The sequence below is a fragment of the Streptomyces aureoversilis genome (assembly GCF_042657885.1).
GTDB classification, from domain to species: domain Bacteria; phylum Actinomycetota; class Actinomycetes; order Streptomycetales; family Streptomycetaceae; genus Streptomyces; species Streptomyces aureoversilis.
Genome location: NZ_JBHSKJ010000008.1, coordinates 1 through 112,768, shown reverse-complemented (window position 1 = coordinate 112,768; position 112,768 = coordinate 1). Strand labels below are relative to the sequence as shown.

Below are 112,768 nucleotides of genomic sequence, written 5' to 3'. Positions count from 1 at the left end.
ACGGCCGTCCCCGCCGCGTACTTCCCCCCGGGAACGTCCACGCACCGGTCGTGCGAGAGGGCCGTCCGCAGCGCCTTGGTGCCGGCGTCGTGGCCCCACTCCTGGTTGCGGCTGCCCGTGCAATCCCAGCCGCCGACCATGGTCCCGTTGCGGCTGCTCGCCCCGTACGCGTCGACGCAGGTGCCGGTGGCCTCGTTCCTGAGCGGTCGGAAGGCGTCGTCCCAGGCGCCCTCGTGCAGTACGGGCTTCCCCGTGCTCGCCGGGTCGGCGCAGCCGGCCTCGCGGTAGCCGGCCAGGTAGGCCTGGCTCAGGCAGGACGCGAACGCGCCGTGGCCCCGGGCGTTGGGGTGGAAGGACTGCCGTACGGAGTTCTCGTTGGGCGGGAAGGGGTTGGACAGGTCGACGTAGAGGCCGCGCGCCCAGGCGTCGTCCATGCACACCTCGTGCCCGTGGAAGAGGCGCGAGTTGTCGAGGTAGACCGCTCCCGTGTCGCGCGCGGCCTTGCGCATGCCGCGCTCGAAGGCCGGCACGGCGGAGTTGCGGCCCCAGGCGGCGTCGGAGGTGTGGCCGACGCAGCCGCCGGGGAGCTTGCCGGGGAAGGAGGGGTTGTCCTCGAAGTCGGGGCCTATGGGGCTCGGGTAGCCCATGAGGACGAGCTTGTAGTCGCCGTCGGCGTAGCCGGCGTCCTTCATCACGGTGCGCAGGTCCCGCACGGTCTGCTCGACCTTGGGGACGAGTCCGTCGACGCGGGCCTGCCAGCCGGGGGCGTACTTGGGCTCGCAGGTGCCCTGGAGGGTCAGGTAGCGGGTGACGCAGTCGGTCATGACGGGCCCGAACTGCAGGTCGTCGTTGGCGCCGGCGACGAGCAGGACCATCTTCACGCGGGTGTTGCGGGCCTTGACGGCGAGGCTGTCGCTCTGGACGAGCTCGTCGGCGTACTGCTTGGTGCCGCCGATGCGGATGTTGGCGGTGGAGGCGCCGGAGCAGGCGACGTTGTAGGTGACGTCGGCGGGGATCGTGGTGCGGTGGATGGCGGCGTCGGGCGAGCGGTGGCACCAGTTGGCGGGGCCGTTGGTGCCCGGCTCGTAGGTGCCGACGCCTTCGCCGGAGATCTCGCTGTCGCCGAGCGAGAGGAGCGAGGTCTTGCGCTGCTCCAGGGGGCGCTGGGCGGCGTCCCCGTAGAGCTTGACCGCTTCCGCGGCGCGGATCCTCTCCAGTTCGGGCGACAGGGGCGTCGCGGCGGCGGATGTGTGCGGCGCGGCGGCCGCGTGGGCGGTGGGTCCGGTGACAGCGAGGCCGCCGAGCGCCGCGGCGAACGCGGCGACGGCGGCGAGTGAACAGCGCAGGGTGGGTCTGCGTGTCATGGTGCCTCCCCGATTTCAGTTGTTACCCGCGGTATTTACTAGGCGGTAGTGCTTTTTGGGAACACCGTGAACCGGACAAACGCTTGGTGTGTCAGGAGGTAGTGACGATGACCGATGGTGAGCAGTACCGGATCGAGCACGACTCGATGGGTGAGGTCCGGGTCCCGGCGGATGCCAAGTGGCGGGCGCAGACCCAGCGCGCGGTGGAGAACTTCCCCATCAGCGGGCAGCGGCTGGAGCGGGCGCACATCGAGGCGCTGGCCCGGATCAAGGCCGCGGCGGCCAAGGTCAACGCCGAGCTGGGCGTGGTGGACAAGGACGTCGCGGAGGCGATCGGGGCGGCCGCCGCGGAGGTCGCCGAGGGCCGCTGGGACGACCACTTCCCCGTGGACGTCTTCCAGACGGGCTCCGGCACGTCCTCCAACATGAACACGAACGAGGTCGTCGCCACCCTGGCGAGCGAGCGCCTGGGCCGCCCGGTGCACCCCAACGACCACGTGAACGCGTCGCAGAGCTCCAACGACGTCTTCCCGTCCAGCATCCACATCGCGGCGACGGCCGCCGTCACCCGTGACCTGGTGCCCGCGCTCGAGCACCTCGCGGCGTCCCTGGAGCGCAAGGCCGAGGAGTTCGCCGAGGTCGTCAAGTCGGGCCGCACGCACCTGATGGACGCGACCCCGGTGACGCTCGGTCAGGAGTTCGGCGGGTACGCGGCCCAGGTCCGCTACGGCGTCGAGCGGCTGCGGGCCTCGCTGCCGCGCCTGGCCGAACTGCCCCTGGGCGGCACGGCCGTGGGCACCGGCATCAACACCCCGCCCGGCTTCTCCGCCGCCGTCATCGCCGAGGTCGCCCGCGCCACGGGGCTGCCGCTGACGGAGGCCCGCGACCACTTCGAGGCGCAGGGCGCGCGCGACGGCCTGGTGGAGACCAGCGGGCAGCTGCGCACCGTCGCCGTCGGCCTCACCAAGATCGCGAACGACCTGCGCTGGATGGGCTCCGGCCCGCGGGCCGGGCTGGCCGAGATCAACCTGCCGGACCTGCAGCCGGGCTCCTCGATCATGCCGGGCAAGGTCAACCCGGTCATCTGCGAGGCCGTCCTGATGGTGGCCGCCCAGGTCACCGGCAACGACGCGACGGTCGCGGCCGCGGGCGCCGCCGGGAACTTCGAGCTCAACGTGATGCTCCCGGTGATGGCGAAGAACGTCCTGGAGTCGGTGCGGCTGCTCGCCAACGCCTCCCGCCTGCTCGCCGACCGCACGGTCGACGGCATCACGGCCAACGTGGAACGGGCCCGCGAGTACGCCGAGTCCTCCCCGTCGGTCGTCACGCCCCTCAACCGCTACATCGGCTACGAGGAGGCGGCGAAGGTGGCCAAGAAGTCGCTCGCCGAGCGGAAGACCATCCGTGAGGTCGTCCTCGACTCGGGCTACGTCGAGCGCGGGTTGCTCACGCTGGAGCAGCTGGACGAGGCGCTCGACGTGCTGCGCATGACGCGCCCGTAGGGGCCGGGCCGGTTGCCGGCGGGCGGGGACGGGTGTCCCCGCCCGCCGGTATCCGGCCCCGTGCGTCTCCGTGCGTCACACATCACGGCGCACACGCACCCCTCGCGCCTAGGATCTCCGCATGACAGCGGACGCGGACACGGACACGGACACGGTGGACCCCACGAACACGGCCGGCACGGCCTCCTGGGCGCCCGGGGACCAGATCCTCTGGCGCTACCGGGGCAATGCCACCGACCGCGTCCACATCTGCCGCCCCGTCACCGTCGTGCAGGACACGGCCGACCTCCTCGCGGTCTGGGTCGCGCCGGGCACGGCCTGCGTGCGCCCGCTGCTCGCCGACGGCACCCCGGTCCACCAGGAGCCGCTCGCCACCCGCTACACCAAGCCCCGCACCACGGGCGTCTCCCCGTGGGCCGGCACGGGCGTGCTGAAGCTCGCCCGGCCCGGCGAGCCGTGGTCGGTCTGGCTGTTCTGGGACCGTGACTGGCGGTTCAAGAACTGGTACGTGAACCTGGAGGAGCCGCTGGCCCGCTGGACGGGCGGCGTGGACTCCGAGGACCACTTCCTCGACATCGCCGTCTATCCGGACCGCAGCTGGCAGTGGAAGGACGAGGACGAGTTCGCCCAGGCGCAGCAGGCGGGCCTGATGTCCGCCGGGCAGGCCGAGCGGGTGCGGGCGGCCGGGCGGGCCGCGGTCGAGCGGATCGAGTCCTGGGAGGCGCCGTTCGCGGCCGGCTGGGAGGCCTGGCGGCCGGATCCGGCGTGGCCCGTACCCGCCCTTCCGGACGACTGGGACCGTTCCCCGGCCCGGATCCGGGCATGAGCCGTGACGGAACCCCGGGGAGAACCGGCAACCGCTTGGCGTCGGCCCTCCGGGCAATCGTAGGATCGGCCTCCGCGATACTGCACAGCAGCACGGCACGATCAGAGCACGGCATGTGACGCTTGTTCACGGAAATACGGGTCACAGAGAGGGCGGGCGCCGTGAGCGGTGACGAGGACCAGCGGGGCTACGACGGCTACGCCCGTTCGGGGCTGGACCGCAGCGGTCAGGCCGAGGCGTTCGACGCGATAGGCCACCGCTACGACGAGGCCTTCCCGCACAAGGAGGGCCAGCTCGGCGCGGCCGCCTGGCTCGCGGCCGCCCTGCCGCCCGGCTCCCGCGTCCTCGACGTCGGCTGCGGCACCGGCCTGCCCACCGCCCTGCAGCTGGCCGACGCGGGCCACCGCGTCGTGGGCGTCGACCTCTCCGCCGGCATGCTGGAGCTGGCCCGGGAGAACGTCCCCAAGGCCGACTTCCACCTGGCGGACCTGGCGGACCTGCGGGACGGCCGGCTGGGCGCCTTCGACGGGGTCACCGCGTTCTTCTCGCTGCTGATGCTGCCCCGCACGGAGATCCCGCACGCCCTGCGGATGCTCCACGGGCTGCTGAGACCCGGGGGGTTGCTCGCCCTGTCGATGGTCGAGGCCGACGTGGACGACTACGCGATCCCGTTCCTGGGCAACACGATCCGGGTATCCGGATACCTGCGGGACGAACTGCGCCAGGTCGTGCGCGAAGCGGGTTTCGAAGTCGCCGGGGAGAACTCGCTGGCGTACGCCCCGGCGAGTACGGACGTACCACCCGAGATCCAGCTCTTCCTCAATCTGCGACGCGCCTGACCCACGGTGCACCCGCGCGAGCGGGCGCACGGCCCCGACGGATGGAACCCCACGCGTGACGGAGCACACCGACTCCCACGGAAGCCAGCGGATCGCCGCGGTGCGGCAGGCCGCCGCGCCCGCCGCTGCCTCTGCCCCGGAACCGGAACCGGGACGTCCCCGGCCGGTCCCCGAGCCGGGGCCCCAGGGCGTGCCACCCCAGCGGCGCGACGACGCGCACGCGGGGACGCGCCCGGCGGCGGACGCCCCTTCCCGCGGGCGGACGCGCGCGAGCTCCCACCCGGAACCGGAGGGCCTCCCGGCCCGGGGAACCCCGGCGGCTCCCGGTCCGGCGCCTGAGCCCACGGGGTCCGAGGCGGCGCAGCCCAGGGCCACCGGGTCCCCGGCTCCGGCCTCCCGGACCACCGGATCCCCGGCCGAAGAGCCCCAGGCCGATGGGTCCCGCACCGCCCGGTCGCGGCGGGCCGACGGGTCCCGGTCCGCCCGGTCCCAGGCCGGTGGGGTCCCGGCCGCGGGCCCTCGCGGCGGCCGCTCCCGTACCCGTGCGTCCGGCGCGGCCTCCGCCGCGCTGCCCGCCGCCACGGCCGAGCGTGCTCCCGCCGTGACCGCTGACAACGATGCCCGGAAGCCCGCCGCTGGCGCCCCGCGGCCGGAAGAAGCGACCGAGCCCGCGAACGGCGGCGACGGTGCCCCGGCCGCCGCGCCCGCCGGTCGCCCGGCCGGGCCGGATGGCGCCGGCGGTGCGCGGGCCGCCGAGGCCGGCGGCCACCCGGCTCCGGCCGGGCCCGAGGGCACCGCCGCGGGCAACCCCACCGGCGGCGAGCGCCTGCGGTTCGTGGGTGCCGCCACGCGGCGGATCGCCCGGGGCATCGACCTGGACGAGATCGTGCTCGGCCTGTGCCGGGCCACCGTGCCGACGTTCGCCGACGCCATCCTCGTCTACCTGCGCGACCCGCTGCCGGTCGGCGACGAGCGGCCCGTGGGCCCCGTCGTGCTGCGGCTGCGCCGCACCGACCAGCTGCCCGAGCACGTGCGCGGCGTGGGCGAGGGCGACGGCACGGACTTCGCGGCCGAGCGCCCCGAGCCCGTCCCCGATCTCGCCGGCTGCGCCGCCGAGCGCTGCGAGGTGCGCATAGGAGGGCCGCTCGCGGAGGTGCTGCGGGGTGTCAGACCGGTCTTCGGGGACTCCTCCGCCGCGCGGGCGGCCCTTCCCGAGCTGCTGGGCGACGACCGTCCGGTCCCGGACCGGCACCGGACGATCCTGGCGCCGCTGCGGGGGCGGCGCCGGGTGATCGGCGCCGCGGTGTTCGTCCGCCGCCCGGACCGGGCCGCGTTCGAGAACGACGACCTGCTCGTGGCCGCGCAGCTGGCGACGCACACCGCCCTGGGCGTGGACAAGGCCGTGCTCTACGGCCGCGAGGTGTACATCGCGGACGAGCTGCAGCGCACGATGCTGCCCGACTCCCTCCCCCAGCCGACCGGCGTCCGGCTCGCCAGCCGCTACCTGCCGGCCGCCGAGACCGCCCGCGTGGGCGGCGACTGGTACGACGCGATCCCGCTGCCGGGCAACCGGGTGGCGCTGGTCGTCGGCGACGTCATGGGCCACTCCATGACCTCGGCCGCGATCATGGGCCAGCTGCGCACGACCGCGCAGACCCTGGCGGGCCTGGACCTGCCCCCGGCCGAGGTGCTGCACCACCTGGACGAGCAGGCCCAGCGCCTCGGTTCGGACCGCATGGCCACGTGCATGTACGCGGTGTACGACCCGGTCGCGCACCGCATCGTGATCGCCAACGCGGGCCATCCGCCGCCGATACTGCTGCACCGCGGCGGCCGCGCGGAGGTCCTGCGCGTCCCGCCGGGCGCGCCGATCGGCGTGGGCGGGGTCGACTTCGAGGCGGTGGAGCTGGACGCGCCCGCCGGGGCGACGCTGCTGCTGTACACGGACGGCCTGGTGGAGTCGCGGATCAGGGACGTCTGGACGGGCATAGAGCAGCTGCGCGAGCGGCTGATCGAGACCGCCCGGCTGACCGGCCCCAACCCGCCGCCGCTGGAGCCCCTGTGCGACGAGGTGCTCGGCATGCTCGGCCCGGGCGACCGGGACGACGACATCGCCCTGCTCGCCGCCCGCTTCGAGGGCATCGCGCCCAGCGACGTGGCCTACTGGTTCCTCGACCCGCGCCCGCAGACGGCCCGTCAGGCGCGCCGGCTGGCCCGCCGCGCCCTGACCCGCTGGGGCCTGGAGGAGCTCACGGACTCCGTGGAGCTGCTGGTCAGCGAGGTGATCACCAATGCCGTGCGGTACGCGGAGCGGCCGATCACGCTGCGCCTGCTGCGCACGGACGTGCTGCGCTGCGAGGTGGGCGACGACGTGCCGCAGCTGCCGCGGCTGCGCCAGGCCCGGCCCTCGGACGAGGGCGGCCGCGGGCTGTACCTGGTCAACCGGCTGGCCAGGCGGTGGGGCGCGACCCGGCTGAGCACGGGGAAGGTGGTCTGGTTCGAACTGGCGCTGCCGCCCCGCACGCGGTGAACCGCGCCGGGTGAGCCGCGCGGGGGTGAGCCGCGCGGGGGTGAGCCGCGCGGGGCGGCGCCCTCTCGTACCCGCTCCGGGCGGACTCGAACACGGGGAGACCCGTACGCGGTGAAATTCTGGACAGTGTCCAGACGCCCGTTGCCGACACGTCGTCGGCGGAGTTCACTGGCGAGTTGGAGGGCGGGCACTGCCGCGCGCCCTCACCATCCCCGTACCGGGAGGCGTCCCATGACCGACTCGGCGCAGCAGACCCCGTACACCACGGACAACGCCGGCATCCCCGTCGAGAGCGACGAGCACTCCCTCACCATCGGCGACTCCGGACCCATCCTTCTCCAGGACCACTATCTGATCGAGAAGATGGCCCAGTTCAACCGGGAGCGGGTCCCCGAGCGGGTGGTCCACGCCAAGGGCGGCGGCGCATACGGCACCTTCCGCGTGACCAGCGACGTCAGCCAGTTCACCAAGGCGGACCTCTTCCAGCCCGGTCGCAGCACGGAGATGCTGGCCCGCTTCTCCACGGTGGCGGGCGAGCAGGGCAGCCCCGACACCTGGCGCGACCCGCGCGGCTTCGCCCTGAAGTTCTACACGGACCACGGCAACTACGACCTGGTCGGCAACAACACCCCGGTCTTCTTCGTCCGCGACCCGATGAAGTTCCAGGACTTCATCCGCTCCCAGAAGCGCCGCACCGACAACGGCCTGCGCGACAACGACATGCAGTGGGACTTCTGGACCCTGTCGCCCGAGTCCGCCCACATGGTCACGTGGCTGATGGGCGACCGCGGCGTCCCGCGCACCTGGCGCCACATGAACGGCTACGGCTCGCACACCTACATGTGGGTCAACGAGGGCGGCGAGAAGTTCTGGATCAAGTACCACATCAGGACCGACCAGGGCATCGAGTTCTTCACCCAGGCGGAAGCCGACCGGATGGCGAGCGAGGACACCGACTTCCACCGGCGCGACCTCTTCGAGGCCGTCAAGGGCGGCGACGCCCCGTCCTGGACGATGTACGTCCAGGCCATGCCGTTCGACGAGGCCCCGGACTACCGCTTCAACCCCTTCGACCTGACCAAGGTGTGGCCCCACGGCGACTACCCGCTGATCGAGGTCGGCCGGATGACGCTGGACCGCAACCCCGACGACTTCTTCGTCCACATCGAGCAGGCCGCGTTCGAGCCGTCGAACCTGGTGCCCGGCATCGGCCCGTCGCCGGACAAGATGCTGCTGGGCCGGCTCTTCTCCTACCCGGACACCCACCGCTACCGCATCGGCCCCAACTACGCCCAGCTGCCGCCCAACCACCCCCGCTCGGACGTCCGCTCCTACGCCAAGGACGGCCCCATGCGCTACGAGTCCAGCCGCGCGGCCCGTCCCTACGCGCCCAACTCCTACGGCGGCCCGGCCGCCGACACCGGGCGCTTCGGGGACGTGGCCGGCTGGCGGGCGGCGGGCGAGATGGTCCGCGAGGCGTACAAGCCGCACCGCGAGGACGACGACTGGGGCCAGGCGGGCACGATGGTCCGCCAGGTCCTCGACGACGCGGCCCGCGACCGCCTCGTCTCCAACGTCGCCGGCCACGTGGGCAACGGCGTGAGCCGGGCGGTCCGGGAGCGGGCCCTGCAGTACTGGCGCAACATCGACAAGGAGGTCGGCGACCGCATCGCCACCCGGGTCAACGGCGGCTGAGCGGGGTCCGCAACGACGCCGGCCGCTCACCCTGCGAGAGGGTGAGCGGCCGGGGCGGTGAGCTGACCGGGGGTCAGTCGCGGATCGGTTCGCGGCTTCCGTTGGGCTGGAGCCCGCCACCGCCGGTGACCGGCGCGGAGCTGGACGGCTTGCCGCTCGGCGTGACGGGCGGGACCGGCGGCCGCGAGGACGGGGGCGCCGACGAGGGTGCGCGGGACGGAGTGCGCGAGGACGAGGCCGACGGCGACTGCGAGGGCCGCGAGGGCGACGGCGACGGGCTGTGCGACGCGGGCGCGGAGGGGCTGGACGAGGCGGGCGGGCCGGGGATGACCGGGACCGTCGTGCTCATGTTCGTCTCGAGGTCGAACTCCTCGGGCTCCGAGCCCTGGAGCGCGTTGGCGGTGTAGGCGGCCCAGATGCGGGCCGGGTACGTACCGCCGTTGACGCGGCCGTTGCCGCCGGTGCCCTTGAGGGTGACCTGCTTGCCGCCCTCGCCCTCGCCGAACAGGCCGATGGCCGTGACCAGGTCGGGGGTGTAGCCGGTGAACCAGGCGGACTTGTTGTCGTCGGAGGTGCCGGTCTTGCCCGCGACCTGGCGGCCGACGCTCTGCACGACGGAGGCCGTGCCGTCGTCGACCACGCCCTTGAGGACGGTGGTGACGCCGTCGGCGGTGTTCCGCGAGATGGCGTCGCCGCCGATCGGGTTGTCGAGCGACAGCTCCTTGCCGTTCTGGGAGGCCGACTTGATGATCGAGGGCGTGACCTTCTTGCCGTGGTGGGCGAGGGTCGCGTAGACGCCGGCCATGTGCAGCGGGCTGTTGCCCATGGAGCCCAGCGACATGGCGGGCTTCTCCACGAAGTCGCGGACCTTGCCGTTCATGCCCATGTCGACGGCGGTCTTCTTGACCTCGGGCAGGCCGACGTCGATGGCCATCTGCGCGAAGACGGAGTTGACCGAGTCGTTCATGGCCTTCTGCACGGGGATCATGCCGTGCGAGTAGCCGTCCTCGTTCTCCGGGGCGAAGTGCTCGCTCGTGCCGGTGACGGGACGCTCGGTGGTCGAGTCGTACAGCGTGCCGGCGTTGATGCGCACCTTGTCCTGGGTGGTGGACTTGTTCTCCAGCGCCGAGGCGAAGATCAGCGGCTTGAAGGTCGAGGCGACCTGGTAGTCCTCGCGGGTGGCGTTGTTCGTCCAGTGCTGGAGGGCGTCGGTGCCGCCGTAGAGGGCGACGACCTTGCCGGTTTTCGGGTCGACGGAGGCGCCGCCGACCTGGACGTTCTTGTCGACCGCGCGGGCCTTGGGGTCGAGGTCGTCGAGGAGCTTGTCCTTGACGGCCTTCTCCAGGGCCTTCTGCTTCTTGTTGTCGATGCTGAGGGTGATCGTCCAGCCGCCGGCGTCGAGGTCGCTCTCGGGGCGGCCGTCCTTGGCCAGCTTCTTGCGCATCTCGGCCTTGGCGGCCTCGACCAGATAGCCGTTCTGGCCGGTGAGGCCCTTGGCGGCCGGCGGCTTGCCGGGCTCCTTGAACTGCATCGTGGCGCGCTTGTCCTTGTCGAGCCACTTCTGCTCGACCATCTTGTCCAGGACGTAGTTCCAGCGGGCCTTGGCGTTCTCCTTGCCCGCGGGGGTGGCCACCGTCCAGTCGTACTGGCTGGGGGCCTGGAGCAGCGCCGCGAGGTAGGCGCCCTCCTCGAGGCTGAGCTTGTCGACGTCCTTGTTGTAGTACGCGCGGGAGGCGGCCTGGATGCCGTAGGCGCCGCGGCCGTAGAAGCTGGTGTTCAGGTAGCCCTCAAGGATCTCGTCCTTGGACTTCTCCTTCTGCACCTTGAGGGAGATGACCAGTTCCTTCACCTTGCGGGTGACGGTCTGCCGCTGGTCCAGGTAGTAGTTCTTGACGTACTGCTGGGTGATGGTGGAGCCGCCCTGCTTGCCGCGGCCCATCACGGTGTTGAGGATGCCGCGCGCGGTGCCCTTGATGTCGACGCCGGGGTCTGTGTAGAAGTTCTTGTTCTCGGCGGCGACGACGGCGTACCGGACGTCCTTCGGAATCTTGTCCAGGGACACTTCCTGGCGGTTGACGTCGCCGCTGCGGGCGATGACCTTGCCGTCGGCGTCCTTGAAGACGTTGCTCTGCAGCTTGGCCTGGCTGTTGCCCTTGGGGACGTCCACGTACAGGTAGAGCGCCACGCAGGCGCCCGCCCCGAGAGCGACGAGCACCACGAAGTAGGCGAGCAGCTTCTTCCAGGTGAAGAAGCGGCGTATACCGGTTTTCCCGGCCTTCTTGGGCTTCTTGCCCTTTGCTGTGCGGGTGCTCTTCTGCGCCCGTCGCGCTTCCGCTCGGCCCATCTCTCCCGTAGCTCCAGTCTTTCCGCCCCCAACCCAGCTCATGAAGCTAACACCGCAACTGTCACCAAACGCCCATTGATCAAGGCTTTGGACCACGTGACATACAGCACCCCGGCTGGCGGGAACCGGGCGCGGCGCAGTGCGGGAAACCGTACAGGGCTCCGATTCCGAATCCGATTCGGCAGCCCGAACAGCGGGCGCTCAAGGGGCCGTCGGGGTTGGCGGCTCATAACTGCAGAGGCCACTCACCGGCCAATCAGGGGCGATTTTCAGCCAGCTATACTCTCCATGTATACACACGATGTACAGTCCGGGCATGTCAATCGGACACACCCTGCTCGCGCTCCTGGAGTCCGGCCCGCGCCACGGCTACGACCTCAAGCGCGCCTTCGACGCCCGTTTCGGCCACGACCGCCCGCTCCACTACGGCCAGGTCTACGCGACCATGTCGAGGCTGCTGAAGAACGGCCTGGTGGAGGTCGACGGCGTCGAGCAAGGCGACGGCCCCGAGCGCAAGCGCTACGCGATCACCGACGCGGGCGTCACGGACGTGGCGGACTGGCTCGCCCGGCCCGAGAAGCCCGAGCCCTACCTGCAGTCCGTCCTCTATACGAAGGTCGTCGTGGCCCTGCTGACCGGCCGGGACGCCGACGAGCTGCTGGACGCCCAGCGCGCCGAGCACCTGCGGCTGATGCGCGAGCTCACCCGCCGCAAGACCGGCGGCGACCTCGCCGACCAGCTGATCTGCGACCACGCCCTCTTCCATCTGGAGGCCGACCTGCGCTGGCTGGAAATGACCGCCGCCCGGCTCGACCAGCTCGCCCGGGCGGTGCGCACATGACGCCGTCGGGCTCCCTGCTCGCCGCGACCGGGCTCCGCAAGGCCTACGGGCCCACGACCGCGCTGGACGGCGCGGACTTCTCCGTCCACCCGGGCGAGATCGTCGCCGTCATGGGCCCCTCGGGCTCCGGAAAGTCGACCCTGCTGCACTGTCTGGCCGGAATCATTCGCCCCGACGCGGGCGTCGTCCGCTACGGCGCGCGCAAGCTCTCGGAGCTCTCCGACGCCGAGCGCAGCACCCTGCGGCGCGGCGAGTTCGGCTTCGTCTTCCAGTTCGGGCAGCTGGTCCCGGAGCTGACGTGCGTGGAGAACGTGGCGCTGCCGCTGCGCCTGGGCGGCCTGCGGCGCAAGGAGGCCGAGCAGCAGGCCATGCGGTGGATGGAACGGCTGGAGGTCGCCGACGCGCGCGGCAAGCGGCCCGGCGAGGTCTCCGGCGGCCAGGGGCAGCGCGTCGCCGTCGCCCGGGCGCTGGTCACGACCCCGCGCGTGATCTTCGCGGACGAGCCGACGGGCGCCCTGGACTCCCTCAACGGAGAGCGTGTGATGGAACTGCTGACCGAGGCCGCCCGCGACACCCGGGCCGCCGTCGTCCTGGTCACCCACGAGGCGCGCGTCGCCGCGTACTCCGACCGCGAGGTCGTCGTGCGCGACGGACGGGCGCGCGACATGGCGGGGGCGAGGCTGTCATGACCGGACGCGACGACAAGAACGGACGCGACGGCGAGACCGGACGCAGCGGTGAGACCGGGCGCGACGGCGGGGCACCGCGCCCCGGCGGCGGCCCCGCGGACCGCCCCGCCGGGCCGTCCGGCCCCTCCGCCTGGCTCCGCGACCTGCTCATGGGCGCGCGCTTCACCGTCACCGGCGGCCGCGAGGGCCTGCTGCGCGCCGCCCTCACCGCGCTGGCCGTCGGCCTCGGCGTGGCCGTCCTGGCGATCGCCGCGGCCGTGCCGCAGCTGCTGGACGAGCGCGACCAGCGCGCCACGGCCCGCAGCGTCTTCCCGGCGGGGGCGGACGTCCCGCCGGACGACCAGCCGCGCAAGGGCACGGGAACGCTCCTCTACCAGCGGGCCTCCACGGACTTCCGCGACCGGCTGGTCGACGGCGCGATCCTGCGCCCCGAGGGCCCCGGGGCGCCGGTCCCGCCGGGCGTGGGCGCCCTCCCCGGCCCCGGCGAGATGGTCGTCTCCCCCGCCCTCGGCCGGCTCCTCGCCTCCGGCGAAGGGGAGCTGCTGCGCGAGCGGTTCCGCCACCGGACCGTGGGCACCATCGGCGACGCGGGGCTCACTGGCCCCGACGAGCTCTTCTACTACCTGGGCAGCGACCGGATCGAGCAGGGCGGCGGCGTCGTCCGCATCGAACGCTTCGGCAGCAGCCAGGACGAACCCGTGGACCCGCGCGTCGTCGTCCTGGCGGCCATGGTGTGCGTCGTGCTGCTGCTCCCGGTCGCGGTCCTCATCGGCACGACCGTCCGCTTCGGCGGCGAGGGGCGCGAGCGCCGGCTCGCGGCGCTGCGGCTCGTCGGCGCCGGCATCGGATCGACCCGGCGGATCGCGGCCGGCGAGGCGCTGTGCGGCGCCCTGCTCGGCCTGCTGGCCGGGGCGGGGATCTTCCTCTTCGTCCGCGGCTTCGCCCCGCACGTCGCGATCCGCGAGATCGGCGTCTTCCCCGCGGACGTCACCCCCGACCCGGTCCTGGCCGCGCTGATCGCCGTCGCCGTGCCCGCCCTGGCCGTCGCCGTGACGCTGTTCGCGCTGCGCGGCGTCGCGGCCGAACCGCTGGGGGTCGTCCGCGACGCCCCGGCCCGGCGCCGGCGGCTGTGGTGGCGGCTGCTGATACCGGCCGCGGGTCTGGCCCTGCTGGCGCCCGGCGTGCTGGAGACGCGCGGCGCCCTGGCCTTCGGCTCCGCCTTCGCCGGCTCCGGGCAGACGGTCCTGGTGGCCGCCGGTGCCGCGCTGCTGCTCACCGGCGTCGCCGTGGTCCTGCCGTGGCTGGTCGAGGTGTCCGTGGCCCGGCTGCGGGGCGGGCCTCCGGCCTGGCAGCTGGCCACGCGGCGGCTGCAGGCGAACAGCGGTCCGGCCGCGCGGGCGGTCGCCGGCATCACCGTGGCGGTGGCCGGGGCCGTCGCCGTCCAGATGATGGTCTCCGGCATGCGCGGCGACCACGAGGGGCCTCCGGGGACGGTCGCGAGCCACTCCCAGGTGCAGGCCGCGTACCGCCCGGGCACGCCGGACGAACTCCGTGCGTACACCGAGGCGTTCCGGGCCACGCCGGGCGTCCGCGACGCCGTCGCCTTCGTGGAGCAGTACGCCACCGCCGGCTCGGGCACGGAGCGCGGGGTCACCACGGTGCACGTCGCCGATTGCGCCACCCTGAGCCGCATGGCGAAGCTGGACTCCTGCCGCGACGGCGACGTGTTCGTGGCGCAGGAGAAGGACGGCGACGTCGACACGGCCCGGCGGTTCCCGCCCGGCACCGCGCTGGAGATGGACGGCTTCGAGGAGGCGAGGGCCAAGGGCACGCCGGTCCACCGGTGGACGGTCCCGCGGACCGCACGCGTCGTGGAGACCCGTACCGCCCCCGCCGGATCGGACACGTTCGGCATCCTGGCCACGCCTTCGGCCATCGACGCCCGGGCGATCCCGGACGCCCGCACCACCGTGCTGGCGCGGGTCGACCCCGGCGACCGCGACGACGCCATCGAGCGGTTCCGCAACACCGCCGCCGCCATCGACCCCGGCATGCGGGTGTGGCGCATGGGCGGCGTCGTGAAGAAGGACCAGCTCGCGGCCGTCGAAGGGGGACTGACGACCGGCGGGGTGGGTGTCCTCGTCCTCGTGGGGCTGAGCCTCCTCGTCGCCACGGTGGAGCAGTTGCGCGAGCGGAGGCGGGCGCTGTCCGTGCTCGTCGCCTGCGGGACGGACCGGTCGACGCTCGCCTGGTCGGTGCTGTGGCAGACGGCGGTCCCCGTCGCCGTGGGCCTCGTGCTGGCGACGGCGGGCGGCCTCGGGCTGGGCCGGGTGATGCTGGCGCTGGTCGGCGAGCGGGTACGGGACTGGTTCGCCTTCGTCCCGCTGGTCGGCGCCGGCGCGGCCGTGATCGTCGCGGTGACGCTGCTGGCGCTGCCCACCCTGTGGCGCCTGACACGGCCGGAGAGCATGCGGACGGAGTGACGGGCGGGGCTGTGCCGGTATCCGGGGCGGGGGACGAACCCCGCCCCCGGGTCACCGCTGACGGTCCGTACGGGCCGTATAGCCCGCATGGCCCGTGTAGCCCGTACGGACCGTCACCCGTTGACGATCCGTACGGGCAGCTTCCGCATCGCGGTCCGCAGGGCCGCCGCGAACTGCTCGAACTCCCCCTGCCGCGCCGCCCCGGTGCGCATCGCCAGGGCGATCCTGCGCGAGGGCACCGGATCGGCGAAGTGCCCGGTGGCGAGCTGTTCGTTGCGCTCGGTCTCGACGCGCAGGGCCGTGCGCGGCAGCAGCGTGACGCCCATGCCGCCGCCGACCAGCTGGACGAGCGTGGACAGTCCGGCCGCGCTGGTGGTCACCGCCGCGCCGGTCGTCCGGCCGGCCTCGCGGCAGATGTCCAGCGCCTGGTCGCGCAGGCAGTGGCCCTCGTCCAGGAGGAGCAGCTCCAGCTCGCGCAGGGCCTCCCGCGGGATGTCGCCGCGCTCGGCCAGCCAGTGGTCCCGCGGGGTGACCAGGACGAAGTCCTCGTCGAAGAGGGGGATTTCGCTGACGCCGGGCGCGCCGAGCGGCACGGCGAGCAGCAGCAGGTCCAGCCGGCCCTGGGTGAGCCCGTCGAGCAGCGAGGACGTCTGCTCCTCGTGGACCTGCAGGTCGAGGTCGGGGTAGGAGTCGTGGACCAGGCGCAGGACCGTGGGCAGGAGGTAGGGCGCGACGGTCGGGATCACCCCGAGGCGCAGGACGCCGGTGAAGGGCGCGCGGGCGGCGTCGGCCTCCTCCATCAGGGCGGCGACGGCGTCGAGGACCGTGCGGGCCCGGGCGGCGAGCCGCTCCCCCGCGGGACTGAGCAGCACCTTTCTCGTCGTACGCTCGAGGAGCTGGACGTCGAGGATGTCCTCCAGCGCGGAGACGGCGCCCGAGAGCGCGGGCTGGCTCATCCCGAGCGCGGTGGCGGCGTCACGGAAGTGCAGGTGCTCCGCGACGGCGGCGAAGGCCCGCAGCTGGGCGAGGCTGGGCTGGCGGGGGCGCGACCCCGGGGCTATGGACGACACGGCCGGCACGGCCGGCGTCTGTGGTGCGTGCGGTGCGGACGACATGACTGATAAGCACCTCCGATCAACATCTCCCAGTCTAGCTATTTCCGTTATCAATGGCTCCTGTGGCAGGGTTGCTCATGTCCAACCCCGAGGGAAACTCCTGTCACGGGAGCTTCCCGCTCGCTGCAAGGAGAGCGCGTGCTCACTGTCGGTGACAAGTTCCCTGAGTTCGACCTGACCGCTTGTGTGGACCTCGACGCGGACAAGGCTTTCGCGCAGATCGACAACAAGACCCACGAGGGCAAGTGGAAGGTCGTCTTCTTCTGGCCCAAGGACTTCACCTTCGTCTGCCCGACCGAGATCGCCGCGTTCGGCCAGCTGAACGACGAGTTCGCCGACCGCGACGCCCAGATCCTCGGCGTCTCCGGCGACTCCGAGTTCGTCCACCACGCCTGGCGCAAGGACCACAAGGACCTCCGCGACCTGCCCTTCCCGATGCTGGCCGACGCCAAGCACGAGCTCATGCAGGCCTGCGGCGTCGAGGGCGAGGACGGCTACGCCCAGCGCGCCGTCTTCATCGTGGACCCGAACAACGAGATCCAGTTCGTCATGGTGACCGCCGGCTCCGTCGGCCGTAACCCCAAGGAGGTCCTGCGGGTCCTCGACGCCCTGCAGACGGACGAGCTGTGCCCCTGCAACTGGTCCAAGGGCGAGGAGACCCTCGACGCGGTCAAGCTCCTCGCGGGCGAGTGAGCTGATCTCCCATGGCGCTCGATGAGCTGAAGTCCGCCGTACCGGACTACGCCAAGGACCTGAAGCTGAACCTCGGCTCGGTCATCGGCAACTCCGTCCTCCCGCAGCAGCAGCTGTGGGGCACCGTCCTCGCCTGCGCGATCGCGACCCGCTCGCCGATCGTGCTGCGCGAGCTGGAGCCGGAGGCCAAGGCGAACCTGTCGCCGGAGGCGTACACGGCCGCCAAGGCCGCCGCCGCCATCATGGCGATGAACAACGTCTACTACCGCACCCGGCACCTGCTGTCGGACCCGGAGTACGGCAACCTGCGTGCGGGCCTGCGGATGAACGTCATCGGCAACCCGGGCGTGGAGAAGGTCGACTTCGAGCTGTGGTCGCTGGCCGTCTCGGCCATCAACGGCTGCGGCCTGTGCCTCGACTCGCACGAGCAGGTCCTCCGCAAGGCGGACGTCTCGCGCGAGACGATCCAGGAAGCGTTCAAGATCGCCGCGGTCCTCCAGGCCGTCGGCGCCACCCTGGACGCCGAGAAGGTCCTGGCGGACAACGCCTGACCTGCTCTCCTCCTCAGATGCGTGTGGGCCCCGGCCGTTACGGCCGGGGCCCACACGCATGTGTTCAGCCGGAGAGTCCCGAGGAGGCCCCGCCCGGGCGGGGTCCGTCCGGAACGGGTCCGCCGGGGGCAGGCCCGTCCGGAACAGGTTCGTCCGGTGGCGCCGCGGCCAGGGCCTTGTCCTTGGCGTAGGCGCGCAGATAGCCGACGACCGTATTGGTCACGGCGGCCAGCGGCACCGCGACCACCGCGCCGCCGATGCCGGCGACCAGGGAGCCCGCGGCCACCGACAGGACCACCGCGAGCGGGTGGACGCGCACGGCGCGGCCGAGGATGAACGGCTGCAGCACGTGGCCCTCGATCTGCTGCACCGCGAGCACCACGGTCAGCACCATCAGGGCCGTGAAGACGTCCTTCGTCACCAGCGCCACGACCACCGCGAGCGCGCCGGAGACCACGGCACCGACCAGCGGGATGAAGGCGAACAGGAAGATGAAGACGGCCAGCGGCACCGCCAGCGGCACCTTGAGGAAGAACAGCCCTATGCCGATGAAGATCGCGTCGATCAGGGCCACTATCACCGTGCCCCGCACGTAGGCGGTCAGCGTCGCCCACGCGCGCGGACCCGCGCCCGCCACGCCCTCGCGCGCCGCCGCCGGGAACAGCTTCAGCAGCCACTCCCAGATCCGCGGCCCGTCGTAGAGCAGGAAGAGCGTGCTGAACATCGCCAGCAGGATGCCGGTCAGCACCTCCAGGATCACCTGGACGCCCTCGATGCCGGCGGTGGTGATGTCCTTGGTGTTGGCGCCGATGGCCGTGCTGAGGTTGTCGGCGATGTTGTTGATCTGGTTCTCGGTGACGTGGAACGGGCTGGTGAGCAGCCAGTGCTTCAGGTCCTTGATGCCCTGCTGCACCTGTCCCGACAGGTCGTCGAGGTTGTCCGTCACCTGCCACACCACGAACCAGCCGACCAGGCCCATGACGACGAAGCCGGAGATGAAGGTCATGGCCGTGGCGAGCCCCCGCGGCACGCCACGGCGCTTGAGCCAGGCGACGGTGGGCTGCAGCAGCGCGGTGATCAGCAGGCCGGCGACGAAGGACAGCACCACCAGGCGGACCGAGCTGATCACGCGCATCAGCACCCAGAGGGTGCCCGCCAGGATCAGCAGCCGCCAGGCGACCTCGGCCGCGACCCGCACGCCCCAGGGCACGGCGGCCACGGGGTCGGGGCGCGCGGGGACGGCGGGTGCGTACCCGGGCGGCGGCGGTACGTGCTCGGGTGCGGGGTCGCCCGCGGCGGGCGCGGGTGCGGCTCCGGCGGCGGACCCCCGGTGCTCCGGGTCGGTGCCGGCGGAAGCGCCGGAGCCCGCGGAATCGGTGGAACCCGCGGAGCCCGCGGAGTCACCGGCGGCGCCGGAACGTATCGGCAAGGAGGCGCGTGCGGGGTCGGCGGTGCGGCCGGACTCGGGCGCGCCGGCGGCACCGGTGGTGCCGGCGGCCGGTGCCGCGCCCTCCACCTCGGCCGTGCGCTCCTCGAGTCGCCGGGCGAGACGGGTCAGACCCGCTCCCACACCGCCAACCCATCGTGGCAATCTGGACATTTCTCTTCCTCTACCCCCACTCCCCCGTGGCCAGGGTGAACGTTACCCCCGACGGGTGACGCGGGAAGACAGCCAAGCCCCCGGCCTGATGAGGACCGGGGGCTTGCGAGGGCGGGGAAGTGACCGGCGCTAGGCGCGGCCGGTGCGCCCTAGTACCACTGGTTGGCCTGCCAGAACGACCAGGCGCCGCAGGGGCTGCCGTAGCGCTCGTTCATGTAGCCGAGGCCCCACTTGATCTGGGTGGCGGGGTTGGTCCGCCAGTCGGCGCCGGCGGAGGCCATCTTGGAGCCGGGCAGCGACTGCACCAGGCCGTACGCGCCGGAGGAGGGGTTCTCCGCCGTGTAGTCCCAGGTGCTCTCGTTGTTCACGATGTTGCTGAAGCACTGGAACTGGTCGCCGGGGACCATGGAGCGGGCCATCGCCTTGACCTCGGCGACGGAGTAGGAGCTCTTGGCGGGGAAGGACGAGGCGTCGCGAGTCGCAGAGCGGCTGCTGACCTGCTCCTTCTCCTCCTTCTCGCGCTCCTTGGCCTTCTCCTCGGCCTCCTTCTTCTTGGCGGCGGCCTCGTCCGCGGCTTCCTTCTTCGCGGTGGCGTCCTCGGCGGCCTGCTTGCGCGCGGCCTCCTCGGCGTCCTTCTTGGCCGCGCTCTCGGCCGCCTCGGACTGCGTGTCCGCCTGCTGGGTCAGGGAAGCGGCCTGTGCCCGGACGTTCTGTCCTGCGGGGATGTCCGCGAGGAGCGTCGTGTCGGCTGCGGTCGCCTCGACCCGGTCGTTCGTACCCTGGTCATGGCCTGCAGCGACACCCACGACGGCGCCGACGGTGGTGACCGCGGTGGCGGATGCCACGGCGAATCCCCGGACCGAAATCCGGCTCACACGTTTTCCTTCCAGCATCGCCCGCATGGGTGACCTCGCGAGCGCGATCGTGCCCCCTGGCGCTGGCCTCCGTAATCGGTCACAGAAGGCACGGGCCCGTGGGGCCTCCCGCGAGGGAGGTCCGCGTGACGCTCGGGCGGCATACGGCGACGCTGTTCAGTTCTGGATCTGCTCTGCACCGCCCCGATGAGGGGACGAAGTGCCGTATGCGGGGCCTGACAGGACCCAGACTCTGCCCGACCGGGTTGCCCGGAGGCAATTCCGGGTTACGTGGGAAAGGTCACACCTCGTTTATGCCTGGGCTTTTCCGGAAAGCCCGACGCACAACAGCGGCGCGCGGCTAAGCTCCTTGGCTTTGCCGCGCGCCGCCTGGCATCGGCCTTCGGGGAACGCCCCTCGGCAACGGCCTTCAGGGAAGGGCCGGATGGGTCGGACGGATCGGCCGACTCCTCTCTCCAGTCTCTTCAGTCCCTCCAGAGAACGAGCCCTATCCGGCGAGCCGCATCAGATCCGGCCTTCCTCCAGCATTTCGGTCACCAGCGCCGCAATCGGCGAACGCTCCGAACGCGTGAGCGTGACGTGCGAGAAGAGCGGATGCCCCTTCAGCTTCTCGACCACGGCGACCACGCCGTCGTACCGCCCCACACGGAGGTTGTCGCGCTGCGCCACGTCGTGCGTGAGCACGACGCGCGAATTGGCGCCGATGCGGGAGAGGACGGTCAGCAGCACGTTCCGCTCGAGCGACTGCGCCTCGTCCACGATCACGAAGGCGTCGTGCAGCGACCGGCCGCGGATGTGGGTGAGCGGCAGCACCTCCAGCATGCCGCGCCCGGTGACCTCCTCGATCACCTCGGAACTCGTCACCGCCGAGAGGGTGTCGAAGACGGCCTGGGCCCAGGGGCTCATCTTCTCCGCCTCGCTGCCCGGCAGATACCCCAACTCCTGCCCGCCGACGGCGTACAGCGGCCGGAAGACCATCACCTTGCGGTGCTGCCGCCGCTCCAGGACGGCCTCCAGCCCCGCGCACAGCGCCAGCGCGGACTTGCCCGTGCCGGCCCGGCCGCCCATCGACACGATCCCGATCTCGGGGTCGAGCAGCAGGTCGAGCGCGACGCGCTGCTCGGCGCTGCGGCCGTGGATGCCGAACGCCTCGCGGTCGCCGCGCACCAGCCGCACCGAGCCGTCGGCCGCGACCCGGCCGAGCGCCTTGCCCCGCTCGGACTGCAGCACCAGGCCGGTGTGCACGGGCAGTTCCGCGGCCTCCGGGATGTGGGCCGTCTCGGCGGCGAAGAGCTCGTCCACCTGCTCGGCGGTGACGGTGAGCTCCGCCATCCCGGTCCACCCGGAGTCGGTGATCGCGAGCTCCGCGCGGTACTCCTCGGCGAGCAGGCCGACCGCCGACGCCTTGATCCGCAGCGGCAGGTCCTTGGAGACGACCGTGACGTCGTACCCCTCGGCCTGGAGGTTGCGGGCGACCGCGAGGATGCGCGAGTCGTTGTCGCCGAGGCGGAAGCCGGCGGGCAGTATGCCCGTATCCGAGTGGTTGAGCTCGACCCTGAGCGTCCCGCCCAGATCACCGATCGGAATCGGGGAATCCAGTCGGCCGAATTGCACCCGGTACGCGTCCAGCAGACGCAGCGCCTGCCGCGCGAAGTAACCGAGCTCGGGGTGGTGCCTCTTGGCCTCCAACTCCGTGACCACCACCACGGGCAGCACGACCTCGTGCTCCTCGAAGCGGGACATGGCGCCTGGGTCGGCCAGCAGGACGCTGGTGTCGAGGACGTAGGTGCGCCGGTCGTTCTCACGGCGCTTCTTGCTGGTCACCACGGGTGGACGAACCCCCTCGGGGAGGTCGGGGCGCGACGGCGTCGCCGGGGAATGGGCCGGGATCGGAGCCCTTCGAGGGCCCGGCTGCGGCCCTCCGCGGGCGGCCGCGCGACCTGACAGGGCCGCTCGGTCCGCACGGTCGTCGTCCGTGTGCAAAGGGCCTCCCGGGCGGGCGGCCCCATGCCGCCCGCTGGCAGAGCGACGGTCTTAGGACAGACCGTCGGCCTGCAGGGGATATTCCCGCTGGACCGCTTGACCATGCAACGGCATATGCGGTGGCGTGGTGAGCCACCGGTCCGTCAGGAGCCGTACCGGTGGCAGAAGGAGTTGCAGCCGCGGGACCTCAGGAACCGTACCTGCGGTGCCTCGCGGCGTAATCCCGCAATGCGCGCAGGAAGTCGACCTTCCGGAAAGCCGGCCAGAAGACTTCGCAGAAGTAATACTCCGAGTGCGCGCTCTGCCAGAGCATGAAGCCGGAGAGCCGCTGTTCACCGCTGGTGCGGATGATGAGGTCCGGATCGGGCTGGCCGCGCGTGTAGAGGTGCTTGGTGATGTGTTCGACGTCGACCGTCTCGGCAAGTTCCTCGAAGGACGTGCCGTTCTCCGCGGCTTCGAGGACCAGCGAGCGCACCGCGTCCGCGATCTCCTGCCGGCCGCCGTAGCCGACGGCCACGTTGACCAGTATTCCGCCGGTGCCGAGCGTGTCCTGCTCGGCCTCCTTCAGCACCGACTGCGTCCGGGCCGGCAGCAGGTCCATCGTGCCGACGTGGTGCACGCGCCAGCGGCCGTCCGCGGCGAGGCCGCGCACCGTGTTCTCGATGATGCCGAGCAGCGGGTTGAGCTCCACGGCCGGGCGGTCGAGGTTGTCGGTGGAGAGCATCCAGAGGGTGACGACCTCGACGTCCGTCTCGGCGCACCAGCCGAGCAGCTCGGAGATCTTGTCGGCGCCCGCCTGGTGACCCTGCTCGGTCGTGCGGCCGTCGGCCCGCGCCCAGCGGCGGTTGCCGTCGAGGATGACGCCGATGTGCTTGGGCACCTGCGCATGGTCGAGGCGGCCTTCCACCCGGCGTGCGTAGAGCCTGTACACCAGGTCGCGCAACTTCACGTTTCCAGCCCCTCCAAGCCACAGCGGTCGCCCCGAGGGCGCCACATTACTGCCCGCGTGTCACGGGAACCCAACTCGGTCTGTCACAAGACCGTGATAGTCAGATGCACATGACCGATTCCACACATTCCGCTCACTATCGTGCGGCCGATTCCCGCTACGACGCCATGGAGTACCGGCGAACGGGCCGCAGCGGGCTGAAGCTGCCCGCCATCTCCCTCGGACTGTGGCACAACTTCGGTGACGACCGCAGCCTGGAGTCGCAGCGCGCCATTCTGCGCCGTGCCTTCGACCTCGGCGTCACGCACTTCGACCTGGCCAACAACTACGGCCCGCCGCCCGGCTCCGCCGAGCTGAACTTCGGCAAGATCTTCGCACAGGACTTCCGGCAGTACCGCGACGAGATCCTGATCTCCACGAAGGCCGGGTATCTCATGCATCCCGGCCCGTACGGCGAGTGGGGCTCGCGGAAATACCTGCTGTCCTCGCTGGACGCGTCGTTGCGCCGGATGGGTGTCGACTACGTCGACATCTTCTATTCGCACCGGTTCGACCCGGAAACCCCGCTGGAGGAGACGATGGGCGCGCTCGCGTCCGCCGTGCAGCAGGGCAAGGCGCTCTACGCGGGCGTGTCCTCGTACAGCGCGGAGCAGACCGCCGAGGCGGCGCGGCTGCTGCGCGCGATGGGCGTGCCGGCGCTGATCCACCAGCCGTCCTACTCGATGATCAACCGGTGGACGGAGGACGACGGCCTGCTCGACACCCTGGAGGCGGAGGGCATGGGCTGCATCGCGTTCGCGCCGCTCGCCCAGGGCCTGCTCACCGACAAGTACCTGCACGGCGTCCCGGAGGGCTCGCGCGCGTCGCAGGGCAAGTCGCTGGACCCGGGGCTGCTGACCGAGGACGTGGTGGGCCGGCTGCGCGGCCTGAACGCGATCGCCGGGCGGCGCGGGCAGTCGCTCGCCCAGCTGGCGCTCAGCTGGGTGCTGCGCGATCCGCGGATGACCTCGGCGCTGATCGGCGCGTCGAGCGTCGGCCAGCTGGAGGCCAATGTGGCCGCGCTGGGGGCGCCGAAGCTGACCGATGAGGAACTGGCGGAGATCGATTCCCTCGCGGTAAGCACCGAGGGCGTCAACATCTGGGCCCGGCGCGGCTGACCCGGAGCGGACCGGCCCGGACTGCACGCATCGTCACCGTGGGTGACGAGAGTGAAAGAAAACGGGCCGGTCCGTGGGGGGGATACGGACCGGCCCGAGGGGGGGTTTCCACCTTAACCGGTCTGAGGCCGTGCTCGTTGCACCGACAGGGGTGACGGCGCGCGGGATGCTGACACTGGGTGACCTTTTTGATCTTGAACAAGTAGGTACGGCCGGTGCGTTCGGAGGCGCGGGGGGCCCGTCAGCACTGGGCCTACAGCGTAGAACCAGCCATTCGGCGGACAGCTCCGGCCGGCGCTTGGGAACACTTCGATAACGTCCGGAAAAATCACGGCCGACTTGACGCCGCGACGGGCCCGGGCGCGTCGATGGGCCGTTCGGCGGCACCCTCCGCCCGGCGGGCGAGGCCCCGCCGCGGGAGATCGGGAACGAGGGTGAGGACCCCGACGGCGGCCATGGCGGCGCCGAGCCACAGCGGGGAGCGCAGGCCGTACGCGTCGATGGCCAGCCCGCCGAGCGACGAGCCGATGATGATCCCGAGGGTGATGAACGAGGAGTGGATGGAGTTGACCAGCGGGCCGGCGTTGCCGGCGCGCTGGACGCGGGTCACCATCGCCGGGTTCATGGTGACACCGACGAGGCCGACGCCCAGCAGGAAGACCACGGTGGGGGCGGGCAGGTGCGCGGTAAGGGCGAAGCCGGTGAGGAAGACCGCGTTGAGGACGAGGCCGCACAGCAGGACGCGGACGGGGTACCGGTCCGCGAGGCGCCCGACGACCCAGTTGCCGACGACGGTGGCGGCGCCGTAGGCGATGAGCAGCAGGGGGACGGAACCGGCGGAGAACCCGGTGACCTCGGTGAGGACGGGGTTGAAGTAGCTGAACGCCGAGAACGTCGCTCCGATCACGAAGGTGCTGGTCAGCAGCGCGAGCCAGAGCTTGCGGCGCTTGAAGACGGCCAGCTCCCGGCGGATGCCGCCGCCCCCGGCGGGGCGGTCCGTGTCGGGGATGCCGACGGCGGTGCAGAGCGCGGCGAACAGGGCGAGAGCGGAAATGGCCCAGAAGGCGGCGCGCCACCCGAAGTGCTCACCGACGAGGGTGGACAGCGGCAGGCCCAGCAGGGTGCCGAGCATCAGGCCGTTCATGGCGACGGCGACGGCGCGGCCGCGCACCTCCGGACGGGTCAGCTGGGCGCACAGGGACAGCGAGACGCCGAAGAAGGCCTGCGCGGCGACGCCCGTGACGATCCGCGCGGCCAGCATCGCGCCGTACGTGGTCGCGGTGGCGGCCAGGACGTTGCCGGCGAGGAAGACGGCGAACAGCGTCAGCAGGGCGGTCCTCGGCCGCAGCCGCATCACGGCGACGGTCAGGAACGGGCCGCCGGCGGCCATGGCGACGGCGAAGGCGGTGATGAGGTAGCCGATCTCCGGAACGGTGACTCCCAGCCCGTCGGCCATCTGCGGCATCAGTCCGGCGACGACGAATTCGCTGGTCACCATCGCGAAGATGCCCAGGGCTAGCAGGTAGACGGCGCGGGGCATGGTGGGGTGCTCCTTGGTTCTTGGTGGGGCGAGAGTTTTGGATTGCTCAGTACAAAATCAAGGCATGCGAAGGAGTGGAGAGAAGAAGGAGAGAGGAAAGAGAAAGGGGAGAGGAAGGAATGAAGGAAGCAGCGGAGACCGAGCCTCACTTCAGGAGGCGGTCACCCCGTCAAAGGGCGTCGACCGTGGTCCGCACGATCCCTTCGAGCGCCTCCCGCCCGACACCGGCCCGGGCGGAGACGCGCATGCCGCCGATGGCCGCGATCACGAAGTGCGCGAGGGCACCGGCGTCCTTGGCGCGGTCGATGTCACCGTCCCGCTGCCCGGCCTCGATGGCGGCCTTCAGCGCCTCGAACCGCCGCCGGTAGTCGCGCTCCAGCACGCCGGCCACCTCGGGGTCCCTGGACCCCAGCTCGATACAGGTGTTGACGACCAGACAGCCGCGCCGGTCCTCCGCGTGGAGCCCCTCCTCCTCGACGATGACGCCGAGGAGCGCCCGGATCTTCTCCTTCGCGGGCATCGCGCTCTCCAGCACCGCGTCGATGTTCCCGTTCTTGCGTTCCATATAACGGAGCAGGGCCCGCCGGAAGAGGTCGTGCTTGCTCTTGAAGGTGTTGTAGATGCTGCTGCGGCCCAGGCCGGTGGCGTCGCACAGATCCTGGGTCGAGGTCGCCTCGTACCCGGCGGCCCAGAACGCCTCCAACGCGGCGTCGACCGCCCGCTCCTCGTCGAACTTCCTCGGTCGGGCCATGCCGGGAACCGTAGCAGTTTTGGATCGACCATTCCAATAGTTGCTCGGGGGCATGCTCAGGGACGTGCTCAGGAGCGGAGGTCGTCGAGGGCCCGCCGGATGGTGCGGATCACGAGCCGGGGCCGGTGGAAGACGTCGTCCCGCGTGAAGCGGAGGACGCGGCGGACCTCCGGACAGCCGGCGAGCTCGTTGAAGCGCATGGTGTCGTTCTGGTGGGCGGCCCTCGTGCCGTGCCAGGCGAACCCCTCGATCTCGATGCCGAGCCCGGCCGCCCGGAAGAGGAAGTCCAGCCGGACCGTACGCCCGCGCGCCGTTGTGACCTCGGCCTGCGAATCCGGATGCAGCCCCGCCCGGCCCATCTCCAGGCGGGCCTTGGACTCGGCCGGGGAGCCGCTGGCCGGGTCGGTGAGCGCCGGCGCCTGCCGCGCCGCCCGGGTGCGCGGGCGGCGCGCCGACGCTTCGAGAGCCCGCGCGACGTCGTCGCGGCACACCAGGCCGTGGGCGAGCGCCGAGTCCGCGGCGATGACGGCCTCGTCGGCGGGCAGGGCCCGCAGCAGATCGGACAGGGTCCGTACGGCCGTGGTGACCCGGACACCGGAGACCACCGTCACCTCGGCCTCCGCCGGCGGGAGACGGTGGACGACGGCGTCCACCGCGCGCCTGCGCCCCACGCGGGAGGTGAACTCGGGCCTGCACGGCCGTATGAGCGCGACGCCGTGCGCGGCGGCGGCCGAACTGTGGCTCACGACCAGCTCCGGGCGGTTGAGCTGCAGGGCCCGTAACCGCAGCCTCAGATCGGCCTGCCGGCCGGGCTCCGCCCAGGCCCCGGCGTGCAGCCGCGTCCAGCCCGCACGACGCAGCGACCGGGCCGCTCCGCCACGGGACAGCCCGGCGGCCACGGCCTGGGAGGTCAGCACGAATCCGCCTTGCGCGACGGCGAGTTCGCGCAGGCGCGGGTGATCTGCCTTCACCCCCCAAGGACAGCGCATCTGCGCCCGTCCGGCGACCCCTGTGGACAACGCGGAGCGGACGCCGCAACCGGCGGAGTGATACAACGCTCGAACACGAAGCCGACGGAAGGACAGCGCATGGGCCGCTGGCAGGACGGCCGGGCGACGCTGCGCGTCGCCGACAGCACGACCGCCACGGAGCCGATCCCCCTGGAGATCGCCGCTTCGTACCGGGCGCGCACCCGCGGGCTCCTGGGCCGGGACGGCATCGACGGCGCCATCCTGCTGACGCCCGCCGGCAGCGTCCACACCTTCCGCATGCGGTTCGCCATCGACGTCGCATACCTGGACCGCCACTTCCGGGTCCTGGCGGTCCGCACGATGAAGCCCGGCCGCCTGGGCGCCCCCCGCCTGCGCTCCCGGCACGTGCTGGAGGCGGAGGCGGGCGCGATGGAGCGGTGGGGGCTGCGGGCCGGGGGGCGGGTCACCGTCGAGGCATGAGGCTGCCGGTCCGGACGCGATACCGGGCCGGGGAGCGGCGGACCGGCTGCCGAGCGGCCACCCACCACCCGCCGAGCCAGCACAGCAGGGCGCTCCCGGTGGAAACGCCCGCATAGCCGATGACGCGCAGGGCGTCCCGGCCCGCGCCGCTGTCGCCGGCCACGGCTTCGGGGTCGGCGGTGACGCCGAAGCCTGCCGCCACGGCGTCGCCGTCGTAGGCGGGTGCCGCCCTGGGCGTCCCGTCGACCGTGACGCGCAGGACGACCGGCACCGGGTGGCTCACGACTTCGCCGACCTTCGGGTGCAACCCCACCTGCAGGTAGTACCAGCCGGCTACGCGCATCGCGTTCGCCGGGTCCGACCGCCCGCGGAGGCGGTTCTCGTACGCGACCGGAGCGGTGCTCAGCGACACCGACTTCGGCATGCCCCGGTAGTCCTCGACGGACTCCCCCACGTAACCCCGCGCCGGATTGTTGAGCCCGACCCGTACGCCGCCGGGGGCGTGGAAGCCCGGAGGCGCGAAGGCCTTGGGGACGTCCGCGACCACGGAGAGCCGCTGGCCCCAGGAGACGGGGATCCGGTAGAAGCGGGTCTGGCCGGGGAGCAGGTCGTCCTTCCAGACGCCGTTGCCCACGGCCGGGGCGTCATTGAAGCCCGTGCCGCCGGTGACCCGGCCCGGGCTCCTGCCCGTGACCGGTGACGAGGCCGATGACGGGTCCTGTGACCAGGCCGATGGCGGGCCCTGTGACGGGGCCGGTGACGGGGCCGGGTTCCACTTGCCGGTCCCGGACGTGACGGCCAGGGTCCCTTCCTTGAGCCCTGGTTCCGTCATGTACTTGATCTCGGTCGGGTAAGTGTCCCCGGCCTGCCCGGTCCGTTCCACGACCACGTGATAGCGGCCTGCGTGCCCGCACCCGCCCGGATCCGGCCGTGCCCTGCGGACCGCGTAGTCGGCCAGGGGGCGGCCGCTGTCCGCGTCGCGGAACTTCGCTTCGCCGAAGCCGCATTCCTGCCCGTCCTCCCGCCGCAGCGCCACGCGGATGCCGTCCTCGGGGCCGACGGCGGCGCCGGGGGCGGGCGCCCCGACCACCGAAACGTAGGCATCCGATCTCGCGTCCAGGTCCACGGCGTAGAACTTCTTCCCCCCGGGGCCGATCGTGTCCGTGTACGTACCCGGTCGCAGCAGCGGCCCTTGCGCGGCGGACGCGGAGCCGCTGACCTCCTTCGCGCTCGCCGCCGGTCTGTAGGCCGACGAGCCACCGGCTTCCGCGGCTCCTGCCGGCCTTCCCTGCCCGAGCGGAAGCACGCAGAGCGCCGCCGCGGTCGCGAGGGCAGTCCTGTGCCTGCGCCGGTACCGCATCACACGCCTCCCCGGCATCGCGAATTCGGCCCGGCCCCATCCTGCACGTGCCGGTGTCATCCGCGCAGGGATTCCGCAGGGCTGCGCGGCCGCGTTCCCCCGCCTCAGGCAGAAACGCTCGCGGCCCCCAGGAGCATCCCGAGGAAGGCGCCGATCAGCATGAACGGCCCGAAGGGCATGGCCGACTTCCGGCCCGCGCGCCTCAGCACCATCAGCCCGATGCCGTAGGCCGCTCCCAGCGAGATCCCCAGGAAGAAGCCGACGAACAGCACGGCCCAGCCGTACCAGCCCAGGACGGCGCCCACGACGAGCGCCAGCTTCACGTCTCCGAAGCCCATGCCGTTGGGGTGGATCAGGAAGAGGACGAAGTACACGCCGGCGAGAGCGAGCGCACCGGTGACGGCTCCGGTCCAGGAGCCGCCGTGACCGGGGACCAGGCTCGCCGCACCGAGCAGCACCACGGCCGCACCCGCCAAGGGAAGCGTCAGGATGTCCGGCAAGCGGTGCACGGTGGCGTCGACCACCGCCAGCACGGCCGCGATCGGCGCGAGCAGCAGCCACACCACCAGCTCCGGCCGCGGCCCGACCGCCGCGGCGAGGGCGGCGCACACCAGCGCGCAGATCAGGGGCGCCGCGACGACTGCGGGCCCGTAGGCAGGGCAGCGCTCGGAGGCCTCCGGTCCGGTGTCCGGTCCGGCGCCTGATGCGGCGCAACGCGCCGGGCCGAGCCATCCCCCTGCCACACCGGTGATCGCGTGCCCGGCCGGGCACGCCGCCCGCCACGGCTCTTCGGGCTCCACGGCGAACCGGTAGGCGGCGCGGGGGACCAGGAATCCGCTCAGGGCGCCGAAGACGGCGGCGAGGAGGATGGCAGACAGATACACGTCACGACCCTACGGACCGGGTGGGGGCGGCGTCATGGGCCCGGGGGCCCAACGGAGCGTGGGTGACCGGTCTCCCGGTCTCGCGGTCACCCGGTCACGCGGACCGATTCGACGATCTTGCTGATGTCGGCGTCGGACAGCTTCCCCTTCACGGCGTTGATCCGCACCAGGAAGGCCTCGTCCTTCTTGTCCATGCCGACGATGTCCACGCCGGTCATCCGCGTCCCCTTGGAGGGCGTGTTCTGCTGGCCGGTGGACGTGAATTCGTAATCGACGCGCCGGGCGTCGTCCGTCCCCCGGACGTCGATCTTCTTCTGTCCGCCGAGAGTCGACCCCAGCTGGACGCTGGCCTCGGCTCCGATGGCCGCCATCTCGGCCGACGTGGCCGTGGTGAAGTTGATCTGCACACCGACCTTTCCCACCGTTTTGCCCCCCTCCGTGAGGGCGGCCGCGGCCGCGGTGTGAGAACCCCGGTCGGCGGCGCCGAGCTCGGTGAACCCCGGCGGGTAGGAGACGGTGAGCCGCTGGGCGTCCAGCGCCTTCCACCCTTCGGCAGCGGAGGAGCCCGCTTCCTTCTCGCTCCCGCAGCCGGCGATCAGCACCGCCGCCAGCGCTCCGGCCCCGACGCCCTTGAGGGTGCGCAGCACACGCTTCACGTCCATTCCCTTCTCATCTCCCGATCCCGTCGGTCACGCCGCGCCCCACCGGTCACTTCGCGCAGTAGCTGTACGGTACGTATCCGCGCTTCCCGTCCGCAGGCGCACCGAGGAACTTGGCTTCGTCCAGCTTCTGATCGCTGTGCTCCGTGGACACCTTGAAGCCCAGGCTGAGTCCGAGCGTCAGGTCGAAGCCGTACTCCGCGGCGCTCGACTCGCCGGTGTAGTGCATCTTGCTGGACATGCCCTTGTCGAAGAGGAGCCGACCGAAGGGGTCGTCGTCACCGGGCCTGGTCGTCGGCGCGTGGTCGCCGAACATGTAGGTGAACGGCGCGGTGTTGTCCCCGGATCCGTCCAGCCACTTCTCGGCGGTGGCCCGGTCGGCGTCCCCCTTGTCCCCCTCGGCGAACACGATCGAGTTGGTGACGAGGTCGACGTCGCTCGTCTTGGAGCTGCCGCCGGCCTTGGCGCCGCCGCCCTTCTTGTCGTCCCCGTCCTTCCCGTTGTCCTTGGAGCCGCTCGCCTTGCCGCCGTCGTTGCCCTTCCTGTCGATCGTCTGGGTCATGTCGATGCGGGTGAGCTTCCCGGTCTTCTTGTCCCGGGTGACGGTCATGGTCCCGGTACGGGCGACCGTCCCTTCGGAGGAGCCGCTGAGGCCACCGGCCTCGACACCCGTCTTGCCGCCGTACTCCATGCCCGCGGAGTACGTGTAGGCCTTGGTCCCGTTGATGTCGTTGTTCGTGAAGGTGACCTCGGGCGAGAACTTGAACTTTCCGCCCAGCTGCGCGGAGAGCTTCTTCTCGTCCGCGGCGGAGATCTTCAGGCCGGCTTCGGCCGTGCCCTCCAGGCCGATCTTGCCGTAGCCGATGTGCCGGTCCCCGAGCTTCTTCTCGATCTTCTCCCGCTCCTTGGCGTACTTGTACGCCGCGTACGGGTTGCCGCCGCCCATTCCGCCGTACTTCGTGGTGGTCTCCCAGGTCTTCATCACCTCGATGTCCTTGCGGAACTTCTCGGCCTGCTCGGGGCTGTCGAAGGCCCACGTATCGCCGTTGGTGACCTTGACGCCGGCGCCCAGCTCGACCTTGTCGGTGCCCAGCTTGCCGACCTTGAGACCCGGCTTCCACTCCCCCGCGGCGCCGACCGAAGCGGCGTCGGTGAAGGTCAGATAGACCTTCTGGTCCTTGCCGTCGACCTTGCCGTCCCCGTTGACGTCGGTCTTCGCCTTGAAGACCTGCTGCTGGAAGCCGTACTCGTTCCCCCACTTGAACCAGGCGATCTTGGCTTCGCTGCCCGCGGTGTCCGACACGGTGGTGATGTTGCACAGCGGAGGTTCGAAATCGGCATCCTTCTTGCCGTCCGCCTGCGACTGCCCGTCTCCCCCACAGCCGCCCCCGAACGCCCGGCAGAGCTTCTCCTTGATCTGCCCGCCGATCGACCGGCCGGCACCGGTGGCCAGCAGCCCGGCGATCACCGCGACGACGACCACCAGCATGCCGATGTAGTCCACGGCCGTCTGCCCGAGGTCGTCCCACGGGCGCCGGGAACGACCGCCCCCTCGCCCTTCCCACAGCCGGTCCAGGAGCAGGGCGCACATGGCGCCGAAGACCAAGGAGGCCGCCGCCATCCACACGGCCTCGGCGACGACGATGTCCCAGCTGCCGAACAGGTTCCTCAGCGTGACCGCCGTCGGAACGGCGAGCGCGGCGAGGAGGTGGAGCGGAAGCGAGTGGCGGTACGGCTCCTTGTGCAACCGCGCCGCGGCCAGCCCGGCCAGGACGATGACCACCGTGCCGGGCACGTGGAGCAGCGCCATGCGCCAGCCGAACGACTCCAGCCGCTCCGGCGTTGCGAGGGCGTCCACGACGACGACGCCCAACAGGTATCCGGCGCCGAACGTCACCACGAGGCCGGCGGCCCAGGAACGCATCAACGAGAAGAGAAACCCGAGCCGGGGCTCGGGCGGATCGCCGTGGAAACGATTCGCCCTTCTACGCCCCCAGTTGACACCAGCCCCGTCCATGCCTCGCGCCCCTCCCTCGCGTGATCACGTGAGGGGGAAGCTAACGGCCTTACGGGGGCGGGGTCTTGGGCCCTGGGGCCCATTCGGAACCTCAGGGCCCCGGCGGTCAGCCGGTCAGCCGGTCACCCTGACGGACTCGACGATCTTGTCTACGTCGGAGGGAGAGACGGCCCCTTGCTTCCTGATGATGCGCACCAGGAACGGCCTGTCCTCGGCGTCCATGCCGACAACATCGGTGCCGTCGACGGTGGTTCCTTCGGGAGGGGAGTGGTCCAGGCCGTTCGAGGCTTGGGGGTTGTAGTCGATGCGGCGGGCCTCGACGCCACCCGGCCTGATGTCCTTGGACTTCTTGAACTCGCCGCCCAGGACGTAGGTGGCTGTGGCTCCTCCCACAGCCAGTTCGAGGTCACCGGCCGCCATGAACGAAGGCCGGACGGCGATCCAACCGACGACAGTGCCATCCTTGCTCAGCGTCGCACTGGTGGTGTTCTTCTTCCTCTCCTGCCCCGGAGGAACGGGCTTCCACCCCTCCGGGTAGGACACCTTCACCTGCCGCGCGTCCAGGGTCCCCCAGCCTTCCGGCGTCTTCGGGCTGCTCTCGCCGCTGCATCCGGTGAGCATGCTGCCGGCGAGGGCGATCGCCCCCATCGCGACGACCGCACGACGGCTGCACGGCTTCGGTGGCGTGGTGATGACCATGGCAACTCGCTCTCGTCCGGCTCACTCGTTCACTTGGCACAGAGGCCGAAGGGTACATAGTTGCGCGTGCCGTCCTCCCGCGGGGCGCCGAGGAACTCGGCATCACCGATCCGCTGGACCTCCTTGGAGAACGTGGCCTTGTACCCGAAATCCCCGACGCCGAGGTTGACATCAAATCCGAATTCGGCGGCATTGGTCACGCCGGCGTAGTCGGCTCTACTTGAGACGCCCTTTTTGTACATCAGGTACTCGAACGTACCCTCGTCCTTCGGCTGGCTGGTCGGCGCTTCGTTGGAAAAGATGGATTCGATGGGATGCAGCTTGCCGCCGTGCTTGCCACTCAGCCAGTCATTCGCGGTTTTGCGATCCCTCTTCGTGATCGCCTGCAGAACCGGGTCGGTCGAGTGATCATCAAACTTGATCATATTTGTGACCACATGGGCCTGGGTGGCCTCGTCCGACTTGCTCGCGCTGCCCTTGCCCTTCGGCTTCTTCTTGGTGTCGGGATCCTCTTCACCCGACTTGCTGGCATCGCCGCTCGCCTTGCTGCTGCCCTTGGTCTGGCTGGTGTGAGTGATGATAATGGACATGAGCGTGCCGTCAGGGGCCCGATTGACCGTTACCGTCGCCGCGCGCTTTCCGCCCTTCTCGCCCTTCATGCCGAGCCCCACGCCACCCAGCTCGGCACTTTCAGCGTCCTCGAGCTCGTAGGAGTAGGTCCTGCCCACAAGGTTGTTGATGCTGTCGTGGGTGACGGTTACAGAAGGCGAAACCTTCAGCTTTTTACCCAGCTTCCCCGAGAACTTCTTGGCCTCGTCGGGGGAAAACTCAAGAGCTCCACTCGCAGAAGCCTCCGCGGCGACCGTGCCGTAGGAGATCTTCTTACCGTCAACGACCTCGCTGATCTCGCGTTTGACCTTGAGAAAACGTTTGAGGGCGGCACTGCTCGCGGCAGGAGACTCGTGCGCCGACCCGCCCATAGCATGCCCCTTGGCGGCCGCGTACTCGTTCAACTTCCCCATGAAGTCATCCCGCTCCTTGGCGGAGCCGAATTCAAACGTGTCACCGCTGGTCACTTTGATGCCGCCCTCGAGCTCCAGCTTGGCCGGCTGCTCGTCGAACTTCCCGGCTTCCATGCCGAATTTGGGCTTCCATCCCACGCCGACCTTACCGGCCTCGGAAAAGGTGATGCGGAACCTCGGGACGGTCTTATACTTCCCGTCCTCGCCCTTCACCTTCTTGGTGAAGTCCTGCTTCTGGAATCCGTACTCGCTGCCGATCTTGAACCAGCCGAGCTTCACCTCGTGCCCCCCGACGTCCGAGACATTCAAGGTGTTGCACAGACCTGGCTCCCAGGCAGCATCATTATTGTGCTGCTTCGCAGCGACTTCGCCCGTCGTACCCGTGGAGCAGGATCCTCCGAAGGCCTGGCAGATCTTCGCCTTGATCTCGTCCGCAATGGATTTCCCGAGATTCGTAGCGGCCAGAGCGACCATGATCGCCACAACCACCGCGAGCATGCCGATGTATTCCACGGCCGTTGCTCCGGAGTCGCCCCAGTTGTAGTGGACGTGACTCCCACGTGTACCGCCGAGGAAGACAGTGACGGCTCCTGTGCCGCCACCGGCAATCGCCGTTCCCGCAATCACGCCGACCGCTTCGGCATTCCAGAAGCCCCACCCGGAGAAGAGGATTTCGGCGCAGGCCAGTACGGGTGCCCCCAGAGCGGCGAGCAGGGTGAGCGGCAAAGAACCCCTGTACGCCCCGGGAAGGATGCGGGCCGCCACCCACCCGGCCAGGGTGTTGCAGAGGAGGTTGGGGGCCCAGACGAGCATGAGCCGCCATGCCAGAGAGGACAGCCGTTCATCCGTCAGAAGCGCGCCAAGCCGGGCGAATTCGAGTGCATAGCCGACGCCGTAGAGCACGAGAAAGCCCACGGCCCACGAACGGATCAGAGGGAAGAAGGGGCCGGTACGCCGTGGGTCCGGCGCGCCGTACGGGTGATTTGCCCCTCCTGCACCAAATCCGCCACCTATGCCGCCCATGCCCGCGTGCCCTCTATTCCTGATCACTTCCAGCCCACGCTAGCCTGCACGAACTGCCTGGTCATGGGCCCACGGACCCACGCCGGGCCCAAAGTTCGTTTCGCGACGGGGGCAGACCTTGACGGTGATCACGGCGGCCGGGCTGATCGGCCTGGGGGCGCTGCCGGCGTACTTCCTGCACCGGCTGCTGACGGTCTTCAAGGTGATGCGGTACGGCCTCAAGGCCGAGGCGGAGTGCGTGGAGGTGCAGGTGTCCTCGGGACGGGAGGACACCAGCTATCACCACGTCTTCGAGTTCGACGCCGCCGACGGCCGGCGCATCCGGTTTTCCGAGGACGTGTCGCAGGGCATCCAGCGCGGCTACCGCACGGTCGTCCACTACCACCCCGCCAACCCGGAGCGCACGGCCACGATCGCAAGCAGGGAAGACCTCGCGCCCATCCTCCTCCCCGCCTTCGGCCTGCTGGTCACGGGCTTTCTCTGGATTGCATTCCTCCCGGCGGCGTTCAGCTGACTTCGGCTCCAGCGGCTCCAGCGGCGCAGCCGGACCGTCCCGCGCCCCCGACCCCGGAGGAACTATGTCCCACATTGCCCCTGGTTGAGGCGCTCCAAGTGCCCTGCCGGGGCCCCGGGATGGTGTTCTCCGGACTCCCGTGACGCGGATAAAGTGCTGCTGCAGTTGTACGGGGGAGAATGATTTGCGGGCGCCTGCAGTACGGGGCGTCCGGAGGGGACAGGTAATCAGACGTGGCAACCGCGATAGCAGTTACCAGCGCTGACCTGGTACTGGCGCCGCTTGACGGGCGGACGCCGTCCGCGGCGGTGCTCCAGCCTCCGGGCGAGCAGTCGCTGGACGATGCTCTCGCCGGCATGCAGGCGCTGGTGGAGCAGTGCGGTCATGTGATCGTGCTCTACCCTTCGTCCCTCGCCGTGCCGCACGAGCGACGGCTCCAGACGATCCGTTCGGTTCTGGAGAACGGCAGGATCGCGCTGGTGCGCGTGGATCTGCCGCCCCTGGCACTGGCCGTGCTCGCGCGGCAGCTGCGTCAGATCTCCGTCTTCGACTTCGGTGCCGGCGTCGTCGGATCGGCGGCGCTGCTGTTCTCGCACTACCTGTACGCCGGCGCCCTGCTGAACTCCGTGGCCAAGCTCGACCACGTACCTGTCGGGCTCAAGTCCCATGCGAAGTCCTGGCTCCCGGGTTCACAGTTCGGCGTCCTGGCGAGCCCCACGCCGCAGCTGATCAAAATCGGCACCGACGGCGCCACCCTCGCCGGGCCGAAGTTCGGCACCTACCTGACCGTCGCTCAGGGACGGATCCCCTCGGACTGGGTCACTTCGACCCTCGCGCCCGCCTGGGCCGTCCAGGCCCTCCACCAGGCGGAGTTGCCCCAGGAGTCCCTCCGCTGGTGGGGAACGGGCAAACTGGTCGAGTTCGTCGCGGCGATCGGGGATACTTCGGTGCTCGCCCAGCTCGTCGCCTCCGTGAAGCGACAGCCGTGCCCGTGGTGCGGGCTGGAGCTCATCGGCGAGCGCTGCGTGTTCTGCTCCGCGTCTCTCCCGCCTCACGCGAACCAACAGTCGCGCAGCGGCGTCGTTAGTCCCGAAGCCGGACTGCAGGGGCAGTCCGCCGAGTGACCCGCAGAGGGCGCACCCCGGCCGCACGCCGCCGCGCGGCCGAGCCGGCGCGCACTCGTCGCACTCCTCCCGAGCACGAAGCGAGTACAGAGCAAGGCCCAGCGCGTCCCGCAGCGCTGCTCACCGAATCCACCCTTGAACGAGGTAGTCCGCAACCATGAACTCACGCCAGCGCCGCGGCATCATGCTGCTCCTCCTTTCTGTTGTGTGCGCCTTCGCCGCATTCATCGGTGTTCTCTCGGTGATCAACGACGTCGACTCCAAGGTGGGACCCGAGGTCACGGCGTACGAGCTGGCGGCGGACGTCCCCGCGTACCGGGCGCTGGAGGCCGGAGACTTCAAGCAGGTCTCGCTCCCCAAGCGGTGGCTGCCCAGCACGGCAGTGACCAATCTGGACGAGGTCACGGGCAAGATAGCGGTCAATCCGCTCAAGGCGGGCTCCCTCCTGCAGTCCGACATGATCGCCGACCGGCCCGCGCTGAAGCCGGGGCAGCAGGAGATCGCGATCATGATCGACGCCGTCACGGGTGTCGCAGGAAAGATCACCCCTGGTGCCACCGTAAACATCTACGCGACGTTCGCATCTGCGACCGGCAAGGGAGAGGGCGCCGAGAGCGCCGCCCAGCCCCGTTCCAAAGTCATCGTCACCAACGCCAAGGTGATCGACGTCGGGAAGCTCACCCCGCTGGCCCCCAAGCAGGGCGAGTCGCAGTCCGGCGGCTCTGCCGTGCCGATCACCTTCGCGCTCGAGACCCTCGACGCCCAGCGCATCGCCTACGCCGAGTCCTTCGCCTCCCACGTCCGTCTCGCGCTCGTCGCACCGGGCAGTGACACGACCATCCCGCCGAACCAGCGGGACTACACCCTGAACGGCGACAAGTGAGGTAACGGATGGCCACAAGAATCCTCCCGGCCGTCGGTGACGCGGACGCCGCCCGCTCGGTGACGGCGTTGCTGAGCCAGCTCCCGGACACCGAGCCCGCCCAGCCGGCGGCCAGCTCCACCCAGCTCATCGACACCCTCACGCAGCTCGCCCACGACTCGATGGCCGACCTTCCCGAGGTCGTGCTCGTCCACGAGCGGATCGGGCCGGTCCCCGCCCTGGAGCTCGTACGCGAGGTGGCGCTGCGGTTCCCGGCGGTCGGGGTCATCCTGATCACGGCGGACACCAGCCCCGCGCTGATCTCCGCCGCCATGGACGCGGGTGCGCGCGGCCTGGTCGGCCTGCCCCTGTCGTACGACGAGCTCGTGGCGCGGGTCCGGGCGACGGGCAACTGGGCCGTCGGCGTGCGCAAGCACCTGACCGCCGAGGTCGGGGCCCCCAGCGGCCCCGGCGGCACGGTGGTCACGGTCTCCGGCGCCAAGGGCGGCGTGGGGACGTCGGTCATCAGCATCCAGATGGCGCTCGCCGCCAGGGCGGCCGGCCGCAGCGTCGCCCTGGTGGACATGGACCTGCAGAACGGGGACCTCGCCTCGTACCTCGACGTGCAGTTCCGGAGGTCCGTCGCCGACCTCGCCGACATCCACGACATCACGCCGCGCGTCCTCCAGGACGTCGTCTTCAACCACGAGACGGGCATGGGCCTGCTGCTCGCCCCGGCTGACGGAGAGCGGGCCGAGGAGGTCAGCGAGCGGACGGCCCGTCAGCTCGTCAGCGCGCTCCGCGGCCGCTACCAGGTCGTGGTCATCGACTGCGGCTCCCAGATGACCGGCGCCAACACCGCGGCCATCGAGGTCGCGGACGTCGCCGCACTCGTCCTCACTCCGGACGTCGTCGCCGTACGAGCGGCCAAGCGCATGGTGCGGATGTGGGAGCGGCTCCAGGTCCGCAAGGCGGAGGAGACCATCACCGTCGTCAACCGCGCCGTGCGCAACACCGAGATCCAGCCGCCGCTGATCGAGCGCATCGTCGGCACACGGATCGCCCGCACCGCCGTCCCCGCCCACTTCAAGGACCTGCAGCCCGTGGTGGACGCGGGCCGGATGCAGGACCTCGACAGCCGGAGCGTGGTCAAGCAGGCGATGTGGGGGCTGGCCGGCGAGCTGGGTCTGGTGCGCAGTGCCGCACAGCACGCGGCCGGCAGGAAGGGGCGTGCGAGGTACCGCAGCGACCGGGGGGCCGTGGGCTTCCGCCGGCGCCGCGGAGACGGGCACCCCGGAGACCCCGACGGCGGTGGCATAGCTCCGGACTCCGCGACCGGCGAGCCGGACGGGACCGGGCGATGAGGACCCGGCCGGCGCGGCTGCGCGCCCCCGCGGGCCGCGGTCCTGCGCAGGGTGACTCTGCGCCGGGTGACCCTGCGAAGGGTGACCCTGCGCCGGGTGGCCCTGCGAAGGGTGGCCCTGCGAAGGGTGACAACGGTGACCGGGGACAGGTCTCGGTCGAGTTCCTGGGCATCCTGCCGCTGATCCTCCTGGTGCTGATCCTGCTCTGGGAGTGCGTGCTGGCCGGCTACACGTACACGCAGGCGGGGCACGCGGCCGACCAGGGGGCCCACAGGGGAGCCACGGCGGCCGAAGGGACACGCGAGGCGGCCTGCCGGAACGGAGCGAGGAACAGTCTCGGCGCCTCCTGGCAGGACTCGGCCGGCATCCGGTGCGGCGACGCCCACGGCAGCAGCCTCTACGAGGCCGAGGTCGAGCTGGAGGTGCCCGTGCTCTTCCCTGGCCTCGCGAGCTTCCCCGTCCCGATCAGGGGCAGGGCGGCCGTGGCGAAGGAAGGATGAGGCATGGCGAAACGCGCCGGTCGCGGTGACCGGGGACAGGCGGCGGTCGAGTTCATCGGCATGCTTCCGGTGCTGATCCTGATCGGCCTGGCCGTGATCCAGACGGGCATCGCGATGTACGCGATGGAGCAGGCGGGCACGGCGGCGCGCGCCGCGGCGCGTACGGCCGGCCGCTCCGGCATGGAGAACGGGTGCCGGCGGGCGGGCGAGGCCGCCATCAGCGGCTGGGTGGCGAAGAGGACCGAGATCCGTTGCCGGATCGGAGTCGACGAGGCCACCGTATCCGCGGAAGTGTCCATTCCGTCGATCATCGGGTTCGACCTGGGCAGCACCACCAAGACCGTCACGATGCCCCGCGACATGGCGCGCCCGTGAGCCGCGTCGACCCTCCCGTGAGCCGCACCGACTCTCCCGTAAGCCGCACCGACCCTCCCGTGATCTGCCCTCAGCCGGGCACAAGACAGAAGGAGCCCCGAATATGAGCCTGAGGGCGCGCATCAACGCACCCGAGGCAGGCGGCACGCAGCACGAGGAGAACCATCTCGTCGCGGTCTACCGCGCCAAGCTGCTCGAGGAGATCGACCTCGCGGAGATGTCCTCGCTCGCGACCGCCGAGCGCAGGGCCCGGCTGGAGCGCGTCCTCGGCCACATCATCAGCCGGGAAGGGCCGGTTCTCTCCACCCACGAGCGCTCGCAGCTCATCCGCCGGGTGGTGGACGAGGCGCTCGGCCTGGGCATCCTGGAGCCGCTCCTCGAGGACGCCTCCATCACCGAGATCATGGTGAACGGGCCGGACCAGATCTTCGTGGAGCGCGCGGGCCGCGTCGAGCAGCTGCCGCTCCGCTTCGCCTCGGGCGAGCAGCTGATGCAGACCATCGAGCGCATCGTCTCCACGGTCAACCGCCGCGTGGACGAGTCCAACCCGATGGTGGACGCCCGCCTGCCCTCCGGCGAACGCGTCAACGTGATCATCCCGCCGCTGGCGCTGTCGGGCGCGACGCTGACCATCCGCCGGTTCCCCCGCGCCTACACCCTGCGCGAGATGATCGGTCTGGGCTCCCTGGACGAGCAGATGCTGGCCCTGCTCTCCGCGCTGGTCCGCGCCAAGTTCAACGTCATCGTCTCCGGGGCCACCGGCTCCGGGAAGACGACCCTGCTCAACGCCCTGTCCGGGCTCATCCCGGAGAACGAGCGCATCATCACCATCGAGGATTCGGCGGAGCTGAGGCTCCAGCAGAACCACGTCATCACTCTGGAGTCCCGGCCTCCGAACGTCGAGGGCAAGGGCCAGATCACCATTCGCGACCTGGTCCGCAACTCGCTCCGCATGCGGCCCGACCGCATCATCGTCGGTGAGGTCCGCGGCGGCGAGACGCTCGACATGCTCCAGGCGATGTCCACCGGCCACGACGGCTCCCTGGCCACCGTCCACGCCAACAACGCCGAGGACGCCCTGATGCGTCTGCAGACGCTGGCCTCGATGTCCGAGGTCGAGATTCCCTTCGCGGCGCTGAAGGACCAGATCAACAGTGCCGTGGACGTCATCGTCCAGCTGAGCCGCAATGCCGACGGCTCGCGGAAGATCAGCGAGGTCGCCATCCTCGACTCCCGCGGCCGGGAGGACTACAAGCTCGTCACGGTGAGCCGGTTCACCGCCCGGCCGATGTCCGCGGACGGCGTCGTGTACGGCGATTTCGCCTACTTCCCGCTCCCGCGCCGGGTGGCCGACCGGCTCTACCTCAAGAACGAGCCCGTCCCGCCCGCCTTCGGGGTGGCCGAGTCCGCCGATCAGCTCGCCGCGCGAGAAGCCAAGTAGGAAGTCTGCCAACGGACATGGACAAGTTTGTGCTCTTGGCGATCGGCGCCACGCTGCTGTGCTGCGTGCTCGCGATCGTGGGCGTGCACGTGTACGCGACGGGCAGGGCCCAGCGCGAGGCGCTGGTCGACCGGCTCACCCAGCAGGGCCCGGAGGTACGGACCGGCGGCCGGCGCCCGGCCTTCCGCGGCATCGACCGCTGGATCCGCAAGACCTCGTTCGGCAAGAAGATCGAACTGCGGCTCGCCGCCACGGGTCTGCGCATCACCCCCGGGCAGTTCTTCGTCGGCATGATCGGCGCCACCGTCGGCATGTGGCTGATCGCCGGCATGCTCCTGGCTCCGTTCTTCGGCCCCATCGCGGCGATCGCCGGGCTCTGGGGAGCGTTCGCCTACCTCAACTGGCAGCGGCAGAAGCGCAACGAGAAGTTCATCAACCAGCTGCCCGAGCTCTCCCGCGTCGTCGCCAACGCCACCCAGGCCGGACTCGCCCTGCGCACCGCCCTCGCCATGGCCGCCGAAGAGCTCGAAAGCCCGGCCGGCGACGAGCTGGCCAGGGTCGCCGATCAGCTGGCCGTCGGCCACACCCTCGACGACGCGCTGGACGAACTCGCCAAGCGCCTGCCGTCCCGGGAACTGGTCGTCCTCGTCACGACCCTGGTCCTGTCCAACAAGGCGGGCGGTACGGTCGTCAGCTCGCTGCGCAGCCTCACCGTCACCCTGGAGGAGCGGAAGGAGACCCGCCGCGAGGTGCGCACCCAGCTCTCGCAGGTCACCGCGACTGCATACATCGTCCCCGGCATGGGGCTCGGCGCCCTGCTCATGATGGACCGCATCTGGCCGGGCGCCCTGGACAAAATCACTGGTTCGGTGATCGGGCAGGGCGCCATGATCGTGTCCATCGGCCTCTACGGGCTGGGCTTCTTCCTCGTCCGCCGCCTCGGCAAGATCGACGTCTGAGAGACCTGAGAGATCTGAGAGAAGCTGCACCATGGGACTCCTGCTCGCACTCGTCTTCGCCCTCTCCATCGTCGGGATCTTCTACGGCCTCCGGCTCTACCGCGCCGACGCCAAGCTGCCCGCGGACCTCGCCGTCGCCCTGGAGGTCGGCGCCACCCGGACCAACGCCGCCGGGTCCCTCATCGACCGCCTGGGCATGCGCTACGCGCCCATGGTGCTGCGCATGATGGGGCCCGAGCGGGTGAACAAGACCCGCCGCCGCATCGACATGGCCGGCAACCCCGGCGGCCTCACCATCGACCGGTACGCCGCACGCCGCTTCGTCTACGGCGTCACGGGCGGGATCGGCGGACTGGTCATGCTGGCCGGGGGGAAGGTGTTGCTGGCGATCGTGATGTTCGCCTTCGGCGCCGTGTGGGTGGAGGTCGGTCTCTGGTCGGCCGTCCGCGCCCGTAAGGAGGCCATCGAGCGCACCCTTCCGGACTTCCTCGACGTGCTCGCCGTCGTCGTCTCCGCGGGCCTCGGCTTCCGGCAGGCCCTCGACCGTACGGCCGAGAAGTACGAGGGCCCGTGGTCCGACGAGCTCCGCATCACCCTGCGCCAGATGGACATGGGCGTCAGCCGCCGCCAGGCCTTCGACGAGCTGCGCAAGCGCAACGACTCCGAGCAGGTCGCGATGTTCGTCACCGCGCTGCAGCAGGGCGAGGAGCTCGGCTCGCCGATCGTCGACACGCTGATGGCCATCGCCAACGACATGCGGCGCGCGGACGCACAGAACGCACGGCGCAAGGCTGCCAAGGCCGTGCCCAAGGCCACCACCATCGTCACGATGATCATGGTCCCTGCCACGATGATCCTCATTGGCACGGGCATGTTCTTCGGCTCGGGCTTGCTGGGGTAGGGGGGGAAAGTGACCACGGCGTACCACTCGCGCCCGCGACCACCGGCCGCGGTCGTCTCCGGCGGTGCCTCCGAGCCCGAGGAGCTCGCGTCCAGCGAGCCGGCACTCAGGATTCAGCTGTCCGCGCTGCAGGCGCTGTGCAGACAGGTCTTCGGCTTCCGGTTGGCAATGATTGCGCTGGCAGCCCCTTTCTCCTTGTACGGGGTGCGACGCGGCTGGCCTACCTGGCTGGTCGGCTCCGCGATCCTCTTCACCTTCATGGGCTCGTACATCCTGATCCGCGACTGGGAGCGCTTCGGCCCACTGCTGCTCAAGCACCCGGCGCTGCTCGGCCTGGACACCGTCTTCGGCGCACTCATGCTCTTCACCGCGACGCCGGAGAGCCCGCTGGCCTACGTGACCATCTGCACTCCTCTGCTCGCCGGGCTCGTATACGGCTGGCGAGGGGCGGGCATCTTCGCGTCGCTCACGCTGCTGATCGTCGGTCTCGCCTACGTGGGAGACCGCCGCGTCGAGCTGAGCATGGACGGAGCCGCGCTGCTGCCCGGGGTGTGCATCCTCGCGGGCGCGGTCGGCGTAACGTTGCGGCGCTTGGTCCTGCGCTTCGGCGCAGCCAGTAAAGCCCTGACCGATACCCGATCCCGGCTCGCCGTCACCGAGGCCGTGCAGAGCGAACGCGCCCGCCTGGCCCGGGAGATGCACGACTCGGTCGCCAAGACCCTGCACGGGCTCGCGCTCGCGGCCGACGGACTGGCCCACTCCGCCGACCGCATGGACCCGAAGCGGCTCAAGGAGCAGGCCGAGCTGGTGAGCCGCTCGGCGCGGCGAGCGGCGGCGGAGTCCCGGGAACTGCTGTCGGACCTGAGGCGCGAATCGGGCCTGGACGGCGGCGTGGATGTCACCGTCGAGCTCTCCGCCCGCGTCGCCGACTTCGCACACCGGTCCGGGCTGAGCGCCTCGTGCCGCCCGGTCGGCAACGCGGCCGTCCCCGTGGTTCCCCACGCCGTTGCGCGGCACCTTCTGACCATCGTGTCCGAGGCGATGGAGAACGCCCACCGTCATGCCGGCCCCTCGAAGGTGGACGTCTCCGTGGGCGTGGTCAAGGGAGCCCTGCGGATCAGTATCCGCGACGACGGCCGCGGCCTGCCTCCCGGCACGACCCTGGAGGAGCTCAAGCGGAGCGGGCATTTCGGTCTGGTCGGGATGGTGGAGCGGGCGGCACGGATCGGCGCCCGGATCCGCATCGGCAAGGGGAGCGCCGAGGAGGGCACGGAGGTGCGTCTGGAGTTCCCACTCGCGGCTCTGGGCCCAACGCCTGTTGCAGTGGGCCCTCCGGTGCCCGGCCGCACCGACCGGTCGGCAGCCCGCTAGTCCCCCGTCGATTTCCACCCCTCATCGAGAGGAGGGCACACCGTGCAGAACCGGCAGTCGCACAGACCGGCGCAGCCGCCGTATCCCCACGTCCCGCCGTCACTTCCGCAGCAGCAGCCGTCGCCTCCTGCGGCCCCCGCAGCACCGCAGGATCCCCGGAACCTCTTCGCGGCCGCCACGGCTCCTCAGCCCGCTCCGCTCCGCGTCGTCGTCGCGGACGACAACCCGGTCGTACGGGCGGGACTCACCGCCCTCCTGTCCGGCCGCCAGGACATCGAGGTCGTGGCGGAGGCGGGAAACGGACGTGAGGCGTACGACGCCGCCTACCGGCTCCGGCCGGACGTCGTCCTGCTGGACGTCCGGATGCCGGAGGTGGACGGCATCTCGGCGCTCCCGTACCTCGTGCAGCTGACGACCGTCCTGATGCTGACGTACAGCCAGGAAGCCGAGATCGTGCACGAGGCGCTGCGCCTGGGGGCCGGCGGCTACCTCGTCCACGGGGAGTTCACAGCCGACGAACTCGTCATGGCCATACGCAACATCAAGCAGGGCAGGGCGCACTTCACTGCCACGGCTTCCACGGCCCTGCTGGCCCATGTACGGCAAGCACCGGGGCAGGCGAGCGGCCGTCCGGAGCTACCGGACGGCTTGGGAAGGGGCGCTCCCAGCGCGGGGCACACCGCATCTCACTCCACTGCCCCCGCGCCCGAACCGGCCCGGTTCCCGCTGAGCCGGCGGGAGGAGGAGGTCATGGACCTCATCGCCGCAGGAATGACGAACGCCGAGATCGCGGCGACGTGCTTCATCAGCGAGAAGACGGTCAAGAACCACATCAACCGCATCTTCACCAAGTTGCAGACCGAGAACCGGAGTCAGGCCATCGCCCTCTGGCTCGGCACGGCGCGCGGGGGAGGAAAAGCGCATGGGTGACGAACAGACGCGGGTGAAGGGGGCCCACGTGAACGGGCGGGTGGCTGGTGCACGCCTTTGGGCCCGGGTTTGGGTCTTGGGACCCATGTTCAGACGTGGGGTTCCGGCGTACGTTTCTGCTGCCGTCGGGGAGGCCGGTCAGGTGGCGACCGGAGGCGCTGATGGAACCAGGACTTACGTAGCGGCCGGCATGACGCCAGCTGAGGCCGGAGGGGAAGAGCATGAACGACAAGCTGCTGAAGGCGACCGTCGACACCAAAGTGCACGTGGTGGAGTGGCGGGACAACGTCATCGACCGGATGTTCCGTCGCGAGCGGTCCAAGGGTCAGACCGCGGTGGAGTACATCGGCATGATCGTCGTCGTGGTGGCGATCCTGGCTGCCATCGTCGGCTTCACGGACATCGGCACCAGCATCAAGAAGAAGATCATGAGCGCAATCGACGGGACCGACAAGATCGGCAAGGAGCCCAAGAAGCCGGAGGAAACCAACAAGTAGCTCCGATTCGATTGACTGCGCGGCCGCATCGCGAGGCAGGGCAGGCTCTCCCCATCTACATCACGGTGGTGGCGGGCTTGCTCTTCCTCGCGTTCGCCTATGTCGCGGTCGGTCAGGCCGCCGTGTCCCGCAACGGCGCACAGTCTGCGGCCGACGCTGCGGCACTGGCGGCCGCACGGGATGCCCGGGAGCAACTCCGCGCGGGCCTGCTCGCTTCCCTCAGCGATCCAGCAACCTGGCACCGCGCACTCAACGGCAGAAACGACTTCACCGAGAGGGCTTGCGCGGCGGCGAGGCGCTTCGCAGAAAGCAATGAAGCCGAGATGGGCAACGGTCCAGATGGCTGCCGACCGCTCAGCGACGGGCGTACGGGCTTCACCGTCAGTCTGCAGTCCAAGAAGTCCATCGGGGGCTCCGTCGTCCCCGGTACGGAGAAACGGCACATGAAGGCGACCGCCACCGCGGTCATCGTGCCGCGGGTGTGCGCGCTGCGACCAGTGGAAGATCCCGGAGTCACCGGCGCACCCGAGGCCGGCCGGACGCCGAAGCCGCGAACAAGCAAAGACCCGGGTCCGAGCGGGACGCCGGCTCCGGGAACGAGCAAGGAGCCGGAGCCGAAGCCACTGCGACTCCACTGCTCCGATGGCCGCACCTGGGACATCGACCCCAAGAACCCCGGCGAGCCGAGGAACCTCCCTGGAGTTACAGACCTGTTCTCCGTCAGACTTGCCGACTGATACATGCGCGCCGGTTTGCGAACGACAACCAGAGGACGATGAGTGATGAGCGTGTGGCAACGTGCCCGGGCACCTCGGACTGTTGCGGGTGCCGCCCTGATGACGGCAATGGCCTTGACGCTGTCCGCCTGCGGCAGTGACGACAAGGAAGAAAAGCCGAAGGCCGATCAGAGCGCCCAGCGAGCCGACCGGGGTGAACAGGACGGCCAGGCCAAGCAGGAGACGCAGCCCAACCGGCCGGACGACACCAAGGTGATCGCCACGCTCAAAGGCCCGAAGGGCATCGTCCTCGACATCACTTCGGTGACACGCAGTTCAGGTGGGTTCGTCACGCTCAACGGCAACCTGAAGAACACGGCGGATGAGAAGTTCTATGACACGCAGGTGTGGTCAGGGACGGAGCTGAACGTGATCCGGGGGGCCGGCGGCAGCTCCTTCGGCGGTGCCACGCTCGTGGACGAGAAGGAGAAGAAGCGCTACTACACGCTGCGGGACACGGAGAACCGGCCGCTGGCCACGACGGGCATTCCCGTCATCGAGGAAAAGTCGGAGCAGAAGGTCTACATGCAGTTCCCGGCGCCCCCGAAGTCCACGACCCAGGTGGCCCTGCAAATCCCGACCTTCCAGTCCGTCGCCCTGACGCTGACGGATGGGTGAGCGCATGAAGAGGCTCCACAGCCGGGGCTCGGTCTGGGTCGTCTCCGTCACCCTCGCGGTCGGCCTGACGGCCGCCGCCGCGCCCGTTGCCCTGGCAGACGAAGTGCCCTCCGCCCCCTCTGCCTTCACCGGAAAGATCGACCCCAAGGACCCCGGCCTCAAGCTGGAGCCGGGCAGGACTCTCGGGCCGCCCAAGGTGCTGGACATCAAGAGCATCGTGGGTGACGAGAGCGGCCAGGAACAGCGGCAGGACACCAACTCCGACGTGAAGTTCCAGCTGCAGGCCGAGGTCCTCTTCGGCAAGGACAGCGCCGACCTCAACCCCGAGGCGAACGAGCGCATCAGGGCCATCGCGGACGAGATCAAGAAGCAGAACGCCCGCCAGGTCCAGGTCTTCGGCTTCACCGACAACCTCGGTACGCACGAGCACGGCATGGAGCTCTCCAAGCAGCGTGCGGACGCGGTGCAGAAGGAGCTCTCCAAGTCGCTCGGCTCCGAGGTGCGCTACGAGATCCGCGGTTACGCCGAGGACGCTCCGGTCGCGTCGAACGACACGGAAGAGGGCCGCAAGCAGAACCGACGCGTGGAGGTCTCCTTCCCGCGCACCAGCTGAGCGCCGCCCACCATAGGTCAGCACTTCTCCCGAATTCCACGTCACGTTGGGCCCCCGGTGGGGCCCCTGGGCCCACGACCAGTTGATCATTTGAGACTAACGTGGGCCCAGGAACGATCACTGACAGAGGGCACGGGGGAATGAGCGGCATAGGCAATGGTTTTGGCTCCCACCAGGCGCACAGCCCGTACAGGACGCCACCCCCACGGGAATCCCATCCTTTCTTCTCGTTGATGCGTTCTTGGGCCGCGGCGCTTGTCGTTCTCCTCGCTGCCGGCTATCTGTTCAATACCGCGCTCCTCGACGACCTCGCCACCGCCGAGCGACTCTCCTCGTTCGGCTGGCGGGTCGGGATCATTTACGTTCCGAATCTGCTGTACGTCACGCTGGCCGTCTGGGCGGCGGCGCGTCTCCTCCCGGAGCCGCACAGGGACTCCCTGCCCCTGTACCTGCTGGCCGCGCTGGGAGTTCCCGTCATCACCTCCACGCGGACCACCGTGGAGGGATGGGACCTCGTCGTCGCCGAAGGCATCGGCATGGCGGCCGCGTCCCTCGTCCTGGGCGGCGCCGCCGGGCTCGTGCTCGGGCGGCTGCGGCGGTCGGGCAGCGGCAGTTCGGACTACCCCTGGAACGACCTGGGCGTGACCGCCACGGAATACATCGGCATGGTCGTGGTCGTCGTGGCGGTGCTGGCCGGACTGCTGGCCACGGGTGCCGGCCGAGCGATCGGTGAGCAGATCAAGGCGAAGCTCTGCAAGGCCATGGGCGGCAGCTGCCCGGCGCCGGCCAAGGATGCAGCGAGCAGCAAGAAGCCCGATTCCTATTTCGAGCCGACGATGTGCAACACCGCCAACACCAGCAGCACGGCGGGCCATGAAGTGAAGCTCGCCTGGTTCAAGTTCGGCAACGAGTACGGCTTCCAGCAGCAGAAGTTCAAGGTCCGTGAGGTGGACGACAAGGGGAACCCCGTCCTGGGCAAGGACGGAAAGCCCGTGTACAAGGACAAGGTCCGGCTCACCTTCAGCGAGGCCGGAAAGGCCGGTGTGGCCTTCTCTCCCAAGTGGGGCGCAAAGGTGGGCAAGCTCGATGAGGACGGCGAATCCGAGGTCGAACTGTCCGCTAGCGTGAAGGTGACGGCGGGCGACACCTGGCAGTTCGACAGCCAGGAGGAAGCGGACAAGTTCCGCGAGAAGCTGGAGGAGCTGGAAAGCGCCAAGGCCGGCATGCAGTACGCCAGGGATACTCCCCTGGCCTCCTATCGCACCGCCGACCGCTACGGGAAGCTGCAGAAGGAAGTCAACAGCCAGATCAACGCCGGGCACCTCTCCTATGGTTCGGTCGGCGTCGAGGGAGCCGGCGAGCTCAAGATGTCCGGGTCGATCAACGACGAGATCACGGGCAAGCTCGGCGGCAAGGTCAAGGTCGCGCCCACCGCGACGATCACCAAGGACGGCATCAACAACACGACGTCCAAGACCTTCGCGTTCAAGGTGGAGGGCGCCGCGACCGGCGAGGCCAGTGCCGGCGGGAGCAAGGCCTCCGCGGAGTACGGAGCCGGCGTCACCGGAGCCCTCACGGTCACCCGTGACAAGGACGGGAAGCTGAAGCGGATCATCATGACCCGCACCGCGGAGACGTCCGGCAAGGGGGGCGGCAAGCAGGAAGTCTCCGACGACGAAAAGGTCCCGGACAAGAACGAGAAGGGCAAGGACAACAAGAACGCGGGTAAGTCCAAGCACAAGGGTTCGGGCAGCGCCTCGGCGAAGGACACCGTGACCGAGGTCGTCACCACCACGGTCGAGCTCAACACCCCGGACAAGCAGAAGACCGCTCAGAATTGGCTGAACGGAAACAGCAAGTACGGCAAGCCCCTTGAGATGCTGCTCTCCGACGAGGCCCCCACGGACCGGCCCGGCGACGACGACAAGTTCGGCCAGCTGATGTTCGACGAGGGCAGGTCCAGCAAGCTCACCTACGACGGCGTGACCGATGCCGCCGAATTCGGCGCCGAGCTCAACCTGGGCGTAGCCTCCTTCGGCTATACGGCGAGCTTCGAAGGCAGCAAGGAGAAGGTCCGCCAGGAGGACGCGGAGTTCCTCGGCGCCCCGCAGGACGGCAAGCGGAGTTATGTGCCGATGACGCTCTGCTCGAAGTAGCGGCTGAGAGCCGCACCCCCGCCGGAAGAGCCAGACAGAGAGTGAGCACTCGATGATCACCACCACCGCACGCCGCGCCACGGCAGCCGCCGCGACCACCGCCCTCCTGGGCGCTCTCGTGGTCGGCTGCGGTAGTGAGAAGAGCGCCGGGGCAGCAGTTCCCGAGGGGTGGCAGACGCTTGACGCGCAGCAGGTCAGCGTCGCCTACCCGAAGGGCTTCAAGGAGCTGGCGAAGGACAGGCTGCCCAAGACGGCCACGGCCGAGGCGGACCTGGTGGAGGGCGGCAAGACCGTCGCCCGCATCGTGGCCCAGGTGAAGTTCATGAAGACCAGCGACCTCGATATGGCCGTGGCGGGCGCGGAGGCGCCGTACGAAATCGGTGGCACACCCAAGGGCAAGGAAGACATCGAGGTCGCCGGGGCCGGCAAGGCAGTGCGCGTCAATCACGAGTTCAAGTCCAGCGGCGAGGACGACTCTCCCCCGCGGGACACGGAAATGACCGCCGTCGACGTCGTCGGCATGGACAAGAACGACAAGCCCTGGGTCGTACGGGTCACCGCACCGAAGGGGAAGCTCTCACCGGATGACCTGGACAAGATCATCGAGTCCATCGAGGTGACGGGCTGACCCCGGCCGCCCTTCCCTCTACTGCTCCGGCCAGACCTTCGCCACGTACAGCCAGAGCAGTACCGCACTCAGCAGGAAGAAGGCACAGCTCAGCAGCACCCCGAAAGCGCTCCCGAGCAGGGGAGAAAGGGTGCGCAGCCCCGTAATGGTCGCCGTCCGCTCCGGGTCGTCCTCCCGGTAGCGGACGGTGACCTTTTTGCCTTCTCGCATGAGCATGGTGGGCTCCTCGAACTCCACCGCCCGGCCGTCGGCGGTGGTGAAGCCGTAGACGTGGTGCATGCGCGTGAAGCCGTCGGCCCCCTCCGTCCCGTAGCTGCGCACGCAGCGGCCTTCCGCGCGCTGTCCGAAGAAGACGGACCTCAGCGCCGTGAGGAATTCGCGCACGCACTTGCAGAGGACCCACGCAGTTCCCGCCACGAAGAGCAGAAGGACAATCAGGGTTGTCATGTCCTCAGCCTAGTAATGGCTGCCGGGACTCTTGACACGGCAAATGGTCTGGACCAGCTTGTACGCCACGGCGGCCGCCGTCCCCCACACCACCCGGATCTGCTCTCCCACTCCCCACCGGAGGCACCAGTGGAGCACTCACGCCTGCCCCGCCACAGACGCCGCACAGCCCGCCTCTGTACCCTCCTGGCCGCGGGCCTCGCACTCGCCGGCCTCCCCGCCCTCGGCGCGGAGCCCGCGCGGGCCGCGGGTGACGGCAACCTCACCAAGAACCCCGGCTTCGAGTCCGGCCTGGCCGGCTGGACGTGTTCCGGCGGCAGCGGTGCCGTCGTCGGCTCGCCCGCGCACACCGGGAGCGGCGCACTCAAGGCCGTTCCGGCCGGGGCGGACAACGCCCGGTGCGCGCAGACCGTCGCGGTGCAGCCCAACGCTTCGTACACATTGAGCGCGTGGGTTCAGGGCTCCTACGTGTACCTCGGCGCGAGCGGGACCGGCGCCACCGACGTTTCGACGTGGACGCCGTCCGCCGGTTCCTGGCAGCAGCTCTCCACCTCCTTCACCACAGGCCCCGGCACCACCTCCGTCACCGTCTACACCCATGGGTGGTACGGACAGGCCGCCTATTTCGCCGACGACATCACCCTCACGGGGCCCGGCGGAAGCGAGCCCGGCGAGCCGGTGCCGGGTGCTCCGGGCGGGCTCGAGGCCGGGGCCGTGACCGCCTCCTCCGTGGCCTTGTCCTGGGACGCGGTCGCCGGGGCCACGGGGTACAACGTCTACCGCGACGGCTCCAAGGTCGCCTCGGCCGAGGGGACTTCGGCGACGGTCGGCGGGCTCGCGGCCTCCACCTCGTACCGGTTCCAGGTCACCGCCACCAACGCGGCGGGCGAGTCGCCGAAGTCGGGCGAGGTGACCGCCACGACGAGCCCGGGCGGCGGTGATCCGGGGCCCGGACCAGGGCCCTCCCTGCCCAAGCACGCCGTCACCGGCTACTGGCAGAACTTCAGCAACGGCGCCACCGTCCAGAAGATCAGTGACGTGCAGAGCCAGTACGACATCATCGCCGTCGCCTTCGCCGACGCGACGGCGACGCCGGGCGCGGTCGACTTCCGCCTCGATCCCGCCCTGAACTACTCCGAAGCACAGTTCAAGGCCGACATCGCCGCCAAGCAGGCGGCCGGCAAGCGCGTCATCATCTCCATCGGCGGCGAGCGGGGTACGGTCACCGTCAACGACGCCGCCTCCGCCGCCCGTTTCGCCGACAGCGTCCACGCCCTGATGCAGAAGTACGGATTCGACGGCGTCGACATCGACCTCGAGAACGGCCTCAACCCGACCTACATGACGCAGGCCCTGCGCGCGCTCTCGGCGAAGGCGGGCAGCAAGCTCGTCATCACCATGGCGCCTCAGACGATCGACATGCAGTCGACGTCGGCGGGCTACTTCCGCACGGCCCTCAACATCAAGGACATCCTGACCGTCGTCAACATGCAGTACTACAACAGCGGTTCCATGAACGGCTGCGACGGGAAGGTGTACGCGCAGGGGTCCGTCGACTTCCTCACCGCGCTCGCCTGCATCCAGCTCGAAGGCGGCCTCGACCCCTCGCAGGTCGGCCTGGGCCTGCCCGCCTCCCCGCGCGCGGCGGGCGGCGGCTACGTGTCCCCGTCCGTCGTCAACAACGCCCTGGACTGCCTGGCGAAGGGCACGGGGTGCGGTGCGTTCAAGCCGTCGAGGACGTACCCCGGGATCCGCGGGGCGATGACGTGGTCGACGAACTGGGACGCGGCGGCCGGCAACGCCTGGTCCGGCGCGGTGGGGCCGCACGTCCACGGGCTGCCGTAGGCCGCCCTGCCGGCGCTCCCGCGCAGCCCCTGCTGCCGGGCGGGGGCCCTGCTGCCGGGCGGGCCCGCAGGCTCGCCCGGCAGCAGAGAGGAGGGGTATCAGCGACTACCGGCTACCGGCTACCGGCCATCAGGGCTTCGGCAGCGCGCAGCCCGGCAGGCTCAGATCCACCTTGTTCCCGGCCTTGACGCACTTGGCGATGCCGTACGTCTCCTGGGCGTAGTTGATGCCCTTCCGCACGGTGACCTGCCCGTTCTCGTCGACCTCGCACGGGTTGTTCATCGTGCAGCGCTCGCCGCTCTCGTTGCCCGTGTTGTTGATGGCGACGACCTTCCCGGTGTTGGCGTCGATCACCGGCGAGCCGGACGTGCCGCCTATCGTGTTGCACGACGGGGTGTAGCGGAGCGAGTCCTTCCAGGTCCAGTCGCTCTCGCGCAGGCGGTGGACGAAGCCGTCGACGTTGCAGGTGTAGATCCGCTTCCAGAAGCCGGAGACGACCTTGATCGGCGTACCGCTCACCGGGTGGTCCGCCGACAGGCCGAGCGCGTTGATCCCGTAGCGCTGCTTGATCTGGGCATATGTTGTGTTCAGCTCGTACAGCGTGACGTCCGTGTCGGTCATCGTGGCGTACGAGATCTTGGTCGCGCGCAGCGTTGCGACCTTGTTCGCGCTGGAGTCGAGCAGGCTGAACGTGCGGGTGGACGGCTTGTCGGTGACGACGACCCCCGGGCCCGGCATGCCGGTCTCCAGGCAGTGTCCGTTGGTCATGACGAGGCCGGGGTCGTTGTCGGACGAGCTCGGCAGGCGGATCAGGGAGCCGGAGCAGTTGCTGAGCGCCACGGTGCCGGCGAAGTCGACCGCCTTGGGCGTGCCCTTGGCGTACGCGTCAGCGTCAGCGTACGTGTTCGCTGACGCCTTCGCGGCCTCAGCCGTAGCCGTGACCACTCCCCCGTCCGGGGAGACGGCTGTGGCGGTTCCGGCGCCGGCCATGGTCGCTCCGGCGAGGAGGAGGGTGGTGGTGAGCGCGCCGACGAGAGGTCTTCTCATGGGGGGTGGTTCCTCTCTGAGACGGATCCGGGCCGCCCGGGCCGGATCCGGGCCGAAGTTCCGTTCGGTTTTGACGTGTGCATTGTTGGTGCCCCTGAGGGCGCGCGCAATCAACCGGTCGCAAGTGAAAGGGAAGTTGGCCTGAATCTCCCGTTCGGACGCGTTGACCAGTTCATGTCATCCTCCGACACTGACCACGCGCCCCCGGGCACTACCCGCACCCTACGCACACCCCGCACAACCCGCACGCCATGCACCATCCGCGGGCGACGTACCCCCGCGGGCCCCGCACACCCCCCACCCGTCGCACTACCGGAACCCCCCAGGAGACCGCATGCGACCCCGCTCGCACGGCAGATGGGCCACCGCCCTCGCCGCCGTGCTCACCCTGGCCCTGGCCGTCCCCGCCGCCTCGCGGGACACGGAGGAGAAGACCACCGAGGGGAGGTCCCGGGCGTACGAGGTCACCGGCCCTCGTACCGCCGCCCAGCGCACCGCCGTGGCCGCGACCGGCGCCGCCATCGACGCCGTGCGGCACGGCTCGGTCGTGATCACCGCGGACGCCGCCCAGGCCGAGCGCATCCGCCGGATGGGCTACAAGGTCAGCCGGCTGCCCGGGCCGCCGGACCGCACGGAGGGCCGCTCCCCCGAGCCGTACGACTTCCCGCCCGCCGACGCCGGGTACCACAACTACCGGGAGGCGATGGCGGAGATCGACGCCGGTGTCGCCAAGTACCCGTCGATCATGAGCAAGAAAGTCATCGGCAAGTCGTACGAGGGCCGCGACATCGTCGCCGTCAAGATCAGCGACAACGTGGCCGCCGACGAGGACGAGCCCGAGGTCCTCTTCACCGCGCACCAGCACGCGCGCGAGCACCTCACCGTCGAGATGGCCCTCTACCTGCTCAAGGAGTTCGGCTCCAAGTACGGCAGCGACCCGCGGATCACCAAGGCGGTCGACGGCCGCGAGATCTGGGTCGTGCCCGACGTCAACCCCGACGGCGGCGAATACGACATCGCCACCGGCTCGTACCGCAGCTGGCGCAAGAACCGCCAGCCCAACGCCGGGTCCGGCAGCAGCGGCACCGACCTCAACCGCAACTGGAACTTCAAGTGGGGCTGCTGCAACGGCTCCTCCGGCAGCACCGGCTCCGAGACCTACCGCGGCTCGGCCCCCGAGTCCGCGCCCGAGGTGAAGGTCGTCGCCGACTTCGCGCGCAGCCGGATCGTCGGCGGCAAGCAGCAGATCAAGGCCGGGATCGACTTCCACACGTACAGCGAGCTGGTGCTGTGGCCGTTCGGCTACACGTACAACGACACCGGCCCCGGCATGACCCAGGACGAGCACGACGTCTACGCGACCCTCGGCAAGTCCATGGCCGCCAGCAACGGCTACACGCCCGAGCAGTCCAGCGACCTCTACATCACCGACGGGACGATCGACGACTGGCTCTGGGGCGACCAGCGGATCTTCTCGTACACCTTCGAGATGTATCCGAACGAGAGCGGGGCGGGCGGCGGCTTCTACCCGCCCGACGAGGTCATCGCCCGCGAGACCGCGCGCAACCGCGACGCGGTGCTGCAGCTGCTGGAGGCGTCGGACTGCATGTACCGGGTGATCGGCAAGGAGGCGCAGTACTGCAAGCAGTAGCCGCCGCGCGAGCGGCCCCGCCGGGCCGGAGAGGCCCGCGGGGCCGCGTCACGGGAACACCGGTCACGGGAACACCGGCTCACAGGACCACGGGGGGCACCGGGGGGACAGGGTCACGGGATCACGACGCTCAGTGCCCCCGCCACCGCGAACCCCGCCACCGACAGCACCGACTCCAGTACCGTCCACGACTTCAGCGTCTCCCGCTCCGGTATGCCGAAGTACTTGGCGACCATCCAGAAGCCGCCGTCGTTGACGTGCGAGGCGAAGATCGAGCCCGCCGAGATCGCCACGATGACCAGCGCCAGGTGGGCCTGGGAGGAGGAAGAGGAGGCGCTGCCGGAGAGCAGCGGGGCGACGATGCCCGCCGTCGTCACGATCGCGACAGTCGCCGAGCCCTGCGCCACCCGTAGGACGACCGCGAGCAGCCAGGCCAGGACGATGACCGGCAGCCCCGCGCCGTCGAACGTGCCGGCCAGGGCCTGGGCCACCCCGCTGCCCTTGAGGACCGCGCCGAAGATCCCGCCCGCGCCGACGACGAGCAGGATGTTGCCGACCGGCTTCAGGGACGCGGTCGAGACGGCCTCCAGCGACGCGCGGGACCAGCCGCGCCGCAGGCCCAGCAGCCAGTACGCCAGGAGCAGGGCGATGGTCAGCGCCACGAAGGGGTGGCCGAAGAACTCCACCACCGAGCGGGCCGTGCTCGGGGCGAAGGCCACGGAGGAGAACGTTGCGAGGAGGATGAGGAGCAGGGGCGTGCCGATGACGGCGAGCAGGGTGCCGAGCGCGACCGGCTTCTCCGGTGCGGCCCGTCCCTCCGGCGCGGCGGCCCGTTCCCCGGGTTCCCCGGCCTCCCCGGGTTTCCCGGGCACAGGGCTCTGCGCGGTCACCGCCCGCTTCGCCTCCTCCGCCGCCTCGGCCATGTCGGCCGGTACGGGGACGAAGACGCGGCGGCCGATCCACGCCGCGTACCCCCACGCCGCCAGGACCGCCGGCACGCCCGCCGCGGCGCCCATGAGGATCACCCAGCCGAGGTCCACGTGCAGCAGCCCGGCCGCGGCCACCGGGCCCGGGTGCGGCGGCAGGAAGGCGTGGGTCATGGAGAGCCCGGCCAGCAGCGGCAGCGCGTACAGCAGAATCGATTTCCCGCTGCGCCTCGCGGCCGCGTACACGATCGGCGCGAGGACGAAGATGCCCACGTCGAAGAAGACCGGGATGCCGAAGAGCACCCCGGTCACCCCCATCGCGAGGGGCGCGCGCCGCTCGCCGAAGAGGGCGAGCAGCCGCGCGGAGAGGGCCTCCGCGCCGCCGGAGACCTCCAGGACCGAGCCCAGCATCGTGCCGAGCCCGATGATGACGGCGATGTGACCGAGGGTGCCGCCCATGCCCGCCTCGACGAGCGGGACGGCGCCGGACTTCTGGACCGTGCCGAAGAGTTCCGTCACGGACAGCCCTGCACCGAGGCCGACGGCGACCGAGACGGCCAGCAGGGCCACGAACGGCTGCAGCCTGACCTTGATGATCAGGAGCAGGAGCAGGGCGATGCCGAGGGCGGCGACGGTCAGCAGACCGGCGGTGCCGGGCACGAGGGCCAGGAGCCCTCCCGTGCGGCCCTCGGCCGCGTACGTGACGGACGTGACCGATGCAGCGGGCGTAACGGCTGTGGCGGACGTGACGGACACGACGAGCACCCCCGGCCCCGGTACGGCCGTCAGCCGAGGACGGCGAGCGCGTCGATCTCGATGAGCAGGCCGGCGGGGAGGCCGACGTAGACGGTCGTACGGGCCGCGGGGACGGACTTCAGGTCGGCGAAGTACTCGTTGTAGATCGCGTTCATCTCCGCGAAGTGGGCGGTGTCCGTGAGGTAGATCCGCATCATGATCACGTCCTCCCAGGTCGCGCCGCCCTCCTCCAGGACCGCCTTGACGTTGGCGAGGGTCTGCAGGGTCTGCTCGCGCAGGGTGTCCCCGGCGGGTGTCGGAGGCTGTCCCTCCACCGCCGGCAGGAAGCCCACCTGCCCGGCGACCTGCAGGATGTTGCCCTTCCTCACCCCGTGCGAGAACTTCGCGGGCGGAGTGGTGTGGGTGGCCGGCGTGATGGCGGTCTTCTCGGCCTTCTCGGTCTTCTCGGTCTTCTCGGTCTTCTCGGTCATGGCGTGACTACTTCCTGACGGGTGGCGGTGGCGGTGTGGTTCCGGAGTACTCCGCACTGATGGCTTCCGCGGTGCGGCGCAGCAGCGGGAGGAGTTCGAGGAGCTCGCCCGTGCCGACGACGACGTTGGGCGCGGAGATCGAGCACGCGGCGACGACGCGCCCGTCGGTGCCGCGGACCGGCGCGCCGACGCAGTTGATGGACTCCTCGTGGCCGCCGAAGTCGGTGGCCCAGCCCTGCTCGCGCACGGTCGCGAGCTCCTTGAGGAAGGCGGCGGCGTCCGGCGTCGAACGGGCCGTGTAGGCGGGGTAGTCGAGGCGTTCGGCGACGGCGCGGCGCTCGGGCTCGGGCAGGTCGGCGAGGAGCAGCTTGGCGACGGCGGCGACGGTGATCGCGACGGGCTTGCCGATGCGCGAGTACATCCGTACGGGGTAGCGGCTCTCGACCTTGTCGATGTAGAGGACCTCACCGTCCTCGTACACGGCGAGGTGCACGGTGTGCCCGCACCGCTCGTTGAGCGCGACGAGGTGCGGATGGGCGATCTCGCGGACGTCGAGGTTCTCGGCGGCCTGCTGGGCGAGGGCGAACAGGCGGGTGCCGAGGCGGTAGCGCTGGTCCTGCTGCCGGTAGACCATGCCGTGCTCGTGGAGGGTGCGCAGCAGGCGCAGCGCGGTCGACTTGTGGACGTCGAGGCGCGCCGCCACCTGCTCCAGGTTGGCCGGGCCCTCGGCGAGCAGCGGCAGGATCCGCAGGGCGCGGTCGACGGTCTGGCTCATGTGCGTTCCTTCGCGGCGGCGGGCCCGGGGCCGGGCCCGGTGCCCCCGGCGGATTCCGGGGCTTCAGTGGGCTCAGTGGGTTCGGTGGGTTCAGTGGCTTCGGTGGGCTCAGTGGGCTCAGTGGGCTCAGTGGGTTCGGTGAGTACGGTCGTTCGGGCCGGGCCCGCCACCTGGTACGCGGTCGCGTTCTCCGTCCAGCCCGGGCCGAGGCGCAGCCTTCCCCACTCCTCGGCGCCGAGGGCCGCGAGCCGGTCGGCGAGGTCGCGCCGGGGCGGGGCGGCGAGGTCGCCGGGGGAGGTCAGCGCGGCGGCGGCCATGAGGTGGCCGTGCCGCAGCCGCCCCTCGACGGTCAGCCCGCGCAGCGTGCCGGAGAGGAAACCGGCGGCGAAGGCGTCCCCGGCGCCGACGGGCGCGACGACGTCGACGGAGAGGGCGGGGACGAAGACGACTGCGTCGGCGTCGGCCTCGGGAGCGCCCACGGCCCCGCGTACGTACGCCGTCGCCCCCGCGGCCCCGTGTTTGACGACGAGTACCCGCGGCTCGGGCAGCGCGGCCCGTATCGCCGCGGCGCCGCGGACGCCCCAGGCCGCCTCCGCCTCGTCCTCGCCGACGAAGACGAGGTCGCACCGGCGAGCGAGGTCGGCCAGGACGGCGGGTCCGTCGGGGGATTCGGACCTGTCAAGAGCGCCAGGCCCGTCGAGGGCGCCAGGCCCGTCATGGGCGCCAGGCCCGTCGAGGGCGTCCCGCCACAACGCCACGCGGTGGTTCACGTCGAAGGAGACGAGGGGCCGGCCGGGGCGGTGCTCGGTGAGGTCGCGCACGAGGGCGAGGCAGCCGGCGGAGAGCGCTGCGGTGATGCCGGTGAGGTGCAGGATGCGGCCGGACCACGCGGTCGCGCGGCCGACGAGGGCCGGCGACATGGCGGAGGCGGCGGATCCGGCGCGGTAGTAGAGGACTTCGGAGAGAGGGGCGGAGGAGGGCCCGGGAACCCCCACGCCCCGCTCCCCCGCCGTGCGGAAGTACACGCCCGTAGGCCGCCCGGCATCCCGCCGGACCGCCGAGACGTCCACGCCGTACGCGGCGATCGCCGCCACCAGGTGGTCGCCGAAGGCGTCCGCGCCGACCCGGCTCACCCACTTCGCCCGGTGCCCGGCGGCGGCCAGCGCGCAGGCGACGTTGGACTCGGCTCCCCCGATGCCGCGGTCGAAGGACGCGACGCCGGCGAGGGGGCCCGGCTCCGGCCGCGCGGGGCGGAAGGCGACCATCGACTCGCCGAGGCACACGACGTCGGCTGCGGTCACGGTCGGCCACGCTCCTCGGTCCGGTTGTGTACGCGTCCTGTCACGGTCGCTCTCAGGGCGCGAGATGACCGTTGACCCCGTACTTGGCGGGATGTTAGACAGCAGCCAGCGCCCTACGCAATGGGCATTGCACAGTGCGCAACAGAACCCGACACACGATGTACGTACGCACGACGCGGTCCACACGACGCAGTCACGACGTACACACGACTCCCCGGGAGGCTCCATGGCCACCGCCGACGCGACCGACGCCACCACCGACGCCGTCGCCCGCCTCGCGGACACCCGCGTCGACCACCGCTTCAAGGGCCTGCCCCCGGACGCCGAGGGCCTGACCGTCGGCGCGCTGGCCGCCGAGCGCCGCTCGCTGTTCACGGGCGGCTTCACCACGCCCGTGCTCGCCCTCTCGGCGGAGGCGCTCGACCACAACCTCGCCCTCATGGAGCGCTGGTCCACCGGCCACGGTCTGGCCTTCGCCCCGCACGGCAAGACGACCATGGCTCCGCAGCTGCTGGAGCGTCAGATCGAGCACGGCGCCTGGGGGATCACCGCCGCCACGGTCTCCCAGGTCCGCGTCTACCGCGCCTTCGGCATACGCCGCGTCTTCCTCGCCAACGAGGTCGTTGACGCCGCCGCCCTGCGCTGGCTGGCCGCCGAGCTGGACGCCGACCCGGAGTTCCGCCTCTTCACCTACGTCGACTCCGTGCGCGGCGTCGAGCTGATGGACGCCGCGCTCCGCGAGGCCGGGGCCTCCCGCCCCCTCGACGTCGTCGTCGAGCTGGGCGCCGCCGGCGGCCGCACGGGCGCCCGCACCGAGGCCGAGTGCACGACCGTGGCCGACGCGGTGGCCTCCGTGAACACCCTGCGGCTGGCCGGGGTCGGCGGGTACGAGGCGGAGATCCCGGGTGCCGACGGCGAGCTCGTCCGCGCGTGGCTGCGCCGGCTGACCGGGCTGGCCGTCGAGTTCGACAAGGCGGGCCGGTTCGCCGGCGTGGAAGAGGTGGTCGTCAGCGCGGGCGGCAGCGCGTGGTTCGACGCGGTCGCCGAGGTCTTCGCGGAGCTGCCGGCGCTGTCGGCGCCCGTGCTGAAGCTGCTGCGGTCGGGGGCGTACATCACCCACGACGACGTCGCGTACCGGAAGAAGACCCCCTTCAACCGGCACCCGGAGGAGGGCGAACTCCGTCCCGCCTTCCGCCTCTGGGCCCAGGTCGTCTCCCGCCCGGAGCCGGGCCGCGCCTACCTCAACGCGGGCAAGCGCGACGTCCCCTACGACCTGGACCTGCCGGTGGTACGGGCGGTGCGCTCGGCACGGGACGGCTCGGTGCGGGGCGGCGAGGGCATGACGGTCATCGGGCTGGCCGACCAGCACGCGTTCGTGGAACTGGCGGCGGACGTGGAGCTGGAGGTCGGGGACTGGGTGGGGCTGGGCCTGTCGCACCCGTGCACGGTCTTCGACAAGTGGCAGCTGATCCCGCTCGCCACGGAGAACGGCACGGTCACGGACTACGTCCGTACGTTCTTCTAGTCCCCGGGCCCGCCCCCGGCCGACCGAGCCCCCACCGACTGCCGACTGCTCGCGAAGGGACCCGCTCATGGACACCGTCTTCCGCAACGTGCGCGTCATCGACGGGTCCGGCGGGCCCTCCTACCGGGCCGACGTCGGGCTGGCCGGTGGGCGGATCGCCGAGATCCGGCGGCCGGGCGAGGGGCCCCGCCCAAGCGCCCGTCGCGTCGTCGACGCGACGGGCCTCGCCCTCTCCCCCGGCTTCATCGACATGCACGCCCACAGCGACCTGGCCCTCCTCCGCGACCCCGCCCACGAGGCGAAGGCCGCGCAGGGGGTGACCTTGGAGGTCATCGGCCAGGACGGGCTGTCGTACGCGCCCGTCGACGACCGTACGCTCGCCGGGGTCCGTGCCCAGATCACCGGCTGGAACGGCGACGGTTCGGACGTCGACTTCTCCTGGCGCACCGTCGGCGAGTACCTGGACCGCCTCGACCGCGGCTTCGCCGGCGACGGCCCGGGCGAGGGCATCGCCGTCAACGCCGCCTACCTCCTCCCCCAGGGGACCGTCCGCGCGCTCGCCGTCGGCTGGGAGGACCGGCCTGCCACGGTCGCCGAGCTCGGCCGCATGAAACGGCTCGTCGCCGAGGGGCTGGAGCAGGGCGCGGTCGGGCTGTCGTCCGGGCTGACGTACACGCCCGGCATGTACGCGACCGACGCCGAGCTGACGGAGCTCTGCCGCGTCGTCGCCTCGTACGGCGGCTACTACTGCCCGCACCACCGCTCGTACGGCGCGGGCGCCCTCGCCGCGTACGAGGAGATGATCGCCCTCAGCCGGACCGCCGGCTGCGCCCTGCACCTGGCCCACGCCACCATGAACTTCGGGGTGAACGAGGGCCGCGCCCCCGAGCTGCTGGCCCTGCTCGACTCCGCGCTCGCCGCGGGCGCGGACATCTCGCTCGACACCTACCCCTACACCCCCGGCTGCACCACGCTCGTCGCGATGCTGCCGAGCTGGGCGGGCGCGGGCGGCCCGGAGGCGGTGCTGGCGCGTCTGCGCGACGACGCGACGGCCGGGCGCATCCGGTACGCGATGGAGGTGGAGGGCGCGGACGGCTGCCACGGGGTGCCCATCGACTGGGAGGCGATCGAGATCTCGGGCGTCTCCGACCCGGCCCTCGCCGCGGCGCACGTGGGAAGGACGGTGGCAGGGGCCGCCCGCGAGCGCGGCGAGGAGCCGTGGACGACCGCGCGCCGGCTGCTGGTCGCGGACCGGCTGGGGCCGACGATCCTGCAGCACGTGGGCCACGAGGAGAACGTCCGCACGATCATGCGGCACCGCGTGCACACCGGCGGCAGCGACGGCATCCTGCACGGCGCCAAGCCGCATCCGCGCGCGTACGGCACGTTTCCGCACTACCTGGGCCGGTACGCGCGGGAGCTCGGCGTGTTCTCCCTGGAGGAGTGCGTGGCGCATCTCACGTCGCGTCCCGCGGCGCGTCTGAGGCTGCCCGACCGGGGTCTCGTGCGCGTCGGGCACCGTGCCGATCTCGTCCTCTTCGATCCGGAGACGGTGGCCGCCGGTGCCACTTTCGAAGCCCCTCGGACCCTTCCGACCGGCATTCCTTATGTCCTGATTGCGGGACGCTTTGTGATGGAAGACGGGCGGCGGACGGACGTCCTGGCCGGCCGGGCCGTCCGGCGCACCGCGGCGGCGTGATCAGCCGCTTCGCGGCGGCACGGGCGGACCGGCAAACGGCGAGCACGCCGTCCGGAGCCCCCGTATGGTGGCCGTCATGCAGGTGATCCAGTCAACGAAGCTCGCCAACGTCTGCTACGAAATCCGTGGCCCGGTGCTCGAGGAGGCCATGCGGCTGGAGGCGGCAGGTCACCGCATCCTCAAGCTGAACACCGGCAACCCCGCGATCTTCGGGTTCGAGTGCCCGCCGGAGATTCTTGAGGACATGCTGCGCAACGTGGGCGACGCCCACGGCTACGGCGACGCGAAGGGCCTGCTGTCGGCCCGCCGCGCGGTCGTGCAGCACTACGAGACCAAGGGCATCGAGCTGTCCGTCGAGGACGTCTACCTCGGCAACGGCGTCTCGGAGCTGATCCAGATGTCGATGCAGGCCCTGCTCGACGACGGCGACGAGGTCCTCGTACCCGCCCCGGACTACCCGCTGTGGACGGCCTCGGTCTCTCTGGCCGGCGGCACCGCCGTGCACTACCGCTGCGACGAGCAGTCGGACTGGATGCCGGACCTGGCGGACATCGAGCGCAAGATCACCGACCGCACCAAGGCCCTCGTCATCATCAACCCGAACAACCCCACGGGTGCGGTCTACGACGACGAGATGCTGCGCGGCCTCACCGAGATCGCCCGCCGCCACAACCTGATCGTCTGCTCGGACGAGATCTACGACAAGATCCTCTACGACGGCGTCACCCACACCCCCACCGCGGCCATCGCCCCGGACCTGCTGACGCTCACCTTCAACGGCCTCTCCAAGGCCTACCGGGTGGCCGGCTACCGCAGCGGCTGGATGGCGGTCTGCGGCCCCAAGGCCCACGCCGAGAGCTACATCGAGGGTCTGACGATCCTGGCGAACATGCGTCTGTGCGCCAACATGCCCGCCCAGTACGCGGTGGCCACGGCCCTCGGCGGCCGGCAGACGATCAACGACCTGGTGCTGCCCGGCGGCCGGCTGCTGGAGCAGCGCGACGTCGCGCACGAGCTGCTGACGCAGATCCCGGGCGTGACGTGCGTGAAGCCGAAGGGCGCGCTGTACGCCTTCCCGCGGCTGGACCCCAAGGTCTACAAGATCAAGGACGACCGGCAGATGGTGCTGGACCTGCTCCGCGCCGAGAAGATCATGGTCGTGCACGGCACGGGCTTCAACTGGCCGGAGCCGGACCACTTCCGCCTGGTCACGCTGCCGAGCGCCAAGGACCTGGCGGACGCGGTGACGCGGATCGGGAACTTCCTGGACGGTTACGGGCAGCCGTAGCAGCCGTAGCCGGTCGGCGGCCGTAGCCGGTCGGCGGGCCGGTTATCTATAGAGAAGACAACTTTAGACGCCGTCTAAGTTAGGATGGCCTTCTGAGGCATTCCCAGGAGGCCATCCATGTACGAGCCGATCCGGACGCAATCGGTCCACAGCCTGGCCGCACAGCGCTGGAGCAAGCGCGTCCTGCACCGTTCCCGCGAGGAGGAGCTGGACATCCGGCTCGCGGGGCATCTCACCGCGCTGCTGACCGTGACCGACGAGCTGCGCGCCCTCACGCCGTCCGGCACGCTGGACGACGCCGCCGACCGTCTCGCCGACGGCATCACCCGCATGAGCGGCACCACCCCGCTCCGGGCGGCCCCGTCGGCGGACCGCCCCACCCCCGCCCGCGTCACCGCCCTCCACCAGCGCGCCCACCAGCTGGCAGGCCAGGCCCTGGTCGTCGCCACATCGGCCGGCGACGCGGCGGGCCAGGCCCTCGCGGCCGAGCGCCTGCGCGCGCACGCGACGGCGCTCGGCATCCCCGAAGAGGCGTAGTGACGCCCGCCCCGGGAGCCGGGGCGGGCGTCACGCGCGGCCCGGACCGTCAGCCCAGGCGCCGGACCAGCGCCCGGTACTCGTCCCACAGCTCCTTCGGCGTGTGGTCGCCGAAGGTGTTCAGGTGCTCGGGGATCAGCGCGGCCTCCTCGCGCCAGACCTCCTCGTCCACCGTGAGCAGCAGGTCGAGGTCCTCGTCGGAGATCCGCAGGCCCGCGGTGTCGAGCGCCTCGCGGGTCGGCAGGACGCCGATGGGGGTCTCGACGCCTTCGGCGCGGCCGTCGAGGCGGTCGACGATCCACTTCAGGACGCGGCTGTTGTCACCGAAGCCGGGCCACACGAACCGGCCGTCGGCGTCCTTGCGGAACCAGTTGACGTAGTAGATCTTCGGCAGCTTGGACTGGTCCTTGCCCTTGCCGACGTTGACCCAGTGGCCCATGTAGTCGCCCATGTTGTAGCCGCAGAAGGGCAGCATGGCGAAGGGGTCGCGGCGCAGCTCGCCGACCTTGCCCTCGGCGGCCGCGGTCTTCTCGGAGGCGACGTTGGCGCCGAGGAAGACGCCGTGCTGCCAGTCGAAGGACTCGGTCACCAGCGGGACGGCGGAGGCGCGGCGGCCGCCGAAGAGGATCGCGGAGATCGGCACGCCCTTGGGGTCCTCCCACTCGGGCGCGATGATCGGACACTGCGAGGCGGGGACGGTGAAGCGGGCGTTGGGGTGGGCGGCCGGGGTGGCCGAGGCCGGGGTCCAGTCGTTGCCCTTCCAGTCCGTCAGGTGGGCGGGCTGCTCCTCGGTCATGCCCTCCCACCACACGTCGCCGTCGTCGGTGAGGGCGACGTTGGTGAAGACGGAGTTGCCCCAGAGGGTCTTCATGGCGTTGGCGTTGGTGTGCTCGCCGGTGCCGGGGGCGACGCCGAAGAAGCCGGCCTCGGGGTTGATGGCGTAGAGGCGGCCGTCCTCGCCGAAGCGCATCCAGGCGATGTCGTCGCCGATGGTCTCGACGGTCCAGCCGGAGACCGTGGGCTCCAGCATGGCGAGGTTGGTCTTGCCGCAGGCGGACGGGAAGGCCGCGGCGACGTACTTGGACTCGCCCTGGGGCGGGGTGAGCTTGAGGATGAGCATGTGCTCGGCGAGCCAGCCCTCGTCGCGGGCCATCACGGACGCGATGCGCAGGGCGTAGCACTTCTTGCCCAGCAGGGCGTTGCCGCCGTAGCCGGAGCCGTAGGACCAGATCTCGCGGTCCTCGGGGAAGTGCGAGATGTACTTGGTGGTGTTGCACGGCCACGGGACGTCGGCCTCGCCCTCGGCGAGCGGTGCGCCGAGGGTGTGGACGGCCTTGACGAAGAAGCCGTCGGTGCCGAGCTCGTCGAGGACGGCCTGGCCCATCCGGGTCATGGTGCGCATGGAGACGGCGACGTAGGCCGAGTCGGTGATCTCGACGCCGATCGCGGACAGCGGGGAGCCGACCGGGCCCATGCAGAAGGGCACGACGTACATCGTGCGGCCGCGCATGGAGCCGCGGAAGATGCCGCCCTGGTCGTCCTTGCCCCGGAAGATCTCCCGCATCTCGGCGGGGGCCTTCCAGTGGTTGGTCGGGCCGGCGTCCTCCTCCTTCTCGGAGCAGATGAACGTGCGGTCCTCGACGCGCGCCACGTCACTGGGGTCGGAGGCGGCGTAGTACGAGTTGGGGCGCTTGACCGGGTCGAGCTTCCTGAAGGTGCCCTTGCGGACGAGCTCCTCGCACAGGCGCTCGTACTCCGCCTCGGAACCGTCGCACCAGACCACGCGGTCCGGCTGGGTGAGGGCGGCGATCTCGTCGACCCAGGAGATCAGCTCCTGGTGCTGGGTGGGGGTGGTGGGAGCCGCATCACTGCGCGCCACGATCGCTCCGTCCCGCCGGAATCCACACTGGCCGGCGTAGATGTTGAGGGTTTACGGACTCGCCCGTTTCGCCCGCGAAGTCCGCTTCTTTGGATGGATGCCCCTTGGGGGCTGCGACCCAGACGCTTCGTGACTGCTCATCCGGTGCCGCCCGCACTCATTTGATCATCCGACTCCGCCGACATTCTGTCCAGGGGGCGCCCCCGTGACCATCGCCACGCGATACTGATCCGTAACTTACGGTGGCGTAGGTAGCATGTCGGCCATGACTCCCGCGCCCGACGCAGCGCCTTCCGCGCTCCCCGCGCCCGCCGGCGCCGCGGCCGCAGCAGCCCTCCCCGCCGGGGCCGCACCCTCCGCCGCCGCCCTGCCCGCCGACCCGCCGGTCCCCGCGAAGCCGCGCCTGCGCGGCTGGCTGCACGCGGGTATGTTCCCCGCCGTGCTGATCGCCGGCGTCTTCCTGACCGCCCTCGCCGACAGCACGCGCGGCCGGATCGCGTGCGCCGTCTACGTCCTGACCGCGGGGTCGCTGTTCGGCATCAGCGCCCTCTACCACCGGGGCGACTGGAGCCCGCGCGCCAATGCGGTCCTGCGCCGCCTCGACCATGCGAACATTTTTCTGATCATCGCCGGTACGTACACCCCGCTGACGATGCTGCTGATCCCCGGCGGCCGCGGACAGGTGCTGCTGTGGGCCGTCTGGGCGGCCGCCGCGGCGGGCATAGCCTTCCGCGTCTTCTGGGTCGGCGCCCCGCGCTGGCTCTACACCCCCTGCTACATCGCGATGGGCTGGGCCGCGGTCTTCTTCCTCCCCGACTTCCTGCGCAAGGGCGGCATCGCCGTCCTCGTCCTGGTGGTCGTCGGCGGGCTGCTCTACAGCGCCGGCGGCGTGATCTACGGGATCAAGCGGCCGAATCCCTCGCCCCGCTGGTTCGGCTTCCACGAGGTCTTCCACTCGCTCACGCTGGCGGCGTTCATCGTGCACTACGTCGGCATCTCCCTGGTGGCCTACACCCACGCCTGAGCCTGCCACCCCCTTCCCGCCTTCGCAGGACGGCCGCGACCGCAGAGGTCGCGGCCGTTTTTTCATGCCCGGACCCCCTCTCCCCCCCCGCCCGAACCTCCCTCGGATTGACAGTGTCAATCTTTTGAGAGTTACTGTCATTTGACTCCAACCCTCTCCCGGAGGTGTGTCATGAGCACCCGTCCCGATCCCCGCCGGTGGTGGGCCCTCGGCGCCCTGGTCGCCTGCATGCTCGTCCTCGGCTTCGACGGCACGATCCTGAACGTGGCCCTGCCGGAGATGGCGGCGCAGCTGGGCGCCGACAGCGCCGAACAGACCTGGATCGCCGACTCCTACCTGATCGTCTTCGCCGCCCTGATGCTCCCCGCGGGCCTGCTCGGCGACCGCTTCGGCCGCCGCCGGATGCTCCTGACGGGCCTCGGGATCTTCCTCGCCGGATCGCTCTTCGGCGCGTTCGTCACCAGCCCCGGGCTCGTCGTCGCCGCCCGCGTGGTCCTGGGTGCGGGCGGGGCGCTGATCATGCCGCTCGCCCTGTCCGTGCTGCCGTCGCTCTTCCCCGCCGAGGAGCGCTCCCGGGCGCTGGGCGCCGTCTCGTCCGCCTCCGCGCTCGGCCTGCCGCTCGGCCCGATCGTCGGCGGCTGGCTGCTGGACCACTTCTGGTGGGGGTCGGTCTTCCTCGTCAACGTCCCGCTCGTGGCCCTCGGCATCGCCGCGTGCCTCTTCCTGCTCCCCGAGACCAGGGACCCCGCGTCCCCGAAGGTGGACCTCCGCTCCACCGCCCTGACCGTCACCGGCCTGGCCGCCCTCGTCACCGGCGTCAACGAGGGCCCGGCGCGCGGCTGGTCCTCGCCCCTCGTGCTCGGCGCGCTCGCCGCGGCCGTCCTCCTGCTGGCCGCCCTGGTGCTGCGCGAGCGCCGCTCGGCCCGGCCCGTGCTGGACGTGACCCTGCTGCGCAACCGGGCGTTCCGCTGGAACACCCTGGCCGCGGCCCTGGTGACCTTCGCCCTCACCGGCCTGCTGTTCGTCGTTCCCCAGTACCTGCAGGCCGTCCGGGGCGAGGACGCCTTCGGCACCGGGCTGCGGATGCTGCCGATGATGGGCGGGCTGCTGGTGGCCTCGCGCGCCGCCGGGCCCCTCGCCAAGCGCTTCGGCTCCCGCGTCGTCATCCCCGGCGCCCTGCTCGTGCTCGCCGCCGCCGCGCTGACCGGCAGCCGTACGGAGGCCGGCGACGGCTACGGCTTCACCGCGCTGTGGCTGACGCTCGCGGGCTTCGGGTTCGGCTTCGGGATCCTGCCGGCCATGGACGGCGCGCTCGGCGCCCTGCCCCGGGACCGGGCAGGCAGCGGCTCCGGACTGCTGATGACGCTGCGTCAGGTCGCGGGGGCCGTCGGCGTCGCGGTGCTCGGCAGCCTCATCGCCGGCGCGTTCGCCGCCCGCCTCGACACCGGGGGCCTGCCGCCGGCCGCGGCGAGCGCCGCGGGCGACTCCGTGGTGGCCGCGCACCAGGTGGCCGCGCGGCTCGGGGACGCGGCACTCGCCCGGTCGGCGGACGCCGCCTTCGTCCACGGCATGGACCTCGCCCTGCTGGCCTGCGGCATCGCGGCCATCGCCGCCGCGGCCCTCACCGCGGCCTTCCTGCCCGGCAAGCCGGCCGGGGCCGGGGCGGCGCGGCCGGCGGCGGCGCCGCCCGCGGAGGTCCGGGAAGTGGTTCCGCGGAAGGCCGATGCCTGAGAATGCAGGCATGGCCTCCGCAGAAACACCTTCCGTCGCACAGGCCGGGCCCCGGCTCGGACTGCGCGAGCGGAAGAAGATCCAGACCCGTCAGGCGATCCGCCGCGCCGCCTACCGGCTCTTCGAGCAGCAGGGCTACGACGCGACGCCGGTCGACCGGATCGCGGAAGCCGCCGACGTCTCCCCCAGCACCGTCTTCCGGTACTTCCCCACCAAGGAGGACATCGTCCTCACGGACGAGTACGACCCGGTGCTGGAGGCCGCGATCCGGGCCCGCCCGGCGGAGGAGACCCCGGTCGAGGCCATCCGGCAGGGCGTCACCGACTCGATGCAGCGCATCATCGACCACGACCTGACCGAGCTCCGCCAGCGCACCCGGCTCATGCGCGAGGTGCCCGCCCTGCGCGCCCGGGCCGCCGAGGGCATGACGGATTCGGCGCGCATGCTCTGCACCGTCCTGGCCGAGCGCACCGGGCGCCCGGCCGACGACATCGAGCTGCGCATCGTCGTCAGCGCGGTCTTCGCCGCGATGAACGAGGCCCTCATGTGCTGGGTCGAGCAGGGCCAGACGGGTGACCTCATCGCGCTCATCGGGCAGACGCTGGACGTCCTGGCGCGGGGCCTGACGCTCTGACGCCCGCTGCCTGACGACCGCTGCCTGACACCCGCTGCCTGACGACCGCGTCCCGAAGCCCACCGCCTGAGGCCCCGGCCGCCCGGTCCGCCCGGCCCCGGGCTCAGCGCAGGCTCTCCGCCAGCACCTCCGGATCCGTCGTCGGCGCGTCACAGGTGAACCCGCGGCACACGTACGCCACCGCACGCCCGTCGGCCAGCGGCCGGTGCGCGAGCAGCGGCACCTCGACCGCGGCCGGCTCGTCCGCCGGCGGGGGCCCGCCCACGGCGACGGCCAGGCCGGGGGCCGTGGCCAGCAGGGCGGTGCGGTGCAGCACCGCGGTGGCCGGGTCGTCGGGCAGGCCCACGACGGCGACCTCGCGGGGCCCGTCGAGCAGGGCCTCGGCCACCGCAAGGCCCCAGCTGATGAAGCGCGGCGCCCGCGGGCCCAGCGCCCGGACGACGCCGAGCGCCCGCTCGGCGGCCTCGCGGTGGGTGTTGCTGCCGGTGTACGCGGCGTAGGTCAGCAGCGCTCCGCAGGCGGCGGTCCAGCCGGAGGGCGTGGCGTTGTCCATGGGGTCCTGCGGACGGCGGATGAGCGCCTCGGCGTCGTCGGCGGTGTCGAAGAGCGCGCCGTCCGCGCCGGTGAAGCGGGTGAGGACCGTGTCCAGGAGCAGGCCCGCGAAGTCCACCCAGACGCCCTCGCCGGTGACGGCGCTCAGCGCGAGGAAGCCCTCGGCGACGTCGCCGTAGTCCTCCAGGACGCCCGCGTGGGCGCCGGCCGTGCCGTCCAGGGAGGTGCGGAAGAGCCGGGCGTGCCAGTCCATGTGCGTACGGACCAGCAGGTCGGCGGCGTCGGTGGCGGCCTGGACGAGGTCCGGCCGGTCGAAGTAGGCGCCCGTCTCGGCCAGCGCGGCGATGGCGAGCCCGTTCCAGGCGGCCACGACCTTGTCGTCGCGGCCGGGCCGGGGGCGCTGCTCGCGCGCCGCGAGGAGCCTGCGGCGCACCGAGTCCAGCTTGCCGGCGTCCAGGAGGCGCTCGGAGTCGGGCAGCTGGAGGACGGAGGCGCCCTCCTCGAACGTGCCCTCCTCGGTGACGCCGAAGTGCGCCGCCGCGAGCAGGGCGTCCTCCTCGCCGAGCACGTCGCGCAGCTGCTGCGGCGTCCACACGTAGTAGGCGCCCTCGGCGTACCGCCCGGTGCCGTCGTCGCTGTCCGCGTCCAGTGCCGAGGCGAAGCCTCCCTGGTCGGTGCGCATCTCGCGGACCAGGAAGTCGGCGGTCTCCAGGGCGACGCGGCGGGCGAGCTCCGAGCCTGTGGCGCGCCACAGGTGCGCGTAGACGCGGCAGAGCAGGGCGTTGTCGTAGAGCATCTTCTCGAAGTGCGGGACCACCCACTCCGCGTCGACGGAGTAGCGGGCGAAACCGCCGCCCAGCTGGTCGTAGATGCCGCCCCGGGCCATCGCCTCGCAGGTGGCCTGCACCATCTCCAGGGCGCCCTCGGAGCCCGTACGGGCGTGGTGGCGCAGCAGGAACTCCAGCGTCATGGACGGCGGGAACTTCGGCGCCCCGCCGAACCCGCCGCGCACCGCGTCGAAGTCACGGGTGAGCGCCAGCAGCGCGGCGTGCGCGTCCTCGGCGGACGGCGGCTGCGGCGGGGCGCCCTTCTCCCCCGCGACGCCCAGGGCGAGCGTGCGCTCGGACAGCTCCCGCACGATGCGGCCGGCGACCTGGCCGACCTCCTCGCGGCGGTCGCGCCACGCCGCCCGCACGCCCTCCAGGACCTGCTGGAAGCCCGGCATGCCGTGCCGGGGGGCGGGCGGGAAGTAGGTGCCGAAGTAGAACGGCTCGGCCTCGGGCGTGAGGAAGACCGTCATCGGCCAGCCGCCCTGGCCCGTGGCGGCCTGGACGGCCTCCATGTACACCGCGTCGATGTCCGGCCGTTCCTCGCGGTCGACCTTGACGGAGACGAAGTGCTCGTTGAGGAGGGCCGCGGTGGCGTCGTCCTCGAAGGACTCGTGTGCCATCACGTGACACCAGTGGCAGCTCGAATAGCCGACGCTCAGCAGCACCGGCACGTTCCGCCGCCGCGCCTCGGCGAAGGCCTCGGCCGACCACGGCCACCAGTCGACCGGGTTGCCGGCGTGCTGGAGGAGATAGGGGGACGTCTCGTGCGCCAGTCGATTGGGCATACGCCCATCCTTGCGCACGGGGTTCCCTGCGGGGCGCCGGTGGGCCCGTGTCCGTCGCCGGGCCACGGCCCCGGAGACGCCGCACACCACGGGCCACCGTCGCCCGGCACCGCCGGAACACCCCGCCGTGGCTGATCACCGCCGCGACGGAAAGATCCTCCGCCGCAACGGCGAAACGCCCAACGACGGCCACCGGCGGTGCCGAACCCACCCCGGGCATGCCGGGGCGCACCGACGGCCCAGGCCGCTCCGGCACCGCCGGAAAGCAGGTACGTGGCTGATCACCACCGCGGCGGGACATCTCCTCCGCCGCAACGGCGAGATATCCAACGGCGGCTGTCGGCGGTGCCAGGCCCACCCCGGCACACCGACGGCCGGAGGCCGGTCCGGCGTCGCCGGAACGCGTCCACGTAGCTGATCACCGCCGCGGCGGGAAGGGTTTCCGCCGCGACGGCGGCCACCGGCGGGGCCGAAGCCCACCCCGGCCACGGGGTGCCCGCTCCGCCCGCGGGGCGAACCGCGGTCAGGCCCGCCGGCCCTCGCCGGAGGCGACCGGTGCCGCGCCGGCGGCGTCCGGCTCCTCGGCGAAGTCCACTCGCTTCATGTGCTTGTTCATGCTCTTCATCAGGAACCACACCGCCACGCCGATGACGGCGAAGACGATGAAGCCGAGGACACCGGGGGTGACCTTGTTCTTGTCGAGTTCTTCGGCGAGCGGCACCAGCTGGGTGGCGGCGAGGGAGCTCATCATGGGGTCAATTGTTGCGGATGCCCGCGAAGAGGTCGTCCTCGGGGAGGGACGTGCCGACGAGAGACTTCGCCAGCTCGTACTCCTCCGTGGGCCAGACCTCGCGCTGGAGGTCCAGCGGCACGCGGAACCAGCCGCCGTCCGGGTCGATCTGCGTGGCGTGCGCGATCAGCGCCTTGTCACGGATCTCGAAGAAGTCGCCGCAGGGAACGAACGTGGTCAGGTGGCGCTCACGCCCCATCGTGTGCCAGCGCTCCAGCCACTCCCCGTAGGGGGATTCCATGCCGCGCTCCAGCAGGGCGTCGTGCAGCGCCTGCGTGCGCTGACGGTTGAAGCCCTGGTTGTAGTAGAGCTTCTGCGGCTGCCAGGGCTCGCCGGCCTCGGGGTAGCGCTCGGGGTCGCCGGCCGCATCGAAGGCCACCATCGTGATCTTGTGGGTCATGATGTGGTCGGGGTGCGGGTAGCCGCCGTTCTCGTCGTACGTGGTGACGACGTGCGGACGGAACTCGCGGATCAGCTTCACCAGACGCCCGGCCGCCTCGTCCACGTCCTGCACGGCGAAGCAGCCCTCGGGCAGCGGCGGCAGCGGGTCGCCCTCCGGCAGGCCGGAGTCGACGAAGCCCAGCCACTCCTGCTTGACGCCGAGGATGTCGCGCGCTTCGGCCATCTCCTTGGCGCGGACCTCGTGGATGTGCTCCTCGATGTACGGGTCGCCCTGGAGCTTGGGGTTGAGGATGGAGCCGCGCTCGCCGCCCGTGCAGGTGGCCACCAGCACGTCCACCCCCTCGGACACGTACTTGGCCATCGTGGCCGCGCCCTTGCTCGACTCGTCGTCGGGGTGGGCGTGCACGGCCATCAGTCGCAGCTGCTCAGTCAAGACTTCGTCCTCGGTCACTGGTCATGGCCCGTCTTATCGGTGTGTCGGGGCGCCTCCTATAGTGACCGAAGCGGGAGGCGTTTCATTCCTGTTTCCCGACCAGCACCGACCCGGAGGAAGATCATGGCTGCGGCACGCGAGGGCCTGCCCGACGGTCGCTACGGCCGCTCGGCGGACGCGCGTGCGGACCGCAAGCTCAAGATCGTCGGCGCGGTGCTGGGTGCGGGGCTGCTCGGCGTCGTCGCCTGGTCGGGTGTGCACTACATCACCAAGACCGACGTGACCGGACAGCTCCTCCGCTCCAAGCCCGTGTCGGACGACAGGGTGGAGGCGGTCATCGAGGTCCGCAAGGACAAGGACCGCACCGCGGTGTGCACCCTGCGCTCCCTGGGCGCGGACGGCGCCGAGGTCGGCCGCAAGGACGTCACGCTGGACCGCCGCGAGGACCACTTCACCGAGACGGTCGTCCTGCGCACCACGGCGCACGCGGCCGCCACCGACCTCGAGGGCTGCCGCTCCGTATCAGGCCGCTGAGCCACCCCGCGCTGACCTGCACTGACGCAGCTCTTGCGTGATTTCTCCCGTTTACTGCTTCCCCCTTTCCGGACGGAATTGTTAGGCTCGTGGTTTCGCCCCGCTTTGAAGGTGCACCCTTCTGAGTAGGGCGTTCATTTGTTATCGCGATGTATCCCCCAAGCATTCCCCAGTACCGACGAGGAGCACCTGTGACCCAGACCAGCGACAACGTCACCTGGCTGACTCAGGAGGCGTACGACCAGCTCAAGGCCGAGCTGGAGTACCTGTCTGGTCCCGCTCGCACCGAGATCGCCGGCAAGATCGCGGCGGCCCGCGAGGAGGGTGACCTGCGAGAGAACGGCGGGTACCACGCGGCCAAGGAGGAGCAGGGCAAGCAGGAGCTCCGCGTGCGCCAGCTCACCCAGCTGCTGGAGAGCGCGAAGGTCGGCGAGGCCCCGGCGGCCACCGGCGTCGTCGCGCCCGGCATGGTCGTGACCATCGCCTTCGACGGCGATGTGGACGACACCCTGGAGTTCCTCCTCGCCTCCCGCGAGTACGCCAGCTCGGACATCGAGACGTACTCGCCGCAGTCCCCGCTGGGCTCCGGCGTCAACGGCAAGAAGATCGGCGAGGACGCCCAGTACGAGCTGCCGAACGGCAAGAAGGCCATGGTGCGCATCCTGGAGGCCAAGCCGTACACCGGCTGAGCCCCACGGACGTGACCGTGCCCCGTACTCCCCTCCCGGGAGTACGGGGCACGGTGCTTTCCGGGCGGTGAACGCCCTCGGGCCCCCTCAGGACCCCCTCAGGACCCCCTCAGGCCGTCGCCGACCGGAACTTCCGCACCGACAGCGTCCGGAACAGCGCGATGATCAGCACCGACCAGATCAGCGACGCCCACACCGGGTGCTGCATCGGCCAGGCGTCCGGCACCGGATAGCCCTCCGGCAGATTGCCGAAGAGCTGCCGCGCCGCCTGCACCGTGGCACTGAAGGGGTTCCACTCGGCGATGACGCGCAGCACCGTCGGCATGTTGTCGGCGGGCACGAAGGCGTTGGAGATGAAGGTGAGCGGGAAGAGCCAGATCAGCCCGCCCGAGGTGGCCGCCTCCGGGGTGCGGACCGTCAGCCCGATCAGCGCGCCGATCCAGGAGAAGGCGTAGCCGAGCAGGAGCAGCAGCGCGAAGCCCGCCACGGCCTTGGGGATGCCCTCGTACGTCCGCCAGCCGACGATCACCGCGACGATCGCCAGCACCACCAGGGTGAGCGCGGTCTGGACGAGGTCGGCGAGCGTGCGGCCGGTGAGGACGGCCCCGCGGGCCATGGGCAGGGACCGGAAGCGGTCGATGAGCCCCTTGTGCATGTCGTCGGCGATGCCCGCTCCGGCGCCGGCGGTGGCGAAGGTGACGGTCTGGGCGAAGATGCCCGCCATCAGGAACTGGCGGTAGGTGTCCGGGTCCGTGCTGCCGCCGACGGCGATGGAGCCGCCGAAGACGTAACTGAACAGCACCACGAACATAATCGGCTGAATAAGCCCGAAAATAACCACTTCGGGGATGCGCGCCATGCGAATCAGATTGCGCTTGGCGACGACCAGGGAGTCGCGCACGGAGCGGCCGATGCCGCCGTGCACCCGCAGGGCCGCTTCCCTGGAGGCGGCGCTTCCGACGACGCTCACGGCCTGACCTCCTGCTGCGCTCCGGCGTCCCCGGCCGCTCCCGCGGCGGCCCCGGCGGAACCGGCCGCCCCGCCGTCGCCGTTCCCCGCGGCGTCCGTCTCCGCGGCGTGGCCGGTGAGCGAGATGAAGACGTCGTCCAGTGTCGGGCGGCGCAGGGCGATGTCGTCGATGTCGATCCCGCGGGCGTCGAGCTCTCTGATGACCTCGGCGAGCAGCTTCGCCCCGCCGGAGACCGGCACGGTGACCTTGCGGGTGTGCTTCTCGACCGAGGACGCGCCCTTGCCGAAGCCGCGCAGGACCTCGTCGGCGGTGGCGATGAGCTCGGGGCTGCGCACGACGACTTCGACGCGCTCGCCGCCGGTACGGGCCTTGAGCTGGTCGGAGGTGCCGCGCGCGATGACCTTGCCGTGGTCGACCACGCAGATGTCGTGCGCGAGGTGGTCGGCCTCCTCCAGGTACTGCGTGGTGAGCAGGAGGGTGGTGCCGCCGGCCACCAGTTCCTGGATGACCTCCCACAGGCCCTGCCGGTTGCGCGGGTCCAGGCCGGTGGTGGGCTCGTCCATGAACATGACGGGCGGGCTGACGACGAGGGCCGCGGCGAGGTCGAGGCGGCGGCGCATGCCTCCCGAGTAGGTCTTGGCGATGCGGTCCGCGGCGTCCGCGAGGTCGAAGCGCTCCAGCAGCTCCCCCGCGCGGGCCTTCGCGGCGCGGGCGCTCATCTGGTAGAGCTGGCCGACCATGCGCAAGTTCTCACGACCCGTCAGATACTCGTCGACGGCGGCGAACTGGCCGGACAGCCCGATGGAGCGGCGGACCGCGTCGGGCTTCTTGAGGACGTCGATGCCGGCCACGAAGGCCGAACCGCGGTCGGGCTTGAGCAGAGTGGTCAGGACGCGTACGGCGGTGGTCTTGCCGGCGCCGTTGGGGCCGAGCAGCCCCAGAACGGTTCCTTCCGGCACATCGAGATCGACCCCGTCCAGAGCCCTGACGTCGCCGAAGGTCTTCACCAGGCCTTCGGCATAGATGGCGCCTGGCATGGAAGTACTCCCCGCTTGGTGACGTACTGCCCGATTTTACGTTCGGTGCAGCCGTTGCGCCCTGTGAATTCCGGACCCCACTTGTCGCGGGCGGCCGCCCGGGGCTCGGCGCCGGGGCGGCCGACGGGCGATCCGCGGCGATCCGCGGCGATCAGGCCGTCATCCGGTACCCCGCCGCCCGCAGGGCTTCCCGTACCGCGGCGCAGTGCCCGGGCCCCTTGGTCTCCAGGTGCAGCTCCACCTCCGCCTCGGTCAGGCCGAGCCGCGGGTCGGTGCGGACGTGGCCGACGTCCAGGACGTTCGCGTCGGCGGTGGAGAGCACCTCCAGGAGCGCTGCGAGCGCCCCCGGCCGGTCGGTCAGCCGCACGCTCAGGCTCAGATAGCGGCCGGCGGCCGCCATGCCGTGCCGCAGGACGCGCTGCAGCAGCAGCGGGTCGACGTTGCCGCCCGACAACACGGCGACGAGCGGTCCCTCGAACGAGTCGGGTTCCGCGAGCAGCGCCGCCACCGGCGCGGCCCCGGCCGGCTCCACGACCATCTTGGCCCGCTCCAGGCAGAGCAGCAGCGCCCCGGCGAGCGCGTCCTCGGAGACCGTCCGGACCTCGTCGACCAGCTCCCGGACCAGGGCGAACGGCACCGCGCCGGGGCGGCCCACCAGGATGCCGTCGGCCATCGTCACGGGCTCCGCGACGGTCACGGGGCGCCCGGCGGCCAGCGACGGCGGGTACGCGGCGGCGCCGGCCGCCTGCACGCCCACGATCCGCACGTCCGGCCGCAGTGCCTTGACCGCCACCGCGATGCCCGCGGCGAGCCCGCCGCCGCCCATGGCCACCACGATCGTGCCCACCTCGGGGCACTGCTCCAGGATCTCCAGGCCCACCGTGCCCTGACCTGCGACGACGTCGGGGTGGTCGAAGGGGTGGACGAGGACGGCGCCGGTGCGGCGCGCGTGCTCCCGGGCGGCGCTCAGCGCCTCGTCCAGGACCTGCCCCTGCAGCCGCACCCCGGCGCCGTACGAGCGGGTCGCGGCGATCTTCGGCAGGGGCGCGCTCACCGGCATGAACACCGTGGCGCGCACGCCCAGGAGCGTGGCCGCCAGGGCCACGCCCTGCGCATGGTTGCCCGCGCTGGCGGCCACGACCCCCGCCGCGCGCTCCTCCCGCTGCAGCCCCGCGATCCGGGTGTACGCGCCGCGCACCTTGAAGGAGCCGGTCCGCTGGAGGTTCTCGCACTTGAGGTGGACGGGCGCGCCGATCAGGCCGGAGAGGTGGCGGCTGCCCTCCAGGGGCGTGGTGCGGACGACCCCCGAGAGGATCTTCCGGGCGCCGAGGACGTCGTCGAGGGTGACCGCGGGAGGGGGCTCCGCCGGTGGACGGATCCCGTCCGGCACATCCGGTACGTCCCTGTCCGCCGCATCCGTTCCGTCCGCTGCGCGTGCGGCCATAAGGCCAGTCTTGCAGCTCGTTTGCGTAACGACCGTCGCAACGGACGCATATCGCCCGGACGATTCCGGATCGCATGGCAGTGCATATCGATGCATACCGAGCGGATTGTTCGGTACCGGCGGAGCGGATTGCCCGGCACCGGCCCAGGCACCCTCCGGGCCGCGTACTCTGTCCCCCAATCTTCCCTGCCCGACGCACGAAGTGAGCCCCAGGCCATGCCCACCCCTTCGGACATGACGACCGACCTCGCCCCAGGTGTCCTCGACGCGCTCCAGCACCAGGTGGCCGTCTTCGCACGCCGCGCCGAACAGACGCGGCTCGGCGGCGTGGGCCAGGTCCGCAACTCGATGGACCGCGCCGCTTATCTGCTGCTCAACCGCCTCGACCAGGAAGGTCCGATGGGTGTGAAGGCGCTCGCCGCCGGCATGGGCATCGACTCCTCGACCGTCACCCGCCAGGTGGCGCCGCTGGTCGACACCGGCCTGGTCAAGCGCACCTCCCACCCCGAGGACGGCCGTGCCGTCGTCCTCCAGCTCTCCCCGCGCGGCAAGGCCCGCCTGGAGGAGGTGCGGGCCTCGCGGCGCGCGCTGATGGCGCTGGTGACGGACGGCTGGAGCGAGGACGAGCGGGACGCGTTCTGCACCCTTCTCACCCGTTTCAACGCGGCCCTCTCCGAGGTCCACAACGCACTGCCGCCGGTGACGCCGACGGCCTGACCGGCCCGGGGAAACACCGGAGAACCCGGGAAACACCGGAGGAACAACCGAGAAACGACAACTGCGCAGGGCGGGCCGGAAGAACCGGCCCGCCCTGCGCAGAACAGCGGTTGCGGGTGTGTTGGGGGGACTAGCCCAGCGCCTGCTTGAGGTCGGCGAGCAGGTCGTCGACGGACTCGATGCCCACCGACAGGCGCACCAGGTCCGCGGGGACCTCCAGCTGCGAGCCGGCGGTCGACGCGTGCGTCATCAGGCCCGGGTGCTCGATCAGCGACTCCACGCCGCCGAGGGACTCGCCGAGGGTGAACACCTCGGTGCGGTTGCAGATCTCCACGGCCGCTTCCTGGCCGCCCTCGACGCGGAAGGACACCATGCCGCCGAAGGCCTTCATCTGCTTGGCGGCGACCTCGTGCAGCGGGTGCTCGGGCAGGCCCGGGTAGTAGACCTGGGTGACCTTGGGGTGGGAGACGAGCAGCTCGGCCACGCGCTCGGCGTTGGCGCTGTGCCGGTCCATGCGCACGGCCAGCGTCTTGATGCCGCGCAGCGTCAGCCAGGAGTCGAAGGGGCCGGCGACGGCGCCCATCGCGTTCTGGTGGTAGGCGAGCTCCTCGGCCAGGGCCGCGTCGGCGGTGACCAGCGCGCCGCCCACGACGTCGGAGTGACCGCCCATGTACTTGGTGGTGGAGTGCACGACGACGTCCGCGCCGAGCGCCAGCGGCTGCTGCAGGTAGGGGCTGGCGAAGGTGTTGTCGATGACCAGGCGGACGCCGGCCGAGTGCGCGACCTCGGCGAGGGCGGCGATGTCGCTGATGCCCAGCAGCGGGTTCGACGGGGTCTCGACCCAGATGACCTTGGTGGTGGGCCGCAGGGCGGCGCGCACGGCGGCCGGGTCGGAGGTGTCGGCGACCGACCACTCCACGCCCCAGCGGCTGATCACCTTGGCGAAGAGGCGGAACGTGCCGCCGTAGGCGTCGTTCGGGATGACCACGTGGTCACCGGGCGCCAGCAGCGTGCGCAGCAGGGTGTCCTCGGCGGCCAGGCCGGAGGCGAAGGCGAGGCCGCGGACGCCGCCCTCCAGCGCCGCCAGGTTCTCCTCGAGAGCGGTACGGGTGGGGTTGGCACTGCGGCTGTACTCGTAACCGCCGCGCAGGCCGCCGACGCCGTCCTGCTTGTACGTGGACACCTGGTAGATCGGCGGCACGACAGCCCCGGTCAGCGGGTCCGGCTCCTGCCCGGCGTGAATGGCGAGGGTCTCGAATGCATGCTGATCGCTCATTTTCCCGAGCCTAGTACTCCGCACACCCGAACACCCGTGTTCACTTGTAACCGGAGCATGAACGATCCGCGGACGCCGCGCGTTGTTCCTCACACAGCCCTACTCGTAGCACTACGCTGCCCCACCCACGTTCAGGACCGATCATGGAGATTCTGCTCATCCTGCTGGCCGTCCTCGCGATCTGCGCCGTCCTCGCCGGGCCGGCGCTGCGCCGCAGGCGGGCGCACGCGGGCCTGACCGCCGCACCCCGTGCGACAGCCGAGTCGTACGGCTTCCTGCCGCCCGGGCAGCTGGACGTCCGCCTGCCCGGCCCCGACCCCGAGCTGCTCTCCGCCGTCGAGGAGGCCCGCCGCACCCAGGACTGGAAGCCGGCCGCCGAGATGCTCTCGCGCACCCACGACCCCGAGCAGCGCTGGCAGCGGGTGCAGACCCTGGCGGGCGCGGCGGTCCGCGAGCTCGCGGAGGCGCCCGGCACGGGCGGGGTGTGGCTGCGGCACTGGCGGGTGGTGGCCCCCGAGGATGCGGGCGGCGCGGCCGTCCAGGCCGAGTTCCTCGTCCAGCAGGCGCTGCGCGACCCCTCCTCCGAGGACTTCCGCATGATCCTGGAGGAGGCCCGCACGGTCTGCGCCGAAGCCGCCCGGCTGGCGCCGGAGGACGTGGTGCCGCTGATCGTCGAGCTGGGCGTGGCGCGCGGCATGGGGGCCGGCGAGGCCGAGTTCCAGTCGGCGTGGGAGCGGGTCGTCTCCCGCGCCCCCCAGCACATGGGCGCGCACCTGGCCGCGCTGCGCTACTGGAGCGCGAAGTGGCACGGCTCCCGCGAGAAGGCCGATGCCTTCGCGCAGCGCGCCGCCGCGGGCGCGCCCCAGGGCAGCCTGCTGCCGGCCCTGCCGCTCTTCGCCGTCCACGACCACCTGCCGGACGTCAATCTGGTCCAGGGCCTCTACCGCAGCGAGGTCGTCACCCGCGCGATCCAGGCCGCCCAGTACGCGGCCGCCCACGCCCCCGACACCCACCCCGTGCTGCCGCACGTGCGCCACCTGCTGGTGTGGTTCCTGGTCAACGCCGAGCGCTATCCGGAGGCCCTGGAGCAGCTGCGCCGCGTCGACGGCCACATCGGCGCGGTCCCCTGGTCGTACGCGGCGGATCCCGTCGCGGCGTACGCGGCGTACCGGGAGCTGGCGGTCGCGGGCGGGGAATCGCCGGGCGCGGCGAACCGTTGGCCCTGACACCGGATCTTCCCCACCCCTCCCGGAGGCCGCCGTCATGCTCTTCCCCACCCGAGAACCCCGCCTCCCCACCCCCGAGGAAGCCCTCAAGGGCCGCCCGGAGCCGGAATTCCCCCTCCAGGAACGCCACACGGTCCTGGGCACGCCCCTGGGCGGCCCCTACCCGGCGGGCCTGGAGGTGGCGGACTTCGCCCTGGGCTGCTTCTGGGGCGCGGAGCGCAAGTTCTGGCAGACGGAAGGCGTCTGGACCACCCTCGTCGGCTACCAGGGCGGCCACACCCCGCACCCCGCGTACGAAGAGGTCTGCAGCGGCCTGACCGGCCACACCGAGGTCGTCCGCGTGGTCTTCGACCCGGCGGTCGTCCCCTACGCCGCCCTCCTGAAGCTCTTCTGGGAATCCCACAACCCCACCCAGGGCTTCCGCCAGGGCAACGACCGCGGCACCCAGTACCGCTCGGCGATCCACACCCACTCCCCCGCCCAGCAGACGGCGGCGGAAGCGTCCCGCGAGTCCTACCAACAGGTCCTGCACGCCTCGGGCTACGGCCCCATCACCACGGAAATCCTCCCGGCGGGCCCGTTCTGGTACGCGGAGGCGTATCACCAGCAGTACTTGGACAAGAACCCGGCGGGTTATTGCGGCATCGGCGGCACGGGTGTTTCGTGCCCGACGGGAATCACGCCCGGCGGGAGCTGAATCGCTTCTCCCTCACTCGTCCGCGCGAAGCGGTCGGGCCCGCACTCGATACGCTGCTCCCAGGGATCAGAATCGCGCCCATGGGAGCAGCAATGACCACTTCCGCCGCCGGGCAGCCACTCATCCCTCAGCCGCCCGCCACCGTCACGGCCCTCCGCCAGGCCATCGCGCAGATCGCACCTGCCGCCCTGCCCGCCTTCACACGCGAGCTGGATCAGGCCGCCGATCAGTCCCGCCAGAGTTCCGACCTGGCCCCGCTCCAGCGGTTCATCGCCCAGTGGGCCGTGTACGTCCACATCCAGCGGCAGCCGCGCCTTGCCAAGGAGCTCCGCCACTGGGAGGACATGGCCGGGGCGGGCGACGCAACGCAGGCCCGGCGCGCCGCATCCGCGATCGGCAAGATCCTGGATGACGCACATGCCGAGCTCGCCCTCCCGCCGCGGTGAGCAGCGACTGGCACTGGGAGTACGACCCGGATCATGCTCACGTGGCGGGCGGTATCCCCGCTCACGTGGTGACCGAGGTGGAGCGCCTTGCGGGGCAGCTGACCGACCTGGCCGCGACCGGAGTCGACGTCGGCGACCTCGGCAACGGCCCGCGGCCGGGCGGCCTGCGCCGCATGAACGCGGCCGACGGCTGGTTCTACTTCCTGGTGGCGCCGAAAGACCGTCTGATCGTGATCGTCCGCATCGTGCCGCCTTTCCAGGACTTGTAGACGGCTGGTCATCGCCGCCTGCACTCCGAGGCGCAGGGCGCCACCGGCGGAAAGCTCATGCCCCCGGCGTGCCGTCCTCCGGTCCCCGCGGCTTCGCCGCCAGGTCCGATGGGTCGTAGCCCGGGGCGACGCCGTCGGCGAAGATGATCGCGCCCTCCACGTGTTCCGTGCGCAGGGGGATCAGGGCCTGGTGGGCGGGCGACGCGTACCAGGCGTGGGCTGGGGGCCGAGGAGGGTGCCGAGGACACCGACGACGGCGGTGACCATCGAGGCTACGACGGCGCTCACGCACCGACCCTAGCCCGGAAGCCCACCACCCCGCCGGGCCACGAAGCGGAAACTCCCCTTCCCCACCGTCACCGTGACCTCCGCGAAGCCCGCCATCCGCAGTCGCGCCTCCAGGGTCTCCGGCGGGACCGGCACGCACGTGTCGCCGAGGTGGATCAGGCGGAAGCCCCAGTTGCTCAGGGCGTCGCAGCCGGTGAAGACGCCGCCGGGCCGGAGGACCCGGTGGGCTTCGGCGAAGAGGCGGTCCTGTTCGGTGAGGGACGGTACGTGGTGGAGCATCGTGAAGCAGACGACCGAGTCGAACCGGGCCTCCGGGAAGGGGATGTCGGCGCCGTCCCCGTACACGACGTCCACCCGCTCCCCGAAGAGCAGCCGCAGCCGCGCCGCGTAGTCCGCGTCCGCCTCGACCACGCTCAGCTTCTCGACCGCGCGCACCAGTACGCGCGTCGTGGCCCCGTAACCCGGCCCGATCTCCAGGCAGTCGGCGCCCAGCGGGACGTCCTCCAGTGCCCAGGGCAGGAGTTCGTCCCGGATCGCGCGGGCCCAGCGGTCGGAGGAGCAGAGGCGGCGGTGAATGAGGTTCATCGGCATGGTTCGAGGCTAGGAAGGAGGGGAGTTGTCGTATACGGGCCAGGAGGTCAAGCCGTGTCGCCAGACGGACATCGGGGCGGGACGCACGATCAGCACCCCCGCCTCGTCAATCCCCCCGGCGCCGCCGTCGCCGTCGGCAGCTTCCCCCTCGACGGCAGCGAGTGGTTCGGCCGCCACCAGCACGCCGCGCACCAGCTGGCATGGGCGCCCCACGGCGTCCTGGCCGTGCGCGCCTCCGGCCGTACGTGGGTGCTGCCGTCGACCGTCGCCCTCTGGATCCCCGCGGGCGTCCCGCACGCCACCGGCGCGACCTCGTCCGCGCTCCTGCGCAGCCTCTACTTCTGGCCGGACCGCTGCCCGCTGACCTGGGACGAGCCCCAAGTCGTCCCCGTCCCGGGCCTCTTGCGCGAGCTGATCGACTACCTGGCGCAGGATCCGGAGGTCCTCGGCCCGGAGGCCCGCCACCGCGCCGAGGACGTCGTCCTCGACCTCCTCCACCCGGTGTCCGTGACCACCGTGCGCGCCCCGGTGCCCGCCGACCCCCGCGCCCGCCGCATCGCGGAGGCCCTGCGGGCGGACCCTTCCGACGGCCGGTCGCTGGCGGAGTGGGGCGAGGTCGTGGGCGCGAGCGCGCGGACCCTCGCCCGTGCCTTCGTCTCCGGTACGGGCATGACGTACGGGCAGTGGCGCACGCAGCTGCGCCTGCAGGCGGCGATGCCGATGCTGGCGGCGGGTTCGACGGTTTCGGCCGTGGCGCGGCGCGTCGGCTACGGGTCGCCGAGCGCGTTCGTGGCGGCGTTCCGGCGGGGCGTGGGGGTGCCGCCGGGCGCCTATTTCGCGCCTGCGGAACCCCGCCCGTGAACCGGCCCCACCCCAGCTCGCCTCACCTCAGCTCGCCTCACCCCGGCTCTCCTCACCCCAGCTCCGCCGCGTCCGCCGCCTCCGCCCCCCGCGCCCAGCCGTCCGCGTCGCGCCCCTTCAGGCGGTGCGAGGTGGTCTGCGGGAAGAGCCGTTCGGCGGTCTCGCCGACCGCCAGGTCGCGCGCGGCGAGGACGGGCAGCACCTCGGGCCGCGCCTCCTGCGCGACGGCCTCGGCCGTCGCGTCGCGCACCGCCGCCGCGAGCCGCTCGCCGATGCGGGACGCGTAGGCGATCAGGAACGACTCGCGGAAGTCGCGGGTGCGGCGCGAGCGCCCGCCCGCGTGGTGGGCGTCGGCCGCGCGGTGCATCGCGGTGGTGGCCTGGACCAGCAGGGACGTGTACATGAGCTCCACCAGCTCCAGGTCGGCGTCGAAGCCGACGACGGTGGAGAAGCAGTGGTCGGCGGACCACACGGCCTGACAGTGGTTGGCGCCGGCCACCGCGTCCAGCAGCAGCGCCTTCGCGGACTCGTACGGGCCCTCGACGCCGATCCGGCACGCCCCGGGCCCGTCGGCGGCGGCCCCCTCGGCGTGGGCGGCGAGCAGCGCCTCGTCCATGGAGTGCCGCGCCATGAGCTCCTGGGCCTTGGCGGAGAGCGCCTCGGCCTCCTCGGGGAAGTCGGTGGACTCGGCCTTGGCCAGCAGCGCGCGGATGCGGCCCAGGACGCGCGGTTCGACGTGCACCCCGGGCCGGGTGTACGCGGCGCCGGGCATCGGACCGACCGCCCCGGTCCGCGGCAGCCCGGCGGCGAGCCGCAGCGCGCCGAGCGCGCACGCGACGGTCTCGAAGCGGCTGAGGCGCTCGCGCTGCGCGAAGCCCTCCAGGAAGGCCGCGTCGTCGTCCCACCACACCCGCGCCTGGAGCTCGCGCAGCTGCGCGGTCCAGCGGGCGCCGAGGGTGTCGGCGGCGTAGCGGCGCGCCTCGGCGGCCAGCGCGGCGACGGCGAAGCGCACCTCGACGGGGGTGAGCTCGCGCCGGGCGAGCCGGATCACGTCGGCGGGCTGCCAGCCGCGCTCCCAGCAGCCGCGCACGGTCACCGAGGCGGTGCGCACGACGGCCCGGCTGAGGGCCTCCCAGCCGGCGGGGGCGGCGGAGAGGGCGGAGGCGGCGGCGTAGACGGCGTCGTCGAGGGTGTCGGGTCCGTGCGTGCGCAGGGAGGCCAGGGCCGCCTCGACGGACTCCAGGAGGGCGGTGTCCTCCAGCCGCTCCCGCTGCCGCTCTTGCTGCTGCTTCCTGCGTTCGGCCACGGAACTCTCTTCCTTGCATGACGCACGACGGATCACCGCGACGGAGGGGTCGCTGCGACACGGCGTACGGCGCTACGGCGGTACCCCGGGTACCGGTACGGCCCATTGTCCGTGACATTGTCCGTGACAGCCGGGTCGCCGGGGGTTACCGCCCAGGTCAGCGCGCGGAGGCTACCATTCCGCAGGCTCTCCCGGGGAGCCCCCTGCGCCGTCCCGTCCGTCCTGTCCGTCCCGTCCGTCCCGGCCATTCCGACCGCCCCCACCGTCCTGACCGTCCCGCAGCGCCTCCAGCACCGCGCCCGGCACCCGCGCCTGGAAGATCCCGACGGACCGCTCCGGCCGGTAGCCCAGCATCTTGTTGACGGCGCGCATCGGGCCGTTGTCGTCGGCGACGTGCGTGGCGATCTCCCGTACGGGCGGCTCCTGCTCGCGCAGCAGCCGCAGCATGCGCAGCTTGACGGCGCGGCCGAGGCCAAGGCCCCGGTGGGCGGGCGCCACGGCGGTCTCGTACTGCTGGGCGCGGACGTCGCCCGGAGAGCGCCGGCCGACCTCCGTCAGGGCCGCGTACGTACCGTCGGGGGCTTCGACGACGACGGTGAACAGGGCGCCCCCGCGCTCCCCGTACGCGCTCTGGGCGGCGGTGATGCTCTCCGCGTCCCAGCGCATGGGCTCCTGGTCCAGCTCGCCCATCGGGGCGTCGGCCATGGCGTTCCTGACGCCGGCGAACGCCGCGGCGTGCTCGGCGGGTACGGCGCCCTTCCATTCCACGAAGCGGTAGCCGTCGGGCAGCTGCGGCCCGGCGTCGTCACCGACGCTCTCGTCCGCGACCTCGTCGGCGACCCGCTGGACGTACAGGACGAGCTGCAGCCCGCACGTGAACCCGCGGTTCCTGGCGAACTGCTCGCCCTCGCCGCCGATTTCGACCTCCGCGCTCACCGACTGCCGCTGCTCGCGCTCCAGGACGGCCTGTATCTCCTGCCACAGCAGCGTGCCGATGCCGCGCCGCCGCTGGTCGGGCCGGACGGCGAGCCGCCCGATCAAGGCGGTGGTGCGGTTCAGGTCGTCCTCGAAGAGCCGCAGGAGGGCGACGCCCGCGTAACCGGGCCCGCCGCCGGGCAGCGGGACCACCAGCCGGACGATCCTGCTGCGCGAGGCGGGGATCCGCAGCTGGCCGGCCGTCTCCACCCGCCCCGGCCCCGGCACGCCGGCCGGCAGGTCGTGGGCGTGCGCGGCGGTGACGACGGAGTGCCAGGCGTCGATCTCCTCCTCGGAGGGGGCGGCGCCCAGGCGCTCGGCACTCACGCGCTCGACGCCCACGTGCTCATTTCTCACGCGCTCGCCACCCACACGCGCGTCATTCGAGCGCTCGACGCCCGATCGCAGAAGTTCGCTCATCCAGCGCACGCTACGTATCCCACCCGGGGTTGTCGTGCGGTTTTTGCCGCCGCAACGCGAACGCCGGGCGGGCTGGGAAACCAGCCCGCCCGGCGTCCGGCGGTCGAAGGCCCGGCAGCAGCCGGGCTCCTGAGGGTCAGGAACCGGTGGCGCTCCCCGCGACCCACGCGTTCCAGTCCATGTTCCAGCCGTTGAGGCCGTTCTCCGGGGCGATGGTCTTGTCGGGCGAGTTCTTCACCTCGACGACGTCACCGATCTGGGAGTTGCTGAAGAACCAGGAGCCGGAGGTGTTGGGGTCGTCGGCACCCTGCTTGTCCTGCAGGCCGATGCAGCCGTGGCTGGTGTTGGCCGTGCCGAAGATGCCGCTGCCCCAGTAGTTGCCGTGGATGAAGGTGCCGGAGGTGGACAGGCGCATGGCGTGCGGCACGTCCTTGATGTCGTACTCGCCCTTGCCGTCGCCCTTGGTGAAGCCGACGGTGGAGCCGTCCATCCGGGTCTCCTTGAACTTCTCGGAGATCACCATCTTGCCGTTGTACGTGGGGTTCTCGGGGCTGCCGGCCGAGATCGGGATGGTCTTGATGGTCTTGCCGTCCCGGACGACCGTCATCTGGTGGGTCTTGGTGTCGACCGTGGAGACCTGGGCGTGCCCGACCTTGAAGGAGATGGTCTTCTTCTGGACGCCCTTGACACCCGGGGCACCCTCGACGCCGTCGAGGGCGAGCTTCAGGGTGACCTGGGAGTTGGCCTTCCAGTACTCCTGGGGGCGGAAGTCGATGCGCTGGTCGCCGAACCAGTGGCCGACGACCTTCTGGCCGCTGCTGGAGTTCACCTCGATGTGCGACTGGACGGCCTTGCGGTCCTTGATCGGCTTGTCGAAGTTGATCGACACGGGCATGCCGACGCCGACGGTGGAGCCGTCCTCCGGCGTGAAGGAGCCGATGAAGCTGTTGGTCGGCGAGACCGTGGTGAACGAGGAGTTCTCCGTGGCCTTGCGCTTGTCGGAGTCGACCGCCTCGACCACGATCTTGTACTTGGTCGAGCGCTCGAGCTGCGCCTTGGGCTGCCAGGACGTCTTGTCCGGCGATATCGTGCCCTCGACCGGGGTGCCCTTGTCCGTCGTCATCTTGACGCTGGTGAGCGTACCGTCACTGACAGTGACCTTGGCGTTGTCCGCCGTGATGCCCGCGTTGGCGGAGCCGTCCTTCTGTGCGATCTTGATCTGCGCCTTGGAGGCTTCCTTCGCGGCCGCGGCGTCGACCTTGTTCTGTTCCTTGCCGCTGCTGCTGGAGCTGCTCTTGCCGCCGTCGTCGTCGCCACCGCCGCAGGCGGCGAGGGTCAGTACACCGCCGAGCACAGCGGCCGCGGCCACGAGAGCCTTGCGGCGCTTGCCGTACGTCATCACACGCTTCTCCATTGCTCCTGCGGCCCCTATCCCCGAGCCGAACCGTGGGGCAGCACGATTCCCGGCTACTACTTCAAGGAACGCCTGCACCGGTTCGTCCGTTCCACACCCTTGGAGAATGTGGGGAAGGCCACGCCTGCAGAGCCCCTCGGAGGGGCGCCATGATAGCGGGGGTCCTGATAGGGACGGGGGCGGTTGCGGGGCGCGGGGCGGCAGTGACCGCCGGAAACCCGTGGCTTCCTCAGGGGCGTTCGTATCACTACCATCGGGTCACTGACATCGAGTCAGCCCGGGAGCGGCGGACGTGCCGTGCCCTCAGAATCCGCCGCGCCGAGGGGGTTTCGTCCGTGACCGCACGCCGACCGCTGCTGACCGCCGTCGCCGCAGGGTCGCTCCTGTGTGCGGTGTGGTTCATGCCGACCGCGAACGCGACGGTCGAACGGACGGACCGGCCCACCCCCGAAGCCCGCCTCGCGGCACCCCCCGCGCAAGGCTCTGAGCAGCAGCTTTCCCTCGCCGCCTCGGGCAGTGTCGACACCACTCCCTACGTATTCGGGGGAGTTGCCTTCCTGGCGGCGGGCGGAGCACTGGTGACGGCCGCCGTGCGCAGGACGCGCACGGCGGACCGCTGACCAACCTTTACCTTCTTTGCCTTCTTTACCTTCTTTGCCCGACGACGGCCCGGAGGCCGCCGCTCCGGCTCAACGCGGCTACGCCAGCGGACCCGTTACGGGTTCAACCGCCTCCACGAGCTTCCCGGCCCGTACGAACTCCTCCGCCCGGGCCAGGTCCGGGGCGAGGAAGCGGTCCTCGCCGGGGCCCTCGACGCCCGCGGCGCGCACGGCCTTCAGCACCGCCTGTGTGGCGGGCGACGGCGTCAGGCCCTCGCGCAGCTCGACGGCCCGGGTCGCGGCGACCAGCTCGACGGCGATGACGCGCGCGAGGGCGTCCAGGGCCGTGCGCAGCTTGCGCGCAGCCGACCAGCCCATGGAGACGTGGTCCTCCTGCATCGCGGAGGACGGGATGGAGTCCACCGAAGCGGGGACGGCCAGCCGCTTCATCTCGCTGACGAGGGCGGCCTGCGTGTACTGCGCGATCATCAGGCCGGAGTCGACGCCCGCGTCGCCCGCCAGGAAGGCCGGCAGGCCGTGCGAGCGGTTCTTGTCGAGCAGCCGGTCGGTGCGGCGCTCGGCGATGGAGGCGAGGTCGGCGGCGGCGATCGCGAGGAAGTCGAGGACGTACGCGACCGGGGCGCCGTGGAAGTTGCCGTTGGACTCCACGCGGCCGTCGGGCAGCACGACGGGGTTGTCGACGGCGGAGGCGAGCTCGCGGTCGGCGACGAGGCGGGCGTGCGCGAGGGTGTCGCGGCCGGCGCCGGCGACCTGCGGGGCGCAGCGGATGGAGTAGGCGTCCTGGACGCGCGGCGCGTCGTCCTGGTGGTGCCCGGTGAGCCCGGAGCCGGCGAGGACGCTCAGCATGTTGGCGGCGCTGGCCCCCTGGCCGGGGTGCGGGCGGATGGCGTGCAGCTCGGGCGCGAGCACCTTCTCGGTGCCGAGCAGGGCCTCCAGCGACAGGGCGGCGGTGACGTCGGCCGAGGTCAGCAGCCTGCCGAGGTCCGCGCAGGCCATGACCAGCATGCCGAGCATGCCGTCGGTGCCGTTGAGGAGGGCGAGGCCCTCCTTCTCGCGCAGCTCCACGGGCTCGATGCCGTGCTCGGCGAGCAGCTGGCCGGCCGGCTTGACGGTGCCGTCGGGGCCCTCGGCGTCGCCCTCTCCCATGAGCGTGAGCGCGCAGTGCGACAGCGGCGCGAGGTCGCCGGAGCAGCCGAGGGAGCCGTACTCGTGCACGACGGGGGTGATGCCGGCGTTGAGGATCGCCGCCATGGTCTCGACCACGAGCGGGCGCACGCCGGTGCGGCCCGAGGCGAGGGTCTTCATGCGCAGGAACATCAGCGCGCGGACGACCTCGCGCTCGACGCGCGGGCCCATGCCGGCGGCGTGCGAGCGCACGATGTTGCGCTGCAGCTGGGCGCGCAGCTCGGGGCTGATGTGGCGGACGGCGAGGGCTCCGAAACCGGTGGAGACGCCGTAGACGGGGTCGGGCTTGGCGGCGAGGTCGTCGATGACGCGGCGCGACTCGGCGACGGCGGCCAGTGCTTCTTCCGATACGACGACGCGCGCGGCGCCCCGTGCCACGGCGATCACGTCTTCCGCGGTCGTCCCGGCCGTCCCCACCACCACAGTGTGCATATCCATATTCAGGCACCCTAGAGACTGAATCGCTGCCTGTACATAGCCGATGAGTGGCCTGTCAGGTACAACGCGTAGGGACCCGTTCCGCATGCCGGGCCGGGCCCGGGATTCCCGCCTCCGTCACGGCCGCCGCCCCCGGAAGCGCCGCCGCTCGGCCACCGGCGCGGCCGGCGGGTGGTCCGCGAGCCGGACCACCGGGTCGGCCGGCCCCCCGGCGCGCCCGGCGACGACCGGCTCGGCCGCGCGTGCCGCCTTCGCCCGGTACTGCGCGGCGTCCGCGAGCCGGAAGAGCCGGCGGGCCGTGCCCACCGCCCCGATCTGGTCCCCGGTGGAGGCGACGCCGCACGCGACGCCCTCACCGAGCTCCAACGCGGCGGCCCTGCGGCACAGTTCGCCCGCGACGCGCACCACCTCGTCCGCCGCGGGCCCCACCGTCAGCAGACAGAACTCGTCGCCGCCCAGCCGCGCCGCCAGCGCCCCCGGCAGCATCGCGCCGCACAGCGACAGCACCGAGCCGAACCGTTCCAGCAGCCGGTCGCCGACCGCGTGCCCCAAGGTGTCGTTGACGCGCTTGAGGCCGTTGAGGTCACACACCACCAGGCTGACGACGACGCCGTCCGCGAGGTGCCGCTCCACGGCCTCGTCCAGCCGCGCATCGACCGCGCGCCGGTTGGCGAGCCCGGTCAGCGGGTCGGTGAAGGCGAGGCGCCGGACCTCCTCCAGGCGCTCGGTCTGGGCGATCCCCGCCGCCGCGACGGAGGCCAGGACGGTCGCGAAGTCGGCGTCCGCACGGCCGAAGGCGGGCCCGCCGGGCGGCCGGGCCACGTACAGCTCGCCCCACGCCCGCCCGTGCAGCACGACGGGGGCGACCACGCAGCAGCCCCGGCCCCGGCGCCGCAGCGCCGCCACCCGCTCGTGCCGGTAGGCGCCCGGGCCCGCGGCGCCCTGCTCCGTGGCGACGTCCATGTTCTCGACCCAGGCGCGGGGCTCGGCGCCGCCGCCGACCCACTCCTCGTGGAGGAACTCCACGATCTCGGGAAAGTCGTGCACCGGATACGACTCGTCCTCGGGGAAGCGCTCCTCGCCCGCGGTCAGCTCCCCCGCGTTGACCAGGACCCGCAGCCGGCCGCGCTCGCGCTCCCACACGGAGACCGCGGCGAAGCTGCCCTCCAGGGCGGACATCACCCGCTCCGCGGCGGCGGACACGGTCTCCAGCGGAGTGCGCGCGGCCGCCATCGCCTGCGCGAGCTCCACCACGGCGCGCAGCCGACCGTCGCACTCCCCGCCTGCTGCCACCCGAGCCTCACATTCCGTTGCTGAGCGCAGTTTCTGCACTCCAGCCTAAGAATGTCGGCCGCATTCCGCCGCATGACGGCCGTAGCACCCTCCTGTCACTTCTCCCTCGGGGGTAAACCCGGAACACTTCATGTGACTGCGGGTACCCCGGGGTGACAGCAAGGCGCTACGGGCGTCTGCGCGCGGAGGTCAGGCGAGGTCGCTCCGGTACCAGTTCCAGCTGTCCTCGCTGGTCCAGGCCTTGGTGAAGCGGTCGAGCGCGCCCTTCGTCCCCGCCGTGGTCCACAGGCCGGTGCGGTTGGTGCCGTCCGGGTCCTGGCCGTTGTTGTAGAGGACACCGACATCGGCCTTGCCGTCGCCGTCGAAGTCACCCACGGTGACCTTGCTCCGGCTGCCGTTCCAGCTGCCCGTTCCGGAGTCCACGCTCTCCCAGGTCCGGTTCGGCTTGTCGAAGCCCTTGCCGGTGCTCGCGAAGGTCCACAGGGCGGTGTGGTTCATGCCCTTGCCGTCCTCGCCGTTGTCGTAGAGCACGCCGACGTCGGCCTTCCCGTCGCCGTCGAAGTCCCCGGCGACGGCCTTGCTGCGGTCCCAGTTCCAGCTGCCGAAGCCGGAGTCGATGCTGTCCCACGCCTTCACGGCCTCACCGAAGCCGGTGCCGTCGGAGGTGAGGCTCCACAGGGCGGTGCGGTTCTTCCCGTCGCCCTCCTGGCCGCCGTTGTACAGCACGCCGACATCGGCCTTGCCGTCACCGTTGAAGTCGCCCGCGACGACCTTGCTGCGGTCACCGTTCCAGCTCGTGCCGCTCGACCAGCGCTTCTCCGGCTTGCCGAAGCCGCCGCCGTTGCTCGTCAAGGTCCACAGCGCCGTGTGGTTGACGCCCTTGCCGTCCTCGCCCTCGGTGTACAGCACGCCGACGTCGGCCTTGCCGTCGCCGTTGAAGTCCCCGGCCACGGGCTTGCTGCGGTCCCAGTTCCAGCTGCCGGTCCCGGAGTCGATGCTGTCCCACGCCTTCACCGGCTCGCGGAAGCCCGAGCCTGTGCTGGTGAAGGACCACAGGGCGGTGCGGTTCTTCCCGTCGCTCTCCTGGCCGCCGTTGTAGAGGACGCCGACGTCGGCCTTGCCGTCACCGTTGAAGTCACCGGCGACGACCTTGCTGCGGTCGCCGTTCCAGCTGAACGGGCTCGTCCACTGCTTGACCGGCTTGCCGAAGCCGGTGCCGTTGCTCGTGAACGTCCACAGGGCGGTGCGGTTCCCGCCCTTGCCGTCCTCGCCCTCGTTGTAGAGGACGGCGATGTCGGCCTTGCCGTCGCCGTTGAAGTCACCCGTGGCGCCGCCCGCGGTGGCCTTGTTCGCCACGAAGAAGGGAACAGCGGACGACTCCTTGCCGGTCTGGCCGGCGTCGTTGGCCGCCGTGACGGCAATCGTGTGCGGGCCGTCGGACAGGCGGGTGGTGTCGAGGGTCAGCTCGTACGAGGGGCCGGAACCCTTGGTGGTCCCCACGGCCTTGCCGTCGACAAGGAAGGTGGCGCTCACGGGCTTGCCGACCGCGACGGACACGGAGGCGCTCAGCGTCACCGCACCGGTGGCGATGGTGCCGCCGGCCGGGCCGGTGACCTTGGCGACGGGCGGCGTCGGGTCCGGATAGGGGTCGGCGTGGTCGGTCGCGAGGCCGGTGCCGGGCGCGCAGCCCCACGCCCCCGCGCCCTGGGGTCCGTTCAGCACCTTCTCGGCGATCAGGATCTGCTGCTGCTTGGTGGCCTGGTGGGCGTAGGGGGCGTACTGGGTTCCGCCGTACGCCCGCCAGGTGCCGGCGTCGAACTGCAGGCCACCGTAGTAGCCGTTGCCGGTGTTGATGCTCCAGTTGCCGCCGCTCTCGCACTGGGCGACCTTGTCCCACGTGGCCACGGAGGCGGCGGAGGCGGGGGACGAGACGAGCAGGGGGCTGGCGAGGGCGATCGCGGTGAGCGCGAGGGTCAGGGTCTGCCGGCGGGCGGGGCGGGGCATGGCGGTCCGTTCGATGGCGGTACGAGCAGGAGAGGAGGGGGCGCACCGCGGGCGGCGGACCGGAGAGAGGTCCGGTCCGCCGCCCGCGGGCCGCAGGGGGAGGCCTGCCGGCCTACCGGGCGTCAGCCGAGCTTGCTGGACTTCCAGTTCCAGCTGCCCGTACCGGAGTCGATGCTGTCCCACACCTTGGCGGGGGCGTCGAAGCCGGAGCCGTTGCTGGTGAACTTCCAGACGGCCGTGCTGTTGCGCTTGTCGTCCGTCTGACCCTGGTCGTAGAGGACGCCGAGGTCGGTCTTGCCGTCGCCGTCGTAGTCACCGGCGACCACCTTGCTGGACTCGGAGTTCCAGCTGTCGGAGCCGTTGTCCCAGAGCTTGACCGGCTTGGTGAAGCCGCTGCCGGTGCTGGTGAACTTCCAGACGGCCGTGCTGTTGCGCCCGTCCTCGGTCTGACCCTGGTTGTAAAGGACCGACAGGTCGGCCTTGCCGTCGCCGTCGAAGTCGCCGACGACCGGCTTGGAGCGGTTCCAGTTCCAGCTGCCCGTGCCGGAGTCCACGCTCTCCCAGACGCGCTTGGGCTTGTCGAAGCCCTTGCCGGTGCTCGCGAACGTCCACAGGGCGGTGTGGTTCACGCCCTTGTCGTCCTCGCCGTTGTCGTAGAGGACGCCGACGTCGGCCTTGCCGTCACCGGTGAAGTCCCCGGCGACCGCCTTGCTGCGGTCCCAGTTCCAGCTGCCGGTACCGGCCTCCATGTTCTCCCAGGCCTGGCTGGGCTTGTCGAAGCCCTTGCCGTTGCTGGTGAACGTCCACAGGGCGGTGTGGTTCACGCCCTTGTCGTCCTCGCCCTTGTTGTAGAGGACGCCGACGTCGGCCTTGCCGTCGCCGTCGAAGTCGCCGGCGGTGACCTTCGAGCGGTTCCAGTTCCAGCTGCCGAAGCCCGAGTCGACGCTCTCCCACGTACGGACCGGCTTGTCGAAGCCCTTGCCGTTGCTGGTGAAGGTCCACAGGGCGGTGTGGTTGACGCCCTTGTCGTCCTCGCCGCCGTTGTAGAGGATGCCGATGTCGGCCTTGCCGTCGCCGTTGAAGTCACCGGCGGTGACCTTCGAGCGGCTCCAGTTCCAGCTGCCCGTACCGGCGTCGGAGTTGTCCCACACCTTCACCGGGTTGCTGAAGGACTTGCCCTCGCTGTAGTAGACCCACAGGCCCGTGCGGTTGCTGCCGTCGGACTGCTGGCCGTAGTTGTACAGCACGCCGATGTCGGCCTTGCCGTCACCGTTGAAGTCGGCCTTGTAGGTGGAGTTCGACTCACCGTTGGTGGTGATGATCTCGGCGCGGGTGGTGCCGGTGGTGCCCGCGGTGTCGGTGGCCTCGGCCGTCAGGATGTGCTTGCCGTCCGGCACGCTCGCCGAATCGAAGGAGAATCCGTACGGGGCCTTGGTCACCTTGTCACTGACCGGCTGGCCGTCGAGGTAGTACTGCACGGAGGCCACCGGGTACGTGCCCTGCGACGCCGAGGCGCTCAGCTGGGCCACGCCGGACACGGTCTTGCCGGGCAGGCCCTTGAGCGAGACGCTCGGCGGGTTGGCCTCCTGGAACTTGGGCGAGATGTAGCCGCTGATGCGCTGGCGCCAGGGGGAGTCGCCCACGTGGAAGCGCGTGGTGGTGGCCTTGCTGACGCGGCCCTCACCGCCGCCCTGGTTGCCGCCCGTGATCGTGACCTGCCCGTCGGAGACGTCGGTGACCATGGCGACGTGGTCGGCGTAGCCGTTGCGGTAGTTGTAGACCACCGCGTCGCCGACGTGCGGGGTGTCCGACAGCGTGCCGTACTTCTGTCCGTACTCGTAGAAGCTGGCGGCCGCGTCGGTGAGCATGCCCATGCCGCGGATGTTGGCCTTGGCCCACACCCAGCCGACGAAGTCCGCGCACCAGGCGTGGTCCTGGCCGCCGTGCCCGTCGCAGCTGTTGCTCTGGCTCAGGCCGTTGTCGTACCCGCCGTTGCCGCACGGGCCCTTGCCGAGCTCGCCGTTCGCGGCGGAGGCGAGCATCTCCTGCGGGGAGGCCGCGTGGGCGGCGGGCGCCCCGGTCAGACCGCTGAAGGCGGCGATGGCCAGCAGGGAAGCGACGCCGGTGGCGGTGGACTTACGGGTGATTCCGGACATGGTGGAGCGACCTTTCGAGGCGCGCGAGCAGGAGCGCAGCCGGGAGAAGAGCGGAGAAAAAGAAGAAGAGAAGCGGCTTCAACGGATGCGGGGCACCGGAGCCAAGCCACCTCACGCGGAGGGGGGCGCTTCAGGACCCGGCCCCCGAGGAGGGCCGGTCGGACGCCTACTGCCAGATCATGTCGCCGGCGGCGATGCCCGAGGCGGCGGCGACAACGTTCTCGGCGATGCGGGAGCGGATCATGGTGGTGCTGTCCTTAGAGACGGTTCGGGTCCGCTCACGGTCTGCGTGAACGGAGGTGCTGGAACCGGTCCACGTCCCGCGGTGGCGTCGGCCGGTCGTGCCCGCCGGGTCGGTGTTCCCTGCTGGCAATAACTAGCTTCGTCGCAGGTCAGACATGGTGGAAGCCATTTCGTATGGCCGAAATCGGCCGTGGACGGAACGGGCCAGGCCGCTTCGGTCCGTGCGAGGCCACCCGCCTACGCCCACTCCCAGAAGGCGTCCACGAGCGGCGCCTCCGCAGCGGCCAGGGTCCAGTCCCGGAACGCCGGGATCTCCGCGAGCGCGCGCCGGCAGACGGCGGCCGCGCGGGCCTCCGCCTGGTGCAGGCCTTCGGCGAGGACGTAGACGCCGAGAACGGGACCCGCAGGGGCGTGCAGGCGGACGACGACGTGCTCGACGCCCTCTGCCGGCCGCGCCACGCGGCGCACCCGCTCGCCGGTGACCTCGGGGAACTCGGCGCCCTCCGGCGCCCGGAGGCGTACGTGAACGAGGTACATGGTCCCGACCCTGTCAAGCATCCGCGTCCCCCGCCAGACATACCGTCAGGACGGTTTATGACGTGGCCGGTTACGGCCCCACCAGGGCAGTCGCGAGCACCCTGCCCATGTCTGAGATGATCATGTACTTCGCGCAATGCGGGGATATAAGTAGGGGATGAAAAGGTGCTTCAAGCACTGGGAATGGACAAGGCGGCGGAGCAGGTCTACCGGGCGATGCTCGCGCATCCGCAGGCCGGCGTGGCGGAGCTGGGCGACCGGCTCGGGCTGCCCGGGGAAGAGATCCGGCGCGCCCTGGACGCCCTGGTCGACCTGACGCTCGTCCGCCCGTCCGCCGAGCGGGAGGGGCAGGTGCGCGCCGTCTCGCCGGAGATCGGCATGGAGATCCTGGTCGCGCGCCAGCAGGCCGAGCTGGCCGCCCAGCAGCAGCGCGTGGAGTCGTCCCGGGTGGCCGCCGCCCAGCTGATCGCCGAGTACGCCGAGCTGCGCCCGGCCACGGCGCAGCAGGGGGTGGAGCAGCTGACGGACCTGGACCGGATCCGGGACCGGCTCGCCGTCCTGACCCGGGAGACCGTCACCGAGGTCATGACCTTCGCTCCCGACGGCGCCCACACGAAGGAGAGCATCGCCGCGGCCCGCCCGCTGAACGAACAGCTCCTGGACCGCGGCGTGCGGCTGCGCACGATCTATCTGGACAGTGTCCGCAACAGCCCGGAGACCATCGAGTACGTCGACTGGCTCACCGATCGGGGAGGGCAGGTCCGTACGGTGCCGGCGCTCCCGATTCGCATGATCATCAGCGACCGGTCCAGCGCGGTCCTCCCCGTCAGCGGCGACAACCCCTCGGCGGGCGCGCTGGTGCTCACCGGGCACGGGACGCTCACGGCGCTCTGCGCGCTGTTCGAGAGCGTGTGGGCCTCCGCGCAGCCCCTGGGCCGGGCCAGGACCAGGGACGAGCGGGGGCTGACGGGCCAGGAGTCCACGGTCGTCCGGCTGCTCGCCGCGGGCCACACCGACGAGGCCATCGCCAAGCGGCTCGGCGTGTCCTCACGCACGGCGCGGCGCATCGCCACGGACCTCATGGAACGGCTCGGCGCGCACAGCCGGTTCGAAGCGGGCGTCAAGGCGGTACAGCGAGGCTGGCTGCCCGCACACGACTGACGTGCTCAGTGCCCCGGCCACTGGGGCTTGCGCTTCTCGTTGAAGGCCGCCACGCCCTCGGCCCGGTCGCCGGAGAAGGCGACGGACCTCCAGGCCGCGTCCTCGACCTCCAGCCCGGCCCGCAGGTCCAGGCCGTGCCCCAGCCGGAGCGCCCGCTTGGCGGCCCGCAGACCGACAGGAGAGTTACCGGCGATCCGACCAGCCAGCGCAAGAGCTTCGACACGATCCTGCCCCTCGGCAACAAGCTGATCGACAAGCCCCAAGGCCAGCGCTTCCTCGGCCTCCACACGCCGCGCACTGAAAATCAGCTCGGCGGCCCGGGCCGCCCCCACGCGCCGGGGCAGGAGCTGCGTCCCGCCACCGCCGGGAATGACCCCCACCGAGACCTCGGGCAGCCCCACCACGGCCGTGGCGTCGGCCACGATCACATCGCAGGAAAGAGCCAGCTCGAACCCGCCGCCGAGTGCGAACCCGTGCACCGCGGCGATGGTGGGCATCGGCAGCTCCAGCACGCCCGTGTAGGCAGCGCGAGCGTGCGGCCGCTGCCGGCTCAGATCGGCATCCGTGAAGGAATTCCGCTCCTTGAGATCGGCCCCCACACAAAAGGCACGCTCATGCGTGGAAGTAAGAACGACAACCCGCACAGAGTCATCGTCACCAAGAGCCCGAGTCGCCTCGGCAAGCCGAGCGGCCAGCTCACCGGACACGGCGTTCATGGCCTTGGGCCGATCCAGCACGAGCTCGGCCACGTGACCATGCCGCCGGACCGCGATCCACTCACCGAAACGCTGCTCGCTCATAGCCTGCACCCTCCGGGGTTAACGCCTGTAAACGTGCGGAGCCCCGATCATGCCCTGCACTCACCGGGCAGGGCCATACCCCGGGAAAAGCACCGAGCCGGGGGCCGAACGACGACGGGAGGTGGCGGGGCCGCAGGGGTGGGGGTCCGGGGCGCTGACGTGTATTTGCGGGCCCGATGAGGAAGAGGGCTCCACCGCGTCGCCGCGAGCGGGCCCGTAAATATACGGCCCCGGACCCCCACCCCGGAGGCCCCGGCACCGGCACCCCCACGCACCGGCACCGGCACCACGGCGCCGCTCAGCCACCCCTCCGCGACAGCAACCACGGCTCCACCATGCCCAGCCCCCGAACCGGCCGCTGCCACATCGGCTGCAGCGCAAAGCGGTACCCGGCGGCCGTCTCCTCGCCCTCCCCCACGTCCGCCTCCGACTTCGGCGCGTCGCCGTTGCGCGTCAGCTCCTCCGCCAGCGCCTGGTCGACGAGCACGGCGTCCTTCGGCGCTATCGACGTCAGCCGCGACGCCAGGTTCACCGTCGTGCCGAAGACGTCGCCCATCCGCGTCGTCACGGTCCCGAACGCGAGCCCGACCCGCAGCTCGGGCATCGTCTCGTCGTGCGTCATGGTCTCGATGAGCCGCAGCCCGATCTCGGCAGCGGTGCCCGCATCGTCGGCCGAGTACAGCACCTCGTCACCGAGCGTCTTGATCAGCCGCCCCCCGTGCGCGGCCACCAGATCGGCCGCGGTGGTCTCGAAGGCCTCGACGAGCTCGCCGAGCTCCTCCTCTTCCAGACGCCGCGTCAGACGGGTGAAGCCGACAAGGTCGGCGAACCCGACGGCAAGCCGCCGGTCGACCATTTCCGCGTCGTCCTGAGCCTGGACGACCCGCCCCGTGGCGGCGGCCAGCTGCCGCCGCCACACGTAGATGAGGAATTCCTCCAGCTCCGGCAGCAGCAGCTCGACGAGCGGGTACGTGATCTCCGTCCGCGTCATGCCGGGCTCCTGGGGCTCCGTCAGGCCCTCCAGGAAGGAGTCGATCTGCCAGTCGGCGAGGCGCGCGGTGGTCTGCCCGGTGGACCGGGCGACCTGCACGGCCATCGGCTCGCTGAGCAGCCCGGCCTCCACGAGACCGGCCAGCCGCCGCAGCGCGAGCACGTCGGCCTCGGTCAGCGCCTTGGCCTGCCCGATGTCGGCGAAGCCCATGGCCCGCCAGAAGCGGGAGGCGAGGTCCATGGAGACGCCGGCCGCGCGGGCGGCCTGGAAGGGGGTGTAGCGGCGCTCGGCGCCGAGGATCAGCGCTTCGAGGCGGAGCGCGATGGGGTCTCCGCCCTCATCGCCGACGTCGTCGCCGTACTCCTCCGCGACTCCGTCGACTCCGGCTCGCGCAGCGCCCTCGGCACGCTCAGCGCCGCCGGCACCCGCAGCACCGTCCTCGCCCGTAGCCCTCACGGCACGGGAGGTTCCCCCACCGTCGGCGGTCACCGCCCGCCCCCTGTCCGATCCGTGCGCACTGCCCTGCCGATCACTGCTCGCTTAGGTTCTGGGCACAACGATACGACAGGTGTGCCGTAGCTCACTCTTCCGACGGGGCGGGCCGTACGTGAACGATGTCGCCGGCGCCCACCGGCTGCTGCACTCCGTCGCCCGTGGCGAGCACGAGCCGCCCGTCCCCGTCGACGGCGACGGCCTCTCCGACCAGCTCACGGCCGCCGGGAAGTTCGGCCCGCACGTGGCGCCCGAGCGTGGCGCACCCGGCGGCGTACGCCTCCTGCAGAAGGCTCTGCGCCGGATCGCCCGCCGCGTCGCGCCACCGGCCGTACCACTCCTCCAGCGAACGGAGTACGGCGCGCAGCAGCGGATCGCGGTCCAGGACCTGCGCTCCGGCCAGCGCCAGCGAGCCCGCCGTGGGGACGGGCAGCTCGTCGGCCCGCAGAGAGACGTTCAGGCCGATGCCGACGACGACGGCGTCCCCGGTCCGCTCGGCGAGGATCCCGCCGGCCTTGCGCTCGTGCCCGTCGACCGTCACGAGCAGGTCGTTGGGCCACTTCAGCGCCGTGTCGACACCGGCCGCGCGGGACAGCGCGGCCGCCGTGGCGACCCCGGCGAGCAGTGGCAGCCAGCCCCACCGCTCCACGGGCACGCCCGGGCCGGGCCGCAGCAGGACGGAGAAGAAGAGGCCGGACCGCGGCGGCGCCGTCCACGTGCGGTCGAGCCGCCCGCGCCCGGCGGACTGCTCCTCCGCGACGAGCACCGCCCCTTCGGGCCCGCCGGCGGCCACGAGGTCGGTGTTCGTCGAGCCCGTCCGCGCCACCACGTCCACCGAGGTCCACAGCGCGCCGGGCCGCAGCAGCCCGCGCCGCAGCGCGGTGACGTTGAGCGGCGGCCGGTCGAGATCGGACCAGCGGCCGCCGGAGGGGGGAGGCGTCTCAGGAGGCGTCATAAGAGCCACCATAGGAGGGAAGTGGAGGCAAACCGGTGTGGCCAACGACGCACTGCCGCAGCGCACCCGCGCGGATACGCTACGGACCGGTAGCACCGGATAGCCCACTCAGCCTCAGTTCATCCTCAGCCAGCCCACCTCTGGACGAGCAGGAGCCGCATCCCGATGTCCGAGCCGGAATACGACATCCACACCACCGCGGGCAAGCTCGCGGATCTGCAACGCCGGATCGAGGAGGCCACGCACGCCGGCTCCGCGCGCGCCGTGGAGAAGCAGCACGCGAAGGGCAAGCTGACCGCCCGCGAGCGCATCGAACTCCTCCTGGACGAGGGTTCCTTCGTCGAGCTGGACGAGTTCGCCCGGCACCGCTCGACGAACTTCGGCATCGAGAAGAACCGCCCGTACGGGGACGGCGTCGTCACCGGCTACGGCACCGTCGACGGCCGCACCGTGTGCGTCTACTCCCAGGACTTCACGGTCTTCGGCGGCTCGCTCGGCGAGGTCTACGGCGAGAAGATCGGCAAGGCCATGGACTTCGCGCTGAAGACCGGCTGCCCGATCATCGGCATCAACGACGGCGGCGGCGCCCGCATCCAGGAGGGCGTGGTCGCCCTCGGCCTCTTCGGCGAGATCTTCCGCCGCAACGTGCACGCCTCCGGCGTCGTCCCGCAGATCTCCCTGATCGTCGGCCCCTGCGCGGGCGGCGCGGTCTACTCCCCCGCGATCACCGACTTCACGGTGATGGTCGACCAGACCTCGCACATGTTCATCACCGGACCCGACGTCATCAAGACCGTCACCGGCGAGGACGTCGGCTTCGAGGAGCTCGGCGGCGCCCGCACGCACAACAGCACCTCGGGCGTGGCGCACCACATGGCCGGGGACGAGAAGGACGCCATCGAGTACGTCAAGGCGCTCCTCTCCTACCTCCCCTCCAACAACCTCTCCGAGCCCCCGGCCTTCCCCGAGGAGGCCGACCTGGAGATCTCGCCCGCCGACGGCGAGCTCGACACCCTCATCCCGGACTCGGCCAACCAGCCGTACGACATGCACACGGCCATCGAGCACGTGCTGGACGACGGCGAGTTCCTGGAGACCCAGGCCCTGTTCGCGCCGAACATCATCACCGGCTTCGGGCGCGTGGAGGGCCGGCCGGTCGGCATCGTCGCCAACCAGCCGCTCCAGTTCGCCGGCTGCCTCGACATCAACGCCAGCGAGAAGGCCGCCCGCTTCGTCCGCACCTGCGACGCCTTCAACGTGCCGGTGCTGACCTTCGTGGACGTGCCCGGCTTCCTGCCCGGCACCGATCAGGAGTACAACGGCATCATCCGGCGCGGCGCCAAGCTGATCTACGCCTACGCCGAGGCCACGGTGCCGCTCATCACGGTGATCACGCGCAAGGCGTTCGGCGGCGCGTACGACGTCATGGGCTCCAAGCACCTCGGCGCCGACCTCAACCTCGCCTGGCCCACCGCCCAGATCGCCGTCATGGGCGCCCAGGGCGCGGTCAACATCCTCCACCGCCGCACCATCGCCGCGGCGGAGACCCCGGAGGAGCAGGAGGAGCTGCGGGCGAAGCTCATCACGGACTACGAGGACGCGCTCCTCAACCCGTACGCGGCCGCCGAGCGCGGCTACGTCGACGCGGTGATCATGCCGAACGAGACGCGCCGGCACATCGTGCGGGGCCTGCGGGCGCTGCGCGACAAGCGCGAGGCGCTGCCGCCGAAGAAGCACGGCAACATCCCCCTCTAGATCCCTTCAGGAGGCTCTCGGTGATCAAGGTAGTCCGGGGCAACCCGACCCCCGAGGAGCTCGCCGCCGCCCTGGCGGTGGTCCGGGCCCGCGCGGCGGCGGGCAGCGCCGCCGCGCCCGAGGCGGGCGAGGCCCGCCCGGAGTGGTCGACGCCGGCGCGGCGCCTGAGCGCGACGCGCATGCCGCAGGCGGGCCCGCGGGCGTGGCGCACGACGTACTGGCCTGCATAACGGGTACGGCATAACGAATACAGGGGGAGCGGGCCGCAGTCGCGACCCGCTCCCCCTGCGCGCACACTCGGTTGTATGGGCGGAAAGGAACTCCTCTCCCGCACCCCGGACGCGCTCCTGCGGCACACCGCCCCCGGCCCGGGGCCCGACCGCGCCCTTCTCCCCCGCTCGCCCGGCGCTCCCCTGGACCACGCGACGCGGCGGACCATGTCCGCCCGCTTCTCGTACGACTTCAGCCGGGTCCGCACGCACAGCGACGACCGGGCGGCCGAGCTGGCCGCGGGCCTGCACGCCAGGGCGTACACGGTGGGGCACGACGTGGTGTTCGGACGCGACATGTACGCACCGCACACCGCGACCGGGCAGGCACTGCTCGCCCACGAGCTCGGACACGTCGTCGAGCAGTCGGCGGCGGGGGTGCGGGCGGTCCAGCGCGACGACGTGGCGGCTCCGGCGCCGGTGGCGGCACCGGCCGCGGATCCCGAGGCGGCGCTGGGGCAGCGGCTGGTCAAGGAGTTTCCGAACGGGGTGGCGCTGGCGTTCTTCGCGCCGATGCCGAATCCGAAGGACCGCGAGGCCGCCATGCACGCCGCGGAGAAATGGTCCAAGCGGGAGAAGGCGCTGGCGGTCAAAGGCAAGAAGGTCGCGGCCTCGACCATCGTCTTCGGCGAGGCGATGTCGGACAAAGACCACCCTCTGAAGGAGACGGTGCAAGCGATCGGCGCTCTCCTGAAGGCCGCCGTCGCGAAGGTGCCGCCGGACCCCGCCGTGCCGCCCGGGATCGGGCCTGCCACGGTGCGCACGCTCGCGGTGTTCGCGCATGGCAGTACCGAGTGGTGCGGCCTCGGCGCGATCAACACCATCCAAGCCGCGTCGATCATCAAGGCCATCGCTCCCGCGCTGGCACCCAACATCACCGTCGTCTTCTTCTCCTGCAACGCAGGCCGTGCCTCCGAGGAGAAGGAGGACTGGGTGAAGGGAAGCATGACGCCCGGCGGGAAGGGCTCCCTGGCATCCGTGACCCGCGACGCGCTCATCGCCGAGGGCAAGGGCGGCTCGGTGTGGGGGCACACGACGACCGGCCACGTCAGCGAGAACCCCGCGTGGCGGGAGTTCGACGCGTCGTCCGGCCGGGGCGTACCGGGTGCGTCCTTCATCACCCGGTACGCCTTCACGGGACCGGACAAGGTCGCCGCGACGAACGAGCTGCTCGACGGCATCACCGCGCAGGGGTACGAGGTCGGCTCCGGCGGAACCGCCGCCGCCGGTGCCGTGGTGGAGAGCACGATGTACTACTGCTATGCCGAGGCGAACGTGAAGCTGAGCTACGAGGGCAGCAAGCTCGCCGAGGCCGCACCCACGCACTCCGTCGAGGTGGGCGCGAAGGTCAGGGAGTACTGGACGACGTACTGGCCCGGCCACAAGAGCGGGGCAGTGGACGCCCTCCTCCAGCAACTGACCGCTTCCGGCCAGGCCAGGAAGCGCAAGCAGTAGAGCGGAACCCGGCGTTTGAGTACGCGTACTCAGGCGCTTCGCGCCTGCCCGGCGGCACCATGGGGGCAATGCTGTGGTCGGACCCTTCGAACGAACCCCCCGAGGAGCTGCGCGAGGCGCAGGCGATGCTCCGCCGGGCCGGTCTCGTGCTCGCGATCGGTATGGTGATCGCCTTCATCATCCTCGGCATGGGCTGAGCCACAGGGAACCCACAGTTACAGGCCTTCTGCAACCAAATCCTCCCCATCCCTCATCATGGCTAGTGAAATGCCGCGAACCGGGGAGTGCGTCACACCATGAACAAGCCCGTGCGCCACATATCCGTCTTTGTCGGATTGCTGGTCCTGGCCCTGCTGGTCCGGGCGAACTGGATCCAGTTCGTCCGCAGCGACGATCTGGCCAATCACAAGGACAACAAGCGGGTGAAGATCGCCTCCTTCGCGCAGCCTCGCGGCAACATCATCGTCGGCGGCCAGCCGATCACCGGCTCCAGCGAGACCACGGGCGACTACAAGTACAAGCGCACGTTCAAGGACGGCGAGATGTACGCCCCGGTCACCGGCTACTCCTCGCAGCTGTACGGCAACAGCCAGCTCGAATTCGTCAACAACAAGCTGCTCAGCGGCACCGACGACAAGCTGTTCCTGCAGCGCACCACCGACATGCTCAGCGGCAAGAAGCCCCGCGGCGGCGACGTGGTGACGACCATCGACCCCAAGGCGCAGAAGGCCGCCTTCGAGGGCCTGGGCAAGTACAAGGGCGCGGTCGTCGCCCTCGACCCCCGTACCGGCAAGATCCTCGCCCTGGCCTCCACCCCCTCCTACGACCCCTCGGTCTTCGCGGGGAACACGCTGAAGGACCAGGAGGCGTACAAGAAGCTGGAGGCCGACAAGGACAAGCCGCTGGTCAACCGGGCGATCAAGGAGCGCTACCCCCCGGGCTCCACCTTCAAGATCCTCACCGCCGCGGCCGCCCTCGAACACGGCATCGTCAGCGACATCAACGCCAAGGGCAGCGCCCCGGTCCCGTACAAGCTCCCCCTCAGCACGACCACGGTCCGTAACGACGTCCAGACCGAGGAGTGCGTCAACGGCTCCCTCAAGGCCGGCCTCCAGTGGTCCTGCAACAACGTCTTTCTGGACCTGGCCGACAAGCTGGGCAAGGACAAGATGCGGGAGACGGCCGAGAAGTTCGGCTTCAACAACAAGAACATCTTCATCCCCAACGGCACCGTCGAGAGCATCTACCCCAAGAACCTCGACCGCCCGCAGACCGCCCTCACCGGCATGGGCCAGGGCAGCCTCGACAGCACCCCGCTGCAGATCGCGATGATGACCGCCGCCCTCGCCAACGACGGCAAGCTCATGAAGCCGTACCTGGTCGAGGAGCTGCGCGACCCCAGCCTGAACACGCTGGAGAAGCACAAGCCCGAGGTCATGTCGCAGGCCGTCTCCGCCGACACGGCGAAGAAGGTCCAGCAGATGATGGAGAACACCGCCCAGAACGGCACCGGCAAGAAGGCCCTCATCGACGGCGTCACCGTCGGCGCCAAGACCGGCACCGCGCAGCACGGCGTCAACAACGAGAAGCTCCCGTACGCCTGGTTCGTCTCCTACGCCAAGCAGGGCGACGGCTCCCCCGTGGCCGTCGCCGTCTTCATCGACCCCGAGGGCTCCGGCATCGACCGCGACGAGATCTCCGGCGGCGGCCTCGCGGGCCCGATCGCCAAGAAGGTCATGCAGGCAGTGATCAAGAAGTAGGGCCCGGATACGGGGGCGGCGGTTGTCTACGATGGCGGGCATGACCCCTCAGCGCCGCCTCGTCCTCGCCTCCCAGTCCCCCGCCCGCCTCGGCCTGCTCAAGGCCGCCGGGCTGAGGCCCGAGGTGATCGTCAGCGGCGTCGACGAGGACGCGCTGACCGCCCCGACCCCCGCCGAGCTGGCGCGCGTCCTGGCCGAGGCCAAGGCCGACGCGGTCGCCGCCCGGCCGGAGGCGGCCGGGGCGCTGGTCGTCGGCTGCGACTCCGTCCTGGAACTGGACGGGCAGGCCCTGGGCAAGCCGGACGACGCCGAGGACGCGACCGCCCGCTGGAAGTCGATGCGCGGCCGGTCCGGGATCCTCCGGACCGGCCACTGCATCGTCGACACGGCCGCGGGCCGCCGGGTGTCGGCGACCGCCTCAACGACCGTGCGCTTCGGTGAGCCCTCCGACGCCGAGATCGCGGCCTACGTCGCGACCCGCGAGCCGCTGTACGTCGCGGGCGCCTTCACCCTCGACGGCCGTTCCGCCCCCTTCATCGAGGGCATCGACGGCGACCACGGCAACGTCATCGGTCTCTCCCTCCCCCTGCTCCGCAAGCTCCTCGCCGAGCTGGGGATGTCCATCACGGAGCTGTGGGCCGACGCCGACGCCTAGAGCGGCAGCAGTCCGGTGACCGGCGCGACGAGCCCGAGGATCGGGTCGAGCGCCTGCTGGGCCTGACCCAGCTGGTTCAGCTGGTTGAGCTGATCCAGCTTGCCGAGCTGGCTCGTGGCCCCGGGGTGAATGCTGGTCGCCGGCGGCTCGGGAGCCGGCGCCGGCGGCGCGACGACGTCTCCTGCGTTCGAGGTGGGCGGTTGCGGCATGGGAGCGGCCGTGGCTGCGGTGGCGGTCAGGGCGAAAGCGGCGCCGGTGAGAGCGGCGGCGGCAACGATGCGCTTCATCATGACCGCCCCAACGAGGTCATGGCGCCTCGGTCACCATTCCTTCCGCCAGTCGGGGGGCGCACCCCAGAAATGCACGGGCCGTACTCAGCAGAAGAAGCGTGTGCACGAGGCGGCCGTCGGGTGTGGGTACGCAGTACCAGGAGAGGGGCCATGTGGCCCCGTAGAGCGCGGGAATGGGCACGTAGTCGGCTGCGCCGGCTTCCCCGGTGAGGCGCTCGACGCCTTTCGGCCAGGCGCGGCGGGCGGTACTTCCGGATTCGACGAGGAAGTACATCGCCCTGCGGTCGTTCGCGTCCGCGATGATCGGACCGGGCCGGCCGCGGGTGAGCATGGCCATGGCATTGGCCAGACGGCGGCCGTCGTTGCCGTGGACGCGGACGGCGTCGAAGTGGGCGCCGGCTTTGCGGAGTTGGTGACCGGTGGCCGGGAGCCAGCCGACTTCGGTCAGGTGACCTTCCTTGTTCATGTGACGAGTGTCACTGGGTCTCGCTAGGTTTTCCATCACGGAGCGTCGACCACCCGTAACGGTGCAGTTTGATCAAGCGCTCCTTGAGTCGGGTTGAGTCCAGTTGAGGGGGAGCGATGGCGCGCTCGGAGAACAAGAGCAGGGCGGGAGCCGGTATGCAACTGGTGTCGGAAATCGCAAGGTTGATGCGACTTCACGCGGGCCTGACCCAGGAACAAGTCGGCGAGCAGATCGGATATACGGGCTCCGCAGTCAGCGCGCTGGAAACGGGTGCACAGCCCGCCAACGATCAGATGCTGGACGCCATGGAGAAGGCAATCGGGGGCGGAATCGGCATCTTCACGGCGGCCAAGAAGTACCTGATGCTGGACAAGTACCCCACGGACTTCCGGGACTACGCGGCCCTGGAGCGGAAGGCGCTCTCGGTCAGCTCGTACATGACCTTCGTTGTCGACGGCCTGTACCAGACAGAGGACTACGCGCGCGCAATCATCGGCGGCAGCTACCCACCACTACCGGAAGCCAGGGTGGAGGAATTGGTAGGAGTGAGGATGGCGCGCAAGGCTCTGTTCAACCGCGAGCCGACGGCTCTCCTGGAGTTGATCCTCGAAGAGTCAGTGCTACGCAGGCCGTTCGGAAGCAGGGACATCATGCGTGATCAGCTGCTGCTCCTCGCCACGTACGCGAGGTGCCGGAATGTCACGATCCAGGTGCTGCCCATGGACGCCGCCCTGACCGGGGACTACGCGGGTGATCGCGGCTCGATGAAACTGCTGGAGACACCAGAGCACCGCACGGTGGTCTTCGTGGACGGCCAAGGCCTCAGCAAGTTGATCAGCAACCCGGCTGAGGTGACTGAGCGGGCACATCGCTACGCGAAGATCCGCGCACAATCTCTGAGCCCGCGCGAATCGCTGAACTTCATCGAACAGTTGGCAGGGGAGCAATGAGCAACACCATGCAGTGGCGCAAGTCCAGCTACAGCGACGGCGGCGGCGGCGACTGCGTCGAAGTGGCCAGACGCCCGGACCGCGCACCGGTGCACATACGCGACTCCAAGAACCCCACGGGAGGTGCCCTCACCTTCAACCAACCCACCTGGGCAAGTTTCCTCGGACATGTCAAAGCGCATATTCCGGTGTAGGCCGGAAGCCATCCGGCTACGCCTCCTACCCCCGAGGAGCCTGCCGTCATGCCGAGGATCCTGATCACCACCGGTGACGCCGCCGAGGACCTGGAGGTCCTCTACCCCTACCAGCGCCTGCTGGAGGAGGGCTACGAGGTGGACATCGCCGCTCCCACCGTGAAGCAGCTCCAGTTCGTCGTGCACGACTTCGTCGCGAGCTTCGACACGTACACGGAGAAGCTCGGGCACAGCTGGCCCGCGGACGTCGCGCTGGCGAACGTGAACCCGTCGGACTACGCCGCGGTCGTCATCCCCGGCGGCCGCGCGCCGGAGTTCCTGCGGCTGGATCCCGACTTCCAGCGGATCATCAAGTCGTTCTTCGCGCAGAACAAGCCCATCGCGCACATCTGCCACGCAGTGATCGCGCTGACGCCGCTGGGCGTCCTCAAGGGCCGCCGTACGGCCGCGTGGCCGGCGTGCCGCCCGGACGTGCAGCTCGCGGGCGGGACGTTCGTGGACGCGGAGGCCGTCGTCGACGGGAACATGGTGTCCGCGCGGGCGTGGAACGACCAGCCCGCGTGGATGAGGGCGTTCGTGGAGCTGCTCCGCGAGAAGGCGCCGGTCAAGAGCTGACGCGGGACGCCGACGGCTCCTGTGCGAGGCTGGGAGGTCCGCCGACAACCCGCCCAGCCTCGAAGGAACCCGAACCTCCCATGTCCCAGTCCGTGGACCGCGCCCTCGACGTACTGGACGCCGTCGCCGCGGCGAACGCCCCCGTTACGGCGAAGGCGCTGGCCAGAAACCTCCGCTGCGGGCTCTCCACGGTGTACGAGATCCTCGGCACGCTGACCGCCCGCGGGCATCTGGTCCGTACCGCGGGCGGCTACACCCTCGGGTACCGCGTGCCCGTCCTGCACCAGGCGTTTCAGCGCCAGATGCAGCTGGACGACGCCGTGCACGCGCTCCTGCTCTCGGCCCGGCGGGAAGCGGGCGCGGACACGTACTTCAGCACGTACCGCGACGGGGACATCGCCGTGCTCGCCGGGAACGCCGCCGACCCGTCGACGGGCGGCTTCAGCGTGGGCCGGGACCTCGACGGGCACGCGACCGCCCACGGCAAGGTGCTGCTCTCGGCGCTGCCCCGGGCAGCGCGCATGCGCTACCTCACGGGTACGGGGATGCGGGCGATCACTCCGCGGACGATCACGTCGCCGGACCGGCTGGACGCGGAGCTGCGGCGCGTGCGGCGGGAGGGGGTCGCCGTGGAGGTCGAGGAGTGCGCGCCGGGAGTGGCGTGCGTGGCGGTGCCCGTACCGGCGCTGCCCGGTGTGCAGGGCGCCGCCCGCGCCGGCACCGCCGCCGTGTCCGCCGCCGTGCCGCTGGAGGACTTCCACCGCCGAAGACGGCAGCTGACGGACACGCTGCGCCACGTCGCGGCGGAGGCGGCGAAGTTGGCCGCGCGTCAGCGCGGGATCGCGGGCTGAGCCCGGCGCTCCGTTGGCCGCGCGTCAGCGCGGGACGACGGCTTCCACGGGCTGGGCCCAGCGCTCCGGGTCGTACACCATCAGCGTCCAGACGATCAGGGCGAGGACGGCCATGACGACCGCGAACGCGGACCAGCCGACGAGGCCGACGCAGAAGGCGCCCAGCAGGCCGTGCACGACACCGCAGGTGATCAGCAGAATCCTTCCCGCCGTCCGGGGCGGGCGGTCGCGGAGGGCGGCGCGGAGGGCGACGAGCGCGCACAGGAGCAGGTAGAGGGCGAAGAGGCCGCCGGCGATCCAGGCGGCGAGGGCCATGAGGCCGGGGTCGCTGCCCGCGAGGGACATGTGCTGGCGGCGGACGACGACGCCGAGGATCCAGTTGATCAGGGCGATGCCCAGGCCCTCGACGGCGAGGGCGAGCGCGGCGAGGCCGGCGACAGGCCTGCGGAACGGGAACCGGGTCATCACCACCGCCTCACCACCCCCGTCACCCTCGCCCGCCCCTCCGCGGGCGATTGCCGTGGGCGATTGCCACGGGTTACCGCGGGTACCCACGTCTGAAAGGACGCTACTCACGGGTAGAACCATGAGCAAGGGGTCGGTACGGAGTCAGTGAGAAGGCGCGCCCGGATCCGCAGCCGCACCCCCTCGGGGCCCGCGCCCGGCCGAACGGCCCCCGGGCCGGTTCCCGCACACGCAAACTTTGGGCCACCCCTTCGTAGGGACTCGACAAAGAAAGCTCTTTCCTGCCCGGCGGCACACGTCGAGAGCTCCGCCACACGCAAAGGTCGACGGAGACCCTCATACCCGGCGTACCGTGGGAGAACTGGGGACTTTGGCGCGCACACGGCCTCCGGTTCACGCTCCGTGTGGGCAAGCTCACCTCGGGAGTCGGCTCGGCACAGAGTGTCGCCAGTACCTAAACTCACCTTGTTTCAAGGAGGGAGCCATCGTGCGCAAGGTGCTCATCGCCAACCGTGGCGAAATCGCTGTCCGCGTAGCTCGCGCGTGCCGGGATGCCGGGATTGCCAGTGTGGCGGTCTACGCGGATCCGGACCGGGACGCGCTGCATGTC

The 112,768-nt window shown here is 71.1% G+C and carries 104 protein-coding genes (1 of these 104 cut by a window edge); 59 read left to right on the top strand and 45 right to left on the bottom strand.

What is annotated here, in order from left to right:
• Positions 1-1,364, bottom strand: partial view of a ricin-type beta-trefoil lectin domain protein gene (locus ACFPP6_RS15905; protein WP_382042064.1) — the 5' portion only. 163 nt of this gene lie to the left of the window's left edge; 1,364 of the gene's 1,527 nt are visible here — the first part of the coding sequence; the start codon lies at positions 1,362-1,364; its stop codon lies beyond the left edge, outside the window.
• 107 nt (positions 1,365-1,471) lie between these two features.
• Here ACFPP6_RS15905 and ACFPP6_RS15900 point away from each other — a divergent pair, with 107 nt between their 5' ends.
• The 5 genes from ACFPP6_RS15900 (at position 1,472) to ACFPP6_RS15880 (ending at position 8,756) form a co-directional block, all read left to right on the top strand.
• Positions 1,472-2,866: a class II fumarate hydratase gene (locus ACFPP6_RS15900; protein WP_382042061.1), complete on the top strand. Its 1,395-nt coding sequence runs from the start codon at positions 1,472-1,474 to the stop codon at positions 2,864-2,866.
• Positions 2,867-2,987: 121 nt separating this feature from the next.
• A complete protein-coding gene (fomD, locus tag ACFPP6_RS15895; RefSeq protein WP_382042058.1) occupies positions 2,988-3,692 on the top strand; it encodes a cytidylyl-2-hydroxypropylphosphonate hydrolase in 705 nt (234 codons plus the stop codon).
• Between the two features lie 161 nt (positions 3,693-3,853).
• A complete protein-coding gene (locus tag ACFPP6_RS15890; RefSeq protein WP_382042056.1) occupies positions 3,854-4,531 on the top strand; it encodes a class I SAM-dependent DNA methyltransferase in 678 nt (225 codons plus the stop codon).
• Positions 4,532-5,132: 601 nt separating this feature from the next.
• Complete coding sequence (locus tag ACFPP6_RS15885) at positions 5,133-7,061, top strand: SpoIIE family protein phosphatase (protein WP_382042053.1); 1,929 nt, start codon at positions 5,133-5,135, stop codon at positions 7,059-7,061.
• 231 nt (positions 7,062-7,292) lie between these two features.
• Positions 7,293-8,756, top strand: a complete 1,464-nt coding sequence (locus ACFPP6_RS15880; RefSeq protein ID WP_382042050.1) for a catalase — start codon at positions 7,293-7,295, stop codon at positions 8,754-8,756.
• 73 nt (positions 8,757-8,829) lie between these two features.
• On the opposite strand, the gene ACFPP6_RS15875 is transcribed toward ACFPP6_RS15880, so the two are convergent.
• On the bottom strand, positions 8,830-11,100 hold the full coding sequence (locus tag ACFPP6_RS15875; protein ID WP_382042047.1) for a transglycosylase domain-containing protein: 2,271 nt from the start codon (positions 11,098-11,100) through the stop codon (positions 8,830-8,832).
• Between the two features lie 316 nt (positions 11,101-11,416).
• On the opposite strand from ACFPP6_RS15875, the gene ACFPP6_RS15870 reads away from it, so the two are divergent.
• The 3 genes from ACFPP6_RS15870 to ACFPP6_RS15860 are packed head-to-tail and all read left to right on the top strand — an operon-like array spanning position 11,417 to position 15,113.
• Positions 11,417-11,941, top strand: a complete 525-nt coding sequence (locus ACFPP6_RS15870) for a PadR family transcriptional regulator (RefSeq protein WP_382042044.1) — start codon at positions 11,417-11,419, stop codon at positions 11,939-11,941.
• Positions 11,938-12,630, top strand: coding sequence for an ABC transporter ATP-binding protein (locus tag ACFPP6_RS15865; protein ID WP_382042041.1), 693 nt, complete (start codon positions 11,938-11,940; stop codon positions 12,628-12,630). Before ACFPP6_RS15870 ends, ACFPP6_RS15865 begins: the two co-directional genes overlap by 4 nt.
• On the top strand, positions 12,627-15,113 hold the full coding sequence (locus ACFPP6_RS15860; protein ID WP_382042038.1) for an FtsX-like permease family protein: 2,487 nt from the start codon (positions 12,627-12,629) through the stop codon (positions 15,111-15,113). Before ACFPP6_RS15865 ends, ACFPP6_RS15860 begins: the two co-directional genes overlap by 4 nt.
• A 113-nt stretch (positions 15,114-15,226) precedes the next feature.
• Here ACFPP6_RS15860 and ACFPP6_RS15855 read toward each other — a convergent pair whose 3' ends face one another.
• On the bottom strand, positions 15,227-16,228 hold the full coding sequence (locus tag ACFPP6_RS15855; RefSeq protein WP_382042036.1) for a LysR substrate-binding domain-containing protein: 1,002 nt from the start codon (positions 16,226-16,228) through the stop codon (positions 15,227-15,229).
• A 138-nt stretch (positions 16,229-16,366) separates the two neighbouring features.
• On the opposite strand from ACFPP6_RS15855, the gene ACFPP6_RS15850 reads away from it, so the two are divergent.
• Positions 16,367-16,921 (top strand): peroxiredoxin, encoded by a 555-nt coding sequence (locus ACFPP6_RS15850; RefSeq protein ID WP_030367520.1) that lies wholly within the window; start codon positions 16,367-16,369, stop codon positions 16,919-16,921.
• Between the two features lie 11 nt (positions 16,922-16,932).
• A complete protein-coding gene (locus ACFPP6_RS15845) occupies positions 16,933-17,472 on the top strand; it encodes an alkyl hydroperoxide reductase (protein WP_382042033.1) in 540 nt (179 codons plus the stop codon).
• Between the two features lie 64 nt (positions 17,473-17,536).
• Here ACFPP6_RS15845 and ACFPP6_RS15840 read toward each other — a convergent pair whose 3' ends face one another.
• The 4 genes from ACFPP6_RS15840 to ACFPP6_RS15825 all read right to left on the bottom strand — a co-directional run bounded on the left by ACFPP6_RS15840 (position 17,537) and on the right by ACFPP6_RS15825 (position 22,879).
• A complete protein-coding gene (locus ACFPP6_RS15840) occupies positions 17,537-19,072 on the bottom strand; it encodes an AI-2E family transporter (protein ID WP_382042030.1) in 1,536 nt (511 codons plus the stop codon).
• 149 nt (positions 19,073-19,221) lie between these two features.
• On the bottom strand, positions 19,222-19,947 hold the full coding sequence (locus ACFPP6_RS15835) for an aggregation-promoting factor C-terminal-like domain-containing protein (RefSeq protein ID WP_465269377.1): 726 nt from the start codon (positions 19,945-19,947) through the stop codon (positions 19,222-19,224).
• A 504-nt stretch (positions 19,948-20,451) separates the two neighbouring features.
• A complete protein-coding gene (locus ACFPP6_RS15830; protein ID WP_382042024.1) occupies positions 20,452-21,774 on the bottom strand; it encodes a PhoH family protein in 1,323 nt (440 codons plus the stop codon).
• 343 nt (positions 21,775-22,117) lie between these two features.
• A complete protein-coding gene (locus tag ACFPP6_RS15825; protein ID WP_168093711.1) occupies positions 22,118-22,879 on the bottom strand; it encodes an isoprenyl transferase in 762 nt (253 codons plus the stop codon).
• 110 nt (positions 22,880-22,989) lie between these two features.
• On the opposite strand from ACFPP6_RS15825, the gene mgrA reads away from it, so the two are divergent.
• The gene (gene mgrA / locus ACFPP6_RS15820) at positions 22,990-24,036 is read left to right on the top strand and encodes an L-glyceraldehyde 3-phosphate reductase (RefSeq protein ID WP_382042020.1); all 1,047 of its coding nucleotides are present in this window, start codon (positions 22,990-22,992) and stop codon (positions 24,034-24,036) included.
• Between the two features lie 328 nt (positions 24,037-24,364).
• Here mgrA and ACFPP6_RS15815 read toward each other — a convergent pair whose 3' ends face one another.
• The 3 genes from ACFPP6_RS15815 to ACFPP6_RS15805 all read right to left on the bottom strand — a co-directional run bounded on the left by ACFPP6_RS15815 (position 24,365) and on the right by ACFPP6_RS15805 (position 27,298).
• The gene (locus ACFPP6_RS15815) at positions 24,365-25,576 is read right to left on the bottom strand and encodes an MFS transporter (RefSeq protein WP_382042017.1); all 1,212 of its coding nucleotides are present in this window, start codon (positions 25,574-25,576) and stop codon (positions 24,365-24,367) included.
• Positions 25,577-25,745: 169 nt separating this feature from the next.
• The gene (locus tag ACFPP6_RS15810; protein ID WP_382042014.1) at positions 25,746-26,327 is read right to left on the bottom strand and encodes a TetR/AcrR family transcriptional regulator; all 582 of its coding nucleotides are present in this window, start codon (positions 26,325-26,327) and stop codon (positions 25,746-25,748) included.
• Between the two features lie 68 nt (positions 26,328-26,395).
• Positions 26,396-27,298, bottom strand: coding sequence for a hypothetical protein (locus ACFPP6_RS15805; RefSeq protein WP_382042011.1), 903 nt, complete (start codon positions 27,296-27,298; stop codon positions 26,396-26,398).
• A 117-nt stretch (positions 27,299-27,415) separates the two neighbouring features.
• Here ACFPP6_RS15805 and ACFPP6_RS15800 point away from each other — a divergent pair, with 117 nt between their 5' ends.
• Positions 27,416-27,778 carry a DUF192 domain-containing protein gene (locus ACFPP6_RS15800; protein WP_382042008.1) on the top strand — a complete coding sequence of 121 codons (363 nt, stop codon included), beginning with the start codon at positions 27,416-27,418 and terminating at the stop codon, positions 27,776-27,778.
• Here ACFPP6_RS15800 and ACFPP6_RS15795 read toward each other — a convergent pair.
• The 6 genes from ACFPP6_RS15795 to ACFPP6_RS15770 all read right to left on the bottom strand — a co-directional run bounded on the left by ACFPP6_RS15795 (position 27,762) and on the right by ACFPP6_RS15770 (position 35,334).
• On the bottom strand, positions 27,762-29,138 hold the full coding sequence (locus ACFPP6_RS15795; protein WP_382042006.1) for a hypothetical protein: 1,377 nt from the start codon (positions 29,136-29,138) through the stop codon (positions 27,762-27,764). The genes ACFPP6_RS15800 and ACFPP6_RS15795 overlap by 17 nt on opposite strands.
• A gap of 104 nt (positions 29,139-29,242) precedes the next feature.
• The gene (locus ACFPP6_RS15790) at positions 29,243-30,022 is read right to left on the bottom strand and encodes a prepilin peptidase (RefSeq protein ID WP_382042003.1); all 780 of its coding nucleotides are present in this window, start codon (positions 30,020-30,022) and stop codon (positions 29,243-29,245) included.
• A gap of 86 nt (positions 30,023-30,108) precedes the next feature.
• Positions 30,109-30,684 carry a hypothetical protein gene (locus ACFPP6_RS15785; protein ID WP_382042000.1) on the bottom strand — a complete coding sequence of 192 codons (576 nt, stop codon included), beginning with the start codon at positions 30,682-30,684 and terminating at the stop codon, positions 30,109-30,111.
• 46 nt (positions 30,685-30,730) lie between these two features.
• On the bottom strand, positions 30,731-32,605 hold the full coding sequence (locus ACFPP6_RS15780) for a hypothetical protein (RefSeq protein WP_382041997.1): 1,875 nt from the start codon (positions 32,603-32,605) through the stop codon (positions 30,731-30,733).
• 207 nt (positions 32,606-32,812) lie between these two features.
• Positions 32,813-33,397 carry a hypothetical protein gene (locus tag ACFPP6_RS15775; RefSeq protein ID WP_382041994.1) on the bottom strand — a complete coding sequence of 195 codons (585 nt, stop codon included), beginning with the start codon at positions 33,395-33,397 and terminating at the stop codon, positions 32,813-32,815.
• A 29-nt stretch (positions 33,398-33,426) separates the two neighbouring features.
• Positions 33,427-35,334 carry a Flp family type IVb pilin gene (locus tag ACFPP6_RS15770; protein WP_382041991.1) on the bottom strand — a complete coding sequence of 636 codons (1,908 nt, stop codon included), beginning with the start codon at positions 35,332-35,334 and terminating at the stop codon, positions 33,427-33,429.
• 232 nt (positions 35,335-35,566) lie between these two features.
• Here ACFPP6_RS15770 and ACFPP6_RS15765 point away from each other — a divergent pair, with 232 nt between their 5' ends.
• From ACFPP6_RS15765 to ACFPP6_RS15685, 17 genes are all read left to right on the top strand, one after another.
• Positions 35,567-35,956, top strand: a complete 390-nt coding sequence (locus tag ACFPP6_RS15765) for a DUF3592 domain-containing protein (RefSeq protein WP_382042584.1) — start codon at positions 35,567-35,569, stop codon at positions 35,954-35,956.
• A 233-nt stretch (positions 35,957-36,189) separates the two neighbouring features.
• Positions 36,190-37,080 carry a hypothetical protein gene (locus tag ACFPP6_RS15760; protein WP_382041988.1) on the top strand — a complete coding sequence of 297 codons (891 nt, stop codon included), beginning with the start codon at positions 36,190-36,192 and terminating at the stop codon, positions 37,078-37,080.
• A gap of 157 nt (positions 37,081-37,237) precedes the next feature.
• Entirely contained in the window at positions 37,238-37,963 is a 726-nt protein-coding gene (cpaB, locus tag ACFPP6_RS15755) for a Flp pilus assembly protein CpaB (protein ID WP_382041985.1), read from the top strand.
• An 8-nt stretch (positions 37,964-37,971) separates the two neighbouring features.
• The gene (locus tag ACFPP6_RS15750) at positions 37,972-39,306 is read left to right on the top strand and encodes a CpaE/TadZ family protein (protein ID WP_382041982.1); all 1,335 of its coding nucleotides are present in this window, start codon (positions 37,972-37,974) and stop codon (positions 39,304-39,306) included.
• 191 nt (positions 39,307-39,497) lie between these two features.
• Positions 39,498-39,806 (top strand): hypothetical protein, encoded by a 309-nt coding sequence (locus ACFPP6_RS15745; protein WP_382041979.1) that lies wholly within the window; start codon positions 39,498-39,500, stop codon positions 39,804-39,806.
• Between the two features lie 3 nt (positions 39,807-39,809).
• On the top strand, positions 39,810-40,181 hold the full coding sequence (locus tag ACFPP6_RS15740; RefSeq protein ID WP_382041976.1) for a TadE family protein: 372 nt from the start codon (positions 39,810-39,812) through the stop codon (positions 40,179-40,181).
• A 103-nt stretch (positions 40,182-40,284) separates the two neighbouring features.
• Entirely contained in the window at positions 40,285-41,622 is a 1,338-nt protein-coding gene (locus tag ACFPP6_RS15735; RefSeq protein ID WP_382041973.1) for a CpaF family protein, read from the top strand.
• Positions 41,623-41,639: 17 nt separating this feature from the next.
• Positions 41,640-42,581: a type II secretion system F family protein gene (locus tag ACFPP6_RS15730; protein WP_382041970.1), complete on the top strand. Its 942-nt coding sequence runs from the start codon at positions 41,640-41,642 to the stop codon at positions 42,579-42,581.
• Between the two features lie 31 nt (positions 42,582-42,612).
• On the top strand, positions 42,613-43,482 hold the full coding sequence (locus ACFPP6_RS15725) for a DUF5936 domain-containing protein (RefSeq protein WP_058046007.1): 870 nt from the start codon (positions 42,613-42,615) through the stop codon (positions 43,480-43,482).
• A gap of 9 nt (positions 43,483-43,491) precedes the next feature.
• The gene (locus tag ACFPP6_RS15720; protein ID WP_382041967.1) at positions 43,492-44,853 is read left to right on the top strand and encodes a sensor histidine kinase; all 1,362 of its coding nucleotides are present in this window, start codon (positions 43,492-43,494) and stop codon (positions 44,851-44,853) included.
• Positions 44,854-44,895: 42 nt separating this feature from the next.
• Positions 44,896-45,783, top strand: a complete 888-nt coding sequence (locus ACFPP6_RS15715) for a LuxR C-terminal-related transcriptional regulator (protein WP_382041964.1) — start codon at positions 44,896-44,898, stop codon at positions 45,781-45,783.
• 221 nt (positions 45,784-46,004) lie between these two features.
• Positions 46,005-46,280, top strand: a complete 276-nt coding sequence (locus ACFPP6_RS15710) for a Flp family type IVb pilin (RefSeq protein WP_382041961.1) — start codon at positions 46,005-46,007, stop codon at positions 46,278-46,280.
• Between the two features lie 11 nt (positions 46,281-46,291).
• Complete coding sequence (locus ACFPP6_RS15705) at positions 46,292-47,017, top strand: pilus assembly protein TadG-related protein (RefSeq protein WP_382041958.1); 726 nt, start codon at positions 46,292-46,294, stop codon at positions 47,015-47,017.
• Between the two features lie 99 nt (positions 47,018-47,116).
• The gene (locus tag ACFPP6_RS15700) at positions 47,117-47,674 is read left to right on the top strand and encodes a hypothetical protein (protein WP_382041955.1); all 558 of its coding nucleotides are present in this window, start codon (positions 47,117-47,119) and stop codon (positions 47,672-47,674) included.
• Between the two features lie 4 nt (positions 47,675-47,678).
• Entirely contained in the window at positions 47,679-48,287 is a 609-nt protein-coding gene (locus tag ACFPP6_RS15695; RefSeq protein ID WP_382041952.1) for an OmpA family protein, read from the top strand.
• Between the two features lie 233 nt (positions 48,288-48,520).
• Positions 48,521-50,443 (top strand): hypothetical protein, encoded by a 1,923-nt coding sequence (locus ACFPP6_RS15690; RefSeq protein ID WP_382041949.1) that lies wholly within the window; start codon positions 48,521-48,523, stop codon positions 50,441-50,443.
• Between the two features lie 52 nt (positions 50,444-50,495).
• Positions 50,496-51,071: a hypothetical protein gene (locus ACFPP6_RS15685; RefSeq protein ID WP_382041946.1), complete on the top strand. Its 576-nt coding sequence runs from the start codon at positions 50,496-50,498 to the stop codon at positions 51,069-51,071.
• Positions 51,072-51,089: 18 nt separating this feature from the next.
• Here the strand turns inward: ACFPP6_RS15685 and ACFPP6_RS15680 are convergent, their stop codons facing one another.
• A complete protein-coding gene (locus ACFPP6_RS15680; RefSeq protein WP_382041943.1) occupies positions 51,090-51,518 on the bottom strand; it encodes a DUF3592 domain-containing protein in 429 nt (142 codons plus the stop codon).
• Between the two features lie 129 nt (positions 51,519-51,647).
• Here ACFPP6_RS15680 and ACFPP6_RS15675 point away from each other — a divergent pair, with 129 nt between their 5' ends.
• Positions 51,648-53,363: a chitinase gene (locus ACFPP6_RS15675; RefSeq protein ID WP_382041940.1), complete on the top strand. Its 1,716-nt coding sequence runs from the start codon at positions 51,648-51,650 to the stop codon at positions 53,361-53,363.
• Positions 53,364-53,492: 129 nt separating this feature from the next.
• On the opposite strand, the gene ACFPP6_RS15670 is transcribed toward ACFPP6_RS15675, so the two are convergent.
• Positions 53,493-54,410, bottom strand: coding sequence for a trypsin-like serine peptidase (locus ACFPP6_RS15670; RefSeq protein WP_382041939.1), 918 nt, complete (start codon positions 54,408-54,410; stop codon positions 53,493-53,495).
• Between the two features lie 334 nt (positions 54,411-54,744).
• Here ACFPP6_RS15670 and ACFPP6_RS15665 point away from each other — a divergent pair, with 334 nt between their 5' ends.
• Positions 54,745-56,061 (top strand): M14 family metallopeptidase, encoded by a 1,317-nt coding sequence (locus tag ACFPP6_RS15665; RefSeq protein ID WP_382041936.1) that lies wholly within the window; start codon positions 54,745-54,747, stop codon positions 56,059-56,061.
• A 113-nt stretch (positions 56,062-56,174) separates the two neighbouring features.
• Here ACFPP6_RS15665 and ACFPP6_RS15660 read toward each other — a convergent pair whose 3' ends face one another.
• The 4 genes from ACFPP6_RS15660 to ACFPP6_RS15645 all read right to left on the bottom strand — a co-directional run bounded on the left by ACFPP6_RS15660 (position 56,175) and on the right by ACFPP6_RS15645 (position 60,253).
• Positions 56,175-57,656, bottom strand: a complete 1,482-nt coding sequence (locus ACFPP6_RS15660) for a GntP family permease (RefSeq protein ID WP_382042581.1) — start codon at positions 57,654-57,656, stop codon at positions 56,175-56,177.
• Positions 57,657-57,772: 116 nt separating this feature from the next.
• The gene (locus ACFPP6_RS15655) at positions 57,773-58,213 is read right to left on the bottom strand and encodes a RidA family protein (RefSeq protein ID WP_382041933.1); all 441 of its coding nucleotides are present in this window, start codon (positions 58,211-58,213) and stop codon (positions 57,773-57,775) included.
• Between the two features lie 7 nt (positions 58,214-58,220).
• Positions 58,221-58,988: an IclR family transcriptional regulator gene (locus tag ACFPP6_RS15650; protein WP_382041931.1), complete on the bottom strand. Its 768-nt coding sequence runs from the start codon at positions 58,986-58,988 to the stop codon at positions 58,221-58,223.
• A complete protein-coding gene (locus ACFPP6_RS15645) occupies positions 58,985-60,253 on the bottom strand; it encodes a sugar kinase (protein ID WP_382042579.1) in 1,269 nt (422 codons plus the stop codon). The genes ACFPP6_RS15650 and ACFPP6_RS15645 overlap by 4 nt, the downstream gene beginning before the upstream one ends.
• 262 nt (positions 60,254-60,515) lie before the next feature.
• On the opposite strand from ACFPP6_RS15645, the gene ACFPP6_RS15640 reads away from it, so the two are divergent.
• From ACFPP6_RS15640 to ACFPP6_RS15625, 4 genes are all read left to right on the top strand, one after another.
• Positions 60,516-61,814 (top strand): amino acid deaminase, encoded by a 1,299-nt coding sequence (locus tag ACFPP6_RS15640; protein ID WP_382041929.1) that lies wholly within the window; start codon positions 60,516-60,518, stop codon positions 61,812-61,814.
• Positions 61,815-61,881: 67 nt separating this feature from the next.
• Positions 61,882-63,513: an N-acyl-D-amino-acid deacylase family protein gene (locus ACFPP6_RS15635; protein WP_382041927.1), complete on the top strand. Its 1,632-nt coding sequence runs from the start codon at positions 61,882-61,884 to the stop codon at positions 63,511-63,513.
• Between the two features lie 76 nt (positions 63,514-63,589).
• Complete coding sequence (locus tag ACFPP6_RS15630) at positions 63,590-64,801, top strand: pyridoxal phosphate-dependent aminotransferase (RefSeq protein WP_382041924.1); 1,212 nt, start codon at positions 63,590-63,592, stop codon at positions 64,799-64,801.
• 117 nt (positions 64,802-64,918) lie between these two features.
• Positions 64,919-65,338 (top strand): SCO4983 family protein, encoded by a 420-nt coding sequence (locus tag ACFPP6_RS15625; RefSeq protein WP_382041922.1) that lies wholly within the window; start codon positions 64,919-64,921, stop codon positions 65,336-65,338.
• Between the two features lie 49 nt (positions 65,339-65,387).
• Here ACFPP6_RS15625 and ACFPP6_RS15620 read toward each other — a convergent pair whose 3' ends face one another.
• Entirely contained in the window at positions 65,388-67,217 is a 1,830-nt protein-coding gene (locus ACFPP6_RS15620) for a phosphoenolpyruvate carboxykinase (GTP) (RefSeq protein WP_382041920.1), read from the bottom strand.
• Between the two features lie 265 nt (positions 67,218-67,482).
• Between ACFPP6_RS15620 and trhA the strand changes: the two genes are divergently transcribed.
• The 3 genes from trhA (at position 67,483) to ACFPP6_RS15605 (ending at position 70,606) form a co-directional block, all read left to right on the top strand.
• Positions 67,483-68,241, top strand: coding sequence for a PAQR family membrane homeostasis protein TrhA (trhA, locus tag ACFPP6_RS15615; protein WP_382041918.1), 759 nt, complete (start codon positions 67,483-67,485; stop codon positions 68,239-68,241).
• A 171-nt stretch (positions 68,242-68,412) separates the two neighbouring features.
• Complete coding sequence (locus ACFPP6_RS15610; RefSeq protein WP_382041916.1) at positions 68,413-69,972, top strand: MFS transporter; 1,560 nt, start codon at positions 68,413-68,415, stop codon at positions 69,970-69,972.
• A gap of 10 nt (positions 69,973-69,982) precedes the next feature.
• On the top strand, positions 69,983-70,606 hold the full coding sequence (locus ACFPP6_RS15605) for a TetR/AcrR family transcriptional regulator (protein WP_382041914.1): 624 nt from the start codon (positions 69,983-69,985) through the stop codon (positions 70,604-70,606).
• Between the two features lie 103 nt (positions 70,607-70,709).
• Here the strand turns inward: ACFPP6_RS15605 and ACFPP6_RS15600 are convergent, their stop codons facing one another.
• The 3 genes from ACFPP6_RS15600 to mca form a co-directional block, all read right to left on the bottom strand.
• Positions 70,710-72,773, bottom strand: coding sequence for a thioredoxin domain-containing protein (locus tag ACFPP6_RS15600; protein WP_382041911.1), 2,064 nt, complete (start codon positions 72,771-72,773; stop codon positions 70,710-70,712).
• A gap of 523 nt (positions 72,774-73,296) precedes the next feature.
• The gene (locus ACFPP6_RS15595) at positions 73,297-73,524 is read right to left on the bottom strand and encodes a hypothetical protein (protein ID WP_382041909.1); all 228 of its coding nucleotides are present in this window, start codon (positions 73,522-73,524) and stop codon (positions 73,297-73,299) included.
• A 4-nt stretch (positions 73,525-73,528) separates the two neighbouring features.
• The gene (gene mca, locus ACFPP6_RS15590) at positions 73,529-74,398 is read right to left on the bottom strand and encodes a mycothiol conjugate amidase Mca (protein WP_382041906.1); all 870 of its coding nucleotides are present in this window, start codon (positions 74,396-74,398) and stop codon (positions 73,529-73,531) included.
• 123 nt (positions 74,399-74,521) lie between these two features.
• Between mca and ACFPP6_RS15585 the strand changes: the two genes are divergently transcribed.
• Positions 74,522-74,932, top strand: a complete 411-nt coding sequence (locus ACFPP6_RS15585) for a DUF4307 domain-containing protein (RefSeq protein ID WP_382041903.1) — start codon at positions 74,522-74,524, stop codon at positions 74,930-74,932.
• A 191-nt stretch (positions 74,933-75,123) separates the two neighbouring features.
• The gene (gene greA / locus ACFPP6_RS15580; RefSeq protein ID WP_168090899.1) at positions 75,124-75,621 is read left to right on the top strand and encodes a transcription elongation factor GreA; all 498 of its coding nucleotides are present in this window, start codon (positions 75,124-75,126) and stop codon (positions 75,619-75,621) included.
• A gap of 109 nt (positions 75,622-75,730) precedes the next feature.
• Here the strand turns inward: greA and ACFPP6_RS15575 are convergent, their stop codons facing one another.
• The 3 genes from ACFPP6_RS15575 to ilvA all read right to left on the bottom strand — a co-directional run bounded on the left by ACFPP6_RS15575 (position 75,731) and on the right by ilvA (position 79,072).
• A complete protein-coding gene (locus ACFPP6_RS15575) occupies positions 75,731-76,591 on the bottom strand; it encodes an ABC transporter permease (protein WP_382041900.1) in 861 nt (286 codons plus the stop codon).
• The gene (locus ACFPP6_RS15570; protein ID WP_382041897.1) at positions 76,588-77,628 is read right to left on the bottom strand and encodes an ATP-binding cassette domain-containing protein; all 1,041 of its coding nucleotides are present in this window, start codon (positions 77,626-77,628) and stop codon (positions 76,588-76,590) included. Before ACFPP6_RS15570 ends, ACFPP6_RS15575 begins: the two co-directional genes overlap by 4 nt.
• Positions 77,629-77,779: 151 nt before the next feature.
• The gene (gene ilvA / locus ACFPP6_RS15565; protein ID WP_382041894.1) at positions 77,780-79,072 is read right to left on the bottom strand and encodes a threonine ammonia-lyase; all 1,293 of its coding nucleotides are present in this window, start codon (positions 79,070-79,072) and stop codon (positions 77,780-77,782) included.
• Positions 79,073-79,288: 216 nt separating this feature from the next.
• Here ilvA and ACFPP6_RS15560 point away from each other — a divergent pair, with 216 nt between their 5' ends.
• The gene (locus ACFPP6_RS15560) at positions 79,289-79,789 is read left to right on the top strand and encodes a MarR family winged helix-turn-helix transcriptional regulator (RefSeq protein WP_382041892.1); all 501 of its coding nucleotides are present in this window, start codon (positions 79,289-79,291) and stop codon (positions 79,787-79,789) included.
• 130 nt (positions 79,790-79,919) lie between these two features.
• On the opposite strand, the gene ACFPP6_RS15555 is transcribed toward ACFPP6_RS15560, so the two are convergent.
• Positions 79,920-81,065 carry a cystathionine gamma-synthase gene (locus ACFPP6_RS15555; protein ID WP_382041889.1) on the bottom strand — a complete coding sequence of 382 codons (1,146 nt, stop codon included), beginning with the start codon at positions 81,063-81,065 and terminating at the stop codon, positions 79,920-79,922.
• A gap of 143 nt (positions 81,066-81,208) precedes the next feature.
• On the opposite strand from ACFPP6_RS15555, the gene ACFPP6_RS15550 reads away from it, so the two are divergent.
• The 4 genes from ACFPP6_RS15550 (at position 81,209) to ACFPP6_RS15535 (ending at position 83,703) form a co-directional block, all read left to right on the top strand.
• Positions 81,209-82,291: a hypothetical protein gene (locus ACFPP6_RS15550; protein WP_382041887.1), complete on the top strand. Its 1,083-nt coding sequence runs from the start codon at positions 81,209-81,211 to the stop codon at positions 82,289-82,291.
• Positions 82,292-82,328: 37 nt separating this feature from the next.
• Entirely contained in the window at positions 82,329-82,988 is a 660-nt protein-coding gene (msrA, locus tag ACFPP6_RS15545; RefSeq protein WP_382041885.1) for a peptide-methionine (S)-S-oxide reductase MsrA, read from the top strand.
• A 92-nt stretch (positions 82,989-83,080) separates the two neighbouring features.
• Positions 83,081-83,434, top strand: a complete 354-nt coding sequence (locus ACFPP6_RS15540; protein ID WP_382041882.1) for a hypothetical protein — start codon at positions 83,081-83,083, stop codon at positions 83,432-83,434.
• On the top strand, positions 83,431-83,703 hold the full coding sequence (locus ACFPP6_RS15535) for a hypothetical protein (protein WP_382041879.1): 273 nt from the start codon (positions 83,431-83,433) through the stop codon (positions 83,701-83,703). Before ACFPP6_RS15540 ends, ACFPP6_RS15535 begins: the two co-directional genes overlap by 4 nt.
• A 297-nt stretch (positions 83,704-84,000) precedes the next feature.
• Here the strand turns inward: ACFPP6_RS15535 and ACFPP6_RS15530 are convergent, their stop codons facing one another.
• Positions 84,001-84,582, bottom strand: coding sequence for a class I SAM-dependent methyltransferase (locus tag ACFPP6_RS15530; RefSeq protein WP_382041876.1), 582 nt, complete (start codon positions 84,580-84,582; stop codon positions 84,001-84,003).
• Between the two features lie 54 nt (positions 84,583-84,636).
• Between ACFPP6_RS15530 and ACFPP6_RS15525 the strand changes: the two genes are divergently transcribed.
• On the top strand, positions 84,637-85,443 hold the full coding sequence (locus ACFPP6_RS15525) for a helix-turn-helix domain-containing protein (protein ID WP_382041873.1): 807 nt from the start codon (positions 84,637-84,639) through the stop codon (positions 85,441-85,443).
• Between the two features lie 52 nt (positions 85,444-85,495).
• On the opposite strand, the gene ACFPP6_RS15520 is transcribed toward ACFPP6_RS15525, so the two are convergent.
• The 3 genes from ACFPP6_RS15520 to ACFPP6_RS15510 all read right to left on the bottom strand — a co-directional run bounded on the left by ACFPP6_RS15520 (position 85,496) and on the right by ACFPP6_RS15510 (position 89,558).
• Positions 85,496-86,749, bottom strand: coding sequence for a DUF2786 domain-containing protein (locus tag ACFPP6_RS15520; RefSeq protein ID WP_382041870.1), 1,254 nt, complete (start codon positions 86,747-86,749; stop codon positions 85,496-85,498).
• A 171-nt stretch (positions 86,750-86,920) separates the two neighbouring features.
• Positions 86,921-88,144, bottom strand: coding sequence for a GNAT family N-acetyltransferase (locus ACFPP6_RS15515; RefSeq protein ID WP_382041867.1), 1,224 nt, complete (start codon positions 88,142-88,144; stop codon positions 86,921-86,923).
• 136 nt (positions 88,145-88,280) lie between these two features.
• A complete protein-coding gene (locus ACFPP6_RS15510; RefSeq protein ID WP_382041864.1) occupies positions 88,281-89,558 on the bottom strand; it encodes a L,D-transpeptidase in 1,278 nt (425 codons plus the stop codon).
• A gap of 335 nt (positions 89,559-89,893) precedes the next feature.
• Here ACFPP6_RS15510 and ACFPP6_RS15505 point away from each other — a divergent pair, with 335 nt between their 5' ends.
• Complete coding sequence (locus ACFPP6_RS15505) at positions 89,894-90,178, top strand: hypothetical protein (protein ID WP_382041861.1); 285 nt, start codon at positions 89,894-89,896, stop codon at positions 90,176-90,178.
• A gap of 78 nt (positions 90,179-90,256) precedes the next feature.
• Here ACFPP6_RS15505 and hutH read toward each other — a convergent pair whose 3' ends face one another.
• The 5 genes from hutH to ACFPP6_RS15480 form a co-directional block, all read right to left on the bottom strand.
• Positions 90,257-91,795, bottom strand: coding sequence for a histidine ammonia-lyase (gene hutH, locus ACFPP6_RS15500; RefSeq protein WP_382042577.1), 1,539 nt, complete (start codon positions 91,793-91,795; stop codon positions 90,257-90,259).
• 123 nt (positions 91,796-91,918) lie between these two features.
• A complete protein-coding gene (locus ACFPP6_RS15495; RefSeq protein ID WP_382042574.1) occupies positions 91,919-93,034 on the bottom strand; it encodes a GGDEF domain-containing protein in 1,116 nt (371 codons plus the stop codon).
• Between the two features lie 249 nt (positions 93,035-93,283).
• Positions 93,284-95,098 carry a transglycosylase family protein gene (locus ACFPP6_RS15490; protein ID WP_382041858.1) on the bottom strand — a complete coding sequence of 605 codons (1,815 nt, stop codon included), beginning with the start codon at positions 95,096-95,098 and terminating at the stop codon, positions 93,284-93,286.
• Between the two features lie 122 nt (positions 95,099-95,220).
• On the bottom strand, positions 95,221-97,254 hold the full coding sequence (locus ACFPP6_RS15485; RefSeq protein WP_382041855.1) for an FG-GAP-like repeat-containing protein: 2,034 nt from the start codon (positions 97,252-97,254) through the stop codon (positions 95,221-95,223).
• Between the two features lie 480 nt (positions 97,255-97,734).
• Positions 97,735-98,034, bottom strand: coding sequence for a hypothetical protein (locus ACFPP6_RS15480; RefSeq protein ID WP_382041852.1), 300 nt, complete (start codon positions 98,032-98,034; stop codon positions 97,735-97,737).
• 165 nt (positions 98,035-98,199) lie between these two features.
• Here ACFPP6_RS15480 and ACFPP6_RS15475 point away from each other — a divergent pair, with 165 nt between their 5' ends.
• Positions 98,200-99,195 (top strand): LuxR C-terminal-related transcriptional regulator, encoded by a 996-nt coding sequence (locus ACFPP6_RS15475; protein ID WP_382041849.1) that lies wholly within the window; start codon positions 98,200-98,202, stop codon positions 99,193-99,195.
• Positions 99,196-99,200: 5 nt separating this feature from the next.
• On the opposite strand, the gene ACFPP6_RS15470 is transcribed toward ACFPP6_RS15475, so the two are convergent.
• The 3 genes from ACFPP6_RS15470 to ACFPP6_RS15460 all read right to left on the bottom strand — a co-directional run bounded on the left by ACFPP6_RS15470 (position 99,201) and on the right by ACFPP6_RS15460 (position 102,433).
• The gene (locus ACFPP6_RS15470) at positions 99,201-99,995 is read right to left on the bottom strand and encodes an enoyl-CoA hydratase/isomerase family protein (RefSeq protein ID WP_382041846.1); all 795 of its coding nucleotides are present in this window, start codon (positions 99,993-99,995) and stop codon (positions 99,201-99,203) included.
• A gap of 298 nt (positions 99,996-100,293) precedes the next feature.
• A complete protein-coding gene (locus ACFPP6_RS15465; protein WP_382041843.1) occupies positions 100,294-101,475 on the bottom strand; it encodes an adenylate/guanylate cyclase domain-containing protein in 1,182 nt (393 codons plus the stop codon).
• Positions 101,476-101,566: 91 nt separating this feature from the next.
• Positions 101,567-102,433 carry a biotin--[acetyl-CoA-carboxylase] ligase gene (locus ACFPP6_RS15460; protein ID WP_336013225.1) on the bottom strand — a complete coding sequence of 289 codons (867 nt, stop codon included), beginning with the start codon at positions 102,431-102,433 and terminating at the stop codon, positions 101,567-101,569.
• Between the two features lie 165 nt (positions 102,434-102,598).
• Between ACFPP6_RS15460 and ACFPP6_RS15455 the strand changes: the two genes are divergently transcribed.
• From ACFPP6_RS15455 to ACFPP6_RS15430, 6 genes are all read left to right on the top strand, one after another.
• Positions 102,599-104,188, top strand: a complete 1,590-nt coding sequence (locus tag ACFPP6_RS15455; protein WP_382041840.1) for an acyl-CoA carboxylase subunit beta — start codon at positions 102,599-102,601, stop codon at positions 104,186-104,188.
• Between the two features lie 20 nt (positions 104,189-104,208).
• On the top strand, positions 104,209-104,418 hold the full coding sequence (locus ACFPP6_RS15450) for an acyl-CoA carboxylase epsilon subunit (protein ID WP_382041837.1): 210 nt from the start codon (positions 104,209-104,211) through the stop codon (positions 104,416-104,418).
• Between the two features lie 75 nt (positions 104,419-104,493).
• Positions 104,494-105,912, top strand: a complete 1,419-nt coding sequence (locus tag ACFPP6_RS15445; protein WP_382041834.1) for an eCIS core domain-containing protein — start codon at positions 104,494-104,496, stop codon at positions 105,910-105,912.
• 68 nt (positions 105,913-105,980) lie between these two features.
• The gene (gene mmpB / locus ACFPP6_RS15440) at positions 105,981-106,109 is read left to right on the top strand and encodes a morphogenic membrane protein MmpB (RefSeq protein ID WP_382041831.1); all 129 of its coding nucleotides are present in this window, start codon (positions 105,981-105,983) and stop codon (positions 106,107-106,109) included.
• A 99-nt stretch (positions 106,110-106,208) separates the two neighbouring features.
• Complete coding sequence (locus ACFPP6_RS15435) at positions 106,209-107,672, top strand: peptidoglycan D,D-transpeptidase FtsI family protein (RefSeq protein ID WP_382041828.1); 1,464 nt, start codon at positions 106,209-106,211, stop codon at positions 107,670-107,672.
• A 31-nt stretch (positions 107,673-107,703) separates the two neighbouring features.
• Positions 107,704-108,327: a Maf family protein gene (locus tag ACFPP6_RS15430; RefSeq protein ID WP_382041825.1), complete on the top strand. Its 624-nt coding sequence runs from the start codon at positions 107,704-107,706 to the stop codon at positions 108,325-108,327.
• On the opposite strand, the gene ACFPP6_RS15425 is transcribed toward ACFPP6_RS15430, so the two are convergent.
• Positions 108,324-108,617 carry a hypothetical protein gene (locus ACFPP6_RS15425; protein WP_382041822.1) on the bottom strand — a complete coding sequence of 98 codons (294 nt, stop codon included), beginning with the start codon at positions 108,615-108,617 and terminating at the stop codon, positions 108,324-108,326. The two genes, ACFPP6_RS15430 and ACFPP6_RS15425, sit on opposite strands and share 4 nt — an antisense overlap.
• Positions 108,618-108,633: 16 nt before the next feature.
• Positions 108,634-109,083 carry a hypothetical protein gene (locus tag ACFPP6_RS15420; protein ID WP_382041819.1) on the bottom strand — a complete coding sequence of 150 codons (450 nt, stop codon included), beginning with the start codon at positions 109,081-109,083 and terminating at the stop codon, positions 108,634-108,636.
• A 116-nt stretch (positions 109,084-109,199) separates the two neighbouring features.
• On the opposite strand from ACFPP6_RS15420, the gene ACFPP6_RS15415 reads away from it, so the two are divergent.
• From ACFPP6_RS15415 to ACFPP6_RS15400, 4 genes are all read left to right on the top strand, one after another.
• A complete protein-coding gene (locus tag ACFPP6_RS15415; protein ID WP_382041816.1) occupies positions 109,200-110,033 on the top strand; it encodes a helix-turn-helix domain-containing protein in 834 nt (277 codons plus the stop codon).
• Positions 110,030-110,227: a DUF397 domain-containing protein gene (locus tag ACFPP6_RS15410; protein ID WP_382041814.1), complete on the top strand. Its 198-nt coding sequence runs from the start codon at positions 110,030-110,032 to the stop codon at positions 110,225-110,227. The genes ACFPP6_RS15415 and ACFPP6_RS15410 overlap by 4 nt, the downstream gene beginning before the upstream one ends.
• 48 nt (positions 110,228-110,275) lie before the next feature.
• Positions 110,276-110,842 carry a DJ-1/PfpI family protein gene (locus ACFPP6_RS15405; RefSeq protein ID WP_058045963.1) on the top strand — a complete coding sequence of 189 codons (567 nt, stop codon included), beginning with the start codon at positions 110,276-110,278 and terminating at the stop codon, positions 110,840-110,842.
• An 80-nt stretch (positions 110,843-110,922) separates the two neighbouring features.
• Positions 110,923-111,693: an IclR family transcriptional regulator gene (locus tag ACFPP6_RS15400; protein WP_382041811.1), complete on the top strand. Its 771-nt coding sequence runs from the start codon at positions 110,923-110,925 to the stop codon at positions 111,691-111,693.
• A gap of 24 nt (positions 111,694-111,717) precedes the next feature.
• Here ACFPP6_RS15400 and ACFPP6_RS15395 read toward each other — a convergent pair whose 3' ends face one another.
• Positions 111,718-112,158, bottom strand: coding sequence for a hypothetical protein (locus tag ACFPP6_RS15395; protein WP_382041808.1), 441 nt, complete (start codon positions 112,156-112,158; stop codon positions 111,718-111,720).
• 487 nt (positions 112,159-112,645) lie between these two features.
• Here ACFPP6_RS15395 and ACFPP6_RS15390 point away from each other — a divergent pair.
• On the top strand, positions 112,646-112,768 hold a 123-nt coding region (locus ACFPP6_RS15390), incomplete at its 3' end, for a biotin carboxylase N-terminal domain-containing protein (protein ID WP_146166841.1).

Coding starts and splice junctions, on each gene's coding strand:
- ACFPP6_RS15470 (WP_382041846.1), bottom strand. CDS start 99,995: ATGAGCGAGCAGCGTTTCGGTGAGTGGATCGCGGTCCGGCGGCATGGT.
- ACFPP6_RS15395 (WP_382041808.1), bottom strand. CDS start 112,158: ATGACCCGGTTCCCGTTCCGCAGGCCTGTCGCCGGCCTCGCCGCGCTC.
- ACFPP6_RS15625 (WP_382041922.1), top strand. CDS start 64,919: ATGTACGAGCCGATCCGGACGCAATCGGTCCACAGCCTGGCCGCACAG.
- ACFPP6_RS15700 (WP_382041955.1), top strand. CDS start 47,117: ATGACGGCAATGGCCTTGACGCTGTCCGCCTGCGGCAGTGACGACAAG.
- ACFPP6_RS15515 (WP_382041867.1), bottom strand. CDS start 88,144: ATGAGCGAACTTCTGCGATCGGGCGTCGAGCGCTCGAATGACGCGCGT.
- ACFPP6_RS15640 (WP_382041929.1), top strand. CDS start 60,516: ATGGCCACCGCCGACGCGACCGACGCCACCACCGACGCCGTCGCCCGC.
- ACFPP6_RS15430 (WP_382041825.1), top strand. CDS start 107,704: ATGGCGGGCATGACCCCTCAGCGCCGCCTCGTCCTCGCCTCCCAGTCC.
- ACFPP6_RS15595 (WP_382041909.1), bottom strand. CDS start 73,524: ATGATGAGCTCCCTCGCCGCCACCCAGCTGGTGCCGCTCGCCGAAGAA.
- ACFPP6_RS15840 (WP_382042030.1), bottom strand. CDS start 19,072: ATGTCCAGATTGCCACGATGGGTTGGCGGTGTGGGAGCGGGTCTGACC.
- ACFPP6_RS15490 (WP_382041858.1), bottom strand. CDS start 95,098: ATGCCCCGCCCCGCCCGCCGGCAGACCCTGACCCTCGCGCTCACCGCG.
- ACFPP6_RS15810 (WP_382042014.1), bottom strand. CDS start 26,327: ATGGCCCGACCGAGGAAGTTCGACGAGGAGCGGGCGGTCGACGCCGCG.
- ACFPP6_RS15750 (WP_382041982.1), top strand. CDS start 37,972: ATGGCCACAAGAATCCTCCCGGCCGTCGGTGACGCGGACGCCGCCCGC.
- hutH (WP_382042577.1), bottom strand. CDS start 91,795: ATGCACACTGTGGTGGTGGGGACGGCCGGGACGACCGCGGAAGACGTG.
- mgrA (WP_382042020.1), top strand. CDS start 22,990: ATGACCGATTCCACACATTCCGCTCACTATCGTGCGGCCGATTCCCGC.
- ACFPP6_RS15405 (WP_058045963.1), top strand. CDS start 110,276: ATGCCGAGGATCCTGATCACCACCGGTGACGCCGCCGAGGACCTGGAG.
- ACFPP6_RS15650 (WP_382041931.1), bottom strand. CDS start 58,988: ATGAGCCAGACCGTCGACCGCGCCCTGCGGATCCTGCCGCTGCTCGCC.
- ACFPP6_RS15480 (WP_382041852.1), bottom strand. CDS start 98,034: ATGTACCTCGTTCACGTACGCCTCCGGGCGCCGGAGGGCGCCGAGTTC.
- ACFPP6_RS15610 (WP_382041916.1), top strand. CDS start 68,413: ATGAGCACCCGTCCCGATCCCCGCCGGTGGTGGGCCCTCGGCGCCCTG.
- ACFPP6_RS15695 (WP_382041952.1), top strand. CDS start 47,679: ATGAAGAGGCTCCACAGCCGGGGCTCGGTCTGGGTCGTCTCCGTCACC.
- ACFPP6_RS15495 (WP_382042574.1), bottom strand. CDS start 93,034: ATGGCGGCCGCGCGCACTCCGCTGGAGACCGTGTCCGCCGCCGCGGAG.
- ACFPP6_RS15680 (WP_382041943.1), bottom strand. CDS start 51,518: ATGACAACCCTGATTGTCCTTCTGCTCTTCGTGGCGGGAACTGCGTGG.
- ACFPP6_RS15560 (WP_382041892.1), top strand. CDS start 79,289: ATGCCCACCCCTTCGGACATGACGACCGACCTCGCCCCAGGTGTCCTC.
- ACFPP6_RS15415 (WP_382041816.1), top strand. CDS start 109,200: ATGGCGCGCTCGGAGAACAAGAGCAGGGCGGGAGCCGGTATGCAACTG.
- ilvA (WP_382041894.1), bottom strand. CDS start 79,072: ATGGCCGCACGCGCAGCGGACGGAACGGATGCGGCGGACAGGGACGTA.
- ACFPP6_RS15775 (WP_382041994.1), bottom strand. CDS start 33,397: ATGGTCATCACCACGCCACCGAAGCCGTGCAGCCGTCGTGCGGTCGTC.
- ACFPP6_RS15455 (WP_382041840.1), top strand. CDS start 102,599: ATGTCCGAGCCGGAATACGACATCCACACCACCGCGGGCAAGCTCGCG.
- ACFPP6_RS15530 (WP_382041876.1), bottom strand. CDS start 84,582: ATGCCGATGAACCTCATTCACCGCCGCCTCTGCTCCTCCGACCGCTGG.
- mmpB (WP_382041831.1), top strand. CDS start 105,981: ATGCTGTGGTCGGACCCTTCGAACGAACCCCCCGAGGAGCTGCGCGAG.
- ACFPP6_RS15740 (WP_382041976.1), top strand. CDS start 39,810: ATGGCGAAACGCGCCGGTCGCGGTGACCGGGGACAGGCGGCGGTCGAG.
- ACFPP6_RS15600 (WP_382041911.1), bottom strand. CDS start 72,773: ATGCCCAATCGACTGGCGCACGAGACGTCCCCCTATCTCCTCCAGCAC.
- ACFPP6_RS15710 (WP_382041961.1), top strand. CDS start 46,005: ATGAACGACAAGCTGCTGAAGGCGACCGTCGACACCAAAGTGCACGTG.
- ACFPP6_RS15875 (WP_382042047.1), bottom strand. CDS start 11,100: ATGGGCCGAGCGGAAGCGCGACGGGCGCAGAAGAGCACCCGCACAGCA.
- ACFPP6_RS15800 (WP_382042008.1), top strand. CDS start 27,416: ATGGGCCGCTGGCAGGACGGCCGGGCGACGCTGCGCGTCGCCGACAGC.
- ACFPP6_RS15420 (WP_382041819.1), bottom strand. CDS start 109,083: ATGAACAAGGAAGGTCACCTGACCGAAGTCGGCTGGCTCCCGGCCACC.
- ACFPP6_RS15540 (WP_382041882.1), top strand. CDS start 83,081: ATGACCACTTCCGCCGCCGGGCAGCCACTCATCCCTCAGCCGCCCGCC.
- ACFPP6_RS15780 (WP_382041997.1), bottom strand. CDS start 32,605: ATGCGTTCCTGGGCCGCCGGCCTCGTGGTGACGTTCGGCGCCGGATAC.
- ACFPP6_RS15730 (WP_382041970.1), top strand. CDS start 41,640: ATGGACAAGTTTGTGCTCTTGGCGATCGGCGCCACGCTGCTGTGCTGC.
- ACFPP6_RS15870 (WP_382042044.1), top strand. CDS start 11,417: ATGTCAATCGGACACACCCTGCTCGCGCTCCTGGAGTCCGGCCCGCGC.
- ACFPP6_RS15725 (WP_058046007.1), top strand. CDS start 42,613: ATGGGACTCCTGCTCGCACTCGTCTTCGCCCTCTCCATCGTCGGGATC.
- ACFPP6_RS15570 (WP_382041897.1), bottom strand. CDS start 77,628: ATGCCAGGCGCCATCTATGCCGAAGGCCTGGTGAAGACCTTCGGCGAC.
- ACFPP6_RS15735 (WP_382041973.1), top strand. CDS start 40,285: ATGAGCCTGAGGGCGCGCATCAACGCACCCGAGGCAGGCGGCACGCAG.
- trhA (WP_382041918.1), top strand. CDS start 67,483: ATGACTCCCGCGCCCGACGCAGCGCCTTCCGCGCTCCCCGCGCCCGCC.
- ACFPP6_RS15510 (WP_382041864.1), bottom strand. CDS start 89,558: ATGGAGAAGCGTGTGATGACGTACGGCAAGCGCCGCAAGGCTCTCGTG.
- ACFPP6_RS15410 (WP_382041814.1), top strand. CDS start 110,030: ATGAGCAACACCATGCAGTGGCGCAAGTCCAGCTACAGCGACGGCGGC.
- ACFPP6_RS15665 (WP_382041936.1), top strand. CDS start 54,745: ATGCGACCCCGCTCGCACGGCAGATGGGCCACCGCCCTCGCCGCCGTG.
- ACFPP6_RS15685 (WP_382041946.1), top strand. CDS start 50,496: ATGATCACCACCACCGCACGCCGCGCCACGGCAGCCGCCGCGACCACC.
- ACFPP6_RS15655 (WP_382041933.1), bottom strand. CDS start 58,213: ATGACCGAGAAGACCGAGAAGACCGAGAAGACCGAGAAGGCCGAGAAG.
- ACFPP6_RS15900 (WP_382042061.1), top strand. CDS start 1,472: ATGACCGATGGTGAGCAGTACCGGATCGAGCACGACTCGATGGGTGAG.
- ACFPP6_RS15635 (WP_382041927.1), top strand. CDS start 61,882: ATGGACACCGTCTTCCGCAACGTGCGCGTCATCGACGGGTCCGGCGGG.
- ACFPP6_RS15855 (WP_382042036.1), bottom strand. CDS start 16,228: ATGTCGTCCGCACCGCACGCACCACAGACGCCGGCCGTGCCGGCCGTG.
- ACFPP6_RS15795 (WP_382042006.1), bottom strand. CDS start 29,138: ATGCGGTACCGGCGCAGGCACAGGACTGCCCTCGCGACCGCGGCGGCG.
- cpaB (WP_382041985.1), top strand. CDS start 37,238: ATGAACTCACGCCAGCGCCGCGGCATCATGCTGCTCCTCCTTTCTGTT.
- ACFPP6_RS15785 (WP_382042000.1), bottom strand. CDS start 30,684: ATGGACGTGAAGCGTGTGCTGCGCACCCTCAAGGGCGTCGGGGCCGGA.
- ACFPP6_RS15815 (WP_382042017.1), bottom strand. CDS start 25,576: ATGCCCCGCGCCGTCTACCTGCTAGCCCTGGGCATCTTCGCGATGGTG.
- ACFPP6_RS15555 (WP_382041889.1), bottom strand. CDS start 81,065: ATGAGCGATCAGCATGCATTCGAGACCCTCGCCATTCACGCCGGGCAG.
- ACFPP6_RS15880 (WP_382042050.1), top strand. CDS start 7,293: ATGACCGACTCGGCGCAGCAGACCCCGTACACCACGGACAACGCCGGC.
- ACFPP6_RS15645 (WP_382042579.1), bottom strand. CDS start 60,253: ATGGTCGCCTTCCGCCCCGCGCGGCCGGAGCCGGGCCCCCTCGCCGGC.
- ACFPP6_RS15605 (WP_382041914.1), top strand. CDS start 69,983: ATGGCCTCCGCAGAAACACCTTCCGTCGCACAGGCCGGGCCCCGGCTC.
- msrA (WP_382041885.1), top strand. CDS start 82,329: ATGCTCTTCCCCACCCGAGAACCCCGCCTCCCCACCCCCGAGGAAGCC.
- ACFPP6_RS15690 (WP_382041949.1), top strand. CDS start 48,521: ATGCGTTCTTGGGCCGCGGCGCTTGTCGTTCTCCTCGCTGCCGGCTAT.
- ACFPP6_RS15550 (WP_382041887.1), top strand. CDS start 81,209: ATGGAGATTCTGCTCATCCTGCTGGCCGTCCTCGCGATCTGCGCCGTC.
- ACFPP6_RS15445 (WP_382041834.1), top strand. CDS start 104,494: ATGGGCGGAAAGGAACTCCTCTCCCGCACCCCGGACGCGCTCCTGCGG.
- ACFPP6_RS15860 (WP_382042038.1), top strand. CDS start 12,627: ATGACCGGACGCGACGACAAGAACGGACGCGACGGCGAGACCGGACGC.
- ACFPP6_RS15400 (WP_382041811.1), top strand. CDS start 110,923: ATGTCCCAGTCCGTGGACCGCGCCCTCGACGTACTGGACGCCGTCGCC.
- ACFPP6_RS15865 (WP_382042041.1), top strand. CDS start 11,938: ATGACGCCGTCGGGCTCCCTGCTCGCCGCGACCGGGCTCCGCAAGGCC.
- fomD (WP_382042058.1), top strand. CDS start 2,988: ATGACAGCGGACGCGGACACGGACACGGACACGGTGGACCCCACGAAC.
- ACFPP6_RS15460 (WP_336013225.1), bottom strand. CDS start 102,433: ATGACGCCTCCTGAGACGCCTCCCCCCTCCGGCGGCCGCTGGTCCGAT.
- ACFPP6_RS15630 (WP_382041924.1), top strand. CDS start 63,590: ATGCAGGTGATCCAGTCAACGAAGCTCGCCAACGTCTGCTACGAAATC.
- ACFPP6_RS15670 (WP_382041939.1), bottom strand. CDS start 54,410: ATGAGAAGACCTCTCGTCGGCGCGCTCACCACCACCCTCCTCCTCGCC.
- ACFPP6_RS15845 (WP_382042033.1), top strand. CDS start 16,933: ATGGCGCTCGATGAGCTGAAGTCCGCCGTACCGGACTACGCCAAGGAC.
- ACFPP6_RS15425 (WP_382041822.1), bottom strand. CDS start 108,617: ATGATGAAGCGCATCGTTGCCGCCGCCGCTCTCACCGGCGCCGCTTTC.
- ACFPP6_RS15485 (WP_382041855.1), bottom strand. CDS start 97,254: ATGTCCGGAATCACCCGTAAGTCCACCGCCACCGGCGTCGCTTCCCTG.
- ACFPP6_RS15435 (WP_382041828.1), top strand. CDS start 106,209: ATGAACAAGCCCGTGCGCCACATATCCGTCTTTGTCGGATTGCTGGTC.
- ACFPP6_RS15585 (WP_382041903.1), top strand. CDS start 74,522: ATGGCTGCGGCACGCGAGGGCCTGCCCGACGGTCGCTACGGCCGCTCG.